Origin of the sequence: Rhizobium sp. NXC14, assembly GCF_002117485.1 — a bacterium.
Classification (GTDB): Bacteria; Pseudomonadota; Alphaproteobacteria; order Rhizobiales; family Rhizobiaceae; genus Rhizobium.
In genome coordinates this window covers 3,932,469-4,046,797 of the sequence record NZ_CP021030.1, presented here as the reverse complement: position 1 = coordinate 4,046,797, position 114,329 = coordinate 3,932,469, and the positions used below count along the sequence as shown (strand labels likewise).

105 protein-coding genes and 1 pseudogene (2 of these 106 cut by a window edge) are annotated in these 114,329 nt (G+C 61.3%); 61 read left to right on the top strand and 45 right to left on the bottom strand.

Translation table 11 applies throughout. The features are described from left to right. The 3 genes from nrdE to NXC14_RS19745 form a co-directional block, all read left to right on the top strand. Nucleotides 1-215: the 3' portion of a class 1b ribonucleoside-diphosphate reductase subunit alpha gene (gene nrdE / locus NXC14_RS19755; protein WP_085779583.1), read on the top strand. 1,954 nt of this gene lie to the left of the window's left edge; the window shows 215 of its 2,169 coding nt (coding positions 1,955-2,169); its start codon lies off the left edge, out of view; its stop codon occupies nt 213-215. A gap of 208 nt (nt 216-423) precedes the next feature. After that, nucleotides 424-1,398: a class 1b ribonucleoside-diphosphate reductase subunit beta gene (gene nrdF / locus NXC14_RS19750; RefSeq protein ID WP_085780203.1), complete on the top strand. Its 975-nt coding sequence runs from the start codon at nt 424-426 to the stop codon at nt 1,396-1,398. 100 nt (nt 1,399-1,498) lie between these two features. After that, the gene (locus NXC14_RS19745) at nt 1,499-2,722 is read left to right on the top strand and encodes an adenylate/guanylate cyclase domain-containing protein (RefSeq protein ID WP_085780202.1); all 1,224 of its coding nucleotides are present in this window, start codon (nt 1,499-1,501) and stop codon (nt 2,720-2,722) included. Between the two features lie 5 nt (nt 2,723-2,727). On the opposite strand, the gene queE is transcribed toward NXC14_RS19745, so the two are convergent. The 4 genes from queE to NXC14_RS19725 form a co-directional block, all read right to left on the bottom strand. Next, nucleotides 2,728-3,456 (bottom strand): 7-carboxy-7-deazaguanine synthase QueE, encoded by a 729-nt coding sequence (gene queE, locus NXC14_RS19740; protein ID WP_085779582.1) that lies wholly within the window; start codon nt 3,454-3,456, stop codon nt 2,728-2,730. Continuing rightward, entirely contained in the window at nt 3,453-3,809 is a 357-nt protein-coding gene (queD, locus tag NXC14_RS19735) for a 6-carboxytetrahydropterin synthase QueD (protein WP_085779581.1), read from the bottom strand. The genes queE and queD overlap by 4 nt, the downstream gene beginning before the upstream one ends. After that, complete coding sequence (queC, locus tag NXC14_RS19730) at nt 3,809-4,519, bottom strand: 7-cyano-7-deazaguanine synthase QueC (protein WP_085779580.1); 711 nt, start codon at nt 4,517-4,519, stop codon at nt 3,809-3,811. The genes queD and queC overlap by 1 nt, the downstream gene beginning before the upstream one ends. 87 nt (nt 4,520-4,606) lie before the next feature. Beyond that, nucleotides 4,607-5,665, bottom strand: a complete 1,059-nt coding sequence (locus NXC14_RS19725; RefSeq protein WP_085779579.1) for a LacI family transcriptional regulator — start codon at nt 5,663-5,665, stop codon at nt 4,607-4,609. A gap of 305 nt (nt 5,666-5,970) precedes the next feature. On the opposite strand from NXC14_RS19725, the gene NXC14_RS19720 reads away from it, so the two are divergent. The 4 genes from NXC14_RS19720 (at nt 5,971) to NXC14_RS19705 (ending at nt 10,418) form a co-directional block, all read left to right on the top strand. Next, nucleotides 5,971-7,230: an ABC transporter substrate-binding protein gene (locus tag NXC14_RS19720; RefSeq protein WP_085779578.1), complete on the top strand. Its 1,260-nt coding sequence runs from the start codon at nt 5,971-5,973 to the stop codon at nt 7,228-7,230. Nucleotides 7,231-7,377: 147 nt separating this feature from the next. Further along, on the top strand, nt 7,378-8,331 hold the full coding sequence (locus tag NXC14_RS19715; RefSeq protein ID WP_085779577.1) for a sugar ABC transporter permease: 954 nt from the start codon (nt 7,378-7,380) through the stop codon (nt 8,329-8,331). Then, nucleotides 8,328-9,299, top strand: a complete 972-nt coding sequence (locus tag NXC14_RS19710) for a carbohydrate ABC transporter permease (protein WP_085777846.1) — start codon at nt 8,328-8,330, stop codon at nt 9,297-9,299. Before NXC14_RS19715 ends, NXC14_RS19710 begins: the two co-directional genes overlap by 4 nt. 3 nt (nt 9,300-9,302) lie before the next feature. Further along, a complete protein-coding gene (locus tag NXC14_RS19705) occupies nt 9,303-10,418 on the top strand; it encodes an ABC transporter ATP-binding protein (protein WP_085779576.1) in 1,116 nt (371 codons plus the stop codon). A 64-nt stretch (nt 10,419-10,482) separates the two neighbouring features. On the opposite strand, the gene NXC14_RS19700 is transcribed toward NXC14_RS19705, so the two are convergent. The 4 genes from NXC14_RS19700 to NXC14_RS19685 all read right to left on the bottom strand — a co-directional run bounded on the left by NXC14_RS19700 (nt 10,483) and on the right by NXC14_RS19685 (nt 16,177). After that, nucleotides 10,483-12,729 carry a glycoside hydrolase family 2 TIM barrel-domain containing protein gene (locus tag NXC14_RS19700; protein ID WP_085779575.1) on the bottom strand — a complete coding sequence of 749 codons (2,247 nt, stop codon included), beginning with the start codon at nt 12,727-12,729 and terminating at the stop codon, nt 10,483-10,485. A 280-nt stretch (nt 12,730-13,009) separates the two neighbouring features. After that, nucleotides 13,010-13,921: an SMP-30/gluconolactonase/LRE family protein gene (locus NXC14_RS19695; protein WP_085779574.1), complete on the bottom strand. Its 912-nt coding sequence runs from the start codon at nt 13,919-13,921 to the stop codon at nt 13,010-13,012. Between the two features lie 96 nt (nt 13,922-14,017). Continuing rightward, nucleotides 14,018-14,839 (bottom strand): SDR family oxidoreductase, encoded by an 822-nt coding sequence (locus NXC14_RS19690; RefSeq protein WP_085779573.1) that lies wholly within the window; start codon nt 14,837-14,839, stop codon nt 14,018-14,020. A gap of 153 nt (nt 14,840-14,992) precedes the next feature. After that, on the bottom strand, nt 14,993-16,177 hold the full coding sequence (locus NXC14_RS19685; protein ID WP_085779572.1) for a phytanoyl-CoA dioxygenase family protein: 1,185 nt from the start codon (nt 16,175-16,177) through the stop codon (nt 14,993-14,995). 92 nt (nt 16,178-16,269) lie between these two features. Between NXC14_RS19685 and NXC14_RS19680 the strand changes: the two genes are divergently transcribed. After that, a complete protein-coding gene (locus tag NXC14_RS19680) occupies nt 16,270-17,295 on the top strand; it encodes a LacI family DNA-binding transcriptional regulator (RefSeq protein ID WP_085779571.1) in 1,026 nt (341 codons plus the stop codon). A 64-nt stretch (nt 17,296-17,359) separates the two neighbouring features. Continuing rightward, nucleotides 17,360-18,577: an adenylate/guanylate cyclase domain-containing protein gene (locus NXC14_RS19675; protein ID WP_085779570.1), complete on the top strand. Its 1,218-nt coding sequence runs from the start codon at nt 17,360-17,362 to the stop codon at nt 18,575-18,577. A gap of 22 nt (nt 18,578-18,599) precedes the next feature. Here NXC14_RS19675 and NXC14_RS19670 read toward each other — a convergent pair whose 3' ends face one another. From NXC14_RS19670 to NXC14_RS19655, 4 genes are all read right to left on the bottom strand, one after another. Further along, entirely contained in the window at nt 18,600-19,379 is a 780-nt protein-coding gene (locus tag NXC14_RS19670; RefSeq protein ID WP_085779569.1) for an SDR family NAD(P)-dependent oxidoreductase, read from the bottom strand. Nucleotides 19,380-19,455: 76 nt separating this feature from the next. After that, nucleotides 19,456-19,851 (bottom strand): DoxX family protein, encoded by a 396-nt coding sequence (locus NXC14_RS19665; protein WP_085779568.1) that lies wholly within the window; start codon nt 19,849-19,851, stop codon nt 19,456-19,458. Nucleotides 19,852-19,947: 96 nt separating this feature from the next. After that, entirely contained in the window at nt 19,948-21,096 is a 1,149-nt protein-coding gene (gene dgoD, locus NXC14_RS19660) for a galactonate dehydratase (protein WP_085779567.1), read from the bottom strand. A 64-nt stretch (nt 21,097-21,160) separates the two neighbouring features. Continuing rightward, nucleotides 21,161-21,922: a FadR/GntR family transcriptional regulator gene (locus NXC14_RS19655; protein ID WP_198175474.1), complete on the bottom strand. Its 762-nt coding sequence runs from the start codon at nt 21,920-21,922 to the stop codon at nt 21,161-21,163. A gap of 202 nt (nt 21,923-22,124) precedes the next feature. Here NXC14_RS19655 and NXC14_RS19650 point away from each other — a divergent pair, with 202 nt between their 5' ends. From NXC14_RS19650 to NXC14_RS19605, 10 genes are all read left to right on the top strand, one after another. Then, nucleotides 22,125-23,108 (top strand): arabinose ABC transporter substrate-binding protein, encoded by a 984-nt coding sequence (locus NXC14_RS19650; RefSeq protein WP_085779565.1) that lies wholly within the window; start codon nt 22,125-22,127, stop codon nt 23,106-23,108. A gap of 69 nt (nt 23,109-23,177) precedes the next feature. Then, complete coding sequence (gene araG, locus NXC14_RS19645) at nt 23,178-24,683, top strand: L-arabinose ABC transporter ATP-binding protein AraG (RefSeq protein ID WP_085780201.1); 1,506 nt, start codon at nt 23,178-23,180, stop codon at nt 24,681-24,683. A gap of 17 nt (nt 24,684-24,700) precedes the next feature. Beyond that, nucleotides 24,701-25,651, top strand: a complete 951-nt coding sequence (gene araH, locus NXC14_RS19640; RefSeq protein WP_085779564.1) for an L-arabinose ABC transporter permease AraH — start codon at nt 24,701-24,703, stop codon at nt 25,649-25,651. Next, a complete protein-coding gene (locus NXC14_RS19635; protein WP_085779563.1) occupies nt 25,648-26,538 on the top strand; it encodes an aldose 1-epimerase in 891 nt (296 codons plus the stop codon). The genes araH and NXC14_RS19635 overlap by 4 nt, the downstream gene beginning before the upstream one ends. Next, nucleotides 26,539-27,318: an SDR family oxidoreductase gene (locus NXC14_RS19630; RefSeq protein WP_085779562.1), complete on the top strand. Its 780-nt coding sequence runs from the start codon at nt 26,539-26,541 to the stop codon at nt 27,316-27,318. A 147-nt stretch (nt 27,319-27,465) separates the two neighbouring features. Next, nucleotides 27,466-27,897, top strand: coding sequence for an OsmC family protein (locus NXC14_RS19625; protein WP_085779561.1), 432 nt, complete (start codon nt 27,466-27,468; stop codon nt 27,895-27,897). Between the two features lie 198 nt (nt 27,898-28,095). Next, the gene (locus tag NXC14_RS19620; RefSeq protein WP_085779560.1) at nt 28,096-28,704 is read left to right on the top strand and encodes a TetR family transcriptional regulator; all 609 of its coding nucleotides are present in this window, start codon (nt 28,096-28,098) and stop codon (nt 28,702-28,704) included. A gap of 49 nt (nt 28,705-28,753) precedes the next feature. Continuing rightward, on the top strand, nt 28,754-29,893 hold the full coding sequence (locus NXC14_RS19615; protein WP_085779559.1) for an efflux RND transporter periplasmic adaptor subunit: 1,140 nt from the start codon (nt 28,754-28,756) through the stop codon (nt 29,891-29,893). A gap of 85 nt (nt 29,894-29,978) precedes the next feature. Next, nucleotides 29,979-33,122, top strand: a complete 3,144-nt coding sequence (locus NXC14_RS19610; RefSeq protein WP_085779558.1) for an efflux RND transporter permease subunit — start codon at nt 29,979-29,981, stop codon at nt 33,120-33,122. A gap of 181 nt (nt 33,123-33,303) precedes the next feature. Beyond that, nucleotides 33,304-35,211, top strand: coding sequence for a family 20 glycosylhydrolase (locus NXC14_RS19605; RefSeq protein WP_085779557.1), 1,908 nt, complete (start codon nt 33,304-33,306; stop codon nt 35,209-35,211). Here NXC14_RS19605 and NXC14_RS19600 read toward each other — a convergent pair. Then, nucleotides 35,208-36,125 (bottom strand): ROK family protein, encoded by a 918-nt coding sequence (locus NXC14_RS19600; RefSeq protein WP_085779556.1) that lies wholly within the window; start codon nt 36,123-36,125, stop codon nt 35,208-35,210. The two genes, NXC14_RS19605 and NXC14_RS19600, sit on opposite strands and share 4 nt — an antisense overlap. Before the next feature lie 306 nt (nt 36,126-36,431). Between NXC14_RS19600 and NXC14_RS19595 the strand changes: the two genes are divergently transcribed. The 10 genes from NXC14_RS19595 (at nt 36,432) to NXC14_RS19550 (ending at nt 47,374) form a co-directional block, all read left to right on the top strand. After that, nucleotides 36,432-37,010 (top strand): exopolysaccharide biosynthesis protein, encoded by a 579-nt coding sequence (locus tag NXC14_RS19595; RefSeq protein ID WP_198175534.1) that lies wholly within the window; start codon nt 36,432-36,434, stop codon nt 37,008-37,010. A 115-nt stretch (nt 37,011-37,125) separates the two neighbouring features. Beyond that, nucleotides 37,126-38,079, top strand: a complete 954-nt coding sequence (locus NXC14_RS19590; RefSeq protein ID WP_085779554.1) for a sugar-binding transcriptional regulator — start codon at nt 37,126-37,128, stop codon at nt 38,077-38,079. 144 nt (nt 38,080-38,223) lie between these two features. Continuing rightward, the gene (locus tag NXC14_RS19585) at nt 38,224-39,534 is read left to right on the top strand and encodes a sugar ABC transporter substrate-binding protein (RefSeq protein ID WP_085779553.1); all 1,311 of its coding nucleotides are present in this window, start codon (nt 38,224-38,226) and stop codon (nt 39,532-39,534) included. Between the two features lie 134 nt (nt 39,535-39,668). Next, nucleotides 39,669-40,541, top strand: a complete 873-nt coding sequence (locus NXC14_RS19580; protein WP_085780200.1) for a sugar ABC transporter permease — start codon at nt 39,669-39,671, stop codon at nt 40,539-40,541. Between the two features lies 1 nt (nt 40,542). Continuing rightward, on the top strand, nt 40,543-41,373 hold the full coding sequence (locus NXC14_RS19575) for a carbohydrate ABC transporter permease (protein WP_085779552.1): 831 nt from the start codon (nt 40,543-40,545) through the stop codon (nt 41,371-41,373). Between the two features lie 16 nt (nt 41,374-41,389). Then, on the top strand, nt 41,390-42,388 hold the full coding sequence (locus NXC14_RS19570; protein WP_085779551.1) for an ABC transporter ATP-binding protein: 999 nt from the start codon (nt 41,390-41,392) through the stop codon (nt 42,386-42,388). Between the two features lie 82 nt (nt 42,389-42,470). After that, on the top strand, nt 42,471-43,952 hold the full coding sequence (locus NXC14_RS19565) for a mannitol dehydrogenase family protein (RefSeq protein ID WP_085779550.1): 1,482 nt from the start codon (nt 42,471-42,473) through the stop codon (nt 43,950-43,952). A gap of 99 nt (nt 43,953-44,051) precedes the next feature. Continuing rightward, a complete protein-coding gene (locus NXC14_RS19560) occupies nt 44,052-44,741 on the top strand; it encodes an HAD family hydrolase (RefSeq protein ID WP_085779549.1) in 690 nt (229 codons plus the stop codon). After that, nucleotides 44,741-46,324, top strand: coding sequence for an FGGY-family carbohydrate kinase (locus NXC14_RS19555; protein ID WP_085779548.1), 1,584 nt, complete (start codon nt 44,741-44,743; stop codon nt 46,322-46,324). Before NXC14_RS19560 ends, NXC14_RS19555 begins: the two co-directional genes overlap by 1 nt. Before the next feature lie 104 nt (nt 46,325-46,428). Beyond that, a protein-coding gene (locus NXC14_RS19550) for an IS630 family transposase (protein ID WP_198175470.1) occupies nt 46,429-47,374 on the top strand; the annotation gives its coding sequence in 2 pieces (ribosomal slippage) (nt 46,429-46,767 and nt 46,769-47,374; 945 coding nt in all). 12 nt (nt 47,375-47,386) lie between these two features. On the opposite strand, the gene NXC14_RS19545 is transcribed toward NXC14_RS19550, so the two are convergent. After that, nucleotides 47,387-48,241, bottom strand: a complete 855-nt coding sequence (locus NXC14_RS19545) for a MurR/RpiR family transcriptional regulator (protein ID WP_085779547.1) — start codon at nt 48,239-48,241, stop codon at nt 47,387-47,389. A gap of 234 nt (nt 48,242-48,475) precedes the next feature. Between NXC14_RS19545 and NXC14_RS19540 the strand changes: the two genes are divergently transcribed. Continuing rightward, entirely contained in the window at nt 48,476-49,189 is a 714-nt protein-coding gene (locus tag NXC14_RS19540; RefSeq protein WP_085779546.1) for a sulfate transporter family protein, read from the top strand. Between the two features lie 3 nt (nt 49,190-49,192). Here the strand turns inward: NXC14_RS19540 and NXC14_RS19535 are convergent, their stop codons facing one another. Next, a complete protein-coding gene (locus NXC14_RS19535; RefSeq protein ID WP_085779545.1) occupies nt 49,193-49,618 on the bottom strand; it encodes a VOC family protein in 426 nt (141 codons plus the stop codon). Nucleotides 49,619-49,695: 77 nt separating this feature from the next. Between NXC14_RS19535 and NXC14_RS19530 the strand changes: the two genes are divergently transcribed. Beyond that, the gene (locus NXC14_RS19530; protein ID WP_085779544.1) at nt 49,696-50,274 is read left to right on the top strand and encodes a TetR/AcrR family transcriptional regulator; all 579 of its coding nucleotides are present in this window, start codon (nt 49,696-49,698) and stop codon (nt 50,272-50,274) included. Here NXC14_RS19530 and nth read toward each other — a convergent pair. Continuing rightward, nucleotides 50,239-51,033: an endonuclease III gene (gene nth, locus NXC14_RS19525; RefSeq protein WP_198175473.1), complete on the bottom strand. Its 795-nt coding sequence runs from the start codon at nt 51,031-51,033 to the stop codon at nt 50,239-50,241. The genes NXC14_RS19530 and nth overlap by 36 nt on opposite strands. Here nth and NXC14_RS19520 point away from each other — a divergent pair. Beyond that, nucleotides 51,032-51,529 carry a DUF2244 domain-containing protein gene (locus NXC14_RS19520; protein WP_085779542.1) on the top strand — a complete coding sequence of 166 codons (498 nt, stop codon included), beginning with the start codon at nt 51,032-51,034 and terminating at the stop codon, nt 51,527-51,529. The two genes, nth and NXC14_RS19520, sit on opposite strands and share 2 nt — an antisense overlap. Before the next feature lie 79 nt (nt 51,530-51,608). Beyond that, nucleotides 51,609-52,481 (top strand): bifunctional helix-turn-helix domain-containing protein/methylated-DNA--[protein]-cysteine S-methyltransferase, encoded by an 873-nt coding sequence (locus tag NXC14_RS19515; RefSeq protein WP_085779541.1) that lies wholly within the window; start codon nt 51,609-51,611, stop codon nt 52,479-52,481. A 63-nt stretch (nt 52,482-52,544) separates the two neighbouring features. On the opposite strand, the gene NXC14_RS19510 is transcribed toward NXC14_RS19515, so the two are convergent. Then, nucleotides 52,545-53,528, bottom strand: coding sequence for a sugar-binding transcriptional regulator (locus NXC14_RS19510; protein ID WP_085779540.1), 984 nt, complete (start codon nt 53,526-53,528; stop codon nt 52,545-52,547). A 426-nt stretch (nt 53,529-53,954) separates the two neighbouring features. On the opposite strand from NXC14_RS19510, the gene tal reads away from it, so the two are divergent. From tal to NXC14_RS19495, 3 genes are all read left to right on the top strand, one after another. After that, the gene (gene tal, locus NXC14_RS19505) at nt 53,955-54,920 is read left to right on the top strand and encodes a transaldolase (protein ID WP_085779539.1); all 966 of its coding nucleotides are present in this window, start codon (nt 53,955-53,957) and stop codon (nt 54,918-54,920) included. A 92-nt stretch (nt 54,921-55,012) separates the two neighbouring features. Then, entirely contained in the window at nt 55,013-55,681 is a 669-nt protein-coding gene (locus NXC14_RS19500) for a DUF1345 domain-containing protein (protein WP_085779538.1), read from the top strand. A gap of 109 nt (nt 55,682-55,790) precedes the next feature. Continuing rightward, a complete protein-coding gene (locus NXC14_RS19495) occupies nt 55,791-56,237 on the top strand; it encodes a DoxX family protein (RefSeq protein WP_198175472.1) in 447 nt (148 codons plus the stop codon). Nucleotides 56,238-56,320: 83 nt separating this feature from the next. On the opposite strand, the gene NXC14_RS19490 is transcribed toward NXC14_RS19495, so the two are convergent. The 7 genes from NXC14_RS19490 to NXC14_RS19460 all read right to left on the bottom strand — a co-directional run bounded on the left by NXC14_RS19490 (nt 56,321) and on the right by NXC14_RS19460 (nt 63,186). After that, nucleotides 56,321-56,494 (bottom strand): DUF1328 domain-containing protein, encoded by a 174-nt coding sequence (locus NXC14_RS19490; RefSeq protein ID WP_004678026.1) that lies wholly within the window; start codon nt 56,492-56,494, stop codon nt 56,321-56,323. Nucleotides 56,495-56,615: 121 nt separating this feature from the next. Continuing rightward, the gene (locus NXC14_RS19485; RefSeq protein ID WP_085779536.1) at nt 56,616-58,043 is read right to left on the bottom strand and encodes a gamma-aminobutyraldehyde dehydrogenase; all 1,428 of its coding nucleotides are present in this window, start codon (nt 58,041-58,043) and stop codon (nt 56,616-56,618) included. Between the two features lie 13 nt (nt 58,044-58,056). Next, nucleotides 58,057-58,869: an ABC transporter permease gene (locus tag NXC14_RS19480; protein ID WP_085779535.1), complete on the bottom strand. Its 813-nt coding sequence runs from the start codon at nt 58,867-58,869 to the stop codon at nt 58,057-58,059. Beyond that, nucleotides 58,859-59,821, bottom strand: coding sequence for an ABC transporter permease (locus NXC14_RS19475; protein ID WP_085779534.1), 963 nt, complete (start codon nt 59,819-59,821; stop codon nt 58,859-58,861). The genes NXC14_RS19480 and NXC14_RS19475 overlap by 11 nt, the downstream gene beginning before the upstream one ends. Beyond that, nucleotides 59,818-60,804, bottom strand: coding sequence for an ABC transporter ATP-binding protein (locus tag NXC14_RS19470; protein WP_085779533.1), 987 nt, complete (start codon nt 60,802-60,804; stop codon nt 59,818-59,820). The genes NXC14_RS19475 and NXC14_RS19470 overlap by 4 nt, the downstream gene beginning before the upstream one ends. A gap of 194 nt (nt 60,805-60,998) precedes the next feature. Further along, nucleotides 60,999-62,159: an ABC transporter substrate-binding protein gene (locus NXC14_RS19465; protein ID WP_085779532.1), complete on the bottom strand. Its 1,161-nt coding sequence runs from the start codon at nt 62,157-62,159 to the stop codon at nt 60,999-61,001. Between the two features lie 118 nt (nt 62,160-62,277). Further along, nucleotides 62,278-63,186 (bottom strand): LysR family transcriptional regulator, encoded by a 909-nt coding sequence (locus NXC14_RS19460; RefSeq protein ID WP_085779531.1) that lies wholly within the window; start codon nt 63,184-63,186, stop codon nt 62,278-62,280. A gap of 179 nt (nt 63,187-63,365) precedes the next feature. Between NXC14_RS19460 and NXC14_RS19455 the strand changes: the two genes are divergently transcribed. Next, the gene (locus NXC14_RS19455) at nt 63,366-64,124 is read left to right on the top strand and encodes a hypothetical protein (RefSeq protein WP_085779530.1); all 759 of its coding nucleotides are present in this window, start codon (nt 63,366-63,368) and stop codon (nt 64,122-64,124) included. 64 nt (nt 64,125-64,188) lie between these two features. Here the strand turns inward: NXC14_RS19455 and lysS are convergent, their stop codons facing one another. From lysS to NXC14_RS19430, 5 genes are all read right to left on the bottom strand, one after another. After that, a complete protein-coding gene (gene lysS / locus NXC14_RS19450; protein ID WP_085779529.1) occupies nt 64,189-65,685 on the bottom strand; it encodes a lysine--tRNA ligase in 1,497 nt (498 codons plus the stop codon). A 22-nt stretch (nt 65,686-65,707) separates the two neighbouring features. After that, nucleotides 65,708-67,174 carry a glutamate--tRNA ligase gene (gene gltX, locus NXC14_RS19445; protein WP_085779528.1) on the bottom strand — a complete coding sequence of 489 codons (1,467 nt, stop codon included), beginning with the start codon at nt 67,172-67,174 and terminating at the stop codon, nt 65,708-65,710. A 243-nt stretch (nt 67,175-67,417) separates the two neighbouring features. Continuing rightward, nucleotides 67,418-68,167, bottom strand: a complete 750-nt coding sequence (locus tag NXC14_RS19440; protein WP_085779527.1) for a TerC family protein — start codon at nt 68,165-68,167, stop codon at nt 67,418-67,420. 107 nt (nt 68,168-68,274) lie between these two features. Continuing rightward, nucleotides 68,275-69,111: an AraC family transcriptional regulator gene (locus NXC14_RS19435; RefSeq protein ID WP_085779526.1), complete on the bottom strand. Its 837-nt coding sequence runs from the start codon at nt 69,109-69,111 to the stop codon at nt 68,275-68,277. Nucleotides 69,112-69,218: 107 nt separating this feature from the next. Continuing rightward, entirely contained in the window at nt 69,219-69,899 is a 681-nt protein-coding gene (locus NXC14_RS19430; RefSeq protein ID WP_085779525.1) for a TetR/AcrR family transcriptional regulator, read from the bottom strand. Nucleotides 69,900-70,050: 151 nt separating this feature from the next. Between NXC14_RS19430 and NXC14_RS19425 the strand changes: the two genes are divergently transcribed. From NXC14_RS19425 to xylA, 5 genes are all read left to right on the top strand, one after another. Then, a complete protein-coding gene (locus NXC14_RS19425; RefSeq protein ID WP_085779524.1) occupies nt 70,051-71,265 on the top strand; it encodes an HlyD family secretion protein in 1,215 nt (404 codons plus the stop codon). 26 nt (nt 71,266-71,291) lie between these two features. Continuing rightward, nucleotides 71,292-72,893 (top strand): DHA2 family efflux MFS transporter permease subunit, encoded by a 1,602-nt coding sequence (locus NXC14_RS19420; protein ID WP_085779523.1) that lies wholly within the window; start codon nt 71,292-71,294, stop codon nt 72,891-72,893. Nucleotides 72,894-73,098: 205 nt separating this feature from the next. After that, nucleotides 73,099-74,121, top strand: coding sequence for a LacI family DNA-binding transcriptional regulator (locus NXC14_RS19415; protein ID WP_085779522.1), 1,023 nt, complete (start codon nt 73,099-73,101; stop codon nt 74,119-74,121). Nucleotides 74,122-74,141: 20 nt separating this feature from the next. Further along, nucleotides 74,142-75,596 (top strand): xylulokinase, encoded by a 1,455-nt coding sequence (xylB, locus tag NXC14_RS19410; protein ID WP_085779521.1) that lies wholly within the window; start codon nt 74,142-74,144, stop codon nt 75,594-75,596. A gap of 194 nt (nt 75,597-75,790) precedes the next feature. Beyond that, on the top strand, nt 75,791-77,101 hold the full coding sequence (xylA, locus tag NXC14_RS19405) for a xylose isomerase (RefSeq protein WP_085779520.1): 1,311 nt from the start codon (nt 75,791-75,793) through the stop codon (nt 77,099-77,101). A gap of 61 nt (nt 77,102-77,162) precedes the next feature. On the opposite strand, the gene NXC14_RS19400 is transcribed toward xylA, so the two are convergent. Further along, nucleotides 77,163-78,194 (bottom strand): LacI family DNA-binding transcriptional regulator, encoded by a 1,032-nt coding sequence (locus tag NXC14_RS19400; protein WP_085779519.1) that lies wholly within the window; start codon nt 78,192-78,194, stop codon nt 77,163-77,165. A gap of 257 nt (nt 78,195-78,451) precedes the next feature. Between NXC14_RS19400 and NXC14_RS19395 the strand changes: the two genes are divergently transcribed. The 5 genes from NXC14_RS19395 to NXC14_RS19375 all read left to right on the top strand — a co-directional run bounded on the left by NXC14_RS19395 (nt 78,452) and on the right by NXC14_RS19375 (nt 84,777). Further along, nucleotides 78,452-79,978: a sugar ABC transporter ATP-binding protein gene (locus NXC14_RS19395; RefSeq protein ID WP_085779518.1), complete on the top strand. Its 1,527-nt coding sequence runs from the start codon at nt 78,452-78,454 to the stop codon at nt 79,976-79,978. A gap of 77 nt (nt 79,979-80,055) precedes the next feature. Then, entirely contained in the window at nt 80,056-81,060 is a 1,005-nt protein-coding gene (locus tag NXC14_RS19390) for an ABC transporter permease (protein ID WP_085779517.1), read from the top strand. A gap of 86 nt (nt 81,061-81,146) precedes the next feature. Then, entirely contained in the window at nt 81,147-82,094 is a 948-nt protein-coding gene (locus tag NXC14_RS19385) for a substrate-binding domain-containing protein (protein WP_085779516.1), read from the top strand. A gap of 248 nt (nt 82,095-82,342) precedes the next feature. Continuing rightward, nucleotides 82,343-83,395 (top strand): sugar phosphate isomerase/epimerase, encoded by a 1,053-nt coding sequence (locus NXC14_RS19380; RefSeq protein ID WP_085779515.1) that lies wholly within the window; start codon nt 82,343-82,345, stop codon nt 83,393-83,395. 194 nt (nt 83,396-83,589) lie between these two features. Continuing rightward, the gene (locus tag NXC14_RS19375) at nt 83,590-84,777 is read left to right on the top strand and encodes a Gfo/Idh/MocA family oxidoreductase (RefSeq protein WP_085779514.1); all 1,188 of its coding nucleotides are present in this window, start codon (nt 83,590-83,592) and stop codon (nt 84,775-84,777) included. A 30-nt stretch (nt 84,778-84,807) separates the two neighbouring features. Here the strand turns inward: NXC14_RS19375 and NXC14_RS19370 are convergent, their stop codons facing one another. Next, nucleotides 84,808-85,209, bottom strand: a complete 402-nt coding sequence (locus NXC14_RS19370) for a DoxX family protein (protein ID WP_085779513.1) — start codon at nt 85,207-85,209, stop codon at nt 84,808-84,810. Between the two features lie 267 nt (nt 85,210-85,476). Between NXC14_RS19370 and NXC14_RS19365 the strand changes: the two genes are divergently transcribed. After that, nucleotides 85,477-86,871 carry a GH1 family beta-glucosidase gene (locus NXC14_RS19365; RefSeq protein WP_085779512.1) on the top strand — a complete coding sequence of 465 codons (1,395 nt, stop codon included), beginning with the start codon at nt 85,477-85,479 and terminating at the stop codon, nt 86,869-86,871. Nucleotides 86,872-86,952: 81 nt separating this feature from the next. Then, on the top strand, nt 86,953-89,166 hold the full coding sequence (locus NXC14_RS19360) for an EAL domain-containing protein (RefSeq protein ID WP_085779511.1): 2,214 nt from the start codon (nt 86,953-86,955) through the stop codon (nt 89,164-89,166). A 25-nt stretch (nt 89,167-89,191) separates the two neighbouring features. On the opposite strand, the gene NXC14_RS19355 is transcribed toward NXC14_RS19360, so the two are convergent. From NXC14_RS19355 to NXC14_RS19345, 3 genes are all read right to left on the bottom strand, one after another. Beyond that, entirely contained in the window at nt 89,192-90,121 is a 930-nt protein-coding gene (locus tag NXC14_RS19355) for a rhodanese-related sulfurtransferase (RefSeq protein WP_085780199.1), read from the bottom strand. An 87-nt stretch (nt 90,122-90,208) separates the two neighbouring features. Next, nucleotides 90,209-91,117 carry a CHAD domain-containing protein gene (locus tag NXC14_RS19350; protein WP_085779510.1) on the bottom strand — a complete coding sequence of 303 codons (909 nt, stop codon included), beginning with the start codon at nt 91,115-91,117 and terminating at the stop codon, nt 90,209-90,211. Further along, nucleotides 91,095-91,583, bottom strand: a complete 489-nt coding sequence (locus NXC14_RS19345; RefSeq protein WP_085780198.1) for a CYTH domain-containing protein — start codon at nt 91,581-91,583, stop codon at nt 91,095-91,097. Before NXC14_RS19345 ends, NXC14_RS19350 begins: the two co-directional genes overlap by 23 nt. 155 nt (nt 91,584-91,738) lie before the next feature. Here NXC14_RS19345 and NXC14_RS19340 point away from each other — a divergent pair, with 155 nt between their 5' ends. The 4 genes from NXC14_RS19340 to NXC14_RS19325 all read left to right on the top strand — a co-directional run bounded on the left by NXC14_RS19340 (nt 91,739) and on the right by NXC14_RS19325 (nt 94,183). Further along, the gene (locus NXC14_RS19340; protein ID WP_085779509.1) at nt 91,739-92,377 is read left to right on the top strand and encodes a 2-dehydro-3-deoxy-phosphogluconate aldolase; all 639 of its coding nucleotides are present in this window, start codon (nt 91,739-91,741) and stop codon (nt 92,375-92,377) included. Nucleotides 92,378-92,489: 112 nt separating this feature from the next. Then, nucleotides 92,490-93,209: a tellurite resistance TerB family protein gene (locus NXC14_RS19335; protein ID WP_085779508.1), complete on the top strand. Its 720-nt coding sequence runs from the start codon at nt 92,490-92,492 to the stop codon at nt 93,207-93,209. Nucleotides 93,210-93,284: 75 nt separating this feature from the next. Then, nucleotides 93,285-93,980: a GNAT family protein gene (locus NXC14_RS19330; RefSeq protein WP_085779507.1), complete on the top strand. Its 696-nt coding sequence runs from the start codon at nt 93,285-93,287 to the stop codon at nt 93,978-93,980. Beyond that, nucleotides 93,977-94,183 carry a hypothetical protein gene (locus NXC14_RS19325; protein ID WP_085779506.1) on the top strand — a complete coding sequence of 69 codons (207 nt, stop codon included), beginning with the start codon at nt 93,977-93,979 and terminating at the stop codon, nt 94,181-94,183. The genes NXC14_RS19330 and NXC14_RS19325 overlap by 4 nt, the downstream gene beginning before the upstream one ends. Nucleotide 94,184: 1 nt before the next feature. On the opposite strand, the gene NXC14_RS19320 is transcribed toward NXC14_RS19325, so the two are convergent. From NXC14_RS19320 to NXC14_RS19310, 3 genes are all read right to left on the bottom strand, one after another. Continuing rightward, on the bottom strand, nt 94,185-95,261 hold the full coding sequence (locus NXC14_RS19320; protein WP_085779505.1) for a nickel/cobalt transporter: 1,077 nt from the start codon (nt 95,259-95,261) through the stop codon (nt 94,185-94,187). After that, the gene (locus NXC14_RS19315; RefSeq protein WP_085779504.1) at nt 95,255-95,896 is read right to left on the bottom strand and encodes a DUF1007 family protein; all 642 of its coding nucleotides are present in this window, start codon (nt 95,894-95,896) and stop codon (nt 95,255-95,257) included. Before NXC14_RS19315 ends, NXC14_RS19320 begins: the two co-directional genes overlap by 7 nt. Before the next feature lie 130 nt (nt 95,897-96,026). Beyond that, nucleotides 96,027-96,920, bottom strand: a complete 894-nt coding sequence (locus NXC14_RS19310; protein WP_064805022.1) for a LysR family transcriptional regulator — start codon at nt 96,918-96,920, stop codon at nt 96,027-96,029. Between the two features lie 531 nt (nt 96,921-97,451). Between NXC14_RS19310 and odc2 the strand changes: the two genes are divergently transcribed. From odc2 to NXC14_RS19295, 3 genes and pseudogenes are all read left to right on the top strand, one after another. Beyond that, nucleotides 97,452-98,585: an ornithine/lysine decarboxylase gene (gene odc2, locus NXC14_RS19305; RefSeq protein ID WP_085779503.1), complete on the top strand. Its 1,134-nt coding sequence runs from the start codon at nt 97,452-97,454 to the stop codon at nt 98,583-98,585. Nucleotides 98,586-98,681: 96 nt separating this feature from the next. Continuing rightward, nucleotides 98,682-99,272 (top strand): N-acetyltransferase, encoded by a 591-nt coding sequence (locus tag NXC14_RS19300; RefSeq protein WP_085779502.1) that lies wholly within the window; start codon nt 98,682-98,684, stop codon nt 99,270-99,272. Between the two features lie 213 nt (nt 99,273-99,485). Continuing rightward, a pseudogene (locus NXC14_RS19295) lies at nt 99,486-100,588 on the top strand (serine hydrolase). Here NXC14_RS19295 and cysE read toward each other — a convergent pair. The 5 genes from cysE to NXC14_RS19270 form a co-directional block, all read right to left on the bottom strand. After that, nucleotides 100,585-101,403, bottom strand: a complete 819-nt coding sequence (cysE, locus tag NXC14_RS19290) for a serine O-acetyltransferase (protein WP_085779501.1) — start codon at nt 101,401-101,403, stop codon at nt 100,585-100,587. The pseudogene NXC14_RS19295 and the gene cysE overlap by 4 nt on opposite strands. Before the next feature lie 70 nt (nt 101,404-101,473). Next, the gene (locus tag NXC14_RS19285) at nt 101,474-101,962 is read right to left on the bottom strand and encodes a GNAT family N-acetyltransferase (RefSeq protein ID WP_085779500.1); all 489 of its coding nucleotides are present in this window, start codon (nt 101,960-101,962) and stop codon (nt 101,474-101,476) included. Between the two features lie 15 nt (nt 101,963-101,977). After that, entirely contained in the window at nt 101,978-102,967 is a 990-nt protein-coding gene (locus tag NXC14_RS19280; protein WP_085779499.1) for a WD40 repeat domain-containing protein, read from the bottom strand. Beyond that, the gene (locus NXC14_RS19275) at nt 102,967-104,058 is read right to left on the bottom strand and encodes a GTP-binding protein (protein WP_085779498.1); all 1,092 of its coding nucleotides are present in this window, start codon (nt 104,056-104,058) and stop codon (nt 102,967-102,969) included. Before NXC14_RS19275 ends, NXC14_RS19280 begins: the two co-directional genes overlap by 1 nt. Before the next feature lie 145 nt (nt 104,059-104,203). Continuing rightward, nucleotides 104,204-104,992 (bottom strand): creatininase family protein, encoded by a 789-nt coding sequence (locus NXC14_RS19270; RefSeq protein WP_085779497.1) that lies wholly within the window; start codon nt 104,990-104,992, stop codon nt 104,204-104,206. Between the two features lie 85 nt (nt 104,993-105,077). On the opposite strand from NXC14_RS19270, the gene NXC14_RS19265 reads away from it, so the two are divergent. From NXC14_RS19265 to NXC14_RS19255, 3 genes are all read left to right on the top strand, one after another. Further along, nucleotides 105,078-105,590 carry a MarR family winged helix-turn-helix transcriptional regulator gene (locus tag NXC14_RS19265; RefSeq protein ID WP_085779496.1) on the top strand — a complete coding sequence of 171 codons (513 nt, stop codon included), beginning with the start codon at nt 105,078-105,080 and terminating at the stop codon, nt 105,588-105,590. A gap of 119 nt (nt 105,591-105,709) precedes the next feature. Then, complete coding sequence (locus NXC14_RS19260; RefSeq protein ID WP_020922290.1) at nt 105,710-106,732, top strand: LacI family DNA-binding transcriptional regulator; 1,023 nt, start codon at nt 105,710-105,712, stop codon at nt 106,730-106,732. Nucleotides 106,733-106,759: 27 nt separating this feature from the next. Then, nucleotides 106,760-107,725, top strand: a complete 966-nt coding sequence (locus NXC14_RS19255) for a 2-hydroxyacid dehydrogenase (protein ID WP_085779495.1) — start codon at nt 106,760-106,762, stop codon at nt 107,723-107,725. A 13-nt stretch (nt 107,726-107,738) separates the two neighbouring features. Here NXC14_RS19255 and NXC14_RS19250 read toward each other — a convergent pair whose 3' ends face one another. After that, the gene (locus tag NXC14_RS19250; RefSeq protein ID WP_085779494.1) at nt 107,739-108,518 is read right to left on the bottom strand and encodes a gamma-glutamyl-gamma-aminobutyrate hydrolase family protein; all 780 of its coding nucleotides are present in this window, start codon (nt 108,516-108,518) and stop codon (nt 107,739-107,741) included. Nucleotides 108,519-108,806: 288 nt separating this feature from the next. On the opposite strand from NXC14_RS19250, the gene NXC14_RS19245 reads away from it, so the two are divergent. After that, entirely contained in the window at nt 108,807-109,913 is a 1,107-nt protein-coding gene (locus tag NXC14_RS19245; protein ID WP_085779493.1) for a TRAP transporter substrate-binding protein, read from the top strand. An 81-nt stretch (nt 109,914-109,994) separates the two neighbouring features. Here the strand turns inward: NXC14_RS19245 and NXC14_RS19240 are convergent, their stop codons facing one another. Both NXC14_RS19240 and NXC14_RS19235 read right to left on the bottom strand, forming a co-directional pair. Continuing rightward, a complete protein-coding gene (locus NXC14_RS19240; RefSeq protein WP_085779492.1) occupies nt 109,995-111,488 on the bottom strand; it encodes a TRAP transporter large permease subunit in 1,494 nt (497 codons plus the stop codon). Nucleotides 111,489-111,508: 20 nt separating this feature from the next. After that, a complete protein-coding gene (locus NXC14_RS19235) occupies nt 111,509-112,048 on the bottom strand; it encodes a TRAP transporter small permease subunit (RefSeq protein ID WP_085779491.1) in 540 nt (179 codons plus the stop codon). 317 nt (nt 112,049-112,365) lie between these two features. Between NXC14_RS19235 and NXC14_RS19230 the strand changes: the two genes are divergently transcribed. Further along, a protein-coding gene (locus NXC14_RS19230) for an EAL domain-containing protein (RefSeq protein WP_085779490.1) crosses the window boundary here: on the top strand, nt 112,366-114,329 show its 5' portion. 340 nt of this gene lie beyond the right edge of the window; only the first 1,964 of its 2,304 coding nucleotides appear in the window; it begins with the start codon at nt 112,366-112,368; its stop codon lies off the right edge, out of view.

Below are 114,329 nucleotides of genomic sequence, written 5' to 3'. Positions count from 1 at the left end.
AGAAGATCATCGACACCTATGCGGCAGCGACCCAGCATGTCGACCAAGGCCTGTCGCTGACCCTGTTCTTCCGTGATACGGCGACGACGCGCGACATCAATAGGGCGCAGATTTACGCCTGGAAGAAGGGCATCAAGACGATCTACTACATCCGCCTTCGCCAGATGGCGCTGTCGGGGACCGAAGTGCAGGGCTGCGTGTCTTGTACGCTGTGATTTGATTTCGGCCGCGTGCCTTTGAGCAAATGGCCCACTCATCCGCCTGCCGGCACCGGCCGGGGTCGAGCCACGGGTCTCGACCCGTCCTTCGGACCCCCGATGGGGAGAAGACATTTGCGGCGGACGCCACGTCCCCTCTCCCCTCGGGGAGAGGGGAGGGTGAGGGGGCTCCGAGCGCCATCAAATATTGGAAGGACAAATCATCATGAACATCGCCGTAACGCCAATCAGCCGCGTGCGCGCCATCAACTGGAATCGCATCGAGGACGACAAGGATCTCGAGGTCTGGAATCGCCTCACCGGCAATTTCTGGCTGCCGGAAAAGGTGCCGCTGTCGAACGACATCCCTTCCTGGGCGACGCTGACGGCGGCCGAGCAGCAGCTGACCATTCGGGTCTTCACCGGATTGACGCTGCTCGACACGATTCAGAACGGAGTCGGCTCCATCAGGTTGATGGAGGATGCGGCGACGCCGCATGAGGAGGCAGTGCTTTCCAACATCTCCTTCATGGAAGCGGTGCATGCCCGTTCCTATTCCTCGATCTTCTCTACGCTGTGCTCGACGCCTGATGTCGATGATGCCTATCGCTGGTCCGAGGAGAATGAATTTCTTCAGCGCAAATCAGCGCTGGTCATGGAGCAATATGCCTCCGGCGACCCTTTGAAGAAGAAGGTCGCCAGCGTCTTCCTGGAAAGTTTTCTGTTCTATTCCGGCTTCTATCTGCCGATGTACTGGTCGAGCCGCGCCAAACTCACCAACACGGCCGATATGATCCGGCTCATCATCCGGGACGAGGCGGTGCACGGCTATTATATTGGTTACAAATTTCAGCGCGGGCTGGAACGGCTTTCCGAAGAGCGCCGTCAGGAGATCAAAGATTTCGCCTTCGACCTGCTGCTCGACCTCTACGATAACGAGGCGAGATATACCGAAGCGCTCTATGACGGAGTCGGACTGAGCGAGGACGTCAAGAAGTTCCTCCACTACAATGCCAACAAGGCGCTGATGAACCTCGGCTACGAAGCACTGTTTCCGGCCGAAGCCTGCAAGGTCAATCCGGCGATCTTGTCGGCGCTGTCGCCGAATGCCGACGAGAACCACGACTTCTTCTCCGGCTCGGGGTCCTCCTATGTCATCGGCAAGGCCGTGGCCACCGAAGACGAGGACTGGGATTTCTGAGACTTAATTGCAGTCTCCCCTTATCATTTGCTTCGCCATCGACCACATTCACGGAAAATGAATTCGGTGTTCGTCGGTGATGCGGCGTAGTGGGGTTTCGATGTCCTCTTTTTTGAACAAGGCCGGGGCTGCCGTTGAAACGGATGACGGCGCCTGGCCGATCCGCCGGAGGCGGATCCTCGACTGGCTGGTGAACGAGACGCGCGGCGAGCGCTTCATCGACAACATCCTGGTGGCAATGTGCGAGAAGCTTTTGGCAGCGGGGGTGCCGGTGGCGCGCGCGACGCTGCATTTCAGGACGAACCATCCGCAATGGATCGGCGCCCGCATCCTTTGGAAAGAGGGCATGGCGGAAGCGAAAATCGACACATTCGCCTATGGTGTCGAAACCACGCCGGAATTCTTGAAGAGCCCGGTTAACGCGATCCATCAGGGTGCGGAGGAGTTTCGCAAACAGTTGGAAGGTGCAGCCGAAGACGACGAAGATAGTCTCTTTCAGGAACTGCGCGACGACGGCCTCACGGAATACATCGCCTGGCCGATCGAGCATACTTTCGGAAAACGTCACGTCGTGACATTTTCCACATCTCGGCCGGGTGGTTTTACGGGCGAGCATACCGATTTCCTGCGCGATCTCCTGCCGGCGCTGACCCTGGTCAGCGAGATCAGGCTGAAGAACATCATGGCACGCACGCTGCTGCAGACCTATGTGGGACCGCACGCGAGCGAGCATATCCTGTCAGGTGTCACGACCCGCGGCAGCGGCGCGACCGTCGGCGCGGCCATCATGATCTGCGATCTGCGCGATTTCACGGCGATCTCCGATCTCTGGCCGCGTGATGACGTCATCCACCTGCTGAACGATTATTTCGACGCCATGTCGGATCCGATCGAACGACATGGCGGGGAAATCCTGAAGTTCATGGGAGACGGGCTGCTGGCGATCTTCCCGCTAGCCAAGGAGACGGCCTGCCTCGATCTGCTGCAGGCGATCCGCGAAGGGCAGGCGTCGATGGCCGAGCTGAACGAGGAGCACCTGCGCACGGGACGGGAACCGCTGCGCTACGGCGTCGGTGTGCATGTCGGCGACGTCATGTACGGCAATATCGGCTCGCGCCGGCGGCTGGATTTCACCGTCATCGGCCCGGCGGTCAATGTCGCCTCGAGGCTGGAAAGCCTGACCAAGGAGGTCAAGCGGCCGGTGCTCTTGTCGCGGGCCTTCGTCGAAATGGCGGGCTGCGCCAAAGACATGGACAGTCTCGGCACCTTCCCGTTGCGCGGGCTCGGAGAGCCTGTCGATGTCTTCGCTTTTCCGGAACCATAGCGGGCTCAGACGCCGCGCTTGTTTCCCCAAAGCAGCACGTGCAGCTGCGGCAGGACGCGCGGCGCAAACCATTGGTCGACTGTCACCTTCTCGACAAGCCAATGCATGCGATCCATCACGCCGTCGATATCGATGCGCGCGTCGTCGTCATCGGGGGGCGGCGGTGTATGGTTGCCCGGCTGAAGGTACAGGGGAATATAGGGATAGCGCTCGCCCGCCTCTCGGGCGAACGTATAATCGGCATCGTCGAAGACGACGATTTTCAAAGCGATCTCCGGTCCGCCGGCGGACAGCCGAAGACAATTGTCGACCTGCTCCCAGTCTGTCTGCATTCCGCTCGACGGCGGCTTGGGACTCAAGACCAGCGTATCGAGATCGCGAAACCAGTTCCGGGCGACACTTCCCTGGGTTTCCAGCGCGAAGCGGTATCCCTTGGCATGGCCGAGTTCGATCAGCGGCCCCAGCGGCTGGATCGCCGGATTGCCCCCCGAAAGGGAAACCGTCAGCGGTCTGCTTCCGGAAAGCCTGGTGACCTCCTGCCAGATCGCCTCGACGGACATCGGCATCCATTGATCCCTGAACGCGCTATCAACTGCATGAAGGCTATCGCACCAGGAGCAGCGATAGTCGCAACCGCCCGTCCTGACGAACACCGTCGGCAGGCCGATCAATGCGCCTTCGCCCTGTATGGTCGGACCGAAGATCTCGCTGACGCGGATGGTCTCCGCGCTCATGGTCTGTACTCCGCCCAGGTCTTCGGCGTTTCGCTGACGCGGACGGACGAAGTCTCGGGGAAGCGCTGCTTGCACCAGTCGTAGAAGTGCTTGGCCAGGAACTCGGAGGTGACTTTCGAATGACCGAACACCTCGTTCAGATGTCGATGATCGAGAGTCTCGTCGATATAGCTTTTGAGCGGCGAGAGGTCGTGATAGTCGCGAACGAAGCCGTCGTCATTCAGGGTTTCGGCAGAAAGTTCGATGACGACGATATAGTTGTGACCGTGGAGCCGGGCACATTGATGATTGGCCGGCAGATGATCCAACTGATGCGAGGCGGAGAGATGAAATTCCTTGGTGATGCGGTACATCAACGCACCTCCGTCGCGGCAAATTGCGACACCGCCGCTTTCCAGAAGTCGCGATCCTCGTATTCCGTCGGATCGGCGACACCGGCAAGGTGGAAGGCTTCGCGGCGTTCGACGCAGGTTCCACAGCGCCCGCAATGGAGAATGCCGCCCTTGTAACAGGACCAGGTTTCCGCGAAAGGCGTGCCGTGTTTTGCGCCATCGGCCACGATGTCAGTCTTGGAAATGTCGACATAGGGTGCGAGCAGCTTGACGCTGGCATAACCGTCCAGCGCTTCGTTCTGCATCCGCTGGAAAGCATCGATAAAGCCCGGCCGGCAGTCGGGATAGATGAAGTGATCGCCGCCATGCACGGCGACGGCGACCGCATCCGCTTTCTGCGCGGCGGCCAGGCCGAAGGCGATGGCCAGCATGATGGCATTGCGGTTGGGTACCACGGTGGCCTTCATGGTTTCCTCGGCGTAGTGGCCGTCCGGAACCTCGATATTGTCGGTCAGGGCCGATCCGCTGAGATGGCCGCCGATGGCGGCGATGTCAATAATATGATGGGGGACGGCAAGGCGCGCGGCGCATCGGGCGGCAAAGTCGAGTTCCTTGCGATGCCGCTGACCGTAGTCGAAGGAGACGAGACCGATAAGCTGCTCTTCCGCCGCCATCCTGTGGGCAAGCGAAACGGAGTCGAGTCCGCCGGAGCAGACGACGATGGTTTTCATATTTTGGATTCCCTTGTTTTGACCGGGTGGGCTGCGACCGGATTACACGCGCGCTTCTACGCCAAATTACGCTTCATGAAAACAGTTTTAGCGTTGACCGATCGGAAAGTTGATCTGCGGCGGCAGAAGAAGCTGCAAATTCTCAGCGTCGGGATTGTTGATGCGATGCAGCAGCATGCGGCCGAGATCCTCTCCCGCCGCTGTCAGATCCTCATGGATCGTATCGACCTTCGGCTGCAACTGAGTGAGAAGGCGCGATGTCTCCTTGGCGACAATATCGTAGTCGGCCGCGAGCGTCTGGCCGGCATCGCTCATGCCGCTGATGACGGCAAGCGCCGAAACTTCGCCGGGGCAGATGAAACCATCGGGAGCCCCCAGCGCGGCGGCGCGGCCGCGGATGAAGTCGCGCAGCACATCCGCCGGCGTGTCGAGATCGACGGTCTCGGGGATTTCATAGGCGACGCCGGCCTGCCGTACCGCCGTCATGAAGCCGTGCAGAATATGTTGGCAGAAGGTCAGCCGTTTCGGCGGCAGGATCACCGCCACCTTGGTGCGGCCCTTGGCGATCAGCCGGCGTGTCGCTTCATAGGCAAAGGTGAAGTTGTCGTAGTCGACATAGGGATGCGGCGTCGAAAATTCCGTGCGGCCGTGACAGATGAAGGGAAAGCCGGTTTCGAGCAACAGGCGGACGCGGGCATCAAGCGGCTCGGTCCGGGTGAAGATCAGCCCGTCGGCAAGGTGGTTGCGGATGATGTATTCGGCGGCTTCGACATTGGTTGTCGACAGGAAGTTCGGAGCGACGACAAGATGGTAGGACGTCTCTTTCAGCGCCTTGGCAATGCCGTACATGATCGAGGTGCTGAAGCCGACCACCTCCTCGTGGGAATCAAGCAGGATGGCGACGACGTTGGTGCGGCCTGTCTTCAGACGCTGCGCCGCCCGATCCGGGAGATAGCCGATTTCGCGGGCGATACGGTGCACCCGTTGGCGGGTCTCGAGCGAAATCTGCGGCGCATCGGAAAGCGCGCGCGACACCGTTGTCACCGCAAGGCCGGCGATCGTGGCGATCGTTCGCAAGGTCGGCTTGCCGCGCTTGGGCGTAATATCAACATTTTCGCCGCGATGCGGCCGGGACGGTTCGGTCACTCTAGGCTTTCCATGCTGGAATTGCCGATACAATAACATGATGACTCGGGTTCGCAATCTGAGGAATGAAAACGTTTTAAATTTTAACACCTCATTATCCTTTCGGATTATTTGACTATAATTCAACGTGTTATGCGAATAATATTTTTCTCGGGTGTCGAGAAAGGGCTTGACGACCAAAGGCTTATAACGTTTTAAATTGTTAACCGCGCGGAGGAGCGCGGCTTCATGCCGACCGCCGCAATGGCGGGACGCATCTGGTGGCGGGGAGGGTCCCGCCGCCGATTTCAAACGGGAGGAAATTCATGCGCAAGTTCATGAGCTCGGCAGCTGTCGCTGTCGTGATGCTGGCTGGTTTGGGTGCGGCGCAGGCTGCCGACGTGAAGGAAGTGCAGATGCTGCACTGGTGGACGTCTGGCGGCGAGGCGGCCGCGTTGAACGTCCTGAAGGAGGATCTGTCGAAGGAAGGTTTTGCCTGGAAGGACGTTCCGGTTGCCGGCGGCGGTGGTGATGCGGCGATGACGGCGCTGAAGGCGATGGTGGCGGCCGGCACCTATCCGACGGCCTCGCAGATGCTCGGTTATACCGTGCTCGATTACGCTCAGGCCGGCGTGATGGGCGACCTGACGGAGACGGCCAAGAAGGAAGGCTGGGACAAGTCGGTGCCGGCCGCACTTCAGAAGTTCTCCGTCTATGACGGCAAGTGGGTCGCCGCTCCGGTTAACGTGCACTCGGTCAACTGGCTGTGGATCAACAAGGCGGTGATGGACAAGATCGGCGGCAGCCAGCCGAAGACCTTCGACGATCTGATCGCCCTGCTCGACAAGGCCAAGACTGCGGGCGTCATCCCGTTGGCGCTCGGCGGCCAGAACTGGCAGGAAGCGACGATGTTCGATTCCATCGTGCTGTCGACCGGCGGACCGGAGTTCTACAAGAAGGCCTTCAACGACCTCGACGAGGAATCGCTGAAGTCGGACACGATGAAGAAGTCCTTCGACAACCTCGCCAAGATCGTCAAATACGTCGATCCGAACTTCTCCGGCCGCGACTGGAACCTGGCGACCGCCATGGTCATCAAGGGCGACGCGCTGGTGCAGGTGATGGGCGACTGGGCCAAGGGCGAATTCGTCGCCGCCAAGAAGACGCCGGATAAAGACTTCCTCTGCTACCGCTTCCCCGGCACCGAAGGCAGCGTCATCTACAACTCCGACATGTTCGGCATGTTCAACGTTCCCGAGGACCGCAAGGCGGCCCAGGTGGCGCTGGCGACCGCAACGCTGTCGAAGAGCTTCCAGTCGGCCTTCAATGTCGTCAAGGGTTCGGTCCCGGCCCGCACCGACGTACCCGACACCGACTTCGACGCCTGCGGCAAGAAGGGCATCGCCGACCTGAAGGCGGCCAACGAGGGCGGCACGCTGTTCGGTTCGCTGGCCCAAGGTTATGGCGCGCCTCCGGCGATCGCCAATGCCTATAAGGACGTCGTCTCGAAGTTCGTCCATGGCCAGATCAAGAGCTCGGACGAAGCCGTCACCCAGCTCGTCCAGGCGATCGACGACGCCCGCTGAGACGAGGCCGATGACAAGGCTTCCCCGCGTCTTCGCGGGGAAGCTTCAGTCCCCTGACGGATATGCGGGGGCGATCATGCGGGGACAGGCATGCTGGCCAGCCCCATGACGACATGCATGACGACATGCAGCGAGGAGATGCATTCCATGAGCACAGTTGCCACCACCGATCCGGTTCTGACGCCGGGGCAGGCGACGCCGACCTCGCTCAGGGGCCGGCTGCAGGATGCGCTGCCGAAGATCGTGCTGGCGCCGAGCTTCGTCATCACGCTGATCTTCGTCTACGGCTTCATCGTCTGGACGGCCTATCTCTCCTTCACCAATTCCAAGACCTTCCCCTCCTATCAGCTGACCGGCGCGCGCGCCTATCAGCGGCTGTGGCGCTGGACCTTCGAGAGCGACCCGCCGTCCTCCTGGTACACATCGATCACCAACATGGCGATCTTCGGCTTCCTCTATGTCGGCATCTGTCTGGCGCTCGGCCTGCTGCTCGCCATCCTGCTCGACCAGAAGATCCGCGGCGAGGGGTTGCTCAGGCCGATCTTCCTCTATCCGATGGCGCTTTCCTTCATCGTCACCGGGGTGGCCTGGAAGTGGTTCCTCGATCCCGGCCTCGGGCTGGAGCAGACCCTGCATCACTTCGGCTGGACGAGCTTCCACTTCGACTGGATCAAGAACAAGGACTTCGTCATCTATACCGTCGTCATCGCCGGTGTCTGGCAGGCGTCGGGCTTCGTCATGGCGATGTTTTTGGCCGGGCTTCGCGGCATCGACGGCGAGATCATGAAGGCGGCTGAGATCGATGGCGCCTCGCCTTTCCAGCTCTATCGGCGCATCATCATCCCGCTCTTGCGGCCGATCTTCCTGTCGGCCTTCATCGTGCTCGCGCATATGGCGATCAAATCCTACGACCTGGTGGTGGCGCTGACCTCAGGGGGGCCTGGCGGCTCGGCCTGGCTGCCGTCGAACTTCATGTATGAATACACCTTCAAGCGCAACGAGATGGCCGTCGGCTCGGCGAGCGCCATCATCATGCTGATGACGATCTCGGCGATCATCGTTCCCTATCTCTATTCCGAACTGAAGGAGAAGGCCCGATGAGCGGCGTCACCTCTGCCCTCGGCACGTCATCATCGGCAACGGCAGCCGAAGCAGCGGAGCGCGGCAACAGCGCCCGCTTTATCGGCCGCATCGTCATCTACGGCCTGCTGGTGATCTTCGCCATCCTCTATCTGATGCCGCTCTTCGTCATGCTGGTGACCTCGTTCAAGACGATGGACGAGATCCAGAACGGCAACATGCTGGCGCTGCCTGAGGCGCCGACCTTCGATCCCTGGGTCAAGGCCTGGGGCGAGGCCTGCGTCGGGCTGACCTGCGCCGGCATCAAGGGCTACTTCTGGAACTCGATCAAGATGGTGGTGCCGGCGGTCGTGATCTCCACCTTCTTCGGGGCGCTGAACGGCTATGTCCTGACCAAATGGCGTTTTCCCGGCCACACGCTGGTGTTCGGGCTGATGCTGTTTGCCTGCTTCATCCCGTTCCAATCGGTGCTGCTGCCGATGGCGACCATTCTCGGCTCGCTCGGCCGCTTCGGGGTGACGCTGCAGAACGCCACCGGCTGGAACTTCGGCTTCGGCAATTCGACGGTCAATCTGGTCTTCGTCCACGTCGTCTACGGCCTCGGCTTCACGACGTTGTTCTTCCGCAATTTCTACGAGGCGTTTCCGACCGAACTGGTGCGCGCCGCCCAGGTCGATGGCGCCAGCTTCTTCCAGATCTTCCGCCGCATCATGCTGCCGAACTCGCTGCCGATCATCGTTGTCACGGTCATCTACCAGTTCACCAACATCTGGAACGACTTCCTGTTTGCCTCGGCCTATGCCGGCACCGGCGATTCCATGCCGATGACGGTGGCGCTCAACAATGTCGTCAACACCTCGACCGGGGTGGTCGAATACAATGTCAACATGGCGGCGGCGATGATCGCGGCCGTTCCGACGCTCATCGTCTATATCCTCGCCGGCCGCTACTTCGTGCGTGGCCTGATGGCGGGCGCAGTCAAAGGGTAACCCATGGCTTTCCTGGAAATCTCCGGTCTCAGAAAGCGCTTCGGCGCCGTCGACATCCTCAAGGGTATCGATCTCGAACTCGAAAAGGGCGGCTTTCTCGTGCTGGTCGGCCCGTCCGGCTGCGGCAAGTCGACCCTGCTCAACACCATTGCCGGGCTGGAGACGATCACGTCAGGCGATATCCGCATCGACGGACGCGCCGTCAACGGCCTGCATCCCTCCAAGCGCGACATCGCCATGGTGTTCCAGTCCTATGCGCTCTATCCGAACATGACGGTGGCGGGCAACATCGCCTTCGGCATGGAGATGCGCGGCGTGCCGCAGGAGGAGCGCAAGCAGGCGATCGACAAGGTCGCCAAGGTGCTGCAGATCGGCCATCTGCTCGACCGCAAGCCGAGCCAGCTGTCGGGCGGCCAGCGCCAGCGCGTCGCCATGGGCCGGGCGCTGGTGCGCGATCCCAAGCTCTTCCTGTTCGACGAGCCGCTCTCCAACCTCGACGCGAAACTCCGCGTCGACATGCGCATCGAGATCAAGCGGCTGCATCAGGCGACCGCCAAGACCATCGTCTATGTCACCCACGACCAGATCGAGGCGATGACGCTCGCCACCCGCATCGCCGTGATGAAGGACGGCATCGTCCAGCAGTTCGGCACGCCGGCGGAGATCTACAACAATCCCGCCAACATGTTCGTCGCCGACTTCATGGGCTCGCCGGCGATGAACCTGGTGAAGGCCTCGGTCGAGAACGGCGCCGGCGGCCTTGCGGTCTCGCTCGAACGGCCGAACGCCGCCCCGCTGAGGCTTCCCGTCACGATGACCGGCAACGGCCTTTCCTCCTATGCCGGCCGGCAGGTGATCTTCGGCATCCGCCCGGAGGCGTTGACCGACCCCGACGGCGCCGACCGCAATGCCCGCTCGCTCACCGAAGGCGACTGCCTGATCGAGGTTGTCGAACCGGCCGGCTCCGACACCTTCGCCGTCACCAAGCTCGGCGGCAAGGAAGTCGTCGCGCGCCTGCGCGCCGATGCCGGCATCGCGCCCGGCCAGCACACACGCCTCGCCTTCAATCTCGACAAGGCCGTCTTCTTCGATCCGGAAACGCAGGCGCGGATCGCATAAGGTGGAGCGCCGTGCGTCCGCTAAGACGCGCCAAGGGCGCTCCATCTCGATTTCGGGTTATGCGTTAGGCGACGGCCGTTAGGTTGAGGGTCACCGGCGCGAAACGTGAGGAGACCGCTTCGACGGTGATTTCTCCCACCAGCCCCGTCGCCTCCAGCCAGAAGCCTGATGTGCCGCCCTGCAGCGGCACATTGGCTGGGCCGACGATCTTTGCCGGGCCATGCACCTTCAGCGAAATGCTGTCGTTCATGAACGGCAGGCGATTACCGCACTGATCGAGGGCACGGATGATGACACGCGTGCTGTCACGTTCGCGGGCTTTCAGCGTGCCGGCGTCGGCCACGATTTCCAGCGTCGTCGGCAAGGGATCGGCCGCCAGCCTCAGGCTGGCCACGGGCGTGCCGTCGATATAGCCGGTGAGGGTGCCGTCGATCCATTCGAGCCCCCAAGTGCCGAGCTCATCTGATGTGAAGTGCCGGTGGTCGAGCACAACAGGCGGATGCGGCAGGTGCGGGTAATTCTCCCGATCCGGACCGATACGTTTGCTGAGCCCGCCATATTGCAGTTCCACCTCGTCGCAATTGGTCAGGATGATCAGCGGCAGCACGCCGCCGATATTGCGCTCGCCGCGCGCCCAGAAGGTAACGGGCTTCATGACGATCTCTTCGGAAGGATCGCATTGGCTGATATAGGCATAGGCCGCGAATTTCGGTTCGCGGAACATGTCCATGACGCCGTGATAGCAAATGCGATCGCCGGAGCCGAAATCCTTGTGGGTATTGTAATCGAACATGCACCAGCCGATGGCGCCTGAGATATCCGGATCGCCGTAGGCGGCATTCAGCACTTCGAGGTGACGGCGCACATGCTCGGCCTGGCGCTGTTCCTGATCGTAGATCTTGGTCGGGTGCATATGGCCGTTGAACTCGGTGATGAGGTACGGCACCTTATGTGACAGCCCGGTATTTTCCTGCTGGGTGCGGAGCGCGGTGCGCGGGCGGTTGGAGCCCGGCAGTTCCTCGTTGCCGAGGATGAAGTCGTTCATCGTGTAGACGTCTTCGAGCAGCTCGCTTTCGGTGATGTAACGCACGCCGCCGGTCTGGCGGGTGCTGTCGAGCTCACGGGCCAAGCGGTTGGTCTCAACGTAGAAGTCGTGGCTATCCTGCGACTCGTTGATGCGCACGCCCCAGATGATGATCGAGGGATGGTTCCAGTCGCGCTCAATCATGCGGCGGACGTTCTCGATCGATTCCTTCTGCCAGTCGGCATCGCCGATATGCTGCCAGCCGGGGATTTCCTCGAAGACCAGGAGGCCAATTGTATCGCAACGGTCGAGGAACCATTTTGACTGCGGGTAATGCGAGGTGCGGACGATATTGCACTTCAGCACGCTCTTCATGATGTCGGCGTCGCGTTCCTGGGCGGAACGGCCGGCGGCGTAACCGACATAGGGGAATGCCTGATGGCGGTTGAGGCCGCGCAATTTCAGCGGCTTGCCATTGAGGCGGAAACCTTCGGGGGTGAATTCGGCGGTACGGAAGCCGAAACGGGTGGAGAGACGGTCGGAGCCGTGCTCGGTCCTGATTTCGACGGAGATTTCGTAGAGCGCTGGATTGCTAATGTCCCAGAGCGCGATGCCGGTGAGGCCGCCGAAGGAAAGTCGGGTTTGCTCGCCGATCGTTTCGGTCGCGGCGGTGGCGATCACGGCGCCGTCGGCCTGCTTCAGCGTGGCGGTGACCGTTGCAGAGAAATTGCGGCCTTCGGGATTGGCAATATCGACGCGGACGGTGGCGGATTTCTCAGGGGCGAGAACGTCTGATGTTTCGATCTTGAGCTTGCGGATCGAGACCGGGTCGGTGACCTTCAGCCAGACATCGCGGTAGATGCCGGCATAGGTCAGGTAATCGATGCGGCCGCCGAAGGGTGGAATGGCAGGATTTTCGCTGCCGTCGATTTTCACGGTCACGAGGTTTTCGCCCTTGACCAGCCTGCCGGTAAGGCGGGCCTCGAAGGGAGTATAGCCGTCCTTGTGGGCGATGATCTCCTCGCCGTTCAGATAGACGACGCTATCGGCCATCGCGGCGTCGAAGATCAGCGAAACCTCGCGGCCCTCGAATTCCGGCAGCCAGCGCAGCACCTTCTGATAGGTGAAGGCGCGCTGATAGCTCTTTTCATCGAAATAGTTAAAGGGCAGTTCGACGGCGGTGTGGGGCAGGCTGACCGGCTTGGCGGCATCGAAGTTTTCGAGCAGGCGCTGACCGAAGCCCTCGTGGAAACTCCAGCCCTCGTTGAAGGAAACGACGGAACGCATCTTAGGCTCTCCGGGTCGTAGCATCAGGAGCCGTGCGGCTCCCTTTGGCGCATGAAAATCGGATCATCGGGTATTCCTCCTTGATGCAATGAGGCGCGAGCGCTCCAGCGCGTCGCATCAAAACTGATTCATGCGATGCGCTTTAGCTTTTTTCGTGCAGGCCGTCATCCGGAACCGCTGCCGCCCCTTGCAGATCACGCTCCGGGGCAACACCGTCCTATCAGACGACGGCGATATCGTCAGGCATGCCTGTCCAACGCACGGCGCTGTGCTCCATAAACTACGGATATTGTGCGCCGTTCGTCTTGGTATAGATCGAATAGACCGAACGGGTCGCGGTGATGAACAGCCGGTTCTTCTTAGGGCCGCCGAAGGTGAGATTGGACACCGTCTGCGGCACCTTGATCTTGCCGAGCAGCGTGCCATCGGCCGAGAAGCAATGCACACCATCACCCGCGCTTGTCCAAAGGTTGCCGCCGATATCGAAACGAAAACCGTCGGGATGGCCGGCATCGAGGCTGCAGAAATAGCGGCTGTTGGCAAGCGTTCTGCCGTCGACGACATCAAAAACCCGGATGTGGCATGGCACTTCGTGTTTGCCCGAGCCGGAATCGGCGATGTAGAGTTTCGTTTCATCGGGCGAGAAGGCAAGGCCGTTCGGCTGGATGAAATCTTCGACGACGGCGTCGATTGCGCCGCTTATCGGGTCGATCCGGTAGACGTTACGGGTCGGCTGTTCGGGCTCGGCTTTGTGGCCCTCGTAGTCCGAGAGGATGCCGTACGTCGGATCGGTGAACCAGATCCCGCCGTCCGAATGGACGACAACGTCATTTGGCGAATTCAATCTCCTGCCCTGGTAGCTGTCGGCGAGGACGGTGATGCTGCCATCGAATTCGGTGCGGGTGACCCGGCGGCCGCCATGTTCGCAGGAGATGAGCCGGCCCTGTTTGTCGCGGGTATTGCCGTTGACATAGTTTGAGGGCGAGCGGAAGACGGAGACCGTCCCATCCGGTGTCCAGCGCATCATGCGTTCGTTCGGGATATCGCTCCAGAGAAGGCAGTTCAGGTCGGAAAACCAGACCGGGCCCTCCGTCCAGCGGCAGCCGGAATAAAGCTCATCGAGGGCGGCGCTGCCGATAACCAGAGCGGCGAAACGTTCATCGCGGACCTCATAAAGCGGATTGTCAGCCACGCCAGTTCCTCCCTGAATGCTGCTGTCTTTCTCCTAGCGACAAATCCTCCCAGCGACCAGAGCGCGGCAGCGGGAAATGTGAGGGCTCGGGTTTTCTCAGAGAGCGGCGACCGGATGCGGCGAGCCGTCGTAAGCACCCCAGATCGATTGATCGAAACAGATGACTGAGCCGGTCATCAGGCCGGATTCCGCCGATGACAGGTAGGCGCAGGCGCGCGCCACTTCGTGTGGATCGACGAGCCGGCCGAAGGGCTGATTCGCCGCTGCCTTCTCCAGCCAGTCTGCAGGTGCATCGTGATATTCGCGCTGAATGCGATCCTCGCCTTCGGAGGCCATCCAGCCGATGTTGAGGCCGTTGACGCGGATGCGGTTGCGCAGCAGCGCATAAGCGGTGTTCTTCGTCAGCGTTTCCAGCGCGCCCTTGGAAGCGCAGTAGGCGGCGATGAAGGGCTGGCCGGCTTTAGCCGACATCGAGCCTATATTGACGATCGTGCCTTCGATCTTTTCGCGGCGCATGACCTTCACTGTTTCCTGCATCAGGAAAAACGGCGCCCGCACATTGACGGCAAACATGGCGTCGAAGAGTTCGGGGCTGGTGTCGAGGATGGTGCCGCGATCGGTAATGGCGGCGGCATTGACCAGCGCGTCGACACGACCGAAGGCCTTGTCGCATGCGTGGACGACATTCCTCGCGTCTTCGACCTGGCCGAGATCGGCTTTGACATAGACGGCTCTGGCGCCGGTCGCCGCTGAAATCTCCGCGGCCTTCGCCTCGCCCTTGGCTTCGTTGCGGCCGCAGATGACGATGCCTGCCGCGCCGCGTTCGGCGAAGAGACGGGCGATGGTTGCGCCCAAGCCCTGCGTACCGCCGGTGACGATGGCGATCTTGCCGTCAAGTCGGCCGTGATCCGTGCTCATGTAATTCCTCCTTAGTGATGATGTGCGAATGCCTCCCGCGATGCGGGAGGCTCTTAGATTGGTGCCGTGTGGCCCCCTCATCCGCCCTACGGGCACCTTCTACCCTCGGGGAGAAGGTGCCGGCAGGCGGATGAGGGGGCCTCTATTTCTACTTCAGCTCAACTTCTTCCGCGCCTGCTCGGCAAGCGCTACCTTGAAGGTCTCGTCGCTCCAGCCTTCCCGCAGCGCCTCATGCATCAGCTGCGCCTGCGTCTTCGGCGCCAGCCCGCCGAGCGGCGGGTCGCGGTCGAGATTGGTGGGGAAGGAATAACCTTCGGCGCAGGCGGCGACGGCGTTCGCGATTTCGTCGGACGAGAGCCGGTCTTGCAATGCCTTCAGGGCGGGGAAGAGCGTGGCGCTCATCCTCTCGCGATTGACGGTCTCCATGGCCCGTCCAAAGGCGGAGGAGACCTGCAGGAGGTTGGCGACACGCTTTATGTCGGCCGAACGGTTGGTGCCAGCGGCGTGGAAGAGGGCGGGATTGAAGAAGACGACGTCGCCTTTTTCGAGCGGCAGCTGGACGTGGTTGGCCTCGAAGTAATCCCGGAACTCCTGGCGCTTCAGCGCCAGATAACCCGGTAAATAGGTCTGGCTGTGCGGCAGGAAGAGCGTCGGACCGCTTTCGAGCGGCATGTCGCAGTGCGCGACCGCGCCCTGCAGCGTCAGAACAGGCGAGAGCCGGTGAACATGCGCCGGAAACTGCTCGATAACCTTCGATGACTGGAAGCCGAGATGATAGTCGCGATGGGCCGACTGCGCCGCACCGCCCGGATTGACGCGGTTGACCTGCGCCGTCATCTGATAGCTCGGCCCGAGCCAGGCTTCGCTTGCGAGCGCGATAACGGCGTTGCCGTAATATTCGGCGAAATTTTCCGGATCGGCGAGGCAGTGTTTTTCCAGCGAATTCCAGATGCGATCGTTGGCGCCAGGCTTGGCGAAATGATCGCCGCCGCCGGTCGAGGTGCGGTGCTGTTCCTCGATGATGGCATCGAAAATCGCGCTGGCGCGGTCGATGATGCCGATGTCTTGATAAGCATGTTTGAAAACGACGACGCCTGGGCCTTCGCCGAAGGCTTCGCAGATTTCGGCCAGCACGAGGCGTTTGCCTTCGCCGGTTGCCGCCGCCGTTACCTTGCGGCTGTCATAGATCAGCACGTTCTTCTCGACGGCTGAAGCTGTGGGGTAATCGGCAAGCGCGGTAGTCTTTTCCGCAAGGCGGCGAAAATCGTCGAGATCGCAGGCATCTTCGCTGAGCCAGACTCGGTCGGCGCGCAGTTTCTGCTGATTGTCGGTCTTCATGATGGCTCCTCCTCTTTCGCTGAAGGCACTATACGCTGCGATACCGGGTGATGTAGATCAGAAATCCATCAAAAAACCATCAAGGGGATTCTATGGCCCATCCCTTTCTCGTCAAGGACATCGCCTTCCAGGCGGGACTGAGCACCGCCACCGTCGACCGGGTGCTGAACGGCCGGCCGGGTGTGCGTCAGCAGACAGCAATGCGGGTGAGGGCGGCGATCGCCGAACTGGAAAAACAGCAGGGCGGCGCGATGGGCAGTGGGCGAAAGCTGGCGATCGATATCGTCATGGAGACGCCGCAGCGGTTTAGCGATGCAGTGCGCGCCGCTTTCGAGGCCGAGATGGCGGCCTTCCTGCCCGGCGTTTTCCGCTGCCGTTTCCATTTTGCCGAGGTGATGAAGCCGGCCGAACTGGTGCAGATTCTCGATCGTATCCGGCTGCGCGGCACGCATGGCATCGTACTCAAGGCGCCTGACGTTGCCGAGGTGGCCGCGGCCGTCGCGCGGGCGGATGCGGCCGGCATTCCGGTGGTGACGCTGGTGACCGATCTGCCGAATTCGTCCCGCATCGCTTACGCCGGCGCCGACAACCGGGCTGCGGGAGAGACCGCCGCCTATCTGATCGGCGAATTCCTCGGAACTGCCGGCGGCAAGGTGCTGGTGACGCTGTCGAGCGGGCGGTTCCGCGGCGAGGAGGAGCGCGAAATGGGCTTTCGCCGCGTCATCCGCGCCCATTATCCCGCAATCGGCATTGCCGAAATCAGCGAAGGGCACGGCACCGATACCGCCACGGGAATGCTTGCGGCGGCAGCACTTGCGGCTGATCCAGCCATCAATGCCGTCTATTCGATCGGCGGCGGCAATCGCGCGGTGCTGGCTGCCTTCGATGCGGCAGAGCGTCCCGTCCGCGTCTTCGTCGCCCACGATCTCGATGCCGATAACCGCGCCCTGCTTGCCGCAGGCCGTATCGGCTTCGTGCTGCATCACGATCTCAGAACCGATGCCCGCTCGGCCTTCAGGGCAATCATGAGGCGGGCACAAGCACCGGGGCGGGCCGTTCCAGCTTCACTTTCTTCCGTCGAAATCGTCACGCCCTATAATATGCCCACGCCCGGTTGAGCCAATTGACTTCCTTCCACGCTGAGTTCGGGCTACAGCTTCGGAACGGACAAAGGTGAGCGGCATGGATTACAGCGACGTCAGCACGATTGCGGCCTGGGTTACGGAGCAGGGACTGAAGGGTGCTTCGGAAGCGGAGCTCATGACCGGCTTCTGCGCGGCCTGCCGCGATGCCGGCCTGCCGCTCGACCGCGGCATGGCGCTAATGGACACGCTGCACCCCGTGCATGAGGGCAGGGCCTTCCGCTGGGACAGCGTGGAAGAGATCGAAACCGAATTCGAGTATGGCCCGACGGGCTCGGGCGAAGCGGCTGCGACCTGGCAGCGCTCGGCCTTCTATTATCTTTGGTCGGGCAACGAGCGGGAGGTCCGCCGACGCATCGGCTTCGGCGATCCGATCGATTTCACCATGCTCGACAAGATCGCCGAAGCTGGTAATACCGATTTTGTAGCAATGATGCATCGTTTCAGCGAAGCCGGCACGATCGGTGAGATGGATTGCTTCTTTTCGCATTTCGCAACCAAGCATCCCGAGGGTTTCTCGGAGCACGATATCGCCATTCTGCGCAAGCTCGTGCCGGTTCTCGGACTGGCGATCAAGTGCATTGCGCTCGGGCGCATCGCCCGCACCATCGCGGAAGTCTATCTCGGCGAGGATGCGGCGCGGCAGGTGATGGAAGGCAAGATCAGCCGCGGTAAATCGGAGCGGATTTCGGCTGCGCTGTGGTTTTCCGATCTGTTGAACTACACCAAGATTTCGGATCGCGTGCCGCCGGAGGAAATCATACCGCTGCTCAACGATTACAGCGAGGTAGCGATCTCGGCGATCCATGAGGCGGGCGGCAACGTGCTGAAGCTGATCGGCGATGGTGTACTCGCCATCTTCAAAGGCGAAGTGCCGGCCGAGACCTGCCGGGCGGCGCTGAGGGCGGAATCGCTGCTGCGGGAAAAACTCACTAAGCTGAATGCCGCACGCGCCACCGACGGCCGGCCGACGACCGATGTCTATATCGGTCTGCATATCGGCGACGTCTTCTACGGCAATATCGGCAGTCAGGACCGGCTGGACTTCACCGTCATCGGTCCCGCCGTCAACGAGGTCAGCCGGATTGCCTCCATGTGCCGCTCGGTCGACCTTAACCTGCTGATCTCCTCCGATTTCGCCGCGGCAATACCGGCGGAAGAGCGTGCCGCGCTTGCCTGCGTCGGACGTTATGCGCTGCGCGGCGTGCAGCGTGCGCAGGAACTCTACACGCTCGACAGCGCCCGGCTAAACGACTGACATTTTCACGAAACCTTCAGGCTTACCGCAACAGGCCCTGGCCGCCGTCGATCCAGATCGGCGTGCCGGTGATGTGCCGGGCGCGATCGGAGGCAAGGAAGAGGATGGTTTCGGCAACATCCTCGCTTTTGCCTGCCTTTCCGCCGGCAATCGGGATATCGCCCTGCGGCCAGATGACCGGCACCTCCGTCTCCTCGCGACGGCGGCTGTCGGTATTGGCGCTGATGTTGGTCTCGATCTCGCCAGGGCAGACGGCATTGACGCGGATGCCGTGCCGGCCGAGTTCCAGGGCGAGCTGCTGCACCATGGCGACCTGGCCGGCCTTGGTTGCCGTGTAGGCGGTGGCACCCGGCGTCGTAAAGGTGCGGGTGCCGTTGATCGAGGAGACGACGACGATCGAACCGCCACGGCGCTTCAGGTGCGGAACCGTCAGGTGCAGGGTCAGGTAGGTGCCGCGCAAATTGACGGCGATGGTCTTGTCCCATTCATCCGGCTTCAGATCGTCGATGGGCGCCCAAACCCCATTGATGCCCGCATTGGCAATGACGATGTCGAGGCCGCCGAAGGTGTCGGTGAGCTTCTTCACCGCGGCTCTCATTTGCGTTTCGTCGCTGGTGTCGGCCGTCAAGGCGATCGACTGACCGCCGGCGGCTTTGATCTCGGCGCAGGTTTTTTCGACTTCGTCGGCGGTGCGGCTCAGTGCGGCAATTCTTGCTCCCTCGGCAGCAAGCCTTAACGCAGCCGCTTTGCCGATACCGGAACCGGCACCCGTCACCAGTGCGATCTTTCCCTCAAGCTCCATGGTCGGCCTCCTTGACCTTCTGCCGATAGGCAATGTTCGACGCGACCGTTGGTTCCCGGCAGCAGCGGACGCAGGGCTATCTCAGGAGCGCTTGTCGCAAGGCCCATTTTTCCGGCCCGTGGACGGCGGCGAAGAGCAGGCCGGCGAGGAAGGTGAAGTGATCGACGAAGAAGCCGAATTCGGCCTGGTTCTGTTGCCAGTGGGACGGTCCGTGGAAGGCGAAGGCAAGGAAGATCACGTAGATGCCTGCCAGCAGGCTCGCCTCGGTGAAAAAGGCGCCTGATATGAAGGCAAGGGCCAAGGCGATCTCGAAGAAGGCTGCGACCCAGGTGAGGAAGGTCGCCATCGGAAATCCGGCGGCAGCGATATAGCCCGCCGTGGCGCCGATATCAGCGAACTTGAAGCCCGCTGCCATGAAGAAAATGAAACTGAAGATGATGCGGGCGACGATGACTGCAATTGCTCTGGCCATTCCGAAATCTCCTCTTTGAGTTTCCATTATGACGGATGAGGCGCCCAATCTCCGACAGGGCGATTAAAAAAGGCCGCTTGCGTGACCCTTCCACTCTCACCACTCGGCAAAGCTCCCGTCGGCGTGCCGCCAGATCGGGTTGCGCCAGCGATGGCCCTCCTTGGCGCGCTCGATGACATAGGCCTCGTCGACTTCGATGCCGAGGCCCGGCCCCTGAGGGATGGAAACGAACCCATCGGCATATTGGAACACCTCCTTGTTGGAGATGTAGTCGAGGATATCGTTGCCGGTATTGTAATGAATGCCGAGGCTCTGTTCCTGGATGAAGGCATTGTAGCTGACCGCATCGACTTGAAGACAGGCAGCGAGCGCGATCGGGCCAAGCGGGCAATGCGGCGCCAGCGCGACGTCATACGCTTCGGCCATCGCCGCGATCTTGCGGCATTCGGTGATGCCGCCGGCGTGGGAAAGATCCGGCTGGATAATGTCGACATAGCCGTCGGAAAGGACTTGCTTGAAATCCCAGCGCGAATAGAGCCGCTCACCAAGCGCGATCGGTGTCGAGGTATGATTGACGATATCGCGCAGCGCTTCCTTGTTTTCGGACAGCACCGGTTCCTCGATGAACATCAGCTTGTAGGGCTCGAGCTCCTTGGCGAGAATCTTTGCCATCGGTTTGTGGACGCGGCCGTGGAAATCGACGCCGATGCCGATATGCGGGCCGATCGCCTCGCGGATGGCGGCGATGGTCTCGACCGCCCTTTCCACCTTCTCGTTGGTGTCGACGATCTGCATTTCCTCGCAGCCGTTGAGCTTGATCGCCTTGAAGCCCCTGGCGACCACGTCTTTGGCGTTGTTGGCAACGTCGGAAGGACGGTCGCCGCCGATCCAGGAGTAAACCTTGATGCGGTCGCGCAGCTGGCCGCCGAGCAGAGAATGGATCGGCTGGCCCAGCGCCTTGCCCTTGATGTCCCAGAGCGCCTGGTCGATGCCCGAGATCGCGCTCATATGGGCCGCGCCGCCGCGATAGAAGCCGCCGCGATACATCACCGTCCAGTGGTCCTCGATCAGGAAGGGATCCTTGCCGATCAGGTAATCTTCCAGCTCATGGACGGCGGCCTCGACGGTCAGCGCGCGGCCCTCGACGACCGGTTCGCCCCAGCCGACGATGCCCTCATCGGTCTCGATCTTCAGAAACAGCCAGCGCGGCGGAACGATATAGGTGGTGAGTTTGGTGATCTTCATCTTAGGTCTCAATCTCTTCTCGGATTTGCGATGGGACAGCGTGTCCACGGCCTCTCGTGATCGATCATTTCGTCCTGCCGATCGCCTTCTCGGCGGCAGCAAGGTCGCGAACCGCAAGGTCGAGCATGCGATTTGCGCATTCCCTCGCGCCTGTTTTGTCGCGCATACGCAACGCCTCAACTAGCTCGCCGTGAACGAGCACCGCATCCTCGCGATTCTCGACGGCGATGTTGGAAGCGTGCAGCGCGTATTTCAGGGCGGCGTGGATGGCGCTCGACAGACGGCGGAACACCTGGTTGTGGCTGGCGGTGAGCAGCACCGTATGAAACATCACGTCGGCGTCGGTGAAGCTTTCCGGATCGCCGGCGCTGTCGCGCATCTGCCGCCAGGCCTTGTCGAGATCGGCGATCTCCTGGGCGCTGGCACGTTCGGCGGCATATTCGGCGGCGGCCGGTTCGATGGTGCGGCGCGCTTCGAGAATGCAGCCGAGCAGGTCGAAGTCCCTGATGTAAGGTCCCATCCAGTCGAGCACTTCGGCGTCCAGGATGTTCCATTCATCCCGGTCGCAAACGGTCGTCCCGACCCGCGGCTTGCCGCGGACGAGCCCCTTGGATTCAAGGACTTTCAACGATTCGCGGATCACGGTGCGGCTGACTCCATAGAGTTCGCAGAGGTCGTTCTCGCGGGGCAGCGGCGAGCCCGAGGGATAGCGATCCGCGCAGATGTCCTGAGCGATCGCTGCCGTGACGTTGCGGCGTACGCGGGGCCGGCGTTCGCTACCGGAGCTTTCCGTTCGGCCCTGTTCCTCGGTCGATTCCAACTTCACCTCTCCGCAATCTCTCCCAGGCAGCAACCGAACCTGATTATCCGAATTCGGTCCGCTTTGCGACGGGTCCATCGGGCTCCCATGAGTGCCCTATTATTCCAATCATCATACATTGGCAATTGACTGGTATGATGATTTAACATAATTCGGTGGATGCTGCCTGGGAGGCAGCTGCTCGATTTCAGAGTTTAGGGAGAGAGACATGCGCTTGTTCAAAGCAGCCATCCTGGCTGGCACTTTCGCCATTCTGGCGGCCGGCTCGGCATTTTCCGCAGACGTCAAGATCGGTTTCATCGTCAAGCAGCCGGAAGAGCCGTGGTTTCAGGACGAATGGAAATTCGCCGACCAGGCGGCCAAGGAAAAAGGCTTCACCGTCGTCAAGATCGGCGCCGAAGACGGCGAGAAGGTTCAATCGGCGATCGATAACCTCGGCGCGCAGGGCGCTCAGGGCTTCATCATCTGCACGCCTGACGTGAAGCTCGGTCCCGGCATCGTCGCCAAGGCCGAAGCCAACCAGCTGAAACTGATGACGGTCGACGACCGTCTCGTCAGCGCCGACGGCAAGCCGCTGGAAGAGGTGCCGCATATGGGTATCTCGGCCACCAAGATCGGCGAAACCGTTGGCCAGGCGATCGTCGATGAAATCAAGAAGCGCGGCTGGGACATGAAGAATGTCGGCGCGATCCGGGTCTCCTACGATCAACTTCCGACCGCCGTCGACCGCGTCGAGGGTGCGATCTCGGTACTGAAATCCGCCGGTTTCCCGGCTGAGAACATCTATGATGCGCCGCAGGCGAAGACGGATACCGAGGCAGCGCTCAACGCCGCGACCACCGTTCTCAACAAGCATGCCGACGTCAAAAATTGGGTCGCTTTCGGCCTCAACGACGAAGCCGTTCTCGGCGCCGTTCGCGCTTCGGAATCGGTTGGCATTCCGGCGACAAACGTTATTGGCGTCGGCATCGGCGGTGCAGAATCGGCGATCAACGAGTTCAAGAAGCCGGCAGCGACGGGCTTCTTCGGAACAGTCATCATCTCGCCGAAACGTCACGGCTATGAGACGGCGCTGAACATGTACGACTGGATCGCCAACGGTAAAGAGCCGGAAAAGCTGACGCTGACGTCAGGTTCGCTGGCGCTACGCGGCGATTACGAGAAGGTCCGCAAGGAACTCGGCATCGATTGATCATCGCTCAAGATGAGACGTCTCCGGCGGCGGCGTAAGCGTGCCGCCGGAACCTTCGGTGGGGTGATGATGGCTTTTCTCGAATTCAAACATATCTCCAAGGGCTATCCCGGCGTGCAGGCACTGTCGGACGTCTCGTTTGCCGTCGCGAAGGGCGCCGTCCACGGCCTGATGGGCGAGAACGGCGCGGGCAAATCGACGCTGATCCGCGTGCTGTCGGGCGATCAGGCCGCCGACGCCGGCAATATTCTCATCGACGGCGAGGAACAGAAATATGCCTCGGTTCGCGACGCCTTCCACGCCGGCGTCATCGTCATCCATCAGGAACTGCAGCTCGTTCCGGAGCTGACGGTGGCTGAAAATCTCTGGCTCGGGCGTTTTCCCGCCAAGGGCGGGGTGATCCAGGCCAAAACCCTGATCGAGACGGTGCGGTCGAAGCTCGATGAAATCGGCATCGATGTCGATCCGGCGGCCAAGGTCGCTTCACTTTCGATCGGCGCGCGGCAGATGGTCGAGATCGCAAAGGCCGTCATGCTCGAGGCGCGGGTGATCGCGCTCGATGAGCCGACCTCCTCGCTCTCCTCGCGCGAAAGCGAAATCCTGTTTTCACTGATCGAAAGATTGAGAGCGAAGGGAGCGGTCATCCTCTATGTTTCGCACCGTCTCGACGAAATCTTCCGGCTTTGCGACAGCCTGACGGTGCTGCGCGACGGCAAGCTTGCTGCCCATCATCCTGAGATCGCCGCCACGACACGTGAACAGATCATCTCGGAGATGGTCGGCCGCGAGATCAGTGATATCTGGGGTTGGCGCGAGCGTCCGCTCGGCGACATCCGACTGGAGGTCACGGGCCTCTCGGGGGCCAAGCTTCGCCATCCCATCAGCTTTTCAGTTCGCCGAGGGGAGATCCTCGGCTTTTTCGGCCTGATCGGCGCCGGCCGCAGCGAGATGGCGCGGCTGCTCTACGGCGCCGACGCGAGGCATCAGGGCCAGGTGACGATCGATAGCGTCGCCGTTTCGCCGAACGATCCGAAAGCGGCGATCGACGCCGGCATGGTGCTTTGCCCGGAGGATCGTAAATCCGACGGCATCGTTCAGGGGCGGTCGATCGAGGAGAATATTGCGATCTCGTCGCGCCGGCATTTCTCTCCCTTCGGGGTTCTGAACCCGAAGAAGGAGGCGGCGCTGGCCGATCAGTTCATCGCCCGGCTGCGGGTGCGCACGCCATCGCGCAAGCAGGACATCATCAATCTTTCGGGCGGCAACCAGCAGAAGGTCATTCTGGGCAGGTGGCTTTCCGAACAGGGCATCAAGGTTCTGGTGATCGATGAGCCAACGCGCGGCATCGATGTCGGGGCGAAGTCGGAAATCTATGAAATCCTTTATGAGCTGGCGGCCGACGGCATGGCGATCGTGGTGATCTCAAGCGAGCTGCCCGAGGTCATGGGAATCTCCGACCGCATCATGGTGATGTGTCAGGGCAGGGTGGCGGCCAATGTCGCCCGCCCGGATTTCGACGAGCGCGGCATCCTGACGGCGGCACTCCCCGACAAGAATGCCGCAGGCATCATGTAAGACTGGGAACACGGACGATGACTTCGTTGAAAAAAATCCTTCTGGGGGAGCAGGGGCTGGTGGTGATTTTCGCCGCCGCCTTCGTGATCGTCTCGCTCTTCGTTCCGAACTTCCTGACCGAGCGAAACATGCTTGGGCTGCTGCAATCGGTCGTCACGATCGGCATCGTCGCATGCACGATGATGTTCTGCCTGGCTTCCCGGGACTTCGACCTTTCCGTCGGATCGATCGTCGCTTTCTCCGGCATGGCTGCGGTGATGGTCTCGAACGCGACAGGCTCCATTCCCGTCGGGTTGCTGGCAGCCCTGCTCTGCGGCGCCGTCGTTGGCCTGGCCAACGGTATCGTCATCGCCCGGTTCCGCATCAATGCGCTGATCACGACGCTTGCGACTATGCAGATCGTGCGCGGGCTGGCGCTGATCGCGTCGGATGGCCGCGCCGTCGGCATCAACGATCCCGCCTTCTATCAGCTTGCCCTGTCGCGTTTCCTCACCGTGCCGACTCCGATCTGGATCATGCTCATCCTTTTCTTCTTCTTCGGCTTCGTGCTCAACCGCACCGTTTTCGGTAAGAACACGCTGGCGATCGGCGGCAATCCCGAAGCTTCGCGGCTTGCCGGCGTCAACGTCGTCAATATGCGCATCTGGATCTTTGCGCTGCAGGGTCTTGTCTGCGGCATTGCCGGCATCCTGCTCGCCTCGCGCATCACTTCCGGCCAGCCGAATGCGGCGACGGGGCTCGAGCTCTCGGTGATCTCGGCCTGCGTCCTCGGCGGCGTTTCGCTTGCCGGCGGCCGGGCGGCAATGAGCGGCGTCATCGTCGGCGTGCTAATCATGGGCATTGCCGAAAACGTTATGAATCTGCTGAATATCCAGGCATTCTATCAGTATGTCGTGCGCGGGCTGATCCTGCTGATCGCAGTGCTGCTCGACAATTTGAGATCTTCGGCTGCGGGACGACGCGGATGAGCAAAGGGCATGTCGGGGACGACATCGATCTGGGCCGCGGTGATCTCTCCGTCAGGATCAGCCGCCGGGGCGCGGCCGTCACCGCCGCAACATTCCGGGGCAAGCCTTTCCTCGTTTCGACAGGTGGCCAGGATGGGACCTTCGCGAGTTTTCCCATGGTTCCGTTCGGCAACCGCGTGGAAGGCAATGCCATGACCTTTGGCGGACGCAACTATGCCTTCCAGCGAAACTACCACGATCCGCTCTACCTGCATGGCGATGGCTGGATCAGCCTATGGGAGCTGGAAGAATCGAGTTCCGAGCACGCGCAGCTCCGCTTTTGGCGCGATGCCGACAGGATCTCGCCCTATGCCTATCTCACCCGGCAAGAGATCCGCCTCAGCGGCAATCGGCTAGCGCTGACGCTCTCGGTGGAGAACAGGGGAGAGGCGGTCCTGCCCTTCGGGCTGGGGCAGCATCCCTTCTTCACACGGACGCCGGAAACACGATTGACGATCGCAGCCGACCGCTTCTGGAGCGAACGGCCGGACCATCTCCCTGATGTACCTGGTCCGGTACCCGCTAAATTCGATTTCACTTCCGGTGCGCTGTTGCCCTGGCAATGGATGAACAACGCCTTCGAAGGATGGAACGGACGGGCAGCCATCGCTTGGCCGGAACTTGGAATCCAGGCGACGCTGGAAGCCGATGATGCGCTCAATCGCTTCATGCTGTACATGCGGCTCGACCGGACAGATTTCTTCTGCCTGGAACCGATGAGCCACCTGCCGAATGGGCATCATCTGCCGGATTTCGGAGGGCTCAAACCTCTTGAGCCGGGCGAGGCTCTTTTAGGCAAGGTCACGATCGATCTGTCGGCGCTGCCGGTTCAGCCGGAGGGAAGATAGATGGGTGATCGCCTGCAGGGCAAAAATATTCTGATCACCGGCGCTGCGCAGGGTATCGGCCTTGCGATCGCCAAGGCTTTCATCAGGGAGAATGCCGCGGTCTATCTCGTCGATCGCGATGGAGCGCTGCTGGCGCATGCAGCGGGAGAACTCGCCAGCACGGGCGGCCGGGTTGGTTATCTGCCGGCCGACATTACCGATGCCGGAACAATCGCCAAGGCGGTTGCTCAGGCGAATGACGAGATCGGGCCATTGAATGCGCTCGTCAACAATGCCGGGGTCAATGTCTTTGCCGAACCGCTCCACACGACCGACGAGGAGTGGAGCCGCTGCTTCGATATCAATCTCAAGGGAGCATGGAATTGCTGCAAGGCGGTGCTGCCCGGCTTCATCGAGCGCGGCGACGGCGTCATCCTCAACATTGCCTCCACGCACGCTTTCACGATCATTCCGCACACCTTTCCCTATCCGCTTGCAAAACATGCTCTGCTCGGCATGACGAAGTCCCTCGCCCTGGAGTATGCGGCCCGCAATATCCGGGTGAACGCGCTGGCGCCGGGCTATGTCTCGACGCAGAAGGTGATCGACTACTGGAACAGCTTCCCCGATCCGGAGGCAGCGAAAGCCGAGACGATGAAGCTGCATCCCGGCGGGCGGATCGCAACGCCTGAGGAGATCGCCATGGCGGCGGTGTTCATGATCTCCGACGAATGCCCGTTCATGAACGCCACCTGCCTGACGATCGACGGCGGTCTGAGCGTGCAGCAGCATCCCGCCTGAAAGGCTTTCTATTTCGCCGATTTTTACGAGCCTGTCGTCTTCTCAGGATAGAGCGTTATATTGTCCCACCGGGAGGCAATCCAATCTCCCTCAGGCATGGAGCGGCGCCCTGCCGCTTCCTCAAAACCATCGAAACAGGAGGACGGCATGCAGATCAATCGCACGGCTTCGGCTCATTGGAGCGGCGGCCTCAAGGACGGCAAGGGCTTGATCTCGACCCAGAGCGGCGCCCTGACAGACTATCCCTACGGCTTTGCCAGCCGCTTCGAAGGCATTCCCGGCACCAACCCGGAAGAGCTGATCGGCGCTGCCCATGCCGGCTGCTTCACCATGGCGCTGTCGCTCATCCTCGGCGAAGCCGGCTTCACCGCCGAGCATATGGAAACCTCGGCCAAGGTGACGCTCGAAAGCGTCGAGGGTGGCTTCGCCGTCACTGCCATCCATCTCTCACTTTCCGGCCGCGTCCCCGGTGCAGATGAGGCGACCTTCACCGAACTGGCCAACAAGGCGAAAGCCGGCTGCCCGATTTCCAAGGCGCTCGCCGCCGTTCCGATCACGCTCGACGTCAAGCTCGCCTGATTTTTTTCCGCTATTGCCGCCAAGTGCCGCGCGTCTGATGTCGCGGCACTTTTCAATCGTGGCTCGCGCTCATCATCACCTCGTTTCGAAATTATCGCACCGCTCGCGTTACGCAGGCGGCATTGACAAGTGACGTTTGATATTTTACGACTGACGAAATTCGAAAATCGTCAGTCGTTACTCGAGGTCTCGAAGTTCATGAACGACATTGCGGAAAATACGCTCGACGTCACGCGACAGGAGAATATCACGCGGATACTCGACGCTGCCGAGCGGCTGTTCCGTCACTACGGCTACAGCAAAACGACGGTGGCAGACATCGCCCGCGATCTCGGCATGTCGCCGGCCAATATTTATCGATTCTTCGCTTCGAAGGTCGAGATCCATCAGGCGCTCTGCGGACGCATGCTCGCCACTTGCTATCAGCTCGCTTACGACATCCGCCACCAGCCGCTCAGTGCCAGCGAACGGCTGCGCCTTTATGTCGAGACCCAGTATCAATGGACGATGGATACGATGCTCGACGAGATGAAGGTGCACGAGATGATCGTGGTCGCGATCGAGCGCGACTGGCATGTCATCGAGAAACATATCGATCGCGTCCATGATCTGATTGCTGAAATCATCGCCGAAGGCATCGCCTCCGGCGAGTTCGCCGAGCACGATCCGGTGGTCGCCTCGCGCTGCTTCGGCGCGGCGACGGTCAATCTCTGTCATCCCCAGATGGTGGCGCAATGTCTTGCGAAGACCAACCGCGCTGCCGTCGACGAACTGATCGATTACGCCATCAGGGCGCTCAAGAAATAATCGACGGCAGCCGTCGTCGGTCCCCCGAAACATTCCAGGAGTGCGGAAGATGTTTTCGCTCAACACCCTCAGCAACCGCATGCCGTCCGTCGCGAACCTCGCGCTCATCGGCGTCATCGGGATCGGCCTTTCCGCCTGCACGGAAGAAAAAGCTGAGGTCAAGGAAGTTATTCGGCCGGTGAAGGTCGTGGAAATCGCCAAAGCCGACGATACCCGCAAGCTCGATTATTCGGGGTCGGTCAAGGCGCGCACGGAGATGAACCTCGGGTTTCGGGTGGCCGGCAAGATCACCGAGCGTCTCGTCGATATCGGCGACCGGGTGACGCCCGGCGACGTTCTCGCCCGCATCGATGCCACGGACTATCAGCTCGCGGTCAAGACGGCGGAGGCCAATCTCGCCGCGGCCGAAAGGGGCGTCGAAACCGCCGATCTCGCCAACAAGCGCGCCGAGCAGTTGTTCGACAAGAGCGTCGCCCCGAAGTCGCAGCTCGAACAGGCAGCACTCAGCCATGACCAGGCGATCTCGCAGCGCGACGCAGCGCTCTCGGCGCTGGATCAGGCGAAGAACCAGGTGAGCTATACCGAGCTCAAGGCCGGCCAGAATGGGATAGTGACATCGATCAATGCCGATATCGGCCAGGTCGTTGGCTCCGGCAGCCCCGTTTTGACCGTTGCCGTCGATGGTGAAAAGGAAGTGCAGATCGCGGTTCCGGAAAACGACATTGCCGAATTTAAGCCCGGTAAAACGGTCAAGGCCAGTTTCTGGGCTGATGACAGGCTGGTGCTCGACGGCAAGGTGCGCGAGGTTTCCGGCAGCGCCGACCAGCAGTCGCGCACCTTTGCGGTTCGCGTGAGCCTGCCGAACGATCCGCGGGTGTTGCTAGGCATGACCGCGACCATCGAAGCCGATGTCAACAACGGCAACAGCTATGTCTCGATCCCGCTCACTGCGCTGGCCGAAAAGGACGGCCAGCAGATGGTCTGGACGGTCGACCGCGACACGGCGACGGTGCATGGCCGCATCATCGAGGTCGCCGATTTCACCGGCGACGGCGTGCATGTGACCCAAGGCCTCGATAGCGGCGATCTCGTCGTTGCCGCCGGCACCCAATTCATGAGCGAGAACCTGAAGGTGAAGGTGCCGGAGCAGCAATCGGCTTCGGCCGATTTCGACCAGACCGTGCGTTGATCGCGCAAATCAAAGTTATTTGAGCATGATGTTCGCCCGAAACCGCTGACACTTTTCGGCATCATGCTCCAAAGGGAACAGAACCATGGACGCCAACACTGAAAAGCGGCCCTTCAATCTGTCGCGCTGGGCGATCGGACATCCGAGCATCGCCCGCTTCCTCTTCGGCCTGATCATCATCACCGGCATTCTCGGCCTGATGCGCATGGGCCAGCGCGAGGATCCCGAATTTACTTTCCGCGTCATGGTCGTCCAGGCGATCTGGCCAGGCGCTTCCATTCAGGAAATGGAAGATCAGGTCGTCAACAAGATCGAGCGCAAGCTGCAGGAAACCCCGCATCTTGACTGGGTCAAGTCCTATACGCGGGCGGGCAGCGCCATCATCACGCTTCAGGTCAAGGGTGATACGAATTCGAAGGACGTGGCCGATGCCTTCTACCAGGTGCGCAAGAAGGTCGGTGATATCTCCAGCGAGCTGCCGCAAGGTCTGCTCGGCCCCTATTTCAACGATGAGTTCGGCGATACCTTCATCACCCTGCATTCGATCAGCGGCGAGGGCTATACCTATCCGGAACTGAAGAAGTTCGCGATCCAGGCGCGCGACATGCTGCTGACGACACCGGGCGTCGAGAAGGCGGTCATCATCGGCGACCAGCCTGAGAAGATTTATATCGACGTCTCGTCCAAGGCGCTCGCCGAGCGCGGCCTGACGATCCTCGACCTGCAGAACGCCATCAAGGGTCAGAACAATGTCGATCCGGCGGGCTCCGTCGATACCGGCCTGCGTTCGGTACGCATCTCTGTCGAAGGCGACGTGAAGAAGGCGGCCGATATCCGTGAGCTCAGCCTTCGCGCAGGCGCCCAGGTGACGCGCCTCGGCGATATCGCCACCGTCAGTTCCGGGCTCGAAGATCCCTACCAGCGCAAGTACCGGTTCAACGGCCATGACAGCGTCCAGGTCGGCGTCGTCATGGCCAAGGGCTTCAACGTCACCGATGTCGGCAAGGATGTGGAGGCGACCTATCAGCGCTTCGAGGAATCGCTGCCTTACGGCGTCGCCGTCGATCAGATCGCCAACCAGCCCGACGTGGTAACGGATGCGATCGGCGAATTCATGCATGCGCTCGGCGAAGCCCTCATCATCGTGCTCGTCGTCTCCTTCCTGTCGATTGGCTGGCGCTCGGGCCTCGTCATCGCCATCGCCATTCCGCTGGTGCTCGCCGCCACTTTCGCGCTGATGTACGAACTCGGCATCGACCTGCAGCGCATCTCGCTCGGCGCCCTGATCATCGCGCTCGGCCTGCTGGTCGACGATGCGATGATCGTCGTCGAGATGATGGAGCGGAAGCTGGAGGAGGGACTGGTCAAGATCGAGGCGGCAAGCTTTGCCTATTCCTCAACCGCCTTCCCGATGCTGACGGGGACGCTGATCACCACGGCCGGCTTCATTCCCGTTGGTTTCGCCGCATCGACGGCCGGCGAATATGTCCGCTCGCTGTTCTACGTCGTCGGCATCGCGCTTGTTACCTCGTGGTTCGTCGCGGTCTATTTTACGCCGTGGCTCGGTTACATGATCCTCAAGCAGCGCCATCACGCCGGCGAGCATCATGATGCCTTCGACACCCGCTTTTATCGCCGGCTGCGCGGCACCGTCGGCTGGGCGGTTCGCCATCGGGTGATCGTGCTGCTGTTGACGCTCGGAACCTTCGTCACCAGCCTCTGGGCCTTCCAGTTCATTCCGCAGAATTTCTTCCCGCAATCCTCGCGGCCGGAAATCCTGGTCGATCTCTGGCTGCCCGAAGGCACCAGCATTCGGGAAGTCGAAGTGCAGGCGAAGGCGCTCGAAGCGAAGATGATGGATGATCCCGACAAGCGGTTCATCGCCACCTATATCGGCGAAGGCGCACCGCGTTTCTTCCTGCCGCTCGACCAGCAGCTGCGCAACCCGAACTTCGCCCAGCTGCTGGTTATGGCGAAGGACGAACCGGCGCGCGAACGGCTGATCGTCAAGCTGCGCACCATTCTTGCCGAAGACTTCCCATCGATCCGCGGCAAGGTCGACCGCCTCTTCCTCGGCCCGCCCACAGGCTGGCCGGTGCAGATGCGCATCATGGGGCCTGACCGCCAGGAGGTGCGAGCGATCGCCGATCAGGTGAAGGCGCGCTTTACGGCCAACCCGATGCTCGGCGCCATCCATGACGACTGGCTGGAGCCGGTGCCGGCGATGAAGCTGGTGATCGACCAGGACCGTGCCCGGGCGCTTGGCGTGACCTCGCAGCGCGTGCGCCAGATGCTGCAGACCGCCATGTCCGGGGCGCCGCTCGACGATTTCCGCGACGGTGAGGAGACGGTCTCGATCGTTGCCCGCGAGCCGGATTCCAGCCGCTCGCTGCTGTCGGCGGTTAATTCCGTCTACGTGCCGACGGATTTCGGCGGCTTCGTTCCGGTCTCGCAGGTCGCCAAGGTCGTGCCCGTCATGGAGCAGGGCATCGAATGGCGGCGCGACCGGCTGCCGACGATCACCGTGCGCGCGACGCTGCCGGACGGCGTGCAGCCGAATGACGTCGTCATGAAGATGTATGCCGACATGAAGGACCTGCGCGACAGCCTGCCGGCCGGCTACAACGTCGAGATCCAGGGCGGTGCCGAGGATGCGGCGGAAAGCCAGATGTCGATTGCCGCCAAGGCGCCAATCATGCTCGCCGTCATCATCGTGCTGCTGATGGTGCAGCTGCAGCATTTCGGCAAGGCGATGCTGGTGCTTGCCACCGGCCCGCTCGGCATCATCGGGGCCGCGGCCGCCTTGCTGATCAGCGGCGCGCCCTTCGGCTTTGTGGCGATCCTCGGTGTCATCGCGCTGCTCGGCATTATCATGCGCAATTCGATCATTCTGGTCGATCAGATCGATCAGGACATCAAGGCTGGTATGCACCGGCAGGAGGCGATCGTCGGTGCGGCCGTGCGGCGTTTCCGGCCGATCATGCTGACGGCGCTGACCGCCGTGCTGGCGTTGATCCCGATCTCGCGCGGCGTCTTCTGGGGTCCGCTCGCCTTCGCCATGATGGGCGGCATCTTGGTTGCGACAGTGCTCACCATTCTGGTTCTGCCCGCCGGTTACGCCCTTTTCTTCGGCCGGGAGCCGAAGGCAAAGGACGAGCCAGGCCGGGATGCCGACGCCATCCAGGAAGAGGCGGATGACAGACATCCGCCGGCGTTGGCAGCCGAGTGAGGACGGCGCGGCGAAAGCCGCGCCGTTTTCCTTGCAGGCCGCAATCTCACGGTTCTCATCACTGCCGGGTTCGCCTCGACTCGCGTCGATTCCCTTGCCGCCTCGAAAAAGCTAAGCTTTTGAAAGCATGCCGGGGCACAAGCCGTCATCCCGGCCGTCCATTGACAGGGGAGGCGCGACCATGGCCGATTATCGTCTGGAAACAAGCTGGCATCCGGTCGAAGGCAGTTTCGGGCGCTTGATCTTCACGCTCTTCAATCTCTCGGCCGAGCCGCTTTCCGGTTTCTCGCTCGCCTATACGTCGGAGACACGGGTTGCCGAAAAACACGTCTGCAATGGCGGCAGCCTGAAGCGACAAGTCGCGCACCTCCATGAATTCCGGCCGCCCGACAAGCTGAGAGTGCCGCCGGGCGGCCACTGGCGGTTCACCGTCGAGGGACTGACCCGAGAGCCGAAACATGTGACATCGGGGGTCAAATCGGCCTATCTGACACTTGGCGACGGGCGCCATATTGCTGTCGCCTTCGGCGATCTGATTCTCGAAGACCGCGATGGCGGAATTGCGCCGCCGCTTCTGCCGCCGGGCCGGGTAGAGGAGCCTTATTCGCTGCTGCCCTGGCCGCTGGCGCTCGCGTTGAAGGCGGGAGAACTGCCGCTCGTCCTTTATCCGGCCGAGAGGACACGGCCCGAGGCGGTCAAGGCGTTGTCTCTGGTTCTTTCGCTTTACCAGCGGCTTTATCCGGCCGAAAATGTGCCGTTCTCGCTCTGCGCCGTAAAGGGCGGGCGGGCTATTCGTTTCGTTACTGAGTCATCGATCGCTGCGTTCGCCTATGAAATACGATTTACCGCGCATGAGGTCGTGCTCTCCAGCGCGGATGCGGCGGGTCGGCACTATGGCCTGATCAGTCTGGCGCAACTCATGCACGGCGCCCGGACCGATCGGGAGAGCTTCAGATTTCCCAACTTCGGCACGATCGCCGACCAGCCTCGTTATGACTGGCGCGGCTGCCATCTCGATGTGGCGAGGCAGTTCTATCCGGTGGCTGACATCATGCGGCTGATCGACATCCTTGCCTGGAACAAGCTCAACATCTTCCATTGGCACCTGACCGACGACGAAGCCTGGCGGCTGGAGATCAAGGCCTATCCCCAGCTTACGGAGATCGGCGCGCGGCGCGGGCCGGACGAGGTGCTTGTGCCGCAACTTGGTGACGGGGCGGAACCGCGCTCCGGCCATTACGCGCAGGATGTCAGGCGGATCGTCGCGCATGCTGCGTCGCTTCATATAGAAGTAGTGCCGGAAATCGATGTTCCCGGCCATAGCACCGCGACGCTGTTGTCACTGCCCGAGCTCGTCGACGGGCAGGAGGCGCCGGACAGCTATCGCGCCGTGCAGGGTTATCCCAATAATGCCCTAAACCCGGCGGTTGAATTCACCTATGAATTTCTCGGGAAGGTGTTCGACGAGATGGTCACGCTGTTCCCCGGTGAATATATCCATATCGGCGGCGACGAGGTCGCAAGCGGCGCCTGGCTTTCCTCGCCGCTTTGCAAGGCGCTGATGGAACGGGAGAAAATTGCCGGCACAGCGGAGCTGCAATCCTATTTCCTGAAACGGATCAAGGCCATGTTGTCGGAGCGCGGCAGGAAGCTCGCCGGCTGGAACGAAGTCTCGCATGGCGGCGGCGTCGATCGCGACGGCACTTTGCTGATGGCCTGGGAAAAGCCCGCTGTCGGAATCGAGCTGGCGCAGCAAGGTTACGATGTGGTGATGACGCCGGGCCAAGCCTATTATCTCGACATGGCGCAAGCGGAAGCCTGGTCTGAGCCCGGCGCGAGTTGGGCTGGCCATGCGCCGCCGGAGCACACCTATGCTTACGAGGCCGAGGGCGAGTTGCCGGACGCGCTGCGGGAGAAGCTGCGCGGCGTCCAGGCCTGCATCTGGACTGAAAACTTCCTCTCTCGCGCCTATTTCAACCGGCTGGTCTTCCCGCGCCTTCCGGCCGTCGCCGAAGCCGGGTGGACGCCATTGGAACGCAAAGACTGGGACCGGTTCGCAGCGATCGTGCGGATGTGGCCGGTGCTTTAAGACGTGATTGCTTCCGCCTTGAGCCCCAACAGCGCTGCGCCGATCAGGCCGGGTTCGATGCGGCATTCACTCGGCACCACCAGCGGACGGTCGAATTTGCGCAGGATGCGGGTACGCACGGCCTTGTCTAGCTCGGCAAGCAAGGGCTCGACATTGGAAAGTCCGCCGCCGACCGGAACGATGGTGGCGCCGGTGATGTTGATCGTCAGGGCGAGCGGTGATGCAACCAGGTCGACATAGACGTCGATGGTGCGTGTCGCCTTCTCCTCCCCTCGTCGCCACTGACCGATGATCTCTTCGCTTGAGAGTTTGAGATCATGCAGCGTCTTATGCAGGCGCTCCAGCCCGCGGGCGCCGCCGACAGTGTCGACACAGCCCTTCTGGCCGCAGCCGCAGGCGTAGGCAGGAATGGCGACGGGCGGATTACCGGCCGCCGAGGCGATGATCGGCCCATGACCCCATTCGCCGGCAAAGCCTCCGGCCTCATTGGCGAGCCGCCCGTCGGCGACCAGACCGCCGCCGACGCCGGTGCCGAGGATGGCACCGAAGACGATGCGGTGGCCGCGGCCGGCGCCGAGACCGGCTTCAGCCATGGCGAAACAGTCGGCGTCATTGGCGATCAGCACCGGCAAGCCGAGTTCGGCTTCGAGATCGGCCGCGAGCGTGCGGCCGTGTATGCAGGGAATGTTGGCGCAGGTCAGCCGCTGGGTATCGGGATCGACGACGCCAGCAATCGAGAGGGCAATACGGCTCGGGCGTTCGCCGGTTTCGGCGATGATATCGCACAGGGTCTCGACGAAAGCGCCAAAATCATCCTTCGGCGTCGGACGGCGGCCAAGGGAAACGATGTCTGTCTCGGAGCGGGCGATGCCGCCCTTGATGGCGGAACCGCCGATGTCGAATGAAATGATCATTGCCTGCCTGCCGTTTCTCTAGCCTTCAGCGTCTGCTCGCACTGTTGGCAGGGAATTTCAAGCCTTGATGCATCTGCCTGCCACGCGCTTGCGGCGCAAAAAAGCGGCGGTCGAATGTAAATGGCCGCAGACAGATCTTCTCATTGATTTCCTGTCCCTTAAGTCATTCAATTGGCATATTGCGCGGCCAAGATCGGGCTTGGCATTCCATCATCTAACGGTATCATGACCTTCGAAAACGCCGATCCCCACAGACGCCGAAGACCACGTCCGCCCCGCCCAAAAGGCCGCCGCCTCTCAGCTGTCCTGCGGCAGTTGGCAGGCGATCAAAGCCGGGAGTGGATTTCGATCGGCGATCTGTTCGAGACGATGGGTGACAGGGCGATCAGTGCTCTGATGTTGATCTTCGCGCTGCCGAACGCTTTTCCCACACCGCCCGGCACATCGGCCGTGCTTGGCGCGCCACTGGTTTTTCTGGCGGCCCAATTGACCTTCGGGCTAAAACCCTGGCTGCCGAAGGCGATCGCAAACCGCTCGATGCGGCGGGAGGATTTCGAGACTATCGTCGGCCGCATCCATCGCTGGCTCGCCTGGGCGGAGCGCATGCTGAAGCCGCGACTTGCCATCTTCGCCGAACCGCCGGCGGAATATTTCGCCGGCCTCGCCTGTCTGCTGCTTTCGATCGTGCTGGTTCTGCCGGTGCCGCTCGGCAATATCCTGCCGGCAATCACCATTTCGGTGTTCGCGTTCGGCATTATGGGCCGTGACGGGCTTTTCGCGCTCATTGGCTTTATCATGACGACCGTGTCGCTCTTCATTGCCGGCAGCGTGATTTACGGTCTCGCGAAGGCGTCGATTTATTTCGTCATGCAATGGTTCGCCTGAGCGGTTGCGTCAACAGGCTCGACATTTTCGGGAATTTTGTTTTGAACTGGCGTGGATAGAGACTCACATCATGCCGGCGGCGGCAAGCCGGCTCATTTTGCGCGGTAGGCAGTAGATGGCAAAAAGATCCGAGACCCCTGCACGGCTCGACGATGCAGCGCGTGCCGGCTGGCTTTATTATGTCGCCGGACGCACGCAGGATGAAATCGCCGCCACGATGGGCATTTCACGGCAATCGGCGCAGCGGCTGGTGTCGCTTGCTGTCGCCGAGCGTCTGATCAAAGTGCGGCTCGACCATCCGATCGCCGCCTGCCTCGAGCTTGCCAACCAGCTGCGGCGAAAATTCGGGCTGAAACATGTGGAAGTGGTGCCGAGCGATGCGGGTTCCTCGTCGACCACCATCGGCATCGCCGAGGCGGGTGCGGCCGAGATCGAGCGCTGGCTGAAGCGGCCGGAACCGATCGTGCTGGCGGTTGGCACCGGCCGCACGCTGAAGGCGGCGGTCGACCAGCTTCCGGCGATCGAATGTCCCAATCACCGGATCGTCTCGCTGACCGGCAATATCGCGCCGGACGGTTCGGCCGCCTATTACAACGTCATCTTCAGCATGGCGGATGCAGTCAAGGCGCGGCACTATCCGATGCCGCTGCCGGTGCTCGTCACCTCGGCTGAAGAACGGGAGCTGCTGCATGGGCAGCAACTGGTGCGCTCGACGCTCGACATGAGCGCGCAGGCAGACGTCACCTTCGTCGGCATCGGCGAGCTCGGCATCGACGGGCCGCTCTGCGTCGATGGCTTTCTTGAAAAGGACGAGATGATGGAACTGATGCGTGGAGGCGCCGTCGGTGAAATCTGCGGCTGGATCTTCGATGTCGACGGCAAACTGCTCGACAACCCGATCAACGAGCGTGTCGCCTCGGCGCCGATCCCGTCCCGCGAGGCTTCGATGGTTATCGGGCTCGCCAAAGGCAAGCGAAAATACAAGGCTATCAGAGCCGCCGTAGTCGGCCACCAAATCAATGCTCTGATCACTGACGAAGAGACCGCTGAGTTTTTGCTCAAAAGCTGAGCAAAAAATATTGCAATTAAATCAAGACAAGACCACTGCCTTCGGCATCGCAGCAACGATTGTCGATTGACTTTTTTCACGCAGTGATGAGTAATTGCTCATGAGCAAAGCGAATGCTCACATCTCGTCTTCTGGGAGGAAGATATGACATTGAGAACTTTCCTGCTGGGCGCCTGCTCAGCATTGGCGTTTGCCGGCATGGCTTCGGCCGAGACGCTGACAATTGCGACCGTCAACAACGGCGACATGATCCGGATGCAGAAGCTGACGGACGACTTCAAGGCAAAGAATCCCGGCATAGACCTTGAATGGGTCACCCTCGAAGAAAACGTGCTGCGCCAGAAGGTCACGACCGACATCGCGACCAAGGGCGGCCAGTACGACGTTCTGACGATCGGCACCTATGAAGTTCCGATCTGGGCGAAGCAGGGCTGGCTGCTGCCGCTCGACAATCTCGGCGACGCCTATGACGTCAACGACCTGCTGCCGGCCATCCGCAGTGGCATCAGCATGGACGGCAAACTCTATGCCGCGCCGTTCTATGGCGAAAGCTCCATGGTCATGTACCGCAAAGACCTTTTCGACGCCGCTGGCCTGAAGATGCCCGACGCGCCGACCTGGGACTTCATCGCGGACGCTGCGAAGAAGGTCACCAACAAGGACAAGGAAATCTACGGCATCTGCCTGCGCGGCAAAGCTGGCTGGGGCGAAAACATGGCCTTCCTGACGGCTATGTCGAACTCCTTCGGTGCGCGCTGGTTCGATGAGAAGTGGAAGCCGCAGTTCGATCAGCCCGAGTGGAAGGACACGCTGACCTTCTACGTCAACCTGATGAAGGAAGCCGGCCCTCCGGGCGCCTCCTCCAACGGCTTCAATGAAAACCTGGCGCTCTTCCAGACCGGCAAGTGCGGCATGTGGATCGACGCGACGGTTGCCGCTTCCTTCGTCTCCGATCCGAAGCAGTCGCAGGTCGCCGACAAGGTCGGCTTCGCGCTCGCTCCGGACAAGGGCCTCGGCAAGCGCGGCAACTGGCTCTGGGCCTGGAACCTCGCCATTCCGGCAGGCTCGCAGAAGGTCGAGGCCGCCGAGAAGTTTGTCGCCTGGGCAACGAGCAAGGAGTACACCAACCTGGTTGCCGAGAAGGAAGGCTGGCTGAACGCACCTCCCGGCACCCGCACCTCGCTTTATGCGAATGCGGAGTATCAGAAGGCTGCTCCCTTCGCCAAGATGACCCTCGATTCGATCAACTCGGCCGACCCGACCAAGCCGACCGTCAAGCCGGTCCCTTATGTCGGCGTCCAGTTCGTGGCAATCCCGGAATTCCAGGGCATCGGCACGGCGGTGGGCCAGCAGTTCTCGGCAGCCCTTGCCGGCCAGATTTCGGTCGATCAGGCTTTGAAGAGCGCACAGCAGCTGGCGACCCGCGAAATGACCAAAGCCGGCTACATCAAATAACCTCCTGAGGAGAGGCGGATCCTTGACAATCCGCCCCTCTGGGCCGCCGATTGCCCAAACCGCATCGGCGGCCTCTTTTCCAGATCAAGCTGCATTGCGGCCGCTCCCCGCTTCACTTCAGATCGGTGATTGCCATGGCAACAACACATACTCGCTCCGCGGCGCGCCTGATGATTGCGCCCTCCGTGCTGTTCCTCTTTGCGTGGATGATCGTCCCGCTTGCGATGACGATCTATTTCTCTCTGCTGAACTATAATCTGCTCAGCCCTGGCATGGAGAGCTTCGTCGGCCTGCTGAACTACGAATATTTCCTGTCAGATCCGGCCTTCATCGCCGCGCTGATCAATACGCTGCTGCTTGTTGCCGGCGTTCTCGTCGTCACCGTCGTCGGCGGCATCGCCTTCGCGCTGCTGCTCGACCAACCGATGTACGGCCAGGGCATCGTGCGCATCCTTGTCATCGCGCCGTTCTTCGTCATGCCGACAGTGGCAGCACTCGTCTGGAAGAACATGTTCATGAACCCGGTCAACGGCTTGTTTGCGCATCTTGCGAAAGCGCTCGGCCTGCAGCCGATCGACTGGCTGGCGAATGCGCCGCTCCTGTCCGTCATCCTCATCGTCGCCTGGCAGTGGCTGCCCTTTGCCACCCTCATCCTGTTGACGGCGCTGCAGTCGCTCGACGAGGAGCAGAAGGAGGCGGCCGAAATGGACGGCGCCGGGGCGATCTCGAAATTCATCTACATCATCCTGCCGCACATGGCGCGTGCCATCACCGTGGTGATCCTGATCCAGACGATCTTCCTGCTCTCGGTCTTCGCCGAAATCCTCGTCACCACCAATGGCGGGCCGGGCACCGACAGCACCAACCTCACCTATCTCGTCTATGCGCAGGCTCTGCTGCAGTTCGATATCGGCGGCGCTTCTGCAGGCGGCATCGTCGCGGTCGTGCTTGCCAATATTGTCGCGATCTTCCTCGTCCGCCTCGTCGGCAAGAATCTGGAGGCTTGAGATGGCCAGAAAAGTCACAACTCAGCGCAAGCTCATCGTGACGGCGGTCGCCTGGACGCTCGGCATCCTGATCTTCTTCCCGATCCTCTGGACGTTCCTGACCAGCTTCAAGTCGGAAGCCGACGCCATCGCCTCGCCGCCGCAGTTCCTGTTCTTCCACTGGACCGCGGAGAACTATGCGGAAGTGCAGAGCCGGTCGAACTATCTCAGCCACTTCATGAACTCGGTGGTCATTTCCTTCGGCTCGACGCTGATCGGCCTGATCATCGCCATTCCGGCCGCCTGGGCGATGGCGTTCGCGCCCACCAAGCGGACGAAGGACGTGCTGATGTGGATGCTCTCGACCAAGATGATGCCGCCTGTGGGCGCGCTGATCCCCATCTATCTGATGTTCCGCAATTCCGGTCTGCTCGACACGCGCATCGGGCTGGTGATCGTGCTGACGCTGATCAATCTGCCGATCATCGTCTGGATGCTCTACACCTACTTCAAGGAAATTCCCGGTGAGATCCTCGAAGCGGCCCGCATGGACGGCGCCTCGCTGATGAAGGAGATCGTCTACGTGCTGACGCCGATGGCGGTGCCGGGCATTGCCTCGACGCTGCTTCTGAACATCATCCTTGCCTGGAACGAGGCCTTCTGGACGCTCAACCTCACCGCCTCGAAGGCGGCACCGCTGACGGCCTTCATCGCCTCCTATTCCAGCCCCGAAGGCTTGTTCTATGCCAAGCTCTCGGCGGCCTCGACCATGGCGATCGCGCCGATCCTGATCCTCGGCTGGTTCAGCCAGAAGCAACTCGTCCGCGGCCTGACCTTCGGCGCAGTGAAATAAGAAAAGGGAGACAAACATGGGCAGCATTACCCTTCAGAAGGTTTCCAAGGTCTTCGGCGAAGCCAAGGTCATCCCTTCGATTGATCTCGATATCAACGACGGCGAGTTCGTCGTCTTCGTCGGTCCATCCGGCTGCGGCAAGTCCACGCTGCTCAGGCTGATCGCCGGTCTTGAGGATGTCTCCGGCGGCAAGATCGTCATCGACGGCAAGGACGCCACCGAGAAGGCGCCGTCGGAGCGCGGCCTTGCCATGGTGTTCCAGTCCTACGCGCTCTATCCGCATATGAGCGTGCGCAACAACATCGCCTTCCCGCTGAAGATGGCGGGCGTCGACAAGGCGGAAATCGACCGTAAGGTGACGGATGCGGCACGAGTGCTGAACCTCACCGACTATCTGGAGCGCAAGCCGCGCCAGCTTTCCGGCGGTCAGCGCCAGCGCGTCGCTATCGGTCGCGCCATCGTGCGCCAGCCTTCAGCCTTCCTCTTCGATGAACCGCTGTCGAATCTCGACGCGGCTCTGCGCGTCAATATGCGCCTCGAAATCAGCGAGTTGCATCAGCAGCTGAAGACGACGATGATCTATGTCACCCATGACCAGGTCGAGGCGATGACCATGGCCGACAAGATCGTCGTGCTGAACCGCGGCAATATCGAGCAGGTCGGCTCGCCGCTCGAACTCTACAGCCGCCCGCGCAATCTTTTCGTCGCCGGCTTCATCGGCTCGCCGAAGATGAATTTCATCAAGGGCCAGAACGCCGCCGAGCTCGGCGCGCACACGCTCGGCATCCGTCCCGAACACATGCTGCTGTCGATGGAGAGCGGCGATTGGAAGGGCAGGGTCGTCGTTGCCGAGCATCTCGGTTCCGACACCTTCCTGCACATAGATGTCGAGGGGATCGGGATGGTGACGGCGCGCGGCAGTGGCGATTTTGCCGCGCAAGCGGGCGATAGGGTCTATCTGACGCCGGACCGGTCACGCATTCATAAATTCAACGAGGGCGGCCTTGCCATCTGAGCAGGCGGCCGGCTGGGGGCAGGCATGCGAGCCGGGCGATGGCGCTCGGCCGTCTCGGCAAGACCTTCTAGAGGACTGAAACATGACGTGCAAATTATCGCTGGCAACGCTTTCGGACGCGGCGCGCACTGCCGCCATCCCTTCCTACGACAGGGCGTCGCTGAAAGCCGGCATCGTGCACTTCGGCGTCGGCAATTTCCACCGCGCGCATCAGGCGATCTATCTCGACGATCTCTTCAACCAGGGCGCCGATCACGACTGGGCAATTGTCGGTGCCGGCGTTCTGCCATCGGATGCCGCCATGCGCGAGAAGCTTGCGGCGCAGGATTTCTTGACGACGGTGGTGGAGCAGGACAACAACAAGACGGCGGCGCGTGTCACCGCCCCGATGATCGACATTCTGCCGGTCGGCGATCCTGCCGCCATCATCGCCAGGCTTGCCGATCCCGAGATACGCATCGTCTCGCTGACGATCACCGAGGGCGGTTATTTCATCGATGCTTCAGGCACGTTCAATCCGGCCCATCCTGCTATCGCCGCCGATGGACAAGATCCCGGTGCGCCGAAGACGGTTTTCGGTCTGATCGTCGCTGGCCTCAAGGCGCGCAAGGACAAGGGCATCGGACCTTTCACCGTGATGTCCTGCGACAACATTCCCCATAATGGCGTCGTCACCGCCAATGCCGTGATCGGCACTGCAGCACTTTCGGATGCCGCCCTTGCCGACTGGATCAGGGTTAATGTTGCCTTTCCAAACGCGATGGTCGACCGAATTACGCCGGCGACCGGCCAGCGGGAGATCGATTTCCTCAGGGACAATTTCGGCATTGAGGATAATTGGCCGGTTTATTGCGAAGAATTCAAGCAGTGGGTGCTCGAAGACAAGTTCACGGCCGGCCGCCCGGCCTTGGAAAAGGTCGGCGTCACCTTCGTTCCTGATGTTACGCCTTACGAGCATATGAAGATCCGAATCCTGAACGGCGGGCATGCCGCGATCGCCTATCCGGCGGCGCTGATGGACATTCATTTCGTGCATGATGCCATGGAAGATCCGCTGATCCGGGCGTTCCTGGCCAAGCTGGAGACAGACGAAATCATTCCGATCGTGCCGCCGGTGCCAAACACGTCGCTGACGGATTATTTCGCCCTCATCGAACATCGGCTTCTCAATCCGAAGATCGCCGATACCATCCCGCGTCTGGCGCAGGATGGCTCGAATCGCCAACCGAAATTCATCCTGCCGTCGACGCTCGACAATCTGCGCCAGGGCAGAGATGTCATCGGCCTGGCGCTGGTCTCGGCGCTTTGGTGCCGTTATTTCGCCGGCAAGACCGACAGCGGCAAGGATATCGTCTTCAACGACGCCAGCGCCGAGCGCCTGCACGCAGCGGCGCTGAAGGCAAAGGCCGATCCGTCCGCCTTCCTCGGCTTCGATGATATTTTCGGCGAGGTGGCGAAATCGGATCTTTTCCGCAAACGTTTTGCTCATGCTGTTAAAACCTTGTGGGAAAAGGGCACGCGGGAAACGCTGCAGCTCTATCTCGACGGCAAGCTCGCAGTGTAAGGGGAATGCGGATGGCGGCATCGGCTGGCGCCATCCATCCCGCCTTGCGGGCGGCGCGGGACGATCATGCGTCCGAATCGAAGTCAGGTTGGGTTTTTCATGGCTGATGCTGAACCACGGCTGGTCATTTTCGATTGCGACGGCGTGCTCGTCGACAGCGAACCGATCTCGATCAGCGTGCTCGTCAGGGCGATGAGTGATCTCGGCGTTTCGATTACCGAAGACCAGGCCTATGAGCGCTTCCTCGGACGCAGCCTGGCAACCCTCATCGATACGCTGGAAACCGAGTTCAATATTCACGCCGGCGAAGAATTCCTGGAGCGCATTCGCACTGATCTCTACGCGCGGTTTCGCACCGAGCTGAAGCCGATAGAAGGCATCGCGGCGACGATCGACGGGCTCGGCATTCCCTGTTGTGTCGCTTCATCAAGTCAGATGGAGCGAATCCGGTTGTCGCTGTCCGTCACCGGACTTCTCGACAGGCTGCCCGACATCTTCAGCGCGACGATGGTCAAGCGCGGGAAACCGGCGCCCGATCTCTTCCTCCACGCGGCAAGGCAAATGCATGTCGAGCCGGGATCCTGCCTCGTCATCGAGGACAGTCCGGCCGGCATTGCCGCCGCCAAGGCGGCGGGCATGACGGTCTTTGCCTTCACCGGCGGATCGCATGCGAATTTCGCCGGATACCGCGCCGAACTCGACCGGCTTTCGCCTGATGTCGTGTTTGACGCCATGCCGGAATTGATACACCTTGTCCGCAACCATAAGCTGGACGGGACTGCAATTTGATGCGTGATCATGTGGTTGCGGTGGATGTCGGCACCGGCAGCGCGCGCGCCGGCGTCTTCGATGCCGGCGGCCATCTGCTGGCCAAGGCTGAACATCCGATTGTCATGAACCGGCCGCGTGAAAACCACGCCGAGCACGATTCCGAAGACATCTGGTCGGCCGCCTGCACCGCGGTGCGCCGGGCGATGGAGCAATCCGGTATTGCCGCCGCCTCGGTCGGAGCAATCGGTTTCGACGCTACCTGTTCCCTCGTGGTCCGCGACGTCGAAGGCCGGCCGATCAGCGTGTCCACAACCGGCGAGCGGCGTTTCGACACCATCGTGTGGCTCGATCATCGCGCGCTGAAGGAAGCCGACTTCTGCACGGCGACGGAGCACAGGGTGCTTGATCATTCCGGCCACGTCATGTCGCCGGAAATGGAAATGCCGAAGCTGATGTGGCTGAAGAAGAAGCTGCCGGCGACGTGGGAAAGGGCGGGCTATTTCTTCGACCTTGCTGATTTCATGACCTGGAAATCAACTGGGTCGACCGCCCGTTCTCGTTGCACGCTGACGGCAAAATGGAATTATCTCGCCCATCTCGAAAAGGGATGGCAGCAGGATTTCCTGCAGCGGATCGGGCTCGATGATCTTCAGACTCGCGGCCGGCTGCCGGATGAGACTGTGCCGGTCGGCGGCAGTATAGGCCGGCTGACCGCTAATGCGGCCGAGGCGCTCGGGCTGACTACGGAGTGCCATGTCTCCGCGGGAATGATCGACGCTTATGCCGGCGCGCTTGGGGCGCTCGGCGGTTATGCCGCCGATCCCGTAACACGTGAGCGCCAGCTGGCACTGATCGCCGGCACGTCGAGCTGCGTCGTCGCCTTCTCGCGGGAGTGCAAGCCAAGCCACGGCATGTGGGGGCCTTATTATGAGGTTGTCTTCCCACAGTCCTGGCTGGTGGAAGCCGGGCAATCGGCGACCGGTGCGCTGCTCGACCATATCGTGCGCATGCATGCGGCCGGCGGTGAGCCGACAGCGGCATTGCACCAGAAGATCGTCGCGCGCATCGCCGAATTGCGGGCAGAGGAGGGCGACGCTTTCGGCGAGCGTATTTTTGTGCTGCCGGACTTTCACGGCAATCGCTCGCCGCTTGCCGATCCGCATGCCGTCGGCGTGATCAGCGGGCTGACGCTCGACACTTCCTTCGACGGGCTTTGCGCGCTCTATTGGCGGTCTGCCGTCGCGATCGCTCTCGGCATCCGCCATATCCTGGAGACGATGAAGGACTACGGCTACGTGCCCGATACGCTGCATATCGCCGGCGGACACGTGAAGAACCCGGTGCTGATGGAACTCTATAGCGACGCCACCGGCTGCAAGGTCGTGGTGCCGAAGATGAACGAGGCGGTGCTGCTCGGTACGGCGATTGCGGCATCCGTCGCCTGCGGCCTGCACGAGGATTTGGCGGCAGCCGGCGAGGCGATGTATCGGGGCGGCGTCGAACGGCTTCCCGACAAAGCGAAACAGGCGCTTTACGACCGCGATTATCGCCGTCTTCTGGCCATGCATCGGCACCGTGCCGAGCTGGAAGCGATGTTCTGAAAGCTCACATCTAGAGTCGGTCAGCTTTAAGCTGAATCGCAACGGGATTCCCTTTTTGCTTCGGTTGTGATTCAACATCATTGCTGGTGGGGAGGCCAGCAACGATGGCGCGACCTCTTTCCGTGGATTTACGCAAGCGCATTGCCGACGCACTTGCCGAGGGCATGACGGTGCGGGCGGCCGCCTTGCGCTTTGGGGTATCGGCGGCGACGGCAGTGCGGATCGGTCAGCTTGACCGATCCGGGCGTGGTTTGGCGCCGGCCAAGATGGGTGGGCATGTCAAACCCATGCTGTGTGGCGCGGCGGCCGATGAGGTTCACCGCCGCCTGGCGGCCAAAGCCGATTGGACGGTGCGGGCGCTTGCCGTCGATCTGAAGGTGGCAGGCATCCATGTCTCTCATGACACGGTTTGGCGTTTCTTGCGCCGTGAAGGCAAGACATTTAAAAAAAACGCTGATCGCCAGCGAGCAGGACAGGCCGAAGGTGGCGCGGTTCCGGAGCCGCTGGAAGACCCATCAACATCGACTTGATCCGGACCGCCTGGTGTTCGTTGACGAAACCTGGGTCAAAACCAACATGACGCGCACCCGCGGCTGGTGTCAGCGTGGGCAGCCGCTGATCGCCGGAATACCGCATGGCCATTGGAAAACGCTGACCTTCCTCGCCGGGCTGCGCCACGACCGCATCGTCGCGCCTTTCGTGCTCGATGGCCCGATCAACGGCACCGCTTTCACCGCCTGGGTCGAGCAATGCCTGGCACCAACCCTCAATCGCGGCGATATCGTCATCCTCGACAATCTCGGCAGCCACAAGGGCAAGCCGGCGCGCAACGCCATCCGCAATGCCGGCGCCCACCTGTTCTTCTTGCCGCCCTACAGCCCTGATCTCAATCCGATCGAGATGATGTTCGCCAAACTCAAGACTTTGCTGCGCAAGGCCGACGAGCGTAGCGTCGAAGCGACATGGCGGCGCGTCGGTGAAGTCCTCAAAGCATTCAGCCCGCGCGAATGCGCCGCCTATCTCAGGCATGCAGGATATGTTTCAACATAAACCTGACAGACTCTAGTGGTTCGCGGTTTCACCGAGGACGGTCGCAAATTCCAGCATGCGGCGGCGGCGCAGCGCTGCCTCCTCTCCGACTTCGAGAATGACGGATTCCGAAAGGCAATCGAGCAGCGCGATCAGCGGCGGAAGGTTGTCGAGATCGGGAGCGCGTGCCGGCGGCAAGGACAGCATGACGTTTGACTGATCTGCCATCCAGTCTGCTTGCTGAGGCGAAATCAGCACGACCTTGTAGCCGTAGCGGCGCGCGGTTCTGGCAAGCAGCCGTGCCTTGGCGAAACGGCGGCAGTCGATGATGACGAGCAAAGCGTCGTCGACGGCCTGCCGGGCGAAGAGTTCGGCAAAACGGTTGTCGGTGGCATCGAGCGTGCGGACACCATCGCGGGCCTGCGTCAGCCGCTGGGAGAAATGATTGGCAAGGCTTGCGAGCCGCGCATGCGTGGCGATCGATACTTCGCGGGCCGTGCTGATCAGGCGGACGGCTTCGGCCCAAAGCGGCTGCGCCGTCAGATGATAGATGTGATGCAGGGCCTGGATCTGCTCGGCAACCAGCACGGCAAGCGGCTTGCCCTCCGCGGCGTCCGCATGCAGTTCGCTCATGGCGCTCTGCAACTGCGCCGGCGATGTCGTCACGGTTTCGCGAATTTCCACCTTGACGCTGTCCAAACCCTGATAGCCGAGCGCGCGCAGGAAGCGCCCGACGGTCATCGGCGAGAGGTCCAGCCTGTCGGCGACAGATGCTGCCGTCTCAAACGGCAGGTCGTTCAGGTGCTCGGAGAAATATTTCGCAATTCGACGCTCGGCCGGTGTGCCGCTTTTTACGTATTGCCTGAGTTTGTGTACAAAGTCTTCCACATCAGCCTCCCCGTATTTCCTCAGAGGCGTTCCGTGGATGCGCTATCGCAATCCCTTGTCTTGGCAACTATTGTCGGAAGCTGCTTCTCAGGCCCATGCGTATTTCTGCGTCTCATAATATTATATTCGTTCTAATATTGCGACAAGTTTCTATTAAAGCCTGCAATTTTATTCTCTCTTGCCGGTGGCATTCGCCTTTCCTACATCTTCTGCGCAACCGGAGACGCTGAAGAAATGATTCTTGATGCCGCACGCCTTTCGCTCGCCAATCTGTTCGCGCCGGAGACGCGCTTGGTCTTCTGGAAGGTGCTCGGCCTGACGCTTCTCGTGCTCGTCGGCCTCTGGTTCGCACTACGCGGGGCCTTCATGGCCCTCCTCTTTCCCTGGATCACCAGCTTCTTTCCCGATATGCCGGATTGGGCGGGATGGTTTGCTCTGGTCTTCGCAATCCTTGCCGGGGTCGGCCTTGCGCTCGTGCTGGCGTTGCTGCTTTCGCCCGTCACGGCGCTTATTGCGGGCCTTTTCCTCGACGATGTCGCCGACGTTATCGAAAAACGTGACTATCCCGGCGACGCGCCGGGCGCCGCCATGCCGCTCGGCCCGGCGATGGCGAGCTCGATCAAATTCCTGGGGGTGGTGATCCTCGGCAATATCGTGGCGTTGTTGTTGCTGTTCATTCCCGGCGTCAATCTGGTCGCTTTCTTTCTGGTGAACGGCTATTTGCTCGGACGGGAATTCTTTGAATTCGCCGCCATGCGCTTCCGTTCGCCGCATGAAGCGCGGCTCTTCCGTGCCAAACATGCGCCGACGGTCTTTCTCGGCGGGCTGGTGATCGCTCTCTTTCTGGCGATCCCCGCGGTCAACCTGCTGACGCCTCTCTTTGCCGCGGGCATGATGGTGCATCTGCACAAGCTGATATCCGCAAAGGACGCCGGTTTTCGCGCCTGAGGATCAACCCGGTAAGGCTGATGTCTCGTACATTGGCGCAAATTCGGCGCTCGGCGGGATCGGCGTGATGATGTCGATCAGCACGCCGTTCGGATCGGCGGTGATGAAATGCCGCTGGCCGAAATCCTCGTCGCGGATCTCCTGCAGGATCGGGAGGTTTGTGCTGTTGCAGGCCGCGTAGACCGCATCGACATCGGCAACCTCGAAATTGAGGAGCAGTCCGGACACTTTGCCGCGAGCCGCAGCCGGGATGGTTTCGTGGCTGCCGTCGAGGATTGCGAGCGAGACATGCTCCGCCTCGGTCGATTGCAGATGAACGTACCACTCGCTCTCGAACAACGCCCCGAAGCCGAAATGCGCGCAATAGAAGCGGGCGGAACCGGCAACGTCGTCGGTCATGATGACAGGATAATAGCTCGTCGATTTCATCCTTTTCCTCCATAGATACAGACAGACTGTATGTTTTTATTCTTAACATACAGTCTGTTTGTATGTAAATGGGGGAGATGAGCCGCAGCAATCGCGAAAGAACGGAACAGACAAGAGGGGCGCTGATCGATGCCGGACGACGCCTCTTCGTCGATAAAGGGTATGCCGAAACGGCGACGCCGGAGATCGCAGCGGCGGCGGGTGTGACACGCGGAGCGCTCTATCATCATTTCGAAGACAAGAAGGCGCTCTTTCGCGCGGTTGTCGAAGTCGAGGCGCGCGCAGTCGCCGAAGCAATCGCGGCATCTTCGGCGTCCGATGATACGCCGCGCGACGCGCTGATTGCCGGCGTTTCGGCCTATTTCCACGCAATGATGGCGGAAGGCCGCACGCGGCTGCTATTGATCGACGCTCCTGCCGTTCTCGGTCTGCCGGCGAGCCAGGCGATCGATGCCGACAACGCGGAAAGGACATTGCGGACAGGACTTGCAGCCATGCTTCCGAGAGCTGGCGCTACGCTTGAGCCTCTGACATTGCTGCTATCGGCGGGCTTCGACCGCGCGGCAATTGCGATCGAGGCGGGCGCCGAACGGCGGAGTTACGAGCAAGCGATCACTGTTCTACTCGACAGCCTCGCCGATCACCTGGGGCGGTAGCTCGACCAGCGGAGCCGGCACATCCGAACTCTTCTCCGGCGATTTGCAAATATCGGCGATGACGCAGCGCTCGCATTCGGGGCGGCGTGCCTTGCAGGTGTAGCGCCCGTGCAGGATCAGCCAGTGATGGGCGTGATAGAGGTAGTGTTTCGGCACCACTTTCATCAATCGCGCTTCGACTTCATCAGGCGTCTTGCCGGGAGCAAGCCTGATGCGATTGGCGATCCGGAAGATGTGCGTATCGACGGCCATGGTGGCCTGGCCAAAGGCCATCGACAGCACGACATTGGCAGTCTTGCGGCCGACACCCGGCAGGCGCACCAGTTCCTCGCGCGTTTCCGGCACCTTGCCGGAGAAGTCGTCGACCAGCATTTGCGAGAGCGCCATGACGTTTTTCGCCTTGTTGCGATATAGGCCGATTGTCTTGATGTAATCGCGAAGCTTGTCCTCGCCGAGATCGAGCATTTTCTGCGGCGTATCGGCCACCTTGAAAAGCGCTCGCGTCGCCTTGTTGACACCGGCATCGGTGGCCTGGGCGGAGAGAGCCACCGCCACGACGAGGGTGAAAGGGTTGGTATGCTCCAGCTCGCCCCGCGGCTCGGGTCGCTGCACCGAAAAGCGACGGAAGATTTCCTCGCGCTCGGCCTGCGAATAGGCGGTTTTGACCGCCGCCGGTTTGCGGCGGGTGATCACATTCGTGCCTTGCGGCGGGGATTTGAGTTTCGGATTCGCCATGGAAACTCTATACTCAGCGGTCATGATGGAAAGCAACGCCAACAGCTCTAGCGAGCAGCCTGTTTTCGCCGCCGAGCTCTTCCCACACCGGTCCCTCGGCCGCCGGGGCTTCAAGGTGCTGCTCATTCTGTCCGGCGCCGTCTGCTTCCTCTATGGGATGTTCTTCATCGCCACCGGCGCCTGGCCGATCGGCTTCTTCTTCGGCTTGGATTTCGCGCTTCTCTACGGCGCCTTCTGGCTGAATTACCGGTCCGGGCGGGTGCGCGAACAGGTCACCGTCTCGCGCACGGACGTATCGGTGCGCAAGTTTGCCCCATCGGGGCGGATGGTGGAGCATCATTTCAACCCGTTCTGGGCGCGGTTCCTCGTTCGAAGGCATCAGGAGATTGGCATCCTCTCCATGCATATCTTCGGCGAAGGCCGGCGCACCGATATCGGCTCCTTCCTCAATCCTGACGATCGTGAAAGCTTTGCCAAGGCCTTCAAGGGCGCGCTCGCCGCAGTCAAACAGCGTATCTGAGCGTATCAGGCGAGCGCGCAAGAATCGGGTGGTTTAGCCCCGGCCTATTGATTATCTCCTTGTGACAAGGAGAAAGACCATGGATATGATCGTGAACCCGCAGACCGACATCACGCCTGACGGCCCTGATTACGATATCGTTCGTCGGGTCATCGAACTCATCACCGAGGATTACCGCGACCAGCCGTCACTGGAGGCGATCGCCGCTAGGCTCAACCAGTCGCCGACACAACTGCAGAAGACCTTCACCCGCTGGGCTGGCCTCTCGCCGAAAGGTTTCCTGCAGGCGGTGACGCTTGACCACGCCAAGCGGCTGCTGCGTAAGGAAGACATGCCTTTGCTCGAGGCATCGATCGAAGTCGGCCTCTCCGGGCCAAGCCGTCTGCACGATCTTTTTGTGACCCATGAGGCGATGTCGCCGGGCGAATGGAAGGCAAAAGGGGGCGGCCTCACCATCCGCTACGGCTTCCACATCTGCCCCTTCGGCGTGGCGTTGATCATGGTGACCGATCGCGGTCTTGCCGGCCTTGCCTTCAGCGATTCCGGCAGTGAAAGGGCTTGTCTCGAGGACATGACCTGCCGCTGGCCGAATGCCGAATACATCGAAGACCTGCAGGCGACGATGCCCTATGCCGCCCGCATCTTCCAACCCGGAAAGTGGTCTTCCGAGCAGCCGCTCCGTGTCGTGCTGATCGGCACGGATTTCCAGGTGCGTGTCTGGCAGAGCCTCATGAAGATACCGTTCGGCAAGGCGGTCACCTATTCCGACATCGCCAAGGATATCGGCCGGCCGACGGCCCAGCGCGCTGTCGGCGCGGCGGTGGGGGCGAATCCGATCTCCTTCGTGGTGCCTTGCCACCGCGCGCTCGGCAAGAACGGTGCGCTGACGGGTTATCACTGGGGCCTCACCCGCAAACGCGCGATGCTCGGTTGGGAATCGGCGCATGCGTAAAGCATGCCCAGCAAAAAGGACGGCATGAAGCGCGGCAGCCAATCTGAAAGATCACGGCGCGCTTCAGGCCTGTTCGGCGAGATCAAGCAATGCTTGCGCCGCACCTTCATCGGTGATCAGCGTGTTGCAGCCGATGCGCTTGATCGTGGCGCGGATGGCGGTGGCCCGGTGGGCGCCGCCGGAGGAAAGCACGATGTGCTTGGCCTCTTTCAGCATGTCGAGATCGACGGACATCACCCGCTGGTTGATCGAGTGATCGACCGAATTTCCGTTCCTGTCGAGGAAGTTGAACATGGTGTCGCAGACGCAGCCGGCATTGATCAGTTCTTGCAACTCGGCCTTCGATATCCAGCCTTCCGATAGCGAGGTCGAGTGCGGCCCGATATCACCGCAACTGACGATCGCGAGATCGAGGTTCTCGGCGAGGCGGTAGATCGTGTCCAACCCGCATTTGTCGATCAGATTGCGTTTGGTTTCGATGGAATCGACGAGAAGCGGCGCCAGGAACATGTAACATTCGGCGCCGAGCTGGTTGGCCAGCCGCCAGGTGTAATCGATCGGATTCGTCTGATGCACGGCAACGATGCCGCCGAGCAGCGAAACGACCTTGCAATTGGCGCGGCGCGGTGGCCGGAAGCTCGCCAGCGAGGCGGTCATGGTGCGGCCCCAGCCGACACCAATCGTATAGTCGTCGGGAATGGCTTCGGAGAGGAACTGGCCAAGCGCCAAGCCGACGTTCTTTGCCAGTGAATCGACATCGCCATGAACCGGCGCAGGCACGACGATCGCTTCGTCGAGGCCATAGGCACGCTCCAGCTTGACCGAAAGCTCGACGCAATCGCCGATCGAATCGTTGATCCAGATCTGGACTTCGCTGCGTTTCATCGACTCGTCGAGCAGGCGGATCACCGTCGTCCGGCTGATGCCGAGCTGTTCGGCGACGTCTTTCTGGGTCAGGCCCTCATTGTAATAGAGCCATGCAGCCCTCAGCCGCAGCGAGGATGCCTCGGAATAGGCGGTATGGGTGCCGCGTTTGAGCTTGACCACGTCTCCTCCCGCAGGATTTTCGCCTAAATCCCTGATGGGACGAAAGGCTGCGCCTATGCGTTTGCTGCCGGGATAATGACGGGTGTGACACTTATGTCAATCAGAATGCACAAATGTCCTTGACTTTTCCTTGCGCGAACGGCGATAGTCCTCGCGACATAAAGTCGTCCCTGTCAGTCCGAGGAGGACATAGTGCGGGCATGCCGAAAGTCACGACCGGCCTTTGCGCCGCAGGCGGTATCGCCTGCGTTCGAGCAGCCGTTTGCATGCGGCCGGAACACGTCGACTGTCCCTTACGTTTATGAATCATCCGTGACGGAAGCGCGTATATTCGCCCGCAGCATGCAAAACATCTGTCCCTAGATCATCTCTTTGCCGGGCGGAAGTCGCGCCGGTCCGCTTTGAATTCAATAAGGATCACCAACCATGACATCCAAGCTTGACCAACTCCGCGAGATTACCACCGTCGTCGCCGATACAGGCGATATTCAGGCAGTCGCCCGCCTGAAGCCGGTCGACTGCACGACCAATCCATCCATCGTCCTAAAGGCGCTCGGTACCGAAATGTTCGCAGACGACATGAAGGAAGCTATCGCCTGGGGCAAGAAGCTCGGCGGCGACGCAAATGTTGCCGCTGCAGCCGTTGCCGACCGCCTTGCCATCTCGGTCGGCGCCGCCCTGGTGAAGCTCGTTCCCGGCCGCGTTTCGACGGAAGTCGATGCCGACCTGTCCTTTGATACCGAAGCATCGCTGAACAAGGCACGCAGCATCATTGCCGCCTACAAGGAACGCGGCATCGAGAAAGACCGTATCCTCATCAAGCTCGCGTCTACCTGGGAGGGCATTCGCGCAGCGGAAATCCTGCAGAAGGAGGGCATCGACTGCAATCTGACGTTGCTCTTCTCCAAGGCGCAGGCGATCGCCTGCGCTGATGCCAAGGTTTTCCTGATTTCGCCCTTCGTCGGCCGTATCCTCGACTGGTACAAGAAGTCGACGGGCAAGGATTTCACTGCCGAGGAGGATCCGGGCGTCATCTCCGTCCGTGACATCTACAACTACTACAAGGCCAACGACATCAAGACGGTCGTCATGGGCGCGTCCTTCCGCAATACCGGCGAGATCGAAGCTCTGGCCGGTTGCGATCGCCTGACCATCGCTCCGAACCTGCTCGACGAGCTTTCAAACGACCAAGGCAAGCTCGAGCGCAAGCTGTCGCCCGAAACGGTCAGGCCGGCTGCCAAAATCGCCGTCGACGAAAAGACCTTCCGCTGGATGATGAACGAAGACGCGATGGCGACGGAAAAGCTCGCGGAAGGCATCCGCGCCTTCGCCAAGGACCTGTCGACGCTGCGCACCATGGTGCAGAAGGAACTGCAGCTCGCTGCCGCCTGATAGAGCACGCCAATGATCGAAGGCGTGGATGCCGGCTGGCAACCGCGCCTTTTTCATGCGCTTATCAATGACATATGCTGTCGGAGACCGATATGGCGGACGAGGAAGCGGCAAGGTCGCCTTTGGCACTTGCCCGCAAGCACGCAAGCTTCATCATTGCCGCTGTTGCCGGACTGGTGGTCTTCTTGGCTCTGACCTCGCGGGAGGTCAGTGCCGGCAATATCCTGTTCGGCTGGAATATTAGCGCCATTGTTTTTGTCGCGCTCAGCTGGCGCAAGATGCTGCGGGCGACGGTCGAATCGATCCGGAAACGCGCCGCCGATCTCGATTTTTCGGATACCGTTTTGCTGGCCCTTTCAATCGGTGCTGCGCTTGCGAGCATCGTCGGCATTGGCACCGAGCTTCATTCGATCAAGGAGGCGCCACCTGACGTTGCGCTGACGCGGGCGGGTGCCGCGGTGCTGACGATTCTGATCTCGTGGATTTTTCTGCATACGCTTTTCACCATCCACTATGCCCATTATTTCTATGGCGGGGCGGACGAAGAGAGCGGCCTCATATTCCCCGACGGCATCGAAGAGCCCGGCTATTGGGACTTCCTCTATTTCTCCTTCACCGTCGGCGTTGCCGCGCAGACCGCGGATGTCGCGGTCAGTTCGACCAGCATGCGCAAGCTAACACTGCTGCATGCCGTGCTGTCGTTCCTGTTCAACACGACGATCCTGGCGCTGGCGATCAATGTCGGTGCAAGCCTGTTATAATGCGCCGTAGCCGGCGACCGGGAGGATCCAGCCCATAACACCCGGGAGACGGGACGGAGTTAACGCTGGGGCCACACGACCGGTCCACCTGCTCTGCAAAGCGGAGGGTATGATGAAGAGCGTCGCAAGCCGGTTCCGATCAGCCGACCTCGTTCTGCTTCTGGGCAGGCTTCTGCTGGCGCTGATTTTTCTGCACGAAGGCTCGTCTCTTGCGGCAGATCTCGCGTCGACCATCGACACCTTCGTGAACTTAGGGCTGTCGCCGCCGATAGCTTTGGCCACCATCGCTCTTCAAATCGGCGCCGGCATTTCCGTTGCGGCGGGTTTCCTCGGTCGGCTGGGTGCCACGGCGCTGGCGCTCTTCTGCCTGGCGACCGCCTTTCTCTTTCATACGAACTTTACCAGCCAAAACGAATTCTTGCATTTCGAGAAGGACCTGGCGATTGCCGGCGGCATGTTCGTCCTCGCCGCTTCCGGAGCGGGTTCGATATCGGTCGACAATCTGTTGAAAAGACGAGCTAACAGCCTTCATCCCTGGCTGAGGGCGATGCTGTAGCCAATGCTGCAGGCTTTTGCGCGCCATGAACATGCCGCGGCTCTTCCGAGCCGCGGAATTGCTCCGGATTGGGCGGCGCCCGCTTACAAGACCGCCTGGCCGGCCATCAGCGCCAGAACCAGGAAGATCAGGAAGATCACCAGCGCAATACCGAAGAGCACGCGGGCGATGGTCGCGGTGGCGGCGGAGACGCCGGAGAAGCCAAAGAAGCCGGCGATGATCGAAATAACGAAGAATATCAGAGCCCATTTCAGCATGACATCATCCTTTGCGTTTGTCTGAAAAGACGCGGCAACCGGGAAATTGTTCCACGTCGCGCGAAATTGGACGATGTTCCTGCTGTCGGCGTGGCTTCCATATCCTTGACGTTTTCGCCGGTCAGCCGTGATTGATCATCACATGGCGAACGGCGGTATAATCCTCCAGCGCATAGACGGACATGTCCTTGCCGTAACCCGACTGCTTGAGGCCGCCATGCGGCATCTCGTTGACCAGCATGAAATGCGTGTTGATCCAGGTGCAGCCATATTGCAGGCGGCCGGCGGTCTTCATGCCGCGGCCGATATCCCTGGTCCAGACCGAGGAGGCGAGGCCGTAATCGCTGTCGTTCGCCCAAGCGATGGCATCATCAGCGTCGGAGAAGCGGGTGACGGAGACGACCGGGCCGAAGACCTCGCGGCGGACGATCTCGTCGTCCTGCAAGGCGCCCGCAATGACGGTCGGCGTGAAGAAGAAGCCTCTGTCGCCGGAGACCTTGCCGCCGGTGGTGATTTCCATGTGCTTGTGCTCGGAAGCGCGGGCGACGAAGCTTTCGACGCGGTCACGCTGGCGCCTGGAGATCAGCGGACCGATCTCGTTTTCGGTATCGTCGGCTTGGTTGAAGCGGATGCTTGAGACGGCAGAAGAGAGATCGGCAACGAAATTGTCGTAGACCTTGGCGTCGGCATAGATGCGGCAGGCCGCGGTGCAGTCCTGACCGGCATTGTAATAACCGAAGGTGCGGATGCCTGACACGACGGCATCGATATCGGCGTCGTCGAAGACGATGACCGGGGCCTTGCCGCCAAGTTCCAGATGAGTGCGCTTGACGGTCTTGGCGGCGGCCTGCAGCACCTTCTTGCCGGTGGCGACATCGCCCGTGATCGAGATCATGTTGACTTTGGCGTGGTTGATCAGCGCATTGCCGACGCTTTCGCCGCGGCCGAGGATGACGTTGACCACGCCTTCGGGAAGGATGTCGGAAAGCAGCTTCGCCATCTTCAGCGCTGTCAGCGGCGTCTGTTCCGAGGGTTTGAAGACGACGGTGTTGCCGCCCGCGATTGCCGGCGCCAGCTTCCAGGCCATCATCATCAACGGATAGTTCCACGGCGCGATCGAGCCGACGATGCCGATCGGATCACGGCGGATCATCGAGGTGTGGCCGGGCAAGTATTCGCCGGCGGCCGGTCCGTGCAGGTTGCGCACTGCCCCCGCGAAGAAGCGGTAACAATCGACGATTGCCGGGATTTCATCGTTCAGCACTGAATTGATCGGCTTGCCGCAGTTCAGCGCTTCCAGCGCGGCGAAACTGGCGGCGTCCTTCTCGATAGCGTCGGCGATCTTCAGCAGGTAACTCGAGCGTTCGGAAGGCGTCGTCTGCGACCAGCTCTTGAAGGCTTTTTCGGCGGCATCGACGGCGGCATCGACCTGGGGAAGCGAGGCCTCGGGAAGGTCGATCACCGTCTCTCCGGTCCTCGGGTTCAGGATGTGCTCTTCCGTCTCCGTGCCTTTTTCGAAGCGGGAACCGATCAGCATTTGCGTATCCATGATGTTCTCCCTGTTATTTGCCGGAACCGGCGATCTGGTCGCCGTCGCGGGTGAGGTAATAGGCTGCCAGGATCGGCAGGAAGGTGACGAGCACCACGACCATGGCGACCACATTGGTGACGGGGCGCTGGCGCGGGCGGATGAGTTCTTCGAGCATCCAGATCGGCAGCGTCGATTGCTGGCCGCCGGTGAAGGTGGTGACGATGACCTCATCGAAGGACAGGGCAAAAGCGAGCATGCCGCCGGCAAGCAGGGCGGTGCCGATATTCGGCAGGATGACATGGCGGAAGGTCTGGAAGCCATCGGCGCCGAGATCCATCGAGGCTTCGATCAGCGAGCCGGAGGTGCGGCGGAAGCGGGCGACGGCGTTGTTGTAGACGACCACCACGCAGAAAGTGGCGTGGCCGAGCACGATGGTCCAGACCGAGAACGGGATGTCGAAGAGACTGAAGGCGGAGCGCAGCGCAATGCCAGTGATGATGCCGGGAAGCGCGATCGGCAGGATGACCAGCAGCGAGATCGCCTCGCGGCCGAAAAATTTCGTCTGGCTGACGGCAGCCGCGCAGAGCGTGCCGAGGACGAGCGCGATCGCGGTGGCGATGACGGCGACCTGCACGGAAAGGCCGAGCGCCGACCAGACGTCGGGCCGGTTCCAGGCAACGGGGAACCATTGCAGCGTCAGGCCGGGTGGCGGCCACTGATAGCTCTTCTCCTCCGTCGTGAAGGCATAGACGAAGATCAGCAGGATCGGCAGGTGCAGGAAAAGCAGCCCGCCGGCGGCGGCGATCTTCAAGGGCAGCGGCGATGTCTTGAGATCAGAGCGCATCGAAGGCCCCCAGTCTTTTGGCGAGCGACAGATAAAGCGCCATGATGACGATCGGCACGACCGAGAAGGCAGCCGCCAGCGGCACGTTGCCAGCCGTCCCCTGCTGCGCATAGACGGCCTGGCCGATGAACAGCCTGGAAGAGCCGATGATCTGCGGGATGATGTAATCGCCGAGGGTCAGCGAAAAGGTGAAAATCGAACCGGCGACGATGCCGGGGAGTGCCAGGGGCAGCAGCACGGTGCGGAATGTCTGGCGCGGGGTGGCGCCGAGATCCGCCGAGGCCTCGATCAGGTTGCCGGGCACACGCTCGAGGGCCGCCTGAGTCGGCAGGATCATGTAGGGCAGCCAGATATAGACGAAGACGATGAAGGTGCCGAGGTAGCTGACCGAAAGCGAATTGCCGCCGACGACGGGCAGGTTCAGGACGCCGTCGAGAAGCCAGGAGAGATGGAGCTGTTCGAAGATCCACGTCAGGATGCCTTCTTTAGCGAGGATCAGCTTCCAGGCGTAGATCTTGACGAGATAACTCGACCAGAGCGGCAGCATGACGCCGAGATAAAACAGCACCTTCCATTTGCCCCGCGCATAACGGGCGGCGTAGTAGGCGATCGGGAAGGCGATGAGTGCGGAAGCGACGGTGACCAGCGCCGCCATTACGACGGTGCGGATAATAATGTCGAAATTCGTCGGGCTCAGAAGCTGGGCGTAGGTCGACAGCGTGAATTCGTAGTTCACCAGTCCGGAAAAATCGTCGATCGAGAAGAAACTCTGCAGAAGCAGGGCGATGAGCGAGCCGATATAGATGATGCCGAGCCAGAGCAGGGGCGGTGTCAGCATCAGGAACAGCAAAAGCTTCGGGTGCCGCCAGAAGGCATCCGACAGCCGGCCGAAGACGCCACTGCGTCCCGGAAGGATCGATGTCTTGCCGTCGGAGATGATGAGTGCCGTCATGCCGCATCGTCCATGTAGTGGATATCGGCGGGCTGCCAGGCAAGCCGGATGCCGGCGCCGATATCCGGCACAGGCATGCCTGCCGCCAGCGTGACATGCAGCCGGCTGCCCTGCAGGTCGACGCTGAGACGGGTGGCGGCGCCGAGGAAGCTCGCATGCTCGACCTTCGCCTCGATGCCGTCACTTGCCAGCCGTATCGCCTCGGGGCGCAGGCTCGCCCAGCGTTTCTCGCCGCCGATCGCGGCCATCAGATCAGGCGCGATCACATTGGACGAGCCGACGAAATCGGCGACGAAACGGGTCTTCGGGCAGCGGTAGATATCCTGTGGCGTGCCGTGCTGGACGATATTGCCATTGTTGAAGACCGCGACGCGATCGGCCATGGACAGCGCCTCGCCCTGATCATGGGTGACGAAGACAAAGGTGATGCCGAGCGCGCGCTGCAGGCTCTTCAATTCCTCCTGCATCTGCTCCCGCAGCTTCAGGTCCAGCGCACCGAGCGGCTCATCGAGCAGCAGCACCTTCGGCTTGTTGACGAGGGCGCGGGCGAGCGCCACGCGCTGCCGCTGGCCGCCGGAGAGCTGGCCGGGGCGGCGGCCGCCATAACCCGGCAGTTTGACGAGCTCGAGGGCTTCTCCCGCCGCCTTCATCCGCTCCGCCTTGCCGACGCCCTTGACCATCAGCCCGTAGGCGACGTTGTCGAGGATGTTGAGATGCGGGAAGAGCGCGTAATCCTGGAATACGGTGTTGACGTTGCGCCGATAGGGCGGAACGCCGTCGGCCGTCTCGCCGAAGATCTGAATGTGGCCTGCTGTCGGCTGTTCGAAGCCGGCGATCAATCTAAGGCATGTCGTCTTGCCGGAACCCGACGGGCCGAGCATGGCGAAGAACTCGCCCGGCGCTATTTCGAGATCGACGCCGTCGACGGCGCGAACCTGGCCGAAATGGCGCGATACCTGTTGTAAGCGGACGGCTGACGTCATGGAAGGCTCCGGGTCTTTCAATAGAAGGCGTCGGTCGCGGCTTAAAAGACCCCGCCCCAAACCCTCCCCACAAGGGGAGGGCTTAATCTGCCGCACCCTCGCAAAGAACGCCGTGTTCAAGAGGAGCGAGGCGGTGCCACTTGTAGCCCCTCCCCTTGTGGGGAGGGGTCTTCAACCACAAGCCGACTTGGCTATTACCGCCCGCCAATCACGCCGATGTAATCCGACACCCAGCGGTGATAGGGCACGCATTCGCTCTGTGTTGCGCATTTGGAGACCGGTGTTTTCCAGAACTTGATCTTGTCGAAGTGATCGAAGCCGTTGGTGGCGCAGCCGGTTTCTCCCATCAGCTCGTTGCCCTTGCAGGCAGCGGGAACGGAGGGCACGGCGCCGAACCAGGCGGCGGCGTCGCCCTGGACCTTGGCCTGCAGCGAATGTTCCATCCACATATAGGCGCAGTTCGGATGTTCGCTGTCGGCGTGCAGCATGGTCGTGTCGGCCCAGCCGGTGACGCCTTCATCCGGAAAGGTGGAGGCGATCTTCTGCTTGTCGGCCTGGAGCAGGTTGACCTGGAAGGGCCAGGAGCCGGAGGCGACGACGCCTTCGTTCTTGAAGTCGTCGATCTGGATCATCGCGTCGTGCCAGTAGCGTGAGACGAGCTTGCGCTGGCCGCGCAACAGGTCGAGGGCGGCCTTGTACTGGTCCTCGGTCAGTTCGTACGGGTCCTTGATGCCGAGATCGGGCTTATGGGCCATCAGATACATGGCCGCATCGGCGATATAGATCGCGCCGTCATAGGCCTGGACGCGGCCCTTGTTTGACTTGCCGTCCGGCAGGGTCTGCTCCTCGAAGACGACACCCCAGCTGGTCGGCGCCTTGTCCTTGAAGGCGTCGGTATTGTACATCAGGACGTTCGGCCCCCAGAGATAGGGCACGCCGTAATGCACGCCGCCGACCGTGTACCATGGGCCGTCCTGCAGGCGCTTGTCGACATTCTTGAAGCTCGGGATCAGATCGGTATTGATCGGCTGGACACGCTTGCCGGCGATGAGGCGAAGCGACGCGTCGCCGGATGCGGTGACGAGATCGAAGCCACCTTCGTTCATCAGCGACACCATCTCATCGGATGTGGCGGCAGTCTTGACTGAGACCTTGCAGCCGGTTTCCTTTTCGAAGCCGGTGACCCAGTCGTAATTCTTGTCGGTTTCGCCGCGTTCGATGTAGCCGGCCCAGGCGACGATGCTGACCGCGCCTTCGCCCTTACCCAAGGCCTTCAGCGGTTCGGCGGCGACCACCTGTGTCGCGAAGCTCAGGCAGGCGAGCGCTGCCGTGCAGGATTTCAAGAGATTCGTCATCTGCGTCTCCCGGTTTGGTGCCACTTCTGTGGCGATTTGTTCCCGGTTGAAAAGGTGACGCCAAAAGCCCGGTTTCGCAAATTCATTTATCAGAAAGGCGATATCGGAAATTCCGATATCAGCGGAGCCGGCCGGACCGCATGGTTTCGGCGATGCCGACGAAATCGCGCGCCGCCTGCGGCAGGCTGGAGCCCTTGCGCCAGACCATCCCCACCTGGACGACCGGCAGCGAGCCGGAGACGTCGCGGCTCTCGATGCGGTCGCCTTCGAGCGACCAGGGTCGGTAGACAAGATCGGGAAGCAGCGCCACGCCGGCGCCTGTGGCGACCAGGCTGCGCACCGCTTCCACCGAGCGGGTGCGGAAGGCGACATGCGGGCGGGCGCCGAGTGCGGAGAGCAGCTTACCGGTATTCTCCTCGATCTCGTCGACCGTCAGCATGATCAGCGGTTCGCGGGCGATATCGGCGACAGAGATGATATCGGCCGACACCAGCGGATGGCCCATCGGCAGCCAGAGGCGATAGGGCGAGGTTTCGAGGATTTCCGCCTGGAGCGCCATGCGGTCGCGCAGATTGGATATCACCATCACCGCCACGTCGAGTTCGCCGCCGACCAGCAGATGTTCGAGATAGCCGCCATTGTCCTCGATGGCGCTGACTTCGATGCCCGGGCAGGCGCGCCGGTATCGCGCCAGCAGATCGGAGAGAACGTAGCCGGCGACAAGCGAGGTGACGCCGATATTCAACGTGCCGGAGAGGGTACTCCGCTGGCCGGAGAAGCTGGTCCGCGCATCGGAGACGGAGGCGAGAATCTTGGTCGCGTGACGGAGGAACTGATGTCCGTTGTGGGTAATCGTCAGGCCGCGCGGATGGCGCTCGAAGAGTTCGACGCCGAGATCGGTTTCGAGCTCCTTCAGCGCTTCCGTCACCGAGGATTGCGAGATCGAAAGGTTCTGCGCGGCTCGTGTCACCGAACCCTGTTCGGCGACGGCCACGAAATATTGGATCTGGCGAAGCGTGAAGGCCATGGGTGTTTAGAGCATGGCGGAATGTGCCGTGGCAAGCAGCCGAAAAATTCGGACCTTTTTTGGGATTTTCCTGAAATGGAGCGAGCACGGCGCGCCCACTTAAACTTTCCGAAACGTCATTTCCCTAGCATTCTCAGCACCTGTCCTGCGTTGGAGTTTGAGATGGCGGAGCAGTTGGCGTGAAGGCCTTACTGCGCATATTCCGGCCTTCCCGGAAATTGGCAATCATCATCGGCGGAGTCGCGCTTCTGGCGGGCGTTTCCGGCGGCGCGGCGCTGTATGTCGGCAAGGACAGGCTGATCGGCGTCTCCAGTGGCGGCGCGCTCGAATGCAGCGACGTCAACCTTGTGACGATCAGAAAGCAGGATCATGTCTGGGTGCGGAAATACATCAAGACCGAACCGACCGACGGGATGACGCGGGTAAGGACCGCGCTCCGTGTCGCCCAGGCCGTCTATGCCGCGCAGAAACCGGATCTGGTACAGGTGGTGGTGCTTGATGAGAACGGCCCAACGCTGCGCGCCGATATTCGCGGCCGGGCGATCGGCGCCGATGTCGTCTTCATCCCGCATCCCGACAAGACCGTTCCCGGCCTCGACGACAAGCGCTATACGGCGCGCTACTACGACGGCAAGGCCAGCGAAAACGGATTGTTCTTCGGCGAGCGTATCGAACTGCCGTCCGATGAGATCGCCATGATCAGCGCTGGCTTCAAGGATCCGGAGGATTGCGTCGATCCGGTCGCCGTCGCATCGACCAAGGGCGAGGCGACGGGCAAGAAGATTGAGGAGAAGGACAAGAAGGCCGAGGGCGGGGGACATGGCGCGGCACCGGCTGCCGAAAGCGAACCGGCGCCAGCTGCCGAGGGCGACGGCGCCGATGTAGTGGCCGAAGCGCCGGCCGAAGAGCCGTCGGCGGAAGCCGCCAAGACCCACTGAACAGGCATATGAAAAAGCGGAGCGCCGGCCGGCAGTCCGCTTTGATCAACCTGCATCTTTCCTGTCAGTCGGCCTTGCTGCGGCGGGCCGGGAAGAGGATGACGTCGCGGATCGACGGCGCGTTGGTCAAAAGCATGATCAGACGGTCGACGCCGATGCCGAGGCCACCAGCCGGCGGCATGCCCTGGTCGATCGCGTCCAGGAATTCGTCGTCCAGCTGCTTTTCCTTTTCGCCGCGGGCATGCGCCTGCTCGAGCTGCTCGACCATGCGGCGGCGCTGCTCCTCGGGATCGTTGAGCTCCGAGAAGGCATTGCCGAGTTCCCAGGCGTTGCAATAGGTCTCGAAGCGTTCGACAAGCCGCGGCTCGCCCGGCACTTCCTTGGCGAAGGGCGAGATGTCCTTCGGGAAATGCGTGACGTGGGCCGGCTGGATCAGCGTCGCTTCCACCTTTTCCTCGAAGATGAAGGCGAGGCATTCGCCCCAGGTCCAGTCCTTCTCGACCGCAAAGCCGGCAGCCTTGGCGGCGGCGCGGGCTTCCTCGTCGGTCTTGATGGCGAGGAAATCGATGCCGGTTGCTTCCTTGACGGCATCCGGCATCGGCACACGCTTGAACGGGCCCTTGAAGGAGAGGCGCTTGTCGACGAAGTCGAATTCCGTCGTGCCGTGAATGGAGAGCGCCAGCGTCTCGAACAGCCGCTCGACGAGGTCCATCATGTCCTCGTAATCGGCATAGGCCCAGTAGCACTCCATCATGGTGAATTCGGGATTGTGGCGGGTGGAGACGCCTTCGTTGCGGAAGTTCCGGTTGATCTCGAAGACCTTGTCGGTGAGGCCAGAGACCAGCGTACGCTTCAGGAACAGTTCCGGCGCGATGCGCAGATACATGTCGAGCTTCAGCGTGTTGTGATGCGTCTTGAACGGCTCGGCGGTGGCGCCGCCATAGACGGAATGCAGCATCGGCGTCTCGACTTCCATGAAGCCGTCATTCTCCATGAAACGGCGGATCCCGGAGACGATCTTCGAGCGCTGCTGGAAGCGCAGCTTCGAATCCTCATTGGTCATGATGTCGAGATGGCGCTTGCGGTAACGCAGCTCGATATCGGAGAGACCGTGCCACTTCTCGGGCATGGGCAGCAGCGACTTCGTCAGCATTTCGACTTTCTGGGCGTTGATCGTCAGCTCGCCGCGCTTGGTGCGGCGCACGATGCCGGTGACACCGATGATGTCGCCGATATCGATCATCGGCAGCAGGGCGCGGGCCTCTTCCGGCGTCGTGTCCTTGTGGCTGAAGATCTGGATCTTGCCGGAGGCGTCATGGATATCCATGAACATGCCGGAATTGCGCGAGGAATAGACGCGGCCGGCGACGGTGACGACATCCTGCGTCTCGACGTCGGGTTCCAGAGATTCATACTTGGCGCCAAGCTCGGCATTGGTCAGCGTCCGGTGAAAATGCGCCGGATAGACATCGCCGATCTGCTCGCGCAGCAGCTTGAGCTTCTGGGCGCGCACCTCGGTCGCGTCGGAGGAAAGGGTGTTTTCGGTCTTGTTGTCAGCCACTGTCGAAATCCTCTGACTTTTCTTATTTCGAGCCGACGAGGGCGGCGACCGCCTGTGCTGCGAGCTTCAGGCGCTGGCGCACGACGGAGCGGCCGAGCAGCGCCATGGAATCGAAGAGCGGCAGCGAACGCGACGAGCCGGAGACGGCGACGAAGAGCGGTGCCACCACGACCTTCAGCTTTTTGCCCATGCGGTCGGCGACGGCGCGTAGCTCCGCCTCGATCGTCTCGACATTCCATTCCAGGATCTTTTCGAGATCGGGCTGGACGGTGTTGAGGATCTCTAGGATCTCTTCCGGCGGCGATTTGATCTTGGCGAAATCGGACGGCTGCAGGCTAAGATCGGATTTCAGCAGGAAGCCTGCTAGATCGGGCAGTTCGCCGAGCTTGGAAATGCGCGTCTGCGACAGGCGCAGGCCGGCCTTCAGGCGATCGTTCTCCATCGCCCAGGTCAGTACACGCGCCTGGAATTCCTCCTCGGAGAGCTTCTCGCGGATCCAGCGGCCGTTCAGCCAGTCGAGCTTCTGAATGTCGAAGATCGCGCCTGCTTTGGAGAGATTGTCCGGATCGAACTTTTCGGACAGTTCTTCCATCGTCAGAAGCTCTTCGCCTTCGGCGATCTGGATGAAGAACAAGCCGAGGAAGTTCATCAGCGCCTCGGGGATATAACCGAGCGCGGAATAGTAGGAGATCGAGGTTGGGTTCTTGCGCTTCGACAGCTTCGACTTGTCGGCGTTGCGCATCAACGACAGATGCATGAAGACCGGCTGCTCCCAGCCGAAATAGCGATAGAGCAGGATGTGCTTCGGCACCGACGCCAGCCATTCCTCGCCGCGCGCCACATGGGTGATCTTCATCAGATGATCGTCGATAACATTGGCCATGTGATAGGTCGGCATGCCGTCGGCCTTGATGAGGACCTGCATGTCGACGGAATCCCACGGAATGGAGACGTCGCCGTAGACGCCGTCGGTAAAGTCGCACGAGCCTTCGGCCGGGATCTTCATGCGGATGACGGTGCTTTCGCCGGCCGCCATGCGCGAGGTGACTTCTTCGGCTGTGAGGTTCAGGCAGAGACCGTCGTATTTCGGCGGCTTGCCGTCTGCGCGCTGCGCCTCGCGCATCTGCTCCAGCCGCGCAGGCGTGCAGAAACAGCGGAAGGCATGGCCATTGTCCAGCAGTTCCTGTGCATAGGGCTGGTACATCGGCTTGCGGTCGGACTGGCGATAAGGGCCGTAGGGGCCGCCGATATCGGGGCCTTCCTTCCATTCCAGCCCGCACCATTTCAGCGCGTCCAGCACCTTGGTCTCGAATTCCGGGGTCGAGCGCGTCGCATCGGTATCTTCGATGCGCAGGATGAACTCGCCACCGTGCTTCTTTGCAAAGAGGTAGTTGAAGAGAGCGATATAAGCGGTGCCGACATGCGGCTCGCCGGTCGGCGAGGGAGCGATGCGGACGCGGACGCCGGAAGCTGTCCCGGAATTTGTCATTGTATGTGCCCGTCAATGAATGCCGGACTGCTTTCACGGGAAAGCGACGTTCGGCCGGAAGGATGCAGATATCTTCATCGGCAAACCGGCCGAAAAAGGGCATTCGCCCGCACCATTCGCCGATCGTCCGTTCGGCTGGCCTTAGGCCATATTCAACCGGGCGCGTCAAGAAAAACCGCGTCCGCAACGGCTTGCGGACGCTGAGAAGGTGCGCCGGTTGCGGCGCACGCTCCCGTATCTGCCTCAGTGCGCGCCTTCGCGTTTCCGCTTGCGGGCGTTGCGTGCGAACATGTTCAGCACCTCGACCAGCGCCGAGAAGGCCATGGCGGCGTAGACGTAGCCCTTCGGCACGTGGAAGCCCATGCCTTCGGCGATCAGCGTCGTGCCGATCATCAGCAAGAAGGCGAGCGCCAGCATGACGATCGTCGGATTTCTTTCGATGAAGTTGGCGAGCGGGGTCGCGGCAACCAGCATGACGGTCACAGCGGCGATGACGGCGATCACCATAATCGGCAGATGCGGCGTCATGCCGACGGCGGTGATGATGCTGTCGACGGAGAAGACCAGGTCGAGCAGCAGGATCTGACCGATCGCCGATGCAAAGCCTGTCGTTGCCGACGTGGCGATGAAATCTTCCTGATGGTCTACGGGGTCGACGCTGTGGTGAATTTCCTTGGTGGCTTTCCAGACGAGGAACAGGCCGCCGGCGATCAGGATCAGGTCCTTCCATGAGAAGCCGTGGCCGAAGGCTTCAAACAGCGGTTCGGTCAGTTGCACGATCCAGGCAACGGTGCCGAGCAAGGCCAGACGCATGATGAGGGCAAGGCCGATGCCGATCCGGCGAGCTCTCTCGCGGTGCTCAGGAGGCAGTTTGTTGGTCAGAATGGAAATGAAGATCAGGTTGTCGATCCCGAGAACGACTTCCATCACCACCAGTGTGATGAGCGCCACCCAGGCGGCCGGGTCCTGAATGAGCGTCATGATATCCTGCATCAGCGTATATCCTCTTTCGCGTCACATGATGGAACGACGCGCGCAATGTAATGGCGCCTGCCGTCCGGACAAGCGCCACAAGCGGGTATACGAAACTGATATGATCTTTATTCCCTTACAGGCAGCCAGATTTCGGTGACGCCCATGCCGGTATAGGGATCGAAGCGCTCGTCGTAACGTTCGAACATGTCAGGTGTCTCGCCATGTTCCAGGCCTGAGCTTGGCCACCATGTGCCGAAAATCCGGTTCATGGTCAGGGAAATGCCGGAGACGTGGCCGCGATGGGTGAAGACGGCGTAGCGCTGTCCCGGAAGCTTGAGCGTCGTAAACTCTGCGGGCAAGTCGCCGGCGTCGGAAATCTCGGCTGCGGCCATGTAGCGGAATTTCTCCTCCTCGCCGATATGTCTGCAGATGCCATAGGCGACATTGCCTTTCTGGCCTGGAATATGCCCGAAATGGGTATTGAACTTTTGCCAAAGCGACGGGATGGCGGCATTGTCGCCATAAGGGTAGGTCTCCTGCAGGCCGGCAAAGAGCGTTGGTTGAAGAGTCTCGAAACGGGGTGGTTCGAGGTCGTTGAGGTGGTCGGTATCCATTCGGATCGGCTCCAATAAAACAAGGTTACGGGCGTGTCCCTGTCTGCGCACAGCATCCGGCGTCATGCCGAACTGCTCGCGGAAGGCACGGGTGAAAGCTTCGTGCGAGCCGTAGCCCGCGCAAAGCGCAACTTCGAGAATGGTGGATGAGCCGGTGACCAATGCGGGCACGGCGCGGCTGAGGCGCCGTCCTCTCATGTAGCTGCTGATCGAGTGGCCGGTGACGAGCCCGAAGACGCGCGACAGATGGTAGCGCGACAATCCGGCTGCGTCCGATATCTCTTCCAGCGATATATCGCTTTCGAAATGGCTCTCTATGAACCAGATCGCCCGTGCGATGGCGTTCATCCTCATTCCCCTGGTTGCGGCTCCTTCATTAGAGAAAAGCCGGCAGCCGGGTTTGATCGTCCTTGCGAAGTTTTGGCCGAAGGGGAGCGGCAGTCAAGGATACGGGATTAACAAGTCTCGTGCCGGCGCGCGCCGTAGGCTGCCATGAAGACCTTGATCGCACCGCGGATGACGCGGTCGATTTCCTCACGAGTCGGCGGTTCTTCCATGCTGCCGAACAGGCGGAGCTTGAAGAAGCTGCCGCTGGCAAGATCGAGAAACTGGCCGGCGGCAAGATCGATGTCATCGATCTCGAGCCGGCCTTCGGCGACATGCTGTTCCAAAAAATCGCGCATGATCGTGCGCAGGTTTACCGGGCCCTTGAAAAAGCGTTGACAGAGTACCGGCATGCGGTCGCGAACGCCGAGAACGGTCCGCATCGCGCTGATGACCTTCTCATCGGTCATGTGGGTGACGAAGCTTATCCCGAATTCGTACAGGCCGGATTCGGGGTCATCATGCTCGGCAAGGGCCGTGCGCACGGCCGCCACGAAGGCGGCGCGCTCGGTCTCGATCATCGCCGAAAACAGCTCTTCCTTGTTGGTGAAATAGACGTAGAGCGTTCCCTTGGACACGCCAGCTTCGCGCGTTACGTCGTTCATGCTGGCTGCGTCGAAGCCCATTTTCATGAAGACTCGCTTGGCGCCGGCAAGAATTTGCTGGCGCTTGGCCGGGTCTTCGCCCGCGGCAAATCGGCCCCCGGCGGCGGGAGGACTGAATACGGCGACGTGGTCGGGTTTTAGCGTCATGTCTCCTTAACCGTGTTCACGATTTCGCATTTTCCTTAAAAGAAATCGAACCGATTGGTTCTATACATCTTGATATGACGATAAAACAGGTTTATGTCAACTGAACCGAACCGTTCAGTTCGATTATTACTCCAAGATCGGTAGAGTGGCCATGTCGAGCAACCAGAAGAGCAACGTCGCGCGTATCGTCAGCGAAAACGCCGAAGCCGAAGAGGCAAAGGTCGCGGTCATTGCCGAGGCGCCGACGGCGGAAGCCCTGGAAAAGCCGGCTGCTCCCGCACAGTCAGCCCCGGCTCAGGGGCTGGTTGCTGCTCCTGCTACGGCGAAGAAGCGCCGCAGCCCGGTGCTACCGATCGTCGTGCTTGCCCTGCTTGCGGGCGGCGGCTGGTACGGATACGAATGGTGGATGAACGGCCGGTTCATGGTGTCGACCGACGATGCCTATATCGAAGGCGATATCGCGACCATCTCGCCGAAGGTTACCGGCTATGTCGCGAAGGTGAATGTTGTCGCCAACCAGGAAGTCAAGGCAGGCGACGTTCTCGCTACCCTTGATAACGGCGACTACCAGAATGCCCTCGATCAGGCGAATGCCCAGATTGCGACCGAGCAGCTTTCGCTAAGCCGTATTGATGCGCAGATGGAAGGCGCCAAGGCAAGCCTTGTGCAGGCCCAGGCCCAGAAGACTGCCCTCGAAGCCACGGTTCGTGGCGCGGAAATCAAGCAGAAGCGCCAGAGCGACCTGCAGGCAAAGTCGGTCGGCACCACCGCGGATCTCGATGATGCCAATACCGCACTCGATCAGGCCAAGGCCAATCTTGCCGGCGGCGACGCCAATATCGTGGCGGCGCAGGCCAATATTGCCATCCTCGAAGCCCAGCGCAGGGAAGCGGAAGGTTCCGTCCGCACGCTTGAAATCCAGCGTGACAAGGCCGCCCGCGACCTCTCCTTCACCGTGCTCAAAGCGCCCTATGACGGAATCGTCGGCAATCGTTCCGTCCAGGAAGGCGATCTGGTCTCGCCCGGCCAGCGCCTGATGGCGCTCGTTCCCGTGCGCCAGCTTTATATCGACGCCAATTTCAAGGAAACGCAGATCCAGCATCTCGTTCCAGGCTCGAAGGTCAGCGTCCATGTCGATGCCTATGACGACCATCCGATCGTCGGCACCGTCGAATCGATCTCGCCGGCCTCCGGTTCGGTCTTTTCGCTGCTGCCGCCGGAAAATGCCACGGGCAACTTCACCAAGGTGATTCAGCGCGTGCCGGTGCGCATCGCGCTGCCGCAGGATGCGCTCGACAGCGGCCGTCTGCGCGCGGGCCTCAGCGTCGTCGTCGACGTTGATACTCGCACGGCGCCGAACAAGTAAGCCTCTAACAAGGCGGAGATGATCCGATGGCCGGGAGCGCGACAGCAACAGCGGGAACAATTCCGACAGCACCCGCCCAAGCCGGAGATCGCATGGATCCGAGGAAGCTCATCGCCTTTTTCGCGATGGTGCTCGGCATGTTCATGTCGATCCTCGACATCCAGATCGTCTCTGCGTCGCTTGCCGAAATTCAGGCCGGCTTGTCGGCCGGTTCCGACGAGATCGGCTGGGTGCAGACGGCCTATCTGATCGCGGAAGTTATCATGATCCCGCTGTCGGGCACGCTGGCGCGCATCATCTCGACGCGATATCTCTTCGCCATCTCGGCCGCCGGCTTCACCACGGCGAGCGCGCTTGCCGCGACGGCGACGAATATCGACCAGATGATCGTCTACCGCGCCATCCAGGGCTTCATCGGCGGCGGCATGATCCCGTCGGTCTTCGCGGCCGCCTTCACCATCTTCCCGCCGTCGAAGCGCAGCATCGTCTCGCCGATCATCGGCCTGATCGCGACGCTGGCGCCGACCATCGGCCCGACCGTCGGCGGCTATCTCAGCCACGCCTTCTCCTGGCATTGGCTGTTCCTCGTCAATATCGTTCCGGGCATCATCGTCACGCTGGTTACCTGGAACTTCATCGACTTCGACAAGCCGGAACTGTCGCTCTTCAAGAAGTTCGACTGGTGGGGGCTGATCTCGATGGGCGTCTTCCTCGGCGCGCTGGAATATGTGCTCGAAGAGGGCAACTCGAACGATTGGTTCAACGACAATTCCATCGCGCTGGCTGCCGTCGCCTCCGGTGCCGCGGCCATTGTTTTCTTCTATCGCGCCTTCACGGTGGAGTTCCCCGTCGTCGACCTGAAGGCCTTTGCGAACCGGAATTTCTCCTTCGGCTCGGTGTTTTCCTTCGTCATGGGCATCGGCCTCTACGGCCTTACCTATATCTATCCCGTTTATCTCGGGCGTATCCGCGGCTATGACTCGCTGATGATCGGCGAGACGATGTTCGTCTCCGGGCTTGCGATGTTTTTCACGGCACCGATCGCCGGGCGGCTGTCGACCAAGATGGACCTGCGCCTGATGATGGTGATCGGTTTCATCAGCTTCGCCGCCGGCACATACATCATGATCCACCTGACGGCGGATTGGGATTTCTACGAGCTCTTCATCCCGCAGATCCTGCGCGGTTTCGGGCTGATGATGTGCATGGTGCCGATCAACAACATCGCGCTCGGCACGATGCCGCCCTCGCGTATCCGCGGTGCGTCCGGCCTGTTCAACCTGACCAGAAATCTTGGCGGCGCCGTCGGCCTCGCTGTCATCAACACCGTGCTCACCAACCGGCAGGATGTGCACTACGAGCGATTGCGGGAGAATATGGACTGGGGCAATTCGGCGGCGATCGACCAGATGAACAACATGGCCGCCAACTTTACCAGTTACGGCATGGACGGCACTTCGGTCGCGATCAAGCAGATGGTTGGCCTCGCCACTAAGCAGGCGGTCATCCTTTCCTTCAGCGATGTGTTCCTGATCCTGACAGCGCTGTTCGTTGCGATGATCCTCGGTGTCGCCATGATCAAGAAACCCGCGCCGCAAGGCGGCGGAGGAGGTGGCGGCGGCCACTGACCTCCGGCCCCGTCCCTCGAAAAGGCCCTCTCCGGAGGGCCTTTTTGTTGCGGTTTTCCAGCCTCTGTGTCATCAGGTGGGCGATCGCTCATCGAATTGATGCCAGCGTCAGGCAAGACCGGAAAAGTGATGCGGAAATCGCCCCGCCGGTTTTTTTGATTTACGTACATCAAATTTGGCGCTAATGGTCTCGTCAGGAGGAACGATGAGGCCAACTGTTCACGATATCGCCGCTGCGGCGGGCGTCAGTCTCGCGACTGTCGACCGGGTCCTCAATCAGCGTCCTGGTGTGCGCCATGTCACGCGGGAGAAGGTCGAGACCGCAATCCGCGAACTCGGTTATATCAGGGACGTCGCCGCCGCCAATCTCGCCAAGGGTCGCACTTATCCGCTGGTCTTCATCCTGCCGGCCAGCGACAATTCCTTCATGCACGGGCTCAATGCCGAAATCCGGCAGGCGATCCTCCGCTCGCCTGCTGAACGCACCGATATTCGTACCATCGAGGTACCTGCCTTCGATCCGGCCGCTCTCGTCGCCGTGCTCGAAGGGCTTTCCCTCGAAAAGCCTTGCGGCATCGCGATGGTTGCGACCGATGCGCCTGAAGTGCGTGCCGTCGTCGACAGGCTGGTGCAGGCGGGCTTTCCCATCGTCACGCTGGTGTCCGATCTTACCGGATCGCTGCGCCATCACTACGCCGGTGTCGACAATATTGCGGCTGGCCGCACGGCGGCCCGTCTGCTCGGCCGGTTCCTAGGGCCGCGAAAGGGCAAGATCGCCGTGCTCGCCGGCTCCATGCTGGTGCGCGACCATCGCGAGCGGCTGGAAGGGTTCACTTCGGTCATGGGAGAGGAGTTTCCCGATCTTGCGATCCTTCCGGTTCTGGAGGGCCGTGACGATCCGGAGATCGCCCATATGCTCGTCGCGGAGGCACTTGGGAATGCCGATATTATCGGCGTCTATAGCCTCGGCGCCGGCAATCGCGGCCTCATCCGGGCACTGAAGGAGAAGGCCGTCGACCGGACGCTGACGGTCATCGCCCACGAGCTGACCGCCCACACGCGGGCGGCGCTTATCGACAACACGATCGATGCGATACTCAATCAGAATGCCGGTCACGAGGTGCGCAGCGCCATCCGGGTGTTGAAGGCCAAGGCGGACGGGCTCGCCGTCATCGAAGCGCAGGAACGCATCCGGCTCGACATATTCCTGAAGGACAATCTGCCGTAACGGCAAAGGGAGAATGCCACATGTATCTCGGTCTCGATCTCGGAACCTCCGGCGTCAAGGCGATGCTGATTGACGGCGACCAGAAGATCGTCGGTTCGGCCAACGGCGCGCTCGATGTCTCGCGCCCGCATTCCGGCTGGTCGGAACAGGAACCGGCTCACTGGGTGCGCGCGACCGAGGAGGCCGTCGCCGGGCTCAAGGCGAAACATCCAAAGGAGTTTGCCGCAGTCAAGGGCATCGGTCTTTCCGGGCAGATGCACGGCGCGACCCTGCTCGATGCTTCCGACAAGGTGCTACGCCCCTGCATCCTCTGGAACGACACGCGCAGCCATGTCGAAGCGGCGGCACTCGATGCCGATCCGCGCTTCCGAGCGCTGACCGGCAACATCGTCTTCCCCGGCTTCACTGCGCCGAAACTCGCATGGGTTCAGAAGCATGAGTCCGAGGTCTTCGCCAAGATTGCCAAGGTGCTGCTGCCGAAGGATTATTTACGCCTTTGGCTGACCGGCGAATATATCTCCGAAATGTCGGATTCGGCGGGCACCTCCTGGCTCAATACAGGAAAGCGCGGCTGGTCGTCCGAACTGCTTGCTGCCACCAACCTTTCCAAGGAGCAGATGCCAGCGCTCGTCGAAGGCACCGATCAGGCCGGCAGACTAAGGTCCGAACTCGCGGCGCGATGGGGCATATCGGGCACCGTCGTCGTCGCCGGCGGCGCAGGCGACAATGCGGCATCGGCCTGCGGCATGGGTACGGTCAGCGACGGCGCGGCCTTCGTCTCGCTCGGCACCTCGGGCGTGCTTTTTGCGGCCAACGGCTCCTATCTGCCGAAGCCGGAAAGCGCCGTGCATGCCTTCTGCCACGCGCTGCCCAACACCTGGCACCAGATGGGAGTCATCCTGTCGGCCACGGATGCCCTCAACTGGCACTCCGGTGTGACCGGCAAATCCGCTGCCGAACTCACAGGCGAACTTGGCGAGACGGTGAAGGCGCCTTCCGGCGTCACCTTCCTGCCCTATCTCTCCGGCGAGCGTACGCCGCACAATGACGCCGTGATCCGCGGCGCCTTCTTCGGGCTGGAGCATGAAAGCAGCCGCGTCGTGCTCACCCAGGCCGTTTTAGAAGGGGTGGCCTTCGCCATCCGCGACAATCTCGAAGCTTTGCGCTCTGCCGGCACCAACATTTCCCGCGTTACGGCAATCGGCGGCGGCTCGCGCTCCCGCTATTGGCTGGGGTCGATCGCCACTGCGCTCGGCGTTCCTGTCGACCTGCCGGCTGACGGCGATTTCGGCGCGGCCTTCGGCGCCGCTCGTCTCGGTCTGATCGCGGCGACGGGTGCGGATCCGATCGCCGTCTGCACGCCGCCAATGACGGCAAGCACGATTGAACCGGTCGCGGCGCTGAAGGGCGCTTATGAGGATGCTTACAAGCGTTACCGGGCGCTCTATCCGGCGATCAAGTCGCTGGCGCATTGAGAGTTTGAGCCAGCGGCCCCCTCACCCTACCCTCTCCCCGAGGGGAGATGGCGACGCCCGCAGCGACGGCTTTGAAAGAGTTGCAACGTTGCGGCAAGTCTCTTCTCCCATTGGGGAGAAGGTGCCGGCAGGCGGATGAGGGGCTGTATGGCACGAACGATAAGACTAAACGACGAACCCAAGGAGACCCCAACATGAGCACCGGATTTTTCGGCGATATCCAGAAGATCAGATATGAGGGCCCGGATAGCACCAATCCGCTGGCCTTCCGCTATTACCAACCGGACGAGATCGTCCTCGGCAAGCGCATGGAAGACCATCTGCGTTTTGCGGTAGCTTACTGGCACACCTTCACCTGGCCGGGCGGCGACCCCTTCGGCGGCCAGACCTTCCTGCGCCCGTGGTTCGAAGACTCGATGAAGGCGGCCAAGCTGAAGGCCGACGTCGCTTTCGAATTCTTCTCGCTGCTCGGTGCGCCCTATTACTGCTTCCATGACGCTGACGTGCGCCCGGAAGGCAAGAATTTTGCCGAGAACACCAGGAACCTCAACGAGATCGTCGATTATTTCGCCGAGAAGCAGGCGGCCACCGGCACCAAGCTGCTCTGGGGCACGGCGAATCTGTTCTCCAACCGCCGCTACATGTCGGGTGCGGCGACTAACCCCGATCCAGACGTCTTCGCTTTTGCAGCCGCGACGGTCAAGACCTGCATCGACGCTACGCAGAAGCTCGGCGGCGAGAACTACGTGCTCTGGGGCGGCCGCGAAGGCTACGAGACGCTGCTCAACACCGATCTCAAGCGCGAGCTCGACCAGCTCGGCCGTTTCCTCAACCTCGTCGTCGAATATAAGCACAAGATCGGCTTCAAGGGCACGATCCTGATCGAGCCGAAGCCGCAGGAGCCTACCAAGCATCAGTATGATTACGACGTCGCGACCGTCTACGGCTTCCTCAAGAAGCACGGTCTCGAAAACGAGGTGAAGCTCAATATCGAGCAGGGCCATGCGATCCTCGCCGGCCACTCCTTCGAGCATGAGCTGGCGCTCGCCAATGCGCTCGGCATCTTTGGCTCGATCGACATGAACCGCAACGACTACCAGTCCGGCTGGGATACGGACCAGTTCCCGAACAACGTTCCGGAAATGGCGCTTGCCTATTATCACGTTCTGGCAGGCGGCGGCTTCAAGACCGGCGGCACCAACTTCGATGCGAAGCTGCGCCGCCAGTCGCTCGACCCGGCAGACCTCTTGATCGGTCATATCGGCGGGATGGATTGCTGCGCCCGTGGCCTGAAGGCGGCTGCCAAGATGATCGAGGACAAGGCTCTGTCGCAGCCGCTCGCCGATCGTTACGCCGGCTGGGAATCGGCCGAGGCGCAGAAGCTCTTCCGCGGCGAGTATTCGCTCGAGGAGATCACCAACTGGGTCGAGACCAAGGATGTCAATCCGCAGCCGAGATCCGGCAAGCAGGAACTGCTCGAGAATATCGTCAACCGTTACGTTTGATGATGGACGCCGGCGGCCATCGGTCGCCGGCGCTTTTTGTGGTCGGCTATTCTATCTCCGTTCAGCGCTTCAACCAGTTGCGTGAGGGCGCGGAGACGGAGTTTCTCACCACCAGATCCGGCCTCAGCAGGATTTCCGTCTCGGCCGGCCGGCCATCGGACAAAAGCTCCAGCAGCAGCGCCATCGCCTGCTTGCCGATCGCCGTCCTCGGCTGGCGGATCGTCGTCAGCGACGGGGATATGAAGACGGCCTGCGGCACGTCATCGAAGCCGGTCACCGAGAAATCCCGCGGAATATCATAGCCTCGCGCGCCGAGCCCGATCATGACGCCGATCGCCGTCTGGTCGTTCACGCACATGAAGGCTGTGGGAAGCGTGTCGCGCATGAAAAGCTGCTCGACCGCATGCCGTCCGCTTTCGATCGTGCCGTCGCCTTCGAGCACGATCCTCAAGTCGGGCGGGACGCCAGCAGCGTCGAGACCGGCATCATAACCCATACGGCGCCTAGTATAGGCGAGCCGGGTGCGGGAATCGCCGATGAAGGCGATCTTGCGATGCCCTTCGGCCAGCAGCAGGTCGACGGCTTTCCGAGCGCCCTCGGTATCGTCAACGCCAACATAGGGAATGCCGCCGTTGAAGACCGGTTCGAAAACCCCGACGCTCGGCGGCAGCCGCGCCGTCATGGTCTGATGACCGAAGGGCAGGATGCCAGTGAAGAGGATGAGCCCGGCCGCCTGGTTCGAGTTGAAGAATTTCAGATATTCCAGACCGCGCTGGGCATCGTTCTGGGTGTGGCCGATCAGGACGCCGTAGCCGTGGGCCCGGGCCTCGTTCTCCAGTCCGACGAGAATATTGGAAAAATTGGGATCGCCGATATCGGGCGCCACCACGAGGATCATGTTGGAGCGGCCGAGTCTCAGGCTGCGGGCCATGGCATTGGTCGTATAACCGGTGATGGCGATCGCCTGATTGACCTTGAGCCGCGTCGAGTTGGCGACTTTTTCCGGCGTGTGGATCGCCCGCGAGACCGTCGCGATGGAGACCTCGGCAATCCGGGCGACATCTTCGATTGTTGCGGGCGTGGAATTCGACACTGGGGCTCTGCCTTAAGGCTGTCTTCGCCGCGACACTACACAGACTTGTCGAGAGGTCAAAGGCAAGCGTCAACTGATCTGTGTTAATCCACGATGTAAACCTTTACATCGCTGATGTAAAGGTTTACATAAGGCTCGAAGCGGATGGGAGCCGCATGCGCGTGCCTGTTTGAGGCCTAAGGCGGTTTTCAGACGGAAAATGTGCGCTAGTTCAAAATGGAGCGTTGCCGGGGTGCGGCGCTCTAGGGGAGGGCATAATGACCGTGGAAATCGCCGACACCGCACCCGTGGTGCTGTCCGCCAGGCGCATATGCAAATCCTTCAGCGGCGTGCAGGTCCTCTTCAGCGTCAACTTCGATCTCCGCGCCGGTGAAATCCATGCGCTCATGGGCGAAAACGGCGCCGGCAAATCCACGCTTGTCAAGGTGCTGTCGGGTTTCGAGCAGCCGAGTTCGGGCGAGATCCTGCTCGACGGCAAGCCTGTGGTGCTGCCGCCCAATGGCGCCGCGGAAGCGCTCGGCATCGTCATCATTCACCAGGAATTCAACCTCGCCGACCATCTGACCGTGACGGAGAGCCTTTTCCTCGGTCGCGAGGTCACGCATCTCGGCGTGCTCGACCGCAAATATATGCGCGCCGAGACCCGCAAGGTTCTCGACGTGCTCGGTTCGCATGTCGATGAGAATGCCTTGATCAGCACGCTTTCCATCGCCGACAAGCAAATGGTCGAGATCGCCAAGGCGATCAGCCGCGATGCGCGCGTCGTCTTCATGGATGAGCCGACCGCCGTGTTGTCGCGGGAAGAGACCAATATGCTTTTCAAGCAGGTCCGCAAGCTCCGCGACCAGGGTACGAGCTTCGTCTTCGTGTCCCACAAGCTCGACGAGGTGATGGAGCTGACCGATCGGGTGACGGTGCTTCGCGACGGTCAATGGATCAAGACGTCGCCGACATCAATCCTGGACGGGGAATCGATCGCGCAGTTGATGGTCGGCCGCGAACTTTCCAGCCTCTATCCGGCCAAGGTCGAGCCTGATGTCGACGAGGAGATCGTCCTCAGCGTCGCTTCGGTGTCGACCGGTTATGTCAGGGATGCGAGCTTCGAAGTGCGCAAGGGCGAGATCATCGGTTTTTCCGGCCTGATCGGCTCCGGCCGTACCGAACTGATGGAGGCGATTGCCGGACTGCGGCCCCGCCTCGAGGGCGAGGTGGTCATCAAGGGGCAAGCGGTCCCCTCCGGCGATGTGCACGCGGCCAATCGCTGCGGTCTTGCCTATATGACCAAGGACCGCAAGTCGAAGGGTCTGCTGTTGCGCTCCGGCATGGCGACCAATCTGACGCTGCAATCGCTCGGAAGACATTCGCGCCACGGCTATCTCAGCCCGAGCAGCGAGGCGGCCGCACTGGCGAAAGCCAAGCGCCGCTTCGACATCAGGGTTCGCGACACCAATATCGTCGCCGGCCGAATGTCGGGCGGAAACCAGCAGAAGCTGCTGCTCGCCAAGGTCATGGAGACCGATCCCGACATCATCATCATCGACGAACCGACGCGCGGCATCGATGTCGGCACCAAGCAGCAGATCTATCATTTCATTTCGGCGCTCGCCCGCGACGGCCGGTCAATCATCGTCGTTTCGTCGGAAATGCCCGAAGTCATCGGGCTCTGCACAAGAGTGGCCGTCATGCGCGAAGGACGGATTGTCGGCGTGCTCGAGGGCGACGAGATTTCCGAGCAGGAGATCATGCGTTACGCCGCCGGGCTCAAAAGGAAGGTGGCTGCGTGAGGCCGGAGCGAGACTTCGCCGACGCGGACAGTAGATAGGATGCCCAGACGAACTGGGACGGGAGGTTGGTTTTGGACATGAGCATTAACGAGGAGACCAGGGCGATCCGGCGCAGATCCTGGCGTGACGTTGATCTGCGCGCGGTTGCACCGTTTGCCGCCTTGGCCTTGCTCCTGATTGTCGGCGCACTGGTCAACCCGAATTTCATCGGCATCACCAATCTTGCCAACGTCGCGACACGCTGCGCTTTCATCGCCATCATCGCGGTCGGCGCCACCTTCGTGATCTCGGCCGGAGATCTCGACCTTTCCGTCGGCTCGATGGTCGCCTTCGTTGCCAGCCTGATGATCCTGCTGATCAATTCGGGCGTCATTGCCGATTCGGTGCTGATGCTGACGGCCGCCGTGGTCTTTACGGTGATTGCCGGGGCTCTTTGCGGCCTCGCAAACGGCCTCATCACCACCGTCGGCAAGATCGAGCCTTTCATCGCCACACTCGGCACAATGGGCATTTATCGCGGCTTGACCACCTGGCTGTCGCAGGGCGGCGCGATCACCTTGCGCTCAAGTGAAATCCAGACGCTCTACCGCCCGGCCTATTTCGGCAATATTCTCGGTATTCCCGTGCCGATCGTGGTGATCCTCGTCGTCACCGCGATTGCAGCCTTCATCCTCTATCGCACCCGTTACGGCCGCCATGTCGTGGCTGTCGGTTCGAACAGCGACGTCGCGCGCTATTCGGGCATAGCGGTCAACCGCGTGCGCACCATTGCCTTCGTCATCCAGGGCCTCTGTGTGGCGATTGCCGTGCTGCTCTATGTGCCGCGTCTCGGATCCACCTCGGCAACGACCGGCATCCTGTGGGAGTTGCAGGCCATCACCGCCGTCGTCGTCGGCGGCACGGCGCTCAAGGGTGGCGCCGGCCGGGTCTGGGGGACGATCTGCGGCGCCTTCATTCTCGAACTCGTCGGCAACATCATGCTGCTGTCGAACTTCATCAGCGAGTATCTCATCGGCGCGATCCAGGGTGCAATCATCATCATCGCCATGCTGGTGCAGCGGTCGCTGGTTCGCAAATCCTAAGACAAAGAACTTCTCGGATTGGTCGGGCTTGACAGGGCACCCGGCTCGGATTGGACAAGTCCCTGATATTTTTGGGAGGAAATAGCATGCGCAAGCTCATGTTGGGTCTGGCGGTTGCGGGGGTGGCTTTTGCCGGCGCAGCCTACGCCCAGGACAAGAACTACACGATCGGTGTGTCCATTCCGGCCGCCGATCACGGCTGGACCTCCGGCGTCGTGTTCCATGCCGAGCGTATTGCCAAGAAGCTGATGTCGGAACATCCGGGCCTGAACGTCATCGTCAAGACCTCGCCGGATGCCGCCACGCAGGCAAACGCCGTGCAGGACCTCGATACGCAAGGCATCGATGCGCTCGTCATCCTGCCGTCGGATCCGGATCCGCTCGTCAACGCCATCAAGGAGGTCAAGGACAAGGGCAAGTTCGTAGCACTTGTCGACCGCGCGCCGTCGAATAACGACAATTCCGTGCGTGATCTTTACGTCGCCGGCAACAACCCTGCCCTCGGTGAAGTCGCCGGCAAATATATTGCCGAAAAGACGCCGGAAGCCCAAGTCGTCGTCATCCGCGGTCTGCCGATCCCGATCGACCAGCAGCGCCAGGACGGCTTCGACAAGGGTATCGCCGGCTCCAAGGTCAAGGTTCTCGACCGCCAGTACGGCAACTGGAACCGCGACGACGCCTTCAAGGTGATGCAGGACTACCTGACGAAGTACCCGAAGATCGACGTCGTCTGGTGCCAGGACGACGATATGGCCGTTGGCGTTCTGCAGGCGATCGAGCAGGCCAAGCGCACCGACATTCAATATGTCGTCGCCGGCGCCGGCTCCAAGGACATGGTCAAGAAGGTCATGGACGGCGACAAGCTGATCCCGGTCGACGTTCTCTATCCCCCGGCAATGGTCGGCACGGCAATGGAGTTGACGGCGGCGGCACTCTACGACCAGGTCCCGGTTCACGGCAACTACATCCTCGACGCGACGCTCGTCACCAAGGAGAATGCCAAGAACTTCTACTTCCCGGATTCTCCGTTCTGATCACTTGATCAGGCAGGTGCGCCCATTCGCAAGGATGGGCGCATTTTTATGTCCTCACCTGGCGGACGGCGAAAATGCTGCACGTACCTCTTGCCCGCCACAGCCCATCATGATTAGGTCGCAGCCATACCGCATCTGGCCTCGCGCCAATCCGGCGGCAAGTGCGAGGAGGCACCTTGCTCCCGCCGAAATGCGTGCTACAAGTTCTTCAGAAACGTTTACGGTCGATATTCAGGGAGGAATCTGACATGAAGACGATCAAGGGTCCCGGCCTTTTCCTTGGCCAGTTCGCGGGCGATACCGCGCCTTTCAATTCCTGGGACGCGATCACCAAATGGGCGGCCGACATCGGTTACAAGGGCGTTCAGGTTCCGACCTGGGCGAGCCAGCTGATCGATCTGAAAAAGGCAGCAACCTCCAAGGATTATTGCGACGAGTTCGCCGGCAAGGCCCGCGAAAACGGCATCGAAATCACTGAGCTCTCGACCCATCTGCAAGGCCAGCTGGTTGCCGTTCACCCCGCCTATGACGAAGCATTCGACGGCTTTGCGGCCCCCGAGGTGCGCGGCAATCCGAAAGCCCGCCAGGAATGGGCGGTCGAGCAGGTCAAGATGGCGCTGACAGCATCGAAAAACCTCGGCCTCAAGGCGCATGCGACCTTCTCCGGCGCGCTCGCCTGGCCCTTCATCTATCCCTGGCCGCAGCGTCCCGCCGGTCTGGTGGAGACGGCCTTCGACGAGCTTGCCCGCCGCTGGACGCCGATTCTCAACCATGCCGATGAGAACGGCATCGACGTCTGCTACGAGATCCATCCGGGCGAGGACCTGCATGACGGCATCACTTTCGAGATGTTCCTGGAGCGGGTGAAGAACCATCCGCGCGCCAACATGCTCTACGATCCCTCGCACTACATCCTGCAATGCCTCGACTATCTCGAGAACATCGACATCTACAAGGACCGCATCAAGATGTTCCACGTCAAGGATGCGGAGTTCAATCCGACCGGGCGCCAGGGCGTCTATGGCGGTTACCAAGGCTGGGTGGAACGCGCCGGCCGCTTCCGCTCGCTCGGCGACGGTCAGGTCGATTTCGGTGCGGTCTTCTCGAAGATGACGGCCAATAATTTCGACGGCTGGGCTGTGGTCGAATGGGAGTGTGCGCTGAAACATCCGGAGGACGGCGCCTGGGAGGGGGCCGAATTCGTGGCCGCACATATCATCCGCGTCACCGAAAAGGCCTTCGACGATTTCGCGGCCGGCGGCACGGACCAGGCGGCCAATCGGCGGATGCTCGGGCTTTAAAAAGACGTGCCGTGAGGCTGCCCCTCACCCTAACCCTCTCCCGTTCTGACGGGGAGAGGGGACTTGCCGCACCGGCCGTCGAGGTGGGCGTAAATACCGCGGCATATCCCCTTCTCCCCGCGAGCGGGGAGAAGGTGGCGGCAGCCGGATGAGGGGCGCGCATCCGCGCCAGGTTAAATTTCAGGAGGACAAGAATGGCAATCGAAGCATCATCGGAACAGACACGCGAGCCGCGCATCCGGCTGGGGATGGTGGGCGGCGGCGCGGGCGCGTTCATCGGTGCGGTGCACCGCATCGCAGCCCGCATCGACGATCAGTACGATCTCATCGCCGGCGCATTGTCGTCGACGCCTGAGAAGGCGGTTCAGTCCGGCCGCGACCTTGGACTTGACCCGTCGCGAACCTATTCCAGCTACCGCGAAATGGCGATCCGCGAGGCGAAGCTGAAGAACGGCATCGAGGCGGTCGCGATCGTTACCCCGAACCATGTGCATTACGACGCGGCCAAGGAATTCCTGAAACGCGGCATCCATGTTATCTGCGACAAGCCGCTGACATCGAACCTTGCGGACGCGAAGAAGCTGAAGAAGGTGGCCGACGAGAGCGGCGCGCTCTTCGTGCTGACGCACAACTACACCGGGTATCCGATGGTGCGTCAGGCGCGCGAGATGGTCGCGAACGGTGAGCTCGGCGATATCAGAGTGGTCCAGGCCGAATATCCGCAGGACTGGCTGACGGAAGCGGTCGAACAGACCGGCCAAAAGCAGGCGGCTTGGCGCACCGATCCGGCCCAGTCCGGCGTCGGCGGGTCCACAGGCGATATCGGCACGCATGCCTATAATCTCGCTTCGTTCATAACTGGCCTGGAACTCGACAGCCTGGCTGCCGATCTCGACAGCTTTGTTCCCGGCCGCCGGCTTGATGACAATGCTCATGTCATGCTGCGTTTCAAGGCGAAGGGCGCGGAAAAGCCGGCCAAGGGCATGCTCTGGTGCAGCCAGGTGGCGCCCGGCCATGAAAACGGCCTGATGGTTCGCGTCTACGGAACCAAGGGCGGGCTGGAATGGACCCAGAAGGACCCGAACTATCTATGGTACACGCCGTTCGGCGAGCCTAAGCGGCTGATCACCCGCGGCGGCGCCGGCGCCGGAGCGGCGGCCGGTCGTGTCTCGCGGGTGCCGTCGGGGCATCCGGAAGGTTACCTTGAGGCATTCGCGACGATCTATACGGAAGCCGCACATGCGATCAACGCCCGCAAGAAGGGCAAGGCTGTCGACAAGGCTGTGGTCTACCCCACCGTCGATGACGGCGTGAGGGGCGTGGCCTTCGTCGAGGCCTGCGTTGCCTCTTCGAAGAAAAACGGCGCATGGGTCAAGGTCTGAGACTACCGATCGGCGTTTTGCTTATGGTCATTAGGCAGCAGCGCGGCCACGCTTCAGCAGGTTATCGACGCTGAGCGGGCCGGCGCCTGCCGCCACCAGATAGAGAAACACGAAGCAGAACAGGATTGCAGCGACGCCGCCGTTCTGCGCGGGATAAAAGCTTTTGCCCGCATGGCCGATAAAATAGGCGAATGCCATCAGCCCCGAGAGCACGAAGGCTGCGATGCGGGTCTGGAATCCCACCAGGACGAGGAAGCCGAGGATGAGTTCGATCAGTCCGGCAATCCAGGAGAGCGAGCCGATCGGCGGCGCGCTTGCCGCGGCCGGAAAATGCAGGATCTTCTGCGTTCCATAGCTGAAAAGCACAAGCGACGAGACGATGCGCATCAGGCTCAGCAGATGCGGCTGCAGCAGATGGATTGAAGAGAGCATTGGGTTCCTTTCATGTTTGGCGATGCCTTCGCTGTGTAGTGATCATGGGCTCGGCAGCAAGTCACGACTGCTGACATTCGCGTTATGAGAGCAATCGGAGGCGAAAAACGCGGCAAGTCGAAGCGGCTGGCTTGCGCAGTCTCCGCCGCTCGATAGCCTATACTGTAACGTTGCAGTTTTTCTGCTGCCGGGCCTGTACTTTGCCTGTCGGCTTGGCTAAATCCGAGCCCCACGGTCAATTCAGATGCTGAGAGACAGGATTTACAGATGATCGATGCGAAGACGCTTGCAAGCCGCTTTCCCGGTGATTTCACCTTCGGTGTTGCCACCGCCGCCTTCCAGATCGAGGGCGCCGGCAAGGCCGATGGCCGCAAGCCGTCCATCTGGGATGCTTTCTGCAACATGCCCGGCCGCGTCTACAATCGCGACAACGGCGACGTTGCCTGCGACCACTATAACCGCCTGGAGCAGGACCTCGATCTCATCAAGGAGATGGGTGTCGAAGCTTATCGCTTCTCCATTGCCTGGCCGCGTATCATCCCGGAGGGCACGGGTCCCGTGAACGAGGCGGGCCTTGACTTCTACGATCGGCTGGTCGACGGCTGCAAGGCGCGCGGGATCAAGACCTTCGCGACGCTCTACCATTGGGACCTGCCCCTGCTGCTCGCGGGCGATGGCGGTTGGACGGCGCGCTCGACTGCCTATGCCTTTCAGCGATACGCCAAGACTGTCATGAGCCGCCTCGGCGACCGTCTCGATGCCGTCGCCACCTTCAACGAGCCCTGGTGCATCGTCTGGCTGAGCCACCTCTACGGTATCCATGCTCCGGGTGAGCGCAATATGCAGGCTGCCCTTCACGCCATGCATTACATGAATCTTGCCCACGGACTCGGCGTCGAGGCAATCCGTTCGGAAGCTCCCAATGTGCCGGTCGGACTTGTGCTCAACGCCGCCTCGATCATGCCGGGCTCCGACAGCCCGGCCGATCTTGCCGCCGCCGAACGTGCGCATCAGTTCCACAACGGCGCCTTCTTCGATCCCGTCTTCAAAGGCGAATATCCGAAGGAATTCGTCGAGGCGCTCGGTGACCGCATGCCCGTCATCGAAGACGGCGATCTGAAGCTCATCAGCCAGAAGCTCGATTGGTGGGGTCTGAATTACTACACGCCCGAGCGCGTCGTCGACGATGCCGAACGAAAAGGCGATTTCCCCTGGACGATGAAAGCGCCGCCGAGAAGTGACATCAAGACCGATATTGGCTGGGAAATCTATGCGCCGGGGTTGAAGCTCCTGGTCGAGAACCTTTATCGCCGCTATGACCTGCCGGAATGCTACATTACCGAAAACGGCGCCTGCGACAATACTGGTGTTGTCGATGGCGAGGTCGACGATACGATGCGTCTCGATTATCTCGGCGATCATCTCGACGTCGTGGCCGACCTCATCAAGGACGGTTACCCCATGCGCGGCTATTTCGCCTGGAGCCTGATGGATAATTTCGAATGGGCCGAAGGCTACCGTATGCGCTTTGGCCTCGTCCATGTCGATTACCAAACGCAGGTCCGCACGGTGAAGAAGAGCGGCAAATGGTATAGCGCAGTTGCGGCAGAATTTCCGAAAGGCAATCACATGCCGGCTCAGCAGAACAAACTGAAAAAATAGACCGGCGGAAAGCTGCAACAGGCAGTTGCTTAAACGTTTCTGAACCCTTGACTGGCAAACTCCGCTGGTCAGGGAGCCGGAATGCAAATACTCGCAAAATTGCAGGGCAGGGGATCGGCCATAGGCCGTCACATCACCGTCACGGGCGTGCTGTTCTCCTTTGCTGTCATCGTCGCGGTCGCCACCATCATGGTGTTGACGGCACTCGAACGCGTCGCTGAGAACGCCAATGTCCTTGACGACGAGCGCTCGCGCGAAACGACGATCGGCGCGTTGAAGACCTTCGAGGATCAGCTCGGCGCGACGCTCGACGATTATGCCGCCTGGGATGATGCCGCCGCCAACGTCTATGCGTCCGATGGCATGGCGTGGACGGTCAGCAACTACGGCGAGATGTCGGTCAACAGCTCGCTTTTCGACATGGCGATCGTTGTCGATGATGCGAAGAACTCGATCATGGCCTATCGCGACGGCAAGCCGATGGAGGAGCCGCCGGCGGATTTCTTCGCGCCTTCGCTGTGGAAACTGTTCGACGCGGTCAAGGCGGCCGGCACGGCCGAGACGCCCCAGGCGGTCGGTTTCATCACCAGCAAACGCGGCATTGCCGCTGTCGGTGTGGCATTGGTGCGGAAGAAATCCGGCGCGCTTGATGCGCCCGCCGGGCAGCACCGTTATCTTATTTTCGCCCGCCATCTCGATGACGACAGGGTGGCCGGTCTCGGGCAGACCTATGTGATCGGCGGACTGAGGCTGGCGCCGCCGAATTTCGCGGCCGAATATCTCGTACCTATCGCCGATCCGTCGGGGGCAACAATCGGCAAGCTCGTCTGGAATTCTCGCTCACCCGGCAATATCGCCTACGCGCAAGTGCGGCCGATGGTCATCCAGGCACTCGGTCTCGTTGGGCTCTTCTTCGTGGTGCTGCTGGCCATCGGCTGGTTGGCCGGCCGACGCCTGAAGGCGGAGGAAAACAGCGCGCGCGAAGAGGCGCTGCGCGACAGGCTGAGCGGCCTTTCCAATCGCGACGGCCTCGGGCTCGCCGTCGATCGTTTTGTCCTCGAAGCGCGCCAGAGCAAACGCAATGTGCTGCTCCTCTATCTCGACCTCGACGGTTTCAAGGAAGTCAATGACAGCTATGGGCATGGCACCGGCGACCAGTTGATCCGCGCGGTCGCGGCCGGCCTTAAAGTATTGATCCCGCAAGGCGCAGTTCTCGCCCGTATCGGCGGGGATGAATTTGCGATCGCCTTTCTCTCCGATGCCGAGAACGCTGCCGCCCTCCAGCTTGCCGAGCAGATCCTTGATTTTCTCGTCGAGCCGCTGGAGATCGGTCGCCGTGTTGTCGTCGTTGGCGCCAGCATCGGCATCGCCATGTCGCCTGCCGGTGCAATCGATCGCGAGGAACTGGTGCGCCGTTCCGACCTTGCCATGTACAAGGCGAAGGAGGCGGGCCGTGCGCGGATGATGCTTTACGATCCGTCGATGGATGCGGACCGGCAGCAGCGCAATGCGCTGGAGCTCGATCTCAGAATCGCCATTGAAAGCGGTGACCTGACGCTTGCCTATCAGCCGCTGGTCGATGCGGGGACGCATGCGCTGACCGGCGTCGAGGCGCTGGTGCGCTGGAACCGTCCGGGCCACGGCCCGGTTTCGCCCGAGGTGTTCATTCCGATCGCCGAGACCAGCGGCCTCATTGAATCGCTCGGCCTGTTCGTGCTGCGCAAGGCCTGCGAAACGGCCAAGCAGTGGCCGGAACTGAACGTCTCGGTCAATGTCTCGCCCGGCCAGTTCCGCAATCCCGCCTTCACCGATTATGTGCGCTACGTGTTGAAGCAGACGGAGATCGAGGCCAGCCGCATCACGCTCGAGATCACCGAAGGTTACATGATTCAGAATCCGCAGCGCACTCGCCAGTCGATTGAACGGCTGAAGGGGCTGGGGGTTAAAGTGGCGCTTGATGACTTCGGTTCCGGCTTCTCTTCGATCGGCTATCTCAGACAGTTCGGCTTCGACCGCATCAAGATCGACCGCTCACTGGTCATGGGCGTCAACGAGGACAAGCGCCAGCGCGAAATGCTGCAGGCAACGGTGGCGCTCGCCCGCTCGCTCGATATCCCGGTGACGGCGGAAGGCATCGAGACAGAGGGACAGGCGGTTGCCATGCGCTTGTTCGGCTGCGACTGTCTGCAGGGCTATTTGTTCGGAAAGCCTCTGGCGGCCGAGCGAATTACCGAGATGCTGAACGAGCTTCGTACTGCGGAGCAATCAACCCGGCGCCGCCTCGGCGCGGCCTGACGGCGAGCTCACCGGGGCGAACTCATCAGCTGCCGATATGCCGTTGGCCGCGTTTTTTCGCCAGCGCGATCTGATGCTGCCGCTGACGGTAGCGCAGCCGGTCTTCCTCTGTCCTCGTGTGATAACAGTGGCTGCAGGAAACGCCTTCCTCATAAAGCGGCGAGGCAATTTCCTCTGAAGTGATCGGGTTGCGGCAGGCGTGGCACAGCCGGTGCTCGCCTTCCTTCAGGCCGTATTCGACGGATACACGCTCATCAAAGACGAAACAGGCGCCCTCCCAGAGGCTTTCTTCCTGCGGCACTTCCTCCAGATATTTCAGAATGCCGCCCTTTAGATGATAGACCTCGTCGAAACCCTCGGCCTTCATGAAGGCCGTGGCCTTCTCGCAGCGTATGCCGCCGGTGCAATACATGGCGACCTTCGGCTTGTTGTGCAGCCCCGTATTCCGGCGCACCCAATCAGGAAATTCGCGGAATGTCTTGGTCTTGGGGTCGAGCGCGCCGCGAAAGGTACCGATTGCCGTCTCATAGTCGTTGCGGGTGTCGATGACGATCGTATCGGGATCGGAGATCAGCGCGTTCCAGTCCCTGGGCGCCACATAAGTACCGACAGTCTTATTGGGGTCGATGTTCTCGACGCCCATGGTGACGATTTCCTTCTTCAGCTTCACCTTCATGCGCAGGAAGGGCATTTTCGAGGCGCGGCTTTCCTTGTGCTCCAGGCTCGCAAATTCCGGCTGGGCACGCAGGAAGGCGAGCACGGCGTGAATGCCGGCATCCGGTCCCGCGATCGTACCGTTGATGCCCTCATGCGCCAGAAGCAGCGTTCCCTTGATGTCGTTTTCCTCGCACAGCGCCTGCAGCGGGGCCTGCAAGGTGGCAAAGCGCGGTACGGATACGAAATGGTAGAGCGCCGCTACCAGGAACGGGCCGATGTGTGTCAGGCTGTCGGTCATGGGCGGGAAATACAGAAAATTGACCGTTCGCGCAATTGCCTTCCGCGCAGGCGGCCTACCGTCTTCAGGATCGCGCCTGCCCATCGCTCAATTCGCAGCCGTCAGCCAGAGAAGCTCGATACGCTCCGATTCCTCATCGGGATCATCGGCGAAGACGGTTTCGGCTTTGAGGAGGGCGTGCCGCCGGTCTTCCTGCTGGCGGAAGATGATCGCGTCAAGAAGATGCGCTAGATCGTCGTTGCGGGTGAAGAGCTGCGGCTCGGCTTCGACCAGCTCACAGAGTACGGCAAGGTCATGGATGTGGCCGAGATCCTCGACCAGTTCCTTGGCCGCATCGCGCTTGGCCTTCATCGCGGTCGGCCAGATGTCGCGCAAAAGAGCGTGGTAGAGCCGATAATCATAGGAGCGTTTGCGCAGATCATGGAAATCCCCGGCTGATGCATCGCCGTGGCATCTGGCAAGTGCCGCCTTGGCCTTGCGCGCGGTGCGGCGCCAGCTCTTCGCCAGCATGCGTGCGTTCTTGCGGTGGCTGCCATCGAAGGAAATGCCATCCAAAGCCGCGATTGCCTCCTTCAGCACGCCTGGGGCTTCTATCAGCCGCCGTTGCAGGCCGCTCTCGGCCTCCGCCATCCAGTCGCGGCGCCCCTCGAGAATGGTGACGATCCGGCCGAGCGCCTCGCTTTCCTCTTGCCCGCGGGCTGAATGCTGCAAATATTGGGCGGTGCCGATGAGCGCGGCAGCGTCGCGGATTGCCGAAAGCGAGCGCGCGGCATCACGCAGTCTTGCATTTTCCTGTTTCTGGAAATCCGGCACCTCGCGCGCGACGAGCCGGTAGAGCGAGCGCAATCGCTTCAGGTTTTTTCGGAAGGAATGGATCGCCTCGTGCGCACCGTCCGGCCGCTCTTCGAGAAAGGTAATGGCACCTTCCAGCTGCTCAGTCGCGACGCTCCTGAATGCCTCGGTGAAATCGGCGTCAGGCCGAATGCGATAGGCCATGCCTGTCGTGCCCGTATTCTGTGGCAAGGGCCTGGTTGGAGTAGCGGAAATCGCCGGTCACTTCGCGGCCAAGCCAGGCGGGCAGGACGGGTTTGTCAGTTTCTGCCGTCATCTCCACTTCGGCAATCACCAGTCCGCGATGCTCACCGGCAAAGACGTCGACTTCCCAGACGAAGCCTTGATGCGGGACGCGGTAGCGCGTCTTCTCGATGACGACGCCGATCGCGCTCTGCAGCAGCTCCTCGGCATCGGCAATCGGGATGTCATATTCGAATTCGCCACGGGTGATGGCACTGCGGCCAATCTTGATCGTCAGCTTCGCTTTCCTGCCGTCGAGGGTGCGAACGCGGACGGAACGGTCGTCCATCGAGGCGATGTAACCCTGTCTCAGGACAGACTTGCTCTCGACGGCGGAACGCCATCCATCGCCGCGTACAAGAAACTTCCGCTCGATCTCTTTCGCCATGTCGGTGAACCTTTTGTGACGATCGCCGCACGGTAGACCAATTTCCAGGCATTTCATACCCTTCTTCTCACGCAGCCGGGTTTTATCTCGACAAGGTTCGGCGAGGGCGTTATTCGGAATGCAAATTTCAATCGTTTCAAGGAGGTCGTGCGACCATGGGCGAGAAAACAGAGAAGCTCCTTTCCATCCTGAAACTCCAGCCGGTCGTTCCGGTCCTGATCGTTGACGATGCCAGGTCGGCGGTGCCGCTGGCCCGCGCGCTCGTCGCAGGCGGCCTGAAAGCAATCGAGATCACCATGCGCACGCCGGCGGCACTCGAGGCCGTGCGCGCCGTCGCCGCCGAGGTCGAGGGCGCCGAAGTCGGCGCCGGCACCATCCTGAATGCCGCCCATTGGGAAGCGGCTGTCGAGGCCGGCTCGAAGTTCATCGTCAGCCCGGGCACGACGCAGGAGCTGATTGATGCCGCCGCCGATTCCGACGTGCCGCTGCTTCCGGGAGCTGCGACCGCCAGCGAAGTCATGGCGCTGCGTGAGGAAGGCTATCAGGTGCTGAAGTTCTTTCCTGCCGAGCAGGCCGGGGGCGCCGCTTATCTCAAGGCACTCTCTTCGCCGCTCGCTGGCACGCTGTTCTGCCCGACCGGCAGCATTTCGCTGAAGAACGCCAGGGATTATCTTTCGCTGCCGAACGTCGTCTGTGTCGGCGGTTCGTGGGTTGCGCCAAAGGAACTGGTCGCAGCCGGCGACTGGACCGGCATTACCAAGCTTGCGGCTGAGGCCGCCGCGCTGAAGGCCTGAGGTTGCATGGGCGGGGTATGAGCGCCAGGCACAGCCCCCACGCCCAATATTTGTATTTCAGCCGTCGCAAACCTATGTTCTCCTCCGGCCTCAAACAGGGAGACGACGAGGAATGTTCGACGCAAAGAAGCTTCTCGACCAGTTCTTGGGTTCGCAGGTGCCGGGTCTCGGCGGTTCAGTCCGCGACAGGGCGGGCGAGGCCATGCAGACGGCAAAGAACAATCCGATGAAGACCGGCGCGATCGCAGCCGTGCTTCTCGGCACCAAGACCGGTCGCAGTATCGCCGGCAATGCATTGGCGATCGGCGGTCTTGCCGCTATCGCCGGCCTCGGCTATCAGGCTTACAAGAACTATCAGTCGGGCCAAGCGCCCGCGGCCCCCTCGGATGCGCCGTCGGCAAACAATCCGGTGCTCCTGCCGCCGCCCGTCGAATCCGGTTTCGGACCGGCATCGCCTGCTGGCAGCAACGAATTCGTGCTGGTGCTGATCCGGGCGATGATCGCCGCAGCCAAGGCCGACGGCCATATCGACGACGCCGAACGCGCCCTGATCATGGACAAGATCAAGGCCGCTGACGTCAGCGGCGAGGTCGCCGCTTTCATCGAGGGCGAACTTGCGTCACCGACGGATATCGACGCGCTCGTAGCTGCGGCGGTCACGGAAGAACAGCGCGTCGAGCTCTACACCGCTTCGCGGCTGACCATCGATCCGGATTCGCGCGCCGAGCGCGGTTATCTCGATCTGCTTGCGGGGCGACTCGGCCTCGCCGATCAGCTGGTCGACCATATCGAGGCGACGGTGTCATCCGCCAAGACGACCTTGTCACAGTGACATCCAGGCCGGTTGCCTTTATCGGGCGACTGGCCTATCCCCTCCCGGGGAAGGCTCTGGAATAGGGGAGTGAACATGCGCGATCTTGCAAATTTCAAGGGCTGCCCGGCGCCGAAGCCGGTTACGCTGAAAGGCCGTTTCGTCACGGTCGAGCCCTATCGTCGCGAAGAACATCTCGAGGCGCTGTGGGACGGGCTCGGCGGCATGGGCATCAACCGGCTGCTTCTTTATTTCGCGCAAGACGACTTCTCCGGTATCGAGGATTTCGCCAACTGGCTGGAAAGCGTCGACACCAAGTCCGGCTGGCTCACCCATATCTTCCGTGACAACGCCACAGGCAAGGTCGTCGGCATGGCGAACTACATGCGCGCCGACCCGGCAAACGGCGTCGTCGAAATCGGTGGCGTGGCTCATGGTCCCGAGATGAGCCGTTCGCCGCTGTCCACCGAAGCGCATTACCTGATGGCCAAACATGTTTTCGAGGATCTCGGCTATCGCCGCTACGAATGGAAATGCGACAACAAGAACGAGGCGAGCAAGGCGACGGCATTGCGCTACGGCTTCAGCTTTGAAGGGGTGTTCCGTCAGCACATGATCTCCAAGCATCGCAATCGCGACACCGCCTGGTTCTCGATGATCGACGCCGAATGGCCGCTGATCAACGATGCTTTCGAGGCCTGGCTTTCGCCCGAAAATTTTGACGCGGCCGGCAAACAGATCCGCCGCCTGCAGGATATTCGTGCGGATCTGGAAAAGGAAAGGCTCGCGTGAGCCCGGAAAGCCGCTCGCAGGCGATCGCCGCCGCTGTCATCCTGCTCGGCGCGGGCATCGTCCTCTATTTTCTGCCGACCATCGTTCTATGGATCGGCAATTTCTCGCCGACGCTGGGGATTACAGTCGGCTTCTGCCTGATCATGGCGTTTTTTGCGGTCTTCTGGCTGCGGGCGCGCTATCAGCGCCACAGAGGAAAATAGTCTACCGTTGCAGGGAGGCGCCGAGCAGGACGGCGCCCATCAGGACGACAAGCAGGGCGCCGAGGATTTCAATGGCGTTGCCAACCCAGACGGAAGCCGTCGAGCCGCGTCCGGAGAGGCGGACCGCCGCACTCTTGGCGGTGACGGCAAGGGTCGCGAGCACGGAAACCGTGATCGCCGTGCCGAGCGACATGGCAGCGACCGAAAGCGCGCCGCCGAGATAGAGGCCGTTCAGCAGCGAGAACGTCATGACAAGCAAAGCCCCGGAGCAGGGTCGAAGGCCGACGGCTACGATCGCCGACCAGGCCTCGCGGACGCTGAACCTGTCGCCGGCGAGCAGGGCCGGATCGGGCACGTGCGTATTGCCGCAGGTCTGGCAGGCGATGCCGGGAACGAAGCTGTGACCGGCGTTCACGGCCTGCGCCTTGCCGTTGAAGGCATAGGACTGGCGTTCGGCTGCGTTATCCTTCCATTCCAGCATCATGGACACCGGACCGGCCGACGTCGCCAACAGCCGGCGGCGCGGCAGATGGCTTGCCATCGAACGCAGTTTGCGGAACAGCAGCCAGCCACCGAAGAGGATGACCATGATGAAGCTCACGATTTCCATGGCATGAGTGGCTGTCGTCAGCGTAATCCCGGTGCCGCGCAGCACCAGCCAGGCGCCGCCGACCAGCGCCATGGCGACGACGCCCTGAATGAAAGCCGAAATGAAGGAAATAACCACGCCGCGCTTCAGCTCGACCTCGTTGGCGATCATGTAGGAGGAGATGACCGCCTTGCCGTGACCGGGGCCGGCGGCATGGAAGACGCCGTAGGCGAAGGAAAGGCCGATCAGCGATGTCAGCTGCCACGGATCTTCGCGCATGCCCTTCAGCGCACCAGTCAGCGCCCTGTAGAAGGCCTGCTGTTCATAGTTCACGTAGAGCAAAAGCGGCGCAAACGGTCCGCCTGTCGGTTGAAAACTCGGTTCGGCCGTGCCGATGCCGAGCGGCGATTGCGCGTGGGCGAGGCTTGCCGCCGTCAGGAGCGCGAGCAGTGCTGCGGAAAGGATGAGGGACGGGCGTCTGATCAGCATGTGAGCTCCAGCCGTGTGGCGAAGAGTTTGGACATGTTGGTGCCGGTGGGGTCGTTGAAGAAGGCGTCCGTCAGCGACTGCTTGTTTTGCGATATCACCTCGTCGGCATCCGGCCTTACCACCTGGTGTTTGCAGGCCTTGAAGCCGTCGCCCACCGTTGCCAGCTCGTTGTCTGTGGGAAAATCAATCGACGTATAGAGCGTCGGATCGTAGACGCCGAAGGTAAGCCTGCCCTTGAGCGGCATCTTCTCCGCCGGCTTGACCGCAAAGAACATCAGGAGCTGACCGTTCTTATAGTCGACATGGATGATGTCCGGCTGCTGGACGGTGATGCTCTTCCCGTTGATCGTCAGGTTCATGTAATAATCGTAATCGGCAAGCGATTGCTTCACCGTTTTGCCGACTTGCGCGAGTTCGTTCGGCTCCAGCTTCAGATCGGTGTTCTTGTCGAAATCCATGACGACCGAAGAGGAAAAGACCTCGTCAAAGCGCCAGACATTACGCAGTTCCTCGACGCCGCCGTCAGCGCCGGCCACGACTTCGAGCCGCGCCTCCACGAAGATGTGCGGATGCGCAAAGGCGGCGGCCGGCGCCAGCGAAAGAAGCGCGGTGATCAATGGTATGGATTTGTTCATGCGTCCCGCTGCCTTATTCGCTCGACCCGAGTTCTTGCCAGAAATTGGGACGGAATTGGGACCGGTTTGTCGGTGAGTCCCCATCGGCACCGCTCCATCGTCCGACCGGACAGGTCCTGCCGTGCAGATCTCAAGGATGCTTCTTGAACCAATTGTGCAGGTAATCGACAAAGATCCTCACCTTGGCCGGCAGGTATCGACGGTGCGGATAGACGGCGTAGATGCCGCGGTCGGTCGGGATGTAATCGTTGAATAGCGTCACCAGCTCGCCACTTTCGATCGGCTTGCGGGCGATGAAATCGGGAATAAGGGCGATGCCGATCCCGGCGAGGGCAGCGCGCAGCGTCGCGTGCGGGCTGTTGACCTCAATCGGCCCGGAGACGGCGACGGCGAAGGTTGTGTTGTCAGGATTGTGGAAGCGGATGCTGCCTTGGGTGCGCGAATTGGTGTCGACGATGAAGGGAAGATTGGAAATGTCGCTTGGATGCTCGAGATCGGGATGGCGCTCGAGAAAATCCGGGGTGGCGCAGAGATGGACGCGGAAATCGGAGATCTTGCGGGCGATCATGCCGGAATCTTCGAGCTTGCTGATGCGGATCGCCACGTCAAACCCTTCCTCGATCAGGTCGACGAACCGGTCGTCGGCGGCAATCTCCAGCGAAAGGTCCGGGTTCTCGCCGGCGAAATCGATCAGCGACTGGCCCACGTCGGCGTCGACGAAGGTGCGGGGGACGGAGACGCGCAACCGTCCCTTCAGCTGTGCATTGTTTTCGCGCACGAGATCGGCAAGGTTGTCGATCTCCTTCAAAATATCGGAGGCGCTGCGATAATAGGTGTGGCCGGCCTCCGTCATGGAGAACTGCCGGGTGGTGCGGTTGAGCAGCAACGCGCCGAGCTCGTCTTCCAGTTCACGCACATATTTCGACAGCAGCGCCTTTGAGCGGCCGGTGCGCCTGGCGGCGGCGGAAAAGCCCTCAGCCTCGACGACATCGATGAAGGCGCGTATGCGCGTCAAGGTATCCATGGTGCTTTCCTAGAACTGTTTCGGAACATTGAACAAATTGGCCCGTCCTGTTCAATTATTTTTTTGCCCACAGGATCAAAAAATCGCTTGATTATGAAGGCGAATATTCTTATCTCCCAGTCAGCCCAAAGTCGCACGTGCCCATGGGTGTCCGCCGAACCCTCGAATTGGTGAGGAAATCGGTAAGGTACCTGGAATTAACCCCTCCAGTCGCTATTCCGGCCAACCGGAAAATGCGAGGACGCCTGAAGCAACGACGGTGCGGGCCTTTTTGTTCTCTCCCTGCTTTCCATCAGTGGGGGTTACTGAAGAGGCACACCATCATTGCCGGAAGTGCGGTTGGGACTCTCCCTCCAATCCATGGCAGACAAAGCCGAACTTACACCGCGTCCGCGGCGTTGGTTCACTATCCGCGCATCGAGCGCTTGCTATGGTTCCGGGGTCTCCACCGGCTGGTTCCAATGCGAGTTCTCGTATGCCCTTTGTCCTCCGGTTCATGCCGGAGCTCTGGAATTGGAAGAGGGAACTGAAATGACCACCCAGCGCATCCGCGACTTTCTCGCAACCCGACGTCCCGACGGTCCCTGCCTCGTGGTTGACCTCGATGTTATCAGAGATAATTTCCACGCCTTCCGTCACGCCATGCCGGATAGCGCCATTTACTACGCCGTCAAGGCCAACCCGGCTCCGGAAGTGCTGAAGCTGCTCGCAGGCCTCGGCTCCAATTTCGATTGCGCATCCGTTGCCGAAATCGAAATGGCGCTCGAAGCCGGTGCGACCGCTGCCCGCATCTCCTATGGCAACACGATCAAGAAGGAGCGTGACGTTGCTCGCGCGCACGCGCTCGGCGTCAGCCTCTTTGCGGTCGACAGCCACGAGGAAGTCGAGAAGATCTCGCGCGCCGCTCCCGGCGCCCGTGTCTTCTGCCGCGTGCTCACCGATGGCGAAGGCGCCGAATGGCCGCTGTCGCGCAAGTTCGGCTGCGTTCCGCAGATGGCGGTCGACGTTCTCGTCTACGCCCATCAGCTCGGCCTGCAGTCCTACGGCGTCTCGTTCCATGTCGGCTCACAGATGACCAAGGTCGATGCCTGGGATTCGGCTCTGGCCGATGCCAAGCGTGTCTTCGTCCAGCTTGCCAAGCAGGGCATCCACCTGCAGATGGTCAACATGGGCGGCGGCTTTCCGACCAAGTATCTGCGCGACGTTCCGTCCGCGGAAGCTTACGGCAAGTCGATCTATCAGGCGCTGCGCACGCATTTCGGCAACCAGATCCCGCAGACGATCATCGAGCCGGGTCGCGGCATGGTCGGAAATGCCGGTGTCATCAAGGCGGAAGTCGTGCTGATCTCCAAGAAGTCGGACAATGACGACGCCCGCTGGGTCTTCCTCGACATCGGCAAGTTCGGCGGTCTCGCCGAAACCATGGACGAGGCCATCCGTTACCCGATCCGCACCGAGCGCGACGGCGACGAGATGGAGCCCTGCGTGATCGCCGGCCCGACCTGCGACTCGGCCGACGTGCTGTATGAAAAGAACCTCTATCCGCTGCCGCTGTCTCTGACGATCGGCGACGAGGTGCTGATCGAAGGCACCGGCGCTTATACGACGACCTACTCGGCAGTCGCTTTTAACGGCTTCGAGCCGCTGAAGGCCTACGTCATCTAAGGTCTTGTTTCTGCTAGTCCCGTAACCAGCCGGGGCGGCAAATCCACAATTCTCCGAAGTCACCGTCTGAAACGGTTTTGAGTGCGGGAGGCCACGATGGCCGCTGTTCTTGATTCTGTCCGCGCATTCTTTGCGCCCTCCATTTTCACCGTCGACGCCGAAAATCCGTCGGATGTCGTCGCGCGTGAAAACCTGCTCGATCGCGTCATGGGCACTGACCGCCGCAAGAAATCGTCGGAGAAAATCCGTCGCAACCGCATTCCGGCCGAAGGACTTGCGCTGGTCGCGCGTGATCGCGACGGCCATCTGATCGGCACGGTACGGCTCTGGAACGTCGAGGCCGGCGTCAACGCCGAAGGCACGCCGATCAACGCGCTGCTGCTCGGCCCCCTGGCCGTCGATTGCCATCATGGCGGCAAGGGCGTCGGCTCGGCCTTGATGCGCGCGGCGGTTCTCGAAGCGAAGAACCGCGGGCATGGCGCCGTCCTGCTTGTCGGCGATGCCGCCTATTATGAGCGTTTCGGCTTCTTCGCCGAAAAGGCACGCCATCTTGTCATGCCAGGTCCGTTCGAACGTTCGCGCTTTCTCGCGCTTGAGCTCACCGAAGGCTGGCTTGACGGCGCGGCCGGCATGATCGTTCCCTCGGGACGAATGCTGGCCAGCGCGCCGGTTCGCCGCGCAGCTTGAGCTGCGCGCCCGCCGGTGGGATAGGGAACTTTCCCTGCCGGTATTATCCGCGCCGCTGATCATGCGGGCAGGCGGCCCTGTCGTGGTTGCGGCGCGGATTGTCTTTCCAGCCGAGAGGATGAGGCGCAGGTAGCGGCTCACCAGCAGACACGATCGCGTGAAAAGTGCCATGGGCACGCGGAGATACTGCGGCGATATCCTATCTTCGGCCGCATGATCCGTATTTTTTTCCTTCTCCTTTTCTTCTGCTGCCGTTTGGCGCAACAGGCCTGGCGTCCGTCCAGACCACGGCGTCCGACGCCGGGCTTGGTCCGCGGCTCGACCAAGCGGCGAGCGATCCGGCGCTGCGGCCGCTCAAGACGGTGGTCGTCGCTCGCGACGGACGCGTGCTCATCGAACGCGGCTTCCGTGGTCATTCGCCGTCGGAATCGACCAATATCAAATCCGCCTCGAAATCGATCATTTCGGCGCTCGTCGGTATCGCGATCGACAAAGGATTGCTTGCTGGGCCGGACCAGAAGATCGCGCCGATCCTGAAGGCCGATCTTCCCTCATCGCCCGACCCGCGCCTCAACGACATCACCATCAGCAATCTTCTCTCCATGCAGGCGGGGCTCGACCGTATGTCCGGGCCGAACTATGGCCGCTGGGTCTCCTCGCGCAACTGGGTGCGCTTTGCGCTCTCGCAGTCTTTCGTCGATCAGCCCGGCAGGGAGATGCTCTATTCCACCGCATCCACGCATCTGCTTTCGGCTATTCTGACCAAAGTCAGCGGCCGGTCGACCCTGGCGCTGGCGCGCGAATGGCTCGGCCCGGTCGAGGGTTTCCGCATCGGCGCATGGGAGCGCGACCCACAGGGCATCTATCTCGGTGGCAATCAGATGGCAATGAGCGCCCGGTCCCTGCTTGCTTTTGGCGAACTTTATCGCAATGGCGGGCGTACGACGCAGGGAGTGCAGGTGGTGCCTGCCGACTGGATCGTGCAGTCCTGGCAGCACCGCACCAATTCGCGCTTCTCCGGCGACGAATATGGCTATGGCTGGTTTACGCGTGAGATCGGCGGCGAGCAGGTGCATTTCGCCTGGGGTTATGGCGGCCAGATGCTCTACATCGTGGCGGCGCTCGATCTGACCGTCGTCATGACGTCCGAAGAGAGCGGTCCCTCGGCTCGAAACGGCTACCGGGATCTGCTACGTGGTTTGCTGGCCGACATCATCGGCATCGTGCGGGCGGCTTCACCGCAGCGGCGGGCCGAAATCGAAGAATTCTGGAAAACCAGGGCCCATAGCGAAACGAGGGGTCTCCCGAAAGCTTAGATATTCTGATCCATCGTCTCTGCCGGGATCTCATCGCCGCGGTGGATACGAACGACAGTGGCAGGAACGCCGGCGACCGTGCAATGTTCGGGGACCGGCTTCAGCACGACGCTGCCGGCGGCGATCTTGCTGAAGGCACCGATTTCGATATTGCCGAGAATCTTGGCGCCTGCGCCGATCATAACGCCGTGGCGGATCTTCGGATGACGGTCGCCCGTCTCCTTGCCGGTGCCGCCGAGGGTGACGTCCTGCAGGATCGATACTTCGTCCTCGATCACAGCCGTTTCGCCGATCACGATGCCCGAGCCATGGTCTAGCATGATGGAAGCGCCGATCTGGGCCGCCGGATGGATATCCGGGCCGAAGACCAGCGAGGCGAGATTGGCGAGCCAGGTGGCGATCTCCCGGCGGCCGGCGCTCCACAGCGCATGGGCGACGCGATGCGTCTGCAGCGCATGAAAGCCCTTGAGGTTCAGAAGCGCATGCAGAAATGTGGTGCAGGCAGGGTCGCGATCGCGCACGGCGGCGAGATCGGCCTCAACTTTCCGCATGATATCGTCATCGAGCGTGGAAAGGATGAGATCGAACAGATCGCCCGTTTCGACGTGCGCTACCGCGAGCCGCGCCGCCAGCACGCGGGCGAGGATCTCATGGCTGGCGGTGGTATCCGTCACCTGCTCCGCCAGCAGTCGCCGCAATATCGGCTCGCGCCCCGCAAGCTTGCCCGCCTCAGCCCGGATCACCGTCCAGACGGATCCGCCATCCAAGGACTGCGGCTGTTGCACAGCCAAACCAGGGCCGGTCGATTTCGGCATTGACGTTTCCTCTGTCAAGTCACGGCCCGGCGGTCGTGGGTGGATTCCATGTTTTGCACAGCCAAGGCGATTAGCAAGCGTGATCTTCTAACCGGTCCGGAAGACGGCGCCAATAATAGAGCACGTCAGGCTCTTTTTCCTCATTGTCTGCGCCGTCGGTCTCTTCGCCGGCGATGAAGCCATGTCGCTCATAGAACGCGCGTGCGCCCGTATTGCGCCGGAAAGTCCAAAGCCGGATATCCTCCATCTCCTGCTTGGCGCGGCCGAGGAGGAGGGAGCCGATGCCGACGCCCTGGAAATCGGGCAGAACATAGAGCTGCTCTATCCAGTCGTCGCCAAAGGCGATGACACCGATCAGCCTGTTTGCCGTGGCCGCGCCGAGAATCGTGCAGTCGCGCAGCAGATGCATGCGCCAATACTGCTCTTCTTCCTCAGGCGTGTGCAGGATGGGCAGCCAGGGCAGGCGCTGCCGGAGCGCCTCGCGCCTGATTTCTGCCGCCGCACGCATGTGCCCGGCGCCGAGTGTCACGAGTTCAGCTTCCTTCGAAGCGTCGTCCATTTCAGCAACGCGGCCTCAAGCCGAGATATCGATGACGCCGCAATCGCCGGCTTCCGAGGCGAAGGCGAGCAGCTTGCCGTTTGCGCTCCAGCTCATCGCCGTGATCGCGCCTTTGCCGGGGCGGCGCAGCAGCGCTTCCTTGTTGTCGGCAACGCGTACAGCGAGGATCATGCCGTCGACGAAGCCGATGGCGAGGATATCCTCCAGCGGATGGAACTTCACTGAGGTCGCCATGATATTGGCGCGGGTGCCGAGCTCCAGCGGTGCCTTGCCCATCGGCCCGTCCTTGCCTTGGAAAGGCCAGACGATGGCTGCCGGCGCCCCCGACGAGGCGAGCCATTTGCCCTTGACCGACCAGGAGAGGGATTTCACCTTGGCGGGATAGCCCGTCATGCGCATGTGCCGGGCCTCGGTGCCGGGCTTGCTGTCGAGCTTCCAGCCGTGCAGCGCGTTTTCCTGCATCGAGGTGACGAGAAAGTTGCCATCCGGCGAGAAGGTCACGCCGGTATGCGCGCCTTTCCATTCGAGATCGACCGGTTTGGCGCTCATGCCGACCCAGTGGAGCGACACGCCGTTGTAACGGGCGGCGGCGATGCGCAGACCCTTCGGCGCGAAGGCGATGGCTTCGACCGTGCGCTCCTCTGCGAATTCCTTGGTCGTGCCGTCGGCAAGGCGCACGAGCGAACTTTTGCCGTAGGAATAGGCGATGGCGCCTTGGGGGCCGGCCGCGACCTGCGAGATCCATTTGCGCGGCGCGGTCGCGAGTTCGCAGACGCTGCCGTCCGCCGCGATGCGCAGGACTTTGCCGTCCTCGCCGCCCGAGATCAGGCTGCCGCTATAGGGATCGCGGATCGCGGTGAGCATGCCCTGATGGGCTTCTGAAACCCTCTCGCCGCCGTCCAGCCGGTGAAACGTGCCGTTTGCGTTTGCGAAGAAGGGAACATCACCTAAAAATTCGACGGCCAGAACGTGGCCGTCGAGATCAAGCGGTGCAACTGTCGGCATCAGGCAGCTGCCTCGCAGGCCTTGAAGGAAGCCTCGAGTTTTTCGCGGTCAAGATCGCGGCCGATGAAAACGAGACGGCTTTCATGCTTCTCGCCCTCCTTCCACGGACGCTGGTGATCGCCTTCGATGATCATGTGCACGCCCTGGACGACGTAACGCTGGGGATCGTCCTTGAAGGCGATGATGCCCTTGAGGCGAAGAATGTTCGGGCCCTGCATCTGGGTGATCTTCTGGATCCAGGGGAAGAAGCGTTCGGGGTTCATCTGGCCGCCGCGCAGCGACACCGACTGCACCGTCACATCGTGGATCGCCGACATGGCGCCATGATGATGATCGTGCCGCTGGTGATCATGGTGATGATCGTGATCATGATCATGATGATGGTGGTCGTGATCGCAATCCGGGCCGCAGACGTGGTCGTCATGGCCGTGCTCCAGGAAATGCGGATCGTTTTCGAGTGCGCGTTCCAGGTTGAAGGCGCCCTGATCGAGCACGCGGGCGAGGTCGACGCCGGAGCGGCTGGTCTTGTAGACGCGGGCGGCCGGGTTGATGGCGCGGACGATGTCTTCGATCACATCAAGTTCGTCCGGGGTGACGAGGTCGCTCTTGTTGATGACGACGACGTCGGCGAAGGCGATCTGGTCCTCGGCCTCGCGGCTGTCCTTCAGGCGCAGCGGCAGGTGCTTGGCGTCGACAAGCGCGATGACGGCGTCGAGCTCGGTCTTGGCGCGCACGTCGTCGTCCATGAAGAAAGTCTGAGCGACGGGTACCGGATCGGCAAGGCCCGTCGTCTCGACGATGATGCCGTCGAAACGGCCGGGGCGGCGCATCAGGCCTTCGACGACGCGGATCAGGTCGCCGCGCACCGTGCAACAGACGCAGCCATTGTTCATCTCGTAGATTTCTTCATCCGATTCGACGATCAGGTCGTTATCGATGCCGATTTCGCCGAACTCGTTGACGATGACCGCATATTTCTTGCCATGGTTTTCGGAGAGGATGCGGTTGAGCAAGGTCGTCTTGCCGGCACCGAGATAACCGGTGAGCACGGTGACGGGAATAGGCTTCTGGGTGGAGATCGCGTCGGTCATGAGAACCTCTAAATTAGGCGTACAGCCGAACGGCTAGGGATCGGCCTTTGAGCGGTTGGTCTCATATAATGGCATGGGCACCGCAGTTCAAAGGATTTTATATGTTATAAGATCACGTCGCCGCACGATGCAGACGATCGCTTTTTCAACGGAGTTCGCCGACGTCGAATGCATCGACATCCTCCAAAAGTTCCACCAGCCCCTTCACCGCATGGGCAATCAACGCCTCGCCCTTTTCGGCCGTCGCAGCCGCGGCATTGCCAGCCACGCCTTGTTCGTTGATGTCCGACATCTTCCAGCCGAAGGCATGCTGGCCGTAGGCGCGCAGGTGCTTGAAGCGGGTGGCGAATTCCGTCTGCCGCGAGGAAAAATCCTCAGCCTTTGCCATGTCTACCTTGTCGGGGTGAAGCGCCAGCATGACCGAGGTCTCGATATCGCCGCCATGGATGCCGATCGCCTTTTCCTCCGGCGCAATCACGCCATCCGGCAGGCCGAAGCGGGTCCAGCTCGTCGCCACCGCCAGCATGGCAAAGCGGACCCGCGCCTCGGTCGCGACGACCGATATCAGAGGCGAGTTGCCGCCATGGGCGTTCAGCATAACGAATTTGCGAATGTCTCTCTTCGCCAGCCTTTCGGCAATGCCGAGCCAGCGGTTGACCGCTTCGTCGAAGGCGAGCGTCTTCGTTCCTTCAACATCCATATGTTCTACGGAATAGCCGACCGATTCGGTGGGCAGGAAGGTTACCGACAGTCCGGCGGGCAGGGCCTTCTTCAATCTTCCGGCGATGCCGTCGGCAATTAGCGTGTCGGTTTCGAAGGGCAGGTGAGGGCCATGCTGCTCATGGGCACCGAGCGGCAGCAGGGCGATCGGGCGGCCTGCGCCGGAGGCACGGACCGAGCCGCTGTCGTCGAAGCGGGGCGAAGGCGTCATCATCCGGTCGTTGCCTCTTGTTTATGACGAGATCATGGGCAATGTCATATCGCAGCGGCGTCGGGGCTTAAAGATCAAAGGGATGGCTATGGGAAAGAAGCATAAGGACGGCAAGAAGAGCAAGTCCAAGAAGAAGGACCAGACGGAGTACACGCTCGTCGATCTTTCTCCGGCGCTCACCCAGGCGGCCCGTTCGATGCGCACGGTGCTCTCGCGCAACCTGTTCGAAAGCGGTCTCTATGCCGGCCAGGACGGCGTCATTCTCTCGCTTGCCGAGAGCGACGGCATGACAGCGGGCGGCCTTGCGCAAAAGCTCGGGGTCAAGGCGCCGACGATGACGCGGACGATCGGCCGCATGGAGGCGCAGGGCTTTCTCGAGCGCAAGCCCGATGCCGAGGATGCGCGCCTCACCAAGGTCTATCTCACTGCGCTCGGCCGTGACAGCGTGCGGGCGATCGAAATGGCGGCCTCGGCCTGTGACCGACTGGCGACGCAGGAGTTTTCAGAAAAGGAAATCCGCAATCTGGTTCGCCTGCTGAAGGCGATCGACGCCAATCTGCAGACCGAAGCGCATGGTATCGAAGAACCGGAAGAAGACTGAAATTTCTCCTGAAAGACGAATTGCCTCCGCCGGTTAAATCTTTTAATTAAACATTTTAAGGGGACCGCGCCGGTTGCCGTGCGGTCTTGCTGTCTTGCGTGCTGCCTGGAGGAGGACACGTGGTCCAGAAGATCAAGCTATCGACAATCGCCGAAACGCTCGGCATTTCAACAGCGACCGTATCGCTCGCCTTGCGCGACAGCCCGCTGGTGGCCGGTAATACGCGGGAGAAGATCAAGGAGCAGGCGCGCGCGCTTGGCTATATCTACAACCGGCGTGCCGCCAGCCTGCGCACCTCACGCTCGGGCATCATCGGTGTCGTCGTGCACGACATCATGAACCCTTTCTACGGCGAAATCCTGAAGGCGATCGAAAGCGAGCTCGACCGCAGCCGCCATACCTTCATTCTCTCCAATCATTATGACAATGTCGAAAAGCAGCGCACCTTCATCGAGACGCTTCTGCAGCTCGGCGGCGACGGCGTCATCATGTCGCCGGCGATCGGTACGCCGCCGGAAGATCTGCAGTTGGCGGAAGAGAACGGCATGCCGGCGATCCTCGTCGCCCGCTCGATGGACGGTCTGGAGCTGCCGACCTATCGCGGTGACGACAGCTATGGCATCTCGCTCGCCACCAATCACCTGATCGGTCTCGGTCACCGCTCGATCGCCATGATCGGCGGTACGGACCAGACATCCACCGGCCGCGACCGCTACCAGGGCTATGTCAACGCCCTGCGCAAGGCGGGCATCGAAGTCGATCCGAATCTGCGCATTCCCGGGCCCCGCTCGAAGCAGGGCGGTTTCGAGGCGGCGGTGCATTTCCTCTCGCTGCCGCAGAAGCCGACGGCGGCGGTCTGCTGGAACGATCTCGTCGCGATCGGCCTGATGAACGGCATTGCCCGCGCCGGTCTGGTGCCGGGGCGCGATATTTCCGTCACGGGTTATGACGATCTCGAGGAAGCCTCGATCGCCACGCCGGCGTTGACGACCGTCTGGAACGGCCAGACCGAAGTCGGCCGTCTGGCTGCGCGCGCACTTCTCGATCGTCTTGCCGGCAGCCACGAACCTGACGGCATGCATCTCATCAAGCCGGAAATGCGCATCCGCCAGTCGACCAGCCCCCATCGGCCCCGCGCCTGAACCAGACCCCGTCCAAGAGGAAAAGCCATGTCCCGCATCGCCATTCTCGTTCCTGGGAAGATACACGAGCGTGTTCTCGAAAGGCTGAAGGATCGTTTTGAGATCATTGCTGTCGCCCGCGAGGAAAAGCTGGCGCTCGACAGCGAGACCGCCGGCCGCATCCGCGGCGTTGCCGTCTCCGGCGCTTTTCCCGGCGCCTGGATGGACCAGTTGCCTGGTGTCGAAGTGATCGCCAGTTTCGGGGTCGGTTATGACGGCATGGATGTGAAGCGTGCAGTCGAAAAGGGCATCGTCGTCACCAATACGCCAGACGTTTTGAACGACGAGGTTGCCGATACGGCGATCGGCCTGCTCCTGAACACGATCCGCGAGCTGCCGCGGGCCGAGGCCTGGCTGCGTGCCCGCAATTGGAAGCCGGGCACGGCTTATCCGCTGTCACGTTTCTCGCTCAAGGGCCGCCATGTCGGGCTCTACGGCCTTGGCCGCATCGGGCTCGAGATCGCCAAGCGGCTGGAACCGTTCAAGGTGAAGATCAGTTATCACACGCGTTCGCGCCATGCGGAGGCGCCCTACGATTATCACCCGACGTTGAAGGGATTGGCGGAGGCGGTGGACACGCTGATCGCCATCGTTCCGAAGACGCCGCAGACGCATAAGACGATCGACGCCGATGTCCTGGCCGCTCTCGGTCCGGATGGGGTTCTCGTCAATGTCGGCCGCGGCTGGACCGTCGACGAAGAGGCGCTGAGTGCCGCCCTCGCCTCAGGCGCGCTCGGTGCGGCCGGCCTCGACGTCTTCTACGAAGAGCCGAGCGTGCCGTCCGGCCTCCTGGAACCGGCCAATGCGGTGCTGCTGCCGCACGTTGCCTCGGCCTCCGTGCCCACGCGCATGGCGATGGCCGATCTGGTTGCCGACAATCTCATCGCCTGGTTCGAGAAGGGGGCAGCGCTGACGCCGGTGCCGGAGACGCCGCAAAAAATTCAGCGCGGCTGAGCTCGACTGCCTCCTAGGCGGTCGCCGGTGCCGTGATAACCGGACGTTTGCCGCCGGCGTAGTTGCGGACGGCGTCGCCGAAGGCGGCAAACAGCTTGTTCGACGCCTTGTCGGTTTCGGCCCAATATTCCGGGTGCCATTGCACGCCGACGGCGAAGGCCTTGGCATCGATGACGGAAACGGCTTCCACGGTGCCGTCTTCGGCGATGGCTTCCACCTGCAGGCGCGGTGCGGTTCTGGCGATAGCCTGGCGATGCAGCGAATTCACGCGGATATCGCCTGAACCGAGAATGCCTGCTATGCAGGAGCCTTCCTTGACATGGACGGTCTGGCGGATGGCATACATGCCGTCACGGTCGACCCCTTCCGGCCGGCGATGATCCCAGATGCCGGGCTGCTCATGGATCTCGCTTGCCAGCGAGCCGCCGAGAGCGACATTCAGTTCCTGAATGCCGCGGCAGATGGCAAGCAGCGGGATGGCACGGTCGATGGCGCGGCGGATCAGCGGCAAACTGGTGCCGTCGCGGGCGGGGTCGAAGGGGCCGTCCCTGTCAGTCGCCTTGGCGCCATAGAGCGAGGGATGCACATTGCTGGCCGAGCCTGATACCAGCAGACCATCGACGCGGTCGAGCACCGCGTCGGGATCGTAGCCTGCCTCGAAGGCGGGGATCACGAAGGCCATGACGCCGGCCGCATTCAATGCGGCACCGACATATTGATGCTGCACGGCATGCCAGGTCGCGCCGTCGAAGCTGCGGATATCGGCAGGAATGGCAACGATTGGTTTCGTCATGTTTGCACCGGTAAAATCTTCTGCTGGTCGTTTTTGCCGCCAGAACGGCGGTGGAGTCAACGCCTGGCTTTGTCCGACGACCAATTGCACCGCAAACGGCGCCGCGGCTCCGGGGCTCGCGCTAAGCTGCTGATATTGTGGACGCCTCGCGCGCTCCCTATTGCTATCCTGATGCCAAAGGCTAATAGACTAAAGCTTGAATCGCGGCCCCCTCCATGCTTAGCTCTGCCCTCGCTGCGGGTAGGGATGGATTGGCCGCGCAGTGCCATCTGTACGGGAGGTTTTTTGATGGATCGTCGTTCGTTTTTCAAGAAGGCGGGAACCGCCAGTGCCGGCGCGGTTGCGGCAACGGCGCTGGCGGCGCCTGCGATCGCGCAAGAGAATCCGAAGATCGCTTGGCGCATGACGTCTTCGTTTCCGAAGAGCCTGGATACGATCTATGGCGGTGCCGAAGACATCGCCAAGCATGTTGCCGCTGCGACCGACGGCAATTTCACCATCCAGCCTTTCGCGGCCGGTGAAGTCGTGCCGGGCCTGCAGGCTGTCGATGCGGTGGCCGCCGGTACGGTCGAGGCAGCCCACACCACCTCCTATTATTTCGTCGGCAAGGATCCGGCCTATGCCTTCGGAACAGCCATCCCGTTTGGATTGAACAGCCGCCTGACCAACGCCTGGTTCTACCAAGGCAATGGCAATACGCTGATGAACGAGTTCTACGCCACGCAGGGCATGTATGCCCTGCCGGCCGGCAATACCGGCGCACAGATGGGCGGCTGGTTCCGCAAGGAAATCAACACGCTTGACGATCTGAAGGGCGTGAAGATGCGCATTGCCGGCCTTGCCGGACGCATCATGGAGAAGGTCGGCGTCGTCCCACAGCAGATCGCCGGCGGCGACATCTACCCGGCGCTCGAAAAGGGCACGATCGATGCGGCGGAATTCGTCGGCCCCTATGACGACCTGAAGCTCGGCTTCCACAAGGTGGCGAAGTACTACTATTACCCGGGCTGGTGGGAAGGCGGCCCGACGGTGCACGCCTTCTTCAATCTGGATAAATGGAGCAACCTGCCGAAGCACTATCAGGCAGCGCTCACCGACGCCTGCGCCTTCGCCAACACCAACATGCTGGCGAAATACGACATGAAAAACCCGACGGCGCTGAAACAACTCGTTGCCGAGGGTGCGACGTTGCGCCCGTTCAGCCAGGAGATCATGGAAGCCTGCTTCCAGGCGGCAATGGGCATCTACGGCGAAATCTCGGCCAATAACCAGTATTTCAAGAAGATCTACGAGGATCAGACCGCCTTCAAGCGCGACGCCTATCTGTGGATGCAGCTCTCGGAATACACCTTCGATACGTTCATGATGATCCAGCAGCGGGCCGGGAAGCTTTAGGCTTTCCGCGACCGACATCGACGCTTTAGGCGAATGTAAGAAAAACCCCGGATCGTTGATCCGGGGTTTATTTTTGTTAGGCTATTTGGCAGGCGCGGGCGGGGCTCCCGGCAGGCCGTTCAGCGGCGGCAGGGTGAGGCCCGGTATCTGCGGCGAGCCGTTGCCGCCGCCGCCCACCGGCGGCAGGCCGAGCTGGCCGCCAAATCCCGGCACTTCGATCTTGATCGAGTTCGGATCGACCTTGGGGCCATGGTCAAGCCAGTAGGTGACCGATTGCGGCCAGAAGATCACGATCGCAACCAGAATAATCTGCATGCCGACCCAGGGCAGGGCGCCCATGTAGATATCGGAGGTCTTGACGTCCTTGCTGGCGATCGAGCGGAGGTAGAACAGCGCGAAGCCGAAAGGCGGATGCATGAAGCTGGTCTGCATGTTGACGCAGATCAGGACGCCGAACCAGATCAGGTCGATCCCAAGGCTGGAGGCAACGGGCGCGAGCATTGGAATGACGATGAAAGCGATCTCGAAGAAATCGAGAAAGAAAGCCAGCACGAAGATGAAGATGTTGACGAAGATCAGGAAACCGACCGGCCCGCCGGGAATGCCCGACAGCATGTGCTCGATCCACCGCGAACCATCCATGCCCTGGAAGACCAGGCTGAAGCAGGTGGAGCCGACCAGGATCATCACCACCATTGATGTAATATGCGTGGTCGATGTCATTGCTTCGCGGATTAGCGGCCAGGTGAGACGGCGGTTCATGGCTGCCAGCGCCATGGCGCCGACGACGCCGAGCGCGCCGGCTTCCGTCGGTGTCGCAAGGCCCATAAAAATCGTACCGAGCACGAGGAAGATCAGCACGATTGAGGGCACCATGCCCATCAGCACTTTCGCCAAAAGCGCCCAGTTGAAGTCGCCGCGCACCTCTTTCGGCAGCGGCGGCATCGATTTCGGCTGGATGATCGACATCACCAGGATGAAGAGCACGAAAATCGTCACCTGCAGGATCGAGGGGCCGATCGCGCCGAGATACATGTCGCCGACCGATCTGCCAAGCTGGTCGGCGAGAACGACGAGCACGAGCGAGGGCGGGATCACCTGGGTGATGGTGCCAGAAGCGGCGATGACGCCGGTGGCAAGGCGCGGGCTGTAGCCGTAGCGCAGCATGATCGGCAGCGAGATCACCCCCATGGTAATGACGGAGGCGGCTACCGTGCCGGTGATGGCGCCGAGCACGGCGCCGACGAGGATGACGGCATAGGCGAGGCCGCCGGGAACGCCGCCGAAGAGCTTGCCGGTGCCTTCGAGCAGATCCTCGGCAAGGCCGCAGCGTTCCAATATCGCTCCCATGAAGGTGAAGAAGGGAATGGCGAGCAAGAGGTCGTTGGAGACGATGCCGAAAAAGCGCAGCGGCAGCGCTTGCAGAAAGGCTTCGCTGAAATGGCCGGTGACGATGCCGATGATGCCGAAGAACAGGCCGACGGCAGCGAGTGAAAAGGCGACCGGAAAGCCGTAGAGCATGAAGATGACCATGCCCAGGAACATGGCCGGCGGAATGATGCCGAAATCAAACAAATCCGTTCCTCCCGGGAGCGCTACTGCAGTGGCTTTTCGTATTTGGTGTCGATGCTGATTTGGCCGGTCAGCGCTGCGATCCGCTTGATCAGCTCGGAAACGCCCTGAAGGGAAAGCAGCGCGAAGCCGGCGACGAGGATCAGCTTTACGGGCCAGCGGATCAGCCCGCCGGCATTGGCCGATATTTCCCCCTGCCGGTAGGAAAGCGCGAAGAAGGGCCAGCAGAGCCAGGTGAGGAAGACGCAGACGGGGATGAGGAACAGGATGAGGCCGACAATGTCGATCCAGATCTTCGCCTTGTCGGACACTGCGCCATAAATCAGATCGACACGAACGTGCTCATTGTTGCGCAGAGCATGCGAGGCGCCGAGCATGACGACGAAGGCAAAGAGGTACCACTGGATCTCAAGCCAGCCGTTCGAACTGTAGTTGAAGGTGTAGCGAACGATGGCATTACCGGCGCTGATGAGACAGCAGAACAGGACCATATATTCGGAAAGTTTGCCCATGATCCGACTGATCGAATCAATCAGCCGGCTTGCCGCCAAAAGTGTCGACATTCGTTTCCCTTGTTCTTGTCCTGCCATTTTTCGGCAGCTTTCCCTCTTTCGAATCGGTGTAGACCACGGCCTTTGAAATTGGAAGGATAAATGCCTCTGGTTAGAGCATAGTCTAAGTCGCAACAGGCGGCCGTCGATGTTTTAACAACCTAAGCGTGGGTAAATTCTTTCCTTATTCTCGCCAGGAGGATGCATGATCTCGCGCAGGCTGCGGTGTTCATCCGATGGTTTTAGAAAATTTGACCAAATGTCTGATTCGATTGAAATCAATTTTTAAAGGGTTGGGCTTAGAATCCCCGCGCACAGGGAAAGTGTGGATGAAGCCAGATAACCCGAACAGGGTCCCTATTGATGTGTATTTGTCGTTTGTGAGCTCCCTTTCCGGGAACCGCATGACGCTTCTTGTCGGCGTGATCGTCCATGTCGCGACGTGCCTTGCTGTGGCTGCCAAGACGCAATACTCCATCTACATCCTACTGTCGGTCGCCTTCCTTTTGGTCTTCAGCGCTCGCATGGCCATCTTCCGGCAGTTCGATCATGTCGACAAGCAGAGCCTGTCGCGCGGGGGAATCGAGCGTTGGGAGCGGATTCTTGTTGGCGCCGGATCCTGCACCACCGCACTCCTCGGCATCGCCAGCGGCTACGCTATCTTCGTCGTGCACGATTCCTTTGCGGAGCTTGCCTGCATTTCCGTCACCATGGCGACCATGGTTTCCGTTGTCGGGCGCAACTACGGCTCGCGCTTCGCAGTCGACCTCCAGACGGCCTTCTGCTGCCTGCCGATGATCGTCGGCAGCCTGCTGGCGCTCGACTTCTATCGCGGCGTGCTGTCGATCTTTCTCATCCCCTTCTGGCTGACGACGCGGGCGATGGCGAACGGCGTGCGCGAATTTCTGTACGAGAATGTTATCGCGCGCCGGGAAATCACCATCATCGCCGACCGTTTCGACACGGCGCTCAACAACATGCCGCATGGCCTCGTCATGGTCGATGACGAAAACCGCATCCAGGTCGTCAACCGCAAGGCCTGCGAACTGCTGAAAATCGGCGCGCCGGAACGGCTGAAGGACCGCGATCTTGGCGCCGTGCTGCGCTATGGCGCACGCTACAGCTTCATGGACGCCTCACAGCCGGAGCTCATCCTGCGCCAGCTCACCCAGGTGGCCGAAGGCAACTTGTCGCGCACGCTCATTCACTTTCCCGAGGCCCTGTCGCTCGAATTCTCCGCCAGCCGCAGAGCTGACGGTGGCGCGGTGCTGATCTTCGAAGACGTATCCAGCCGTGTGAAGGCCGAGCAGAAGATCATGCATATGGTCCGCTTCGATGCGCTGACCGGCCTGCCGAACCGTGAATATTTCGGCCAGCTGGTGCAGGAGTATCTCGCCAAGAATCCGAGGAAATCGGGGCCGCTTGGCTTTATGGTGCTCGATATCGACGAGTTCAAACATGTCAACGACATGCGCGGTCACGTCACCGGCGACCATCTGCTTTGCGCCATCGCCGCCCGCATCAAACAGGTCTGTGGCAGCGCCATCCTCGGCCGGTTGATGGGCGACCAGTTCATCCTGTTCTTCCCGCATGCGAAGGAGCCGGCCTCACTCGATCTCGAGATCCGTCGCGTGCACGCTGGGATCCAGGGCCATTATGAAGTCGACGAGCTGACCTTCCTCATTTCGCTTAGTGCCGGTTACGCCATTCTCGAAAGTTCCGCTTTTGCGATGGACGAATGGAGTGTCAAGGCGGATCTTGCGCTGTTCGAGAGCAAGTCTCGCTTCAAGGGCGGCATATCAGGCTTCGAGCGCGAGATGGACGGGCGCTATATCGAGCAGCAGAAGCTGAAAGCAGATCTTCGCGAGGCGGTCGCGGCGCAGGCGCTGCACCTCGTCTTTCAGCCGATGTTCCGGGCTGACGGTTCGCGCATCGAATGCGCCGAGGCGTTGGCGCGGTGGGTGCATCCGGAGAAGGGCTCGATCCCGCCCGACGTCTTCATTCGGCTCGCCGAGGATATGGGCATCATCTCCGACATCACCCGTTTCGTGCTGTCGCAGGCCTGCAGCGAATGCATGACCTGGCCGGAGCACATCGCCGTCTCGGTTAACCTCTCGGCACGGGATTTGCGCGATGCCGACATTTTGTCGGTGGTCGCCGACGCGCTTGCCCATTCCGGGCTCAACGCGGCGCGGCTGCATCTCGAAGTCACCGAAAGCTGCCTGATCGACGAGCCGCAGGCTGTGCGCGCGATCCTGGCGGAACTCAGAGCCCGCGGCATCACGATTGCGAT

Bases quoted from the DNA above. Each gene is read 5' to 3' on its own strand.
- nrdF (WP_085780203.1), top strand. From the start codon at position 424: ATGAACATCGCCGTAACGCCAATCAGCCGCGTGCGCGCCATCAACTGG.
- NXC14_RS19745 (WP_085780202.1), top strand. From the start codon at position 1,499: ATGTCCTCTTTTTTGAACAAGGCCGGGGCTGCCGTTGAAACGGATGAC.
- queE (WP_085779582.1), bottom strand. From the start codon at position 3,456: ATGAGCGCGGAGACCATCCGCGTCAGCGAGATCTTCGGTCCGACCATA.
- queD (WP_085779581.1), bottom strand. From the start codon at position 3,809: ATGTACCGCATCACCAAGGAATTTCATCTCTCCGCCTCGCATCAGTTG.
- queC (WP_085779580.1), bottom strand. From the start codon at position 4,519: ATGAAAACCATCGTCGTCTGCTCCGGCGGACTCGACTCCGTTTCGCTT.
- NXC14_RS19720 (WP_085779578.1), top strand. From the start codon at position 5,971: ATGCGCAAGTTCATGAGCTCGGCAGCTGTCGCTGTCGTGATGCTGGCT.
- NXC14_RS19715 (WP_085779577.1), top strand. From the start codon at position 7,378: ATGAGCACAGTTGCCACCACCGATCCGGTTCTGACGCCGGGGCAGGCG.
- NXC14_RS19710 (WP_085777846.1), top strand. From the start codon at position 8,328: ATGAGCGGCGTCACCTCTGCCCTCGGCACGTCATCATCGGCAACGGCA.
- NXC14_RS19705 (WP_085779576.1), top strand. From the start codon at position 9,303: ATGGCTTTCCTGGAAATCTCCGGTCTCAGAAAGCGCTTCGGCGCCGTC.
- NXC14_RS19700 (WP_085779575.1), bottom strand. From the start codon at position 12,729: ATGCGTTCCGTCGTTTCCTTCAACGAGGGCTGGAGTTTCCACGAGGGC.
- NXC14_RS19690 (WP_085779573.1), bottom strand. From the start codon at position 14,839: ATGAGCACGGATCACGGCCGACTTGACGGCAAGATCGCCATCGTCACC.
- NXC14_RS19685 (WP_085779572.1), bottom strand. From the start codon at position 16,177: ATGAAGACCGACAATCAGCAGAAACTGCGCGCCGACCGAGTCTGGCTC.
- NXC14_RS19680 (WP_085779571.1), top strand. From the start codon at position 16,270: ATGGCCCATCCCTTTCTCGTCAAGGACATCGCCTTCCAGGCGGGACTG.
- NXC14_RS19675 (WP_085779570.1), top strand. From the start codon at position 17,360: ATGGATTACAGCGACGTCAGCACGATTGCGGCCTGGGTTACGGAGCAG.
- NXC14_RS19670 (WP_085779569.1), bottom strand. From the start codon at position 19,379: ATGGAGCTTGAGGGAAAGATCGCACTGGTGACGGGTGCCGGTTCCGGT.
- NXC14_RS19665 (WP_085779568.1), bottom strand. From the start codon at position 19,851: ATGGCCAGAGCAATTGCAGTCATCGTCGCCCGCATCATCTTCAGTTTC.
- dgoD (WP_085779567.1), bottom strand. From the start codon at position 21,096: ATGAAGATCACCAAACTCACCACCTATATCGTTCCGCCGCGCTGGCTG.
- NXC14_RS19650 (WP_085779565.1), top strand. From the start codon at position 22,125: ATGCGCTTGTTCAAAGCAGCCATCCTGGCTGGCACTTTCGCCATTCTG.
- araG (WP_085780201.1), top strand. From the start codon at position 23,178: ATGGCTTTTCTCGAATTCAAACATATCTCCAAGGGCTATCCCGGCGTG.
- araH (WP_085779564.1), top strand. From the start codon at position 24,701: ATGACTTCGTTGAAAAAAATCCTTCTGGGGGAGCAGGGGCTGGTGGTG.
- NXC14_RS19635 (WP_085779563.1), top strand. From the start codon at position 25,648: ATGAGCAAAGGGCATGTCGGGGACGACATCGATCTGGGCCGCGGTGAT.
- NXC14_RS19630 (WP_085779562.1), top strand. From the start codon at position 26,539: ATGGGTGATCGCCTGCAGGGCAAAAATATTCTGATCACCGGCGCTGCG.
- NXC14_RS19625 (WP_085779561.1), top strand. From the start codon at position 27,466: ATGCAGATCAATCGCACGGCTTCGGCTCATTGGAGCGGCGGCCTCAAG.
- NXC14_RS19620 (WP_085779560.1), top strand. From the start codon at position 28,096: ATGAACGACATTGCGGAAAATACGCTCGACGTCACGCGACAGGAGAAT.
- NXC14_RS19615 (WP_085779559.1), top strand. From the start codon at position 28,754: ATGTTTTCGCTCAACACCCTCAGCAACCGCATGCCGTCCGTCGCGAAC.
- NXC14_RS19610 (WP_085779558.1), top strand. From the start codon at position 29,979: ATGGACGCCAACACTGAAAAGCGGCCCTTCAATCTGTCGCGCTGGGCG.
- NXC14_RS19605 (WP_085779557.1), top strand. From the start codon at position 33,304: ATGGCCGATTATCGTCTGGAAACAAGCTGGCATCCGGTCGAAGGCAGT.
- NXC14_RS19600 (WP_085779556.1), bottom strand. From the start codon at position 36,125: ATGATCATTTCATTCGACATCGGCGGTTCCGCCATCAAGGGCGGCATC.
- NXC14_RS19590 (WP_085779554.1), top strand. From the start codon at position 37,126: ATGGCAAAAAGATCCGAGACCCCTGCACGGCTCGACGATGCAGCGCGT.
- NXC14_RS19585 (WP_085779553.1), top strand. From the start codon at position 38,224: ATGACATTGAGAACTTTCCTGCTGGGCGCCTGCTCAGCATTGGCGTTT.
- NXC14_RS19580 (WP_085780200.1), top strand. From the start codon at position 39,669: ATGGCAACAACACATACTCGCTCCGCGGCGCGCCTGATGATTGCGCCC.
- NXC14_RS19575 (WP_085779552.1), top strand. From the start codon at position 40,543: ATGGCCAGAAAAGTCACAACTCAGCGCAAGCTCATCGTGACGGCGGTC.
- NXC14_RS19570 (WP_085779551.1), top strand. From the start codon at position 41,390: ATGGGCAGCATTACCCTTCAGAAGGTTTCCAAGGTCTTCGGCGAAGCC.
- NXC14_RS19565 (WP_085779550.1), top strand. From the start codon at position 42,471: ATGACGTGCAAATTATCGCTGGCAACGCTTTCGGACGCGGCGCGCACT.
- NXC14_RS19560 (WP_085779549.1), top strand. From the start codon at position 44,052: ATGGCTGATGCTGAACCACGGCTGGTCATTTTCGATTGCGACGGCGTG.
- NXC14_RS19555 (WP_085779548.1), top strand. From the start codon at position 44,741: ATGCGTGATCATGTGGTTGCGGTGGATGTCGGCACCGGCAGCGCGCGC.
- NXC14_RS19540 (WP_085779546.1), top strand. From the start codon at position 48,476: ATGATTCTTGATGCCGCACGCCTTTCGCTCGCCAATCTGTTCGCGCCG.
- NXC14_RS19535 (WP_085779545.1), bottom strand. From the start codon at position 49,618: ATGAAATCGACGAGCTATTATCCTGTCATCATGACCGACGACGTTGCC.
- NXC14_RS19530 (WP_085779544.1), top strand. From the start codon at position 49,696: ATGAGCCGCAGCAATCGCGAAAGAACGGAACAGACAAGAGGGGCGCTG.
- NXC14_RS19520 (WP_085779542.1), top strand. From the start codon at position 51,032: ATGATGGAAAGCAACGCCAACAGCTCTAGCGAGCAGCCTGTTTTCGCC.
- nth (WP_198175473.1), bottom strand. From the start codon at position 51,033: ATGACCGCTGAGTATAGAGTTTCCATGGCGAATCCGAAACTCAAATCC.
- NXC14_RS19515 (WP_085779541.1), top strand. From the start codon at position 51,609: ATGGATATGATCGTGAACCCGCAGACCGACATCACGCCTGACGGCCCT.
- tal (WP_085779539.1), top strand. From the start codon at position 53,955: ATGACATCCAAGCTTGACCAACTCCGCGAGATTACCACCGTCGTCGCC.
- NXC14_RS19500 (WP_085779538.1), top strand. From the start codon at position 55,013: ATGGCGGACGAGGAAGCGGCAAGGTCGCCTTTGGCACTTGCCCGCAAG.
- NXC14_RS19495 (WP_198175472.1), top strand. From the start codon at position 55,791: ATGATGAAGAGCGTCGCAAGCCGGTTCCGATCAGCCGACCTCGTTCTG.
- NXC14_RS19490 (WP_004678026.1), bottom strand. From the start codon at position 56,494: ATGCTGAAATGGGCTCTGATATTCTTCGTTATTTCGATCATCGCCGGC.
- NXC14_RS19485 (WP_085779536.1), bottom strand. From the start codon at position 58,043: ATGGATACGCAAATGCTGATCGGTTCCCGCTTCGAAAAAGGCACGGAG.
- NXC14_RS19480 (WP_085779535.1), bottom strand. From the start codon at position 58,869: ATGCGCTCTGATCTCAAGACATCGCCGCTGCCCTTGAAGATCGCCGCC.
- NXC14_RS19475 (WP_085779534.1), bottom strand. From the start codon at position 59,821: ATGACGGCACTCATCATCTCCGACGGCAAGACATCGATCCTTCCGGGA.
- NXC14_RS19470 (WP_085779533.1), bottom strand. From the start codon at position 60,804: ATGACGTCAGCCGTCCGCTTACAACAGGTATCGCGCCATTTCGGCCAG.
- NXC14_RS19465 (WP_085779532.1), bottom strand. From the start codon at position 62,159: ATGACGAATCTCTTGAAATCCTGCACGGCAGCGCTCGCCTGCCTGAGC.
- NXC14_RS19460 (WP_085779531.1), bottom strand. From the start codon at position 63,186: ATGGCCTTCACGCTTCGCCAGATCCAATATTTCGTGGCCGTCGCCGAA.
- gltX (WP_085779528.1), bottom strand. From the start codon at position 67,174: ATGACAAATTCCGGGACAGCTTCCGGCGTCCGCGTCCGCATCGCTCCC.
- NXC14_RS19440 (WP_085779527.1), bottom strand. From the start codon at position 68,167: ATGCAGGATATCATGACGCTCATTCAGGACCCGGCCGCCTGGGTGGCG.
- NXC14_RS19435 (WP_085779526.1), bottom strand. From the start codon at position 69,111: ATGAACGCCATCGCACGGGCGATCTGGTTCATAGAGAGCCATTTCGAA.
- NXC14_RS19430 (WP_085779525.1), bottom strand. From the start codon at position 69,899: ATGACGCTAAAACCCGACCACGTCGCCGTATTCAGTCCTCCCGCCGCC.
- NXC14_RS19425 (WP_085779524.1), top strand. From the start codon at position 70,051: ATGTCGAGCAACCAGAAGAGCAACGTCGCGCGTATCGTCAGCGAAAAC.
- NXC14_RS19420 (WP_085779523.1), top strand. From the start codon at position 71,292: ATGGCCGGGAGCGCGACAGCAACAGCGGGAACAATTCCGACAGCACCC.
- NXC14_RS19415 (WP_085779522.1), top strand. From the start codon at position 73,099: ATGAGGCCAACTGTTCACGATATCGCCGCTGCGGCGGGCGTCAGTCTC.
- xylB (WP_085779521.1), top strand. From the start codon at position 74,142: ATGTATCTCGGTCTCGATCTCGGAACCTCCGGCGTCAAGGCGATGCTG.
- xylA (WP_085779520.1), top strand. From the start codon at position 75,791: ATGAGCACCGGATTTTTCGGCGATATCCAGAAGATCAGATATGAGGGC.
- NXC14_RS19395 (WP_085779518.1), top strand. From the start codon at position 78,452: ATGACCGTGGAAATCGCCGACACCGCACCCGTGGTGCTGTCCGCCAGG.
- NXC14_RS19390 (WP_085779517.1), top strand. From the start codon at position 80,056: ATGAGCATTAACGAGGAGACCAGGGCGATCCGGCGCAGATCCTGGCGT.
- NXC14_RS19385 (WP_085779516.1), top strand. From the start codon at position 81,147: ATGCGCAAGCTCATGTTGGGTCTGGCGGTTGCGGGGGTGGCTTTTGCC.
- NXC14_RS19380 (WP_085779515.1), top strand. From the start codon at position 82,343: ATGAAGACGATCAAGGGTCCCGGCCTTTTCCTTGGCCAGTTCGCGGGC.
- NXC14_RS19375 (WP_085779514.1), top strand. From the start codon at position 83,590: ATGGCAATCGAAGCATCATCGGAACAGACACGCGAGCCGCGCATCCGG.
- NXC14_RS19370 (WP_085779513.1), bottom strand. From the start codon at position 85,209: ATGCTCTCTTCAATCCATCTGCTGCAGCCGCATCTGCTGAGCCTGATG.
- NXC14_RS19365 (WP_085779512.1), top strand. From the start codon at position 85,477: ATGATCGATGCGAAGACGCTTGCAAGCCGCTTTCCCGGTGATTTCACC.
- NXC14_RS19360 (WP_085779511.1), top strand. From the start codon at position 86,953: ATGCAAATACTCGCAAAATTGCAGGGCAGGGGATCGGCCATAGGCCGT.
- NXC14_RS19355 (WP_085780199.1), bottom strand. From the start codon at position 90,121: ATGACCGACAGCCTGACACACATCGGCCCGTTCCTGGTAGCGGCGCTC.
- NXC14_RS19350 (WP_085779510.1), bottom strand. From the start codon at position 91,117: ATGGCCTATCGCATTCGGCCTGACGCCGATTTCACCGAGGCATTCAGG.
- NXC14_RS19345 (WP_085780198.1), bottom strand. From the start codon at position 91,583: ATGGCGAAAGAGATCGAGCGGAAGTTTCTTGTACGCGGCGATGGATGG.
- NXC14_RS19340 (WP_085779509.1), top strand. From the start codon at position 91,739: ATGGGCGAGAAAACAGAGAAGCTCCTTTCCATCCTGAAACTCCAGCCG.
- NXC14_RS19335 (WP_085779508.1), top strand. From the start codon at position 92,490: ATGTTCGACGCAAAGAAGCTTCTCGACCAGTTCTTGGGTTCGCAGGTG.
- NXC14_RS19330 (WP_085779507.1), top strand. From the start codon at position 93,285: ATGCGCGATCTTGCAAATTTCAAGGGCTGCCCGGCGCCGAAGCCGGTT.
- NXC14_RS19320 (WP_085779505.1), bottom strand. From the start codon at position 95,261: ATGCTGATCAGACGCCCGTCCCTCATCCTTTCCGCAGCACTGCTCGCG.
- NXC14_RS19315 (WP_085779504.1), bottom strand. From the start codon at position 95,896: ATGAACAAATCCATACCATTGATCACCGCGCTTCTTTCGCTGGCGCCG.
- NXC14_RS19310 (WP_064805022.1), bottom strand. From the start codon at position 96,920: ATGGATACCTTGACGCGCATACGCGCCTTCATCGATGTCGTCGAGGCT.
- odc2 (WP_085779503.1), top strand. From the start codon at position 97,452: ATGACCACCCAGCGCATCCGCGACTTTCTCGCAACCCGACGTCCCGAC.
- NXC14_RS19300 (WP_085779502.1), top strand. From the start codon at position 98,682: ATGGCCGCTGTTCTTGATTCTGTCCGCGCATTCTTTGCGCCCTCCATT.
- cysE (WP_085779501.1), bottom strand. From the start codon at position 101,403: ATGCCGAAATCGACCGGCCCTGGTTTGGCTGTGCAACAGCCGCAGTCC.
- NXC14_RS19285 (WP_085779500.1), bottom strand. From the start codon at position 101,962: ATGGACGACGCTTCGAAGGAAGCTGAACTCGTGACACTCGGCGCCGGG.
- NXC14_RS19280 (WP_085779499.1), bottom strand. From the start codon at position 102,967: ATGCCGACAGTTGCACCGCTTGATCTCGACGGCCACGTTCTGGCCGTC.
- NXC14_RS19275 (WP_085779498.1), bottom strand. From the start codon at position 104,058: ATGACCGACGCGATCTCCACCCAGAAGCCTATTCCCGTCACCGTGCTC.
- NXC14_RS19270 (WP_085779497.1), bottom strand. From the start codon at position 104,992: ATGATGACGCCTTCGCCCCGCTTCGACGACAGCGGCTCGGTCCGTGCC.
- NXC14_RS19265 (WP_085779496.1), top strand. From the start codon at position 105,078: ATGGGAAAGAAGCATAAGGACGGCAAGAAGAGCAAGTCCAAGAAGAAG.
- NXC14_RS19255 (WP_085779495.1), top strand. From the start codon at position 106,760: ATGTCCCGCATCGCCATTCTCGTTCCTGGGAAGATACACGAGCGTGTT.
- NXC14_RS19250 (WP_085779494.1), bottom strand. From the start codon at position 108,518: ATGACGAAACCAATCGTTGCCATTCCTGCCGATATCCGCAGCTTCGAC.
- NXC14_RS19245 (WP_085779493.1), top strand. From the start codon at position 108,807: ATGGATCGTCGTTCGTTTTTCAAGAAGGCGGGAACCGCCAGTGCCGGC.
- NXC14_RS19235 (WP_085779491.1), bottom strand. From the start codon at position 112,048: ATGTCGACACTTTTGGCGGCAAGCCGGCTGATTGATTCGATCAGTCGG.